Here is a 115,343-nt window from a genome sequence, read left to right as displayed (position 1 = left end):
GCAGCGAGCGGGCCAGCCGGTAGCCGTCGGCGCCGTCGCCGGTGAGGAAGCCGTCCACCTGGTTGGCGAACGCGTGGTACACCAGCGCGAACCGCTGCTCGTCGTCACCCGCGATCACCCGGGCGAGGTGTGCCACGACGGCCATGGGGTCCTGTGGTCGTTCGGTCGTGGTGGTGGTCATCGTGAGCCCTTCGCAATCATCTCGTCGATCAGGTCGTAGAGCCGCACGCCCGCAGCCCGGTCGTCCGCCGCCGGCACGTCGTCCCCGTGGTCGGCGCGCGAGCCGTCACCGACGGCCTTGGCGACCTTGTCGAGCACCAGGTCCTGGGCGTTGACCTCGCCGGGCGGCGGCGGGGCGAACAGGGCGGGTCGCCGGTCGAACGCGAGCCGCGCCGCCGCGATCAGGCACCGCACGTCGCTGGTCTCCGGTCGCTGGTGGTCCACCAGCCCGTCGGCGGCGGTGACGGCGTTGGCCTGCTGCGCGGCCGTGAACGCGATCACCTCGCGCAGCGGGCGGTCGCCGAGTCCGGGGTACGGACCGGCCAGCAGCGCCCCGGTCATCGGGGCGACGTCGTCCTCGAACGGCCCGCACGCCACCGGCGTCGCCGGGAAACCCGTCTCGGCCAACGCCGTCGCGGCCAGCGCGAGCCGCACCGCCGCCGGCGGGTGCACCTGCACCGGCCCGGTCAGCTCGGCCGCCATCCGTGCGTCGTCGACCACGAGCAGATCCGCCAGCGTCGACGCGAACGCCGGTCCGGCGGCGAGCACCCCGTACAGGTCGGCGAAGACCTCCGGCAACCACGTGTCCCACGCGTCGCGCCGGGCTTCGGGCATGGTGCGGAACACCGGCCGGGTCACCGCGCGCACCGTGCCGAGCAGCCCGAAGTCGCGTTCCACCGCGTGCCCGACCTCGTGCGCGATCACCGGTGCGTCCGGCAGGTGCACGAGCTGGTACCACGGCAGCCCGATGACCGGGATCGGCAGCTTCGTCACCACGCCGAGGAAGTCCGCGGTGTTCAACGCGTCCGGGACGTCCTCGACCGCGAACGGCGTCTCGCGCAGGTGCGTGAACGGGCTGAACTCACCGCTGAGGTGCACCAGCGGCGCCTCGCGGTCGCTGCCGGCCGCCGCGGGCGCGTAGCAGAGCCAGGCGAACTCGTCCACGGCGGTGAGGAACGGTCGGTACCACTCCACGTACCGCAGGTTCAGCTTGGCGCGGTAGAAGTCCCACAGCCGGTGCACCTCGAGCATCCGCAGCTGGAGCCGACGGCACTCCCGCAGCACGTCGTCGCCACCGCCGGCGACGACGGTGTCCAGTTCCCCGTCGATCCGCCCGACCATGCCGCCCAACCGGTCGGTGAGCCGGACGACCTGGGTGTGGTGCTTGCGCAGCGGTCTGCCCGGTTCCGTCTCCGCGCGCCACCGGGCGAAGTCCGCGCCGATGCCCGCGAGCTTGTGCCGCAGCTCGGCGACCTTGCGGTCAACGGTGGTCATGGCCGTCCTCCCGGTCCGGCACGAGCCGCAGCCACGGCAGGTGCGTGTGCAGGGCGACGCCGGCGGACGGCAGCACCCGGTCCAGCCCGGTGGCGTGCCGCGCGGGGGCGCGCAGCGCCGCGGCCACCTCACCCAGCGTCCGGCCGGCCGCCAGGGCGGCGATCATGGCGTCGCACAGCTCGTACCCGCCGTCGCCGGCCAGCCCGGTGCCCAGTACGCCCGCGCACCTGCCGAGGGCGAACAGGTCGCCCGCGAACGCGTTGCGCAGCACCAGGTACGAGATCGCGTCCTCCGAGCCCCACGGCCGGTTCACGTCGAGCACGACCAGCGGGCGGAACTCGTCGCGCGGCAGGGCGGCGAGCACCCGGTTCAGCGCCGTCACGGGGATCTCCTCGGCGGTGGGCGTGGCGCTGAACGCCTCCGTCGCCCACCCGCCGGCCAGGAACGTGAGCGCGACCCCGCCGCCCGACTCGCGCAACCCACCCGCCAGGTGCACCACCGCCGGCATGCGTCCACTGTGGACCGCGCGGGCCACCGCGCCCGCCAGCCGGTCCAACGTCGGGTTCGCCACCTGCTCGACGTCGAAGCCGTGCCTGCCGTACATGCGCGCCAGGTCGACCCCGGAGTTCAGGTGGCCGCGGGCCGAGGTGATCTGCAGCGACCCGCTCGGCTGGGCCAGCACCGCCAACGGCCGGACCGGTCGGGCGAGGTCGCGCTGCAACCGGTCCAGCAGCTCCGCGCCGAGGTCGGCGTCCGGGGTGAGGCCCCGCGCCCGCTGGTACCGCGCCAGCGCGTCCCCGGTGCGCGGGCCGAGGTCGCCGTCGGCCGCCAGCCCCGCGTCGGCCACCCGGTTCAGCCCGACCTGGACGAACCTGATCTCGTCGGCGTACGCGACCTCCCGAGAGACGGCCCGGTAGAACGTGGACACCGCCCGGTCCAGCGCGACGAGCCGCCGCGTGTCCGGTCGCAGCGCCAGTTCCCACGGCACCGGGTTGAGCCTGCGGTCCTCCACGTCGCACCGCAGGTCGAACGGACCGCCGGAGCCGAACCCGGGCAGCACCCGGTCGGGCAGGAGCAGCGACCCGAGCCCGGCGCACGTGGCCTGCCAGTCCGCGCGCAGCCGTTCGGCGAGCGGTTCGAAGTCGACCCGACCCCGGCGCGCGCCCAGGATCGCGTCGACCAGGGCGTTGTCGTGGCGGACGGTGGTCTCCCCCTCCGGCGGCACGGACGTCTGCGCCACCAGGTCGTGGTCCTCGACGGCCAGCCGCACGCGTCCGCGCGAGCTTTTCAACGTCGTGCTGATGCGGCCCTTGGTGAACCGGGACGCGACCGCCGCGCGGCGCGTGTCACCGAGCGCGGCGAACGCGGCCCCGGCCCGCACCAGCTCCGGCTCCGGTTCCCGGCTCGACCGCTCCGCGACCACGCCGCGGACGTGGTGCAGCCGCGCGTGCCACTGGGTCTCCCGCTCGCCGGCGGCGTCGAGCAGCGGTTCCGCCCGGCGCAGCAGCGCGTCGGCCCCGGCCGGGTCGTCCAGCGCGATCAGCGCCTCCGCCCGTTCGACCAGGAAGGCCGCGCACAGCATCGGGTGGCCGCCGAACGCCCGGAGGAACGGCTCGACGTCGGGTCGCGCCGGCAGCCCGAGACGGTCCGCGGCACGCGACCACTCCCGCAGCACGAACCGCGAACCGTCCGGCCGGGCCGCGATCAGCCTCCGCTCCCCCGCCGCCCGGTCGCCGGTCAGCCGGTCCAGCTCCGCCAGGGTCAGGTGCGGCAGGACGCGGTCCGCGGCACGCGACCGGTCCGCCGCCGACGACACCAGCGGCGTCACCTCGCGCCACGCCGCACGTCCGGCGTCGTCGTGCGGGTCGGGCACGCGGCGCAGCTCGTCGAGCACGACCAGCCGCGCGGACGCGGGCGTGATCTCGCGCAGCCGCGCCACCAGTTCGGCCGGCAGCCACCGGAACCCGTCGGGCAGGTCGATCGCCAGCCCTTCCACCGCGGCCCGCGCCACCAGGCACGGCGGGCGCTTCCGGCGGTGCAGCTCGTCGATCACGGCGGTGACCACGTCCAGCGCCTCGTGCGGCCGGGCGGTGCGGCCCAGCAGCTCCACCCGGGCCAGCTCGGCGCGGCACCAGGCGTCGCTGCCCCGGGTGGTCAGCTCGGCGGCCTCGGCCAGGTGGTGCTCGGCCAGGGTGAGGTTGCCGACCTCCCGCATCAGCAGCACCGCGGAGTGCACGTGGCAGCGCGCGACGGCCGCCCGATCACCCTCGCGGCGCCACCGCGACCGCGCGGTCTCCAGGGCGTGCAGGGCTTTCCCGTAGTGCGCCACCATGCCTTCGGCGAGACCGGCCAGCTCTCGTCCCAGCGCGTTCGCGGCGCTGTCGTTGGTGACGCGTTCGGCGCGGTGGGCCAGGTCGAGGGCGTGCAGCGGCGCCCGCGCGGCCAGCGCGACCTTCGCGCCTCCGGTCAGGCCTTCCCAGTCGCGGTCGTGCGCGGCGACGCGGCGCGCGTGGTAGGCCGCCCACCCCAACCGGTTCACGGCCAGCCCCAACTCGACCGCGAGCAGGCCGAAGCGCCGGTGCTGCCCGGCGTCGAGCGGTGCGCCGCGCCGGGCGGCGATCAGCTCGCGGATCGCCTCGTCCAGGCGGCCGAAGTGCCGGTGCGCCTTCACCACCCGCAGCCGGATCGGCGGCTCCCACCGGCGCGACCCGACCCGGACGGCGTCCCGCGCCGCGCGGCGGTACTCGTCGGGGGCGTGCCGGTCGCCCAGCAGCACCAGCACATCCCCGAGCAGGACGCGCAGCCGCACGGCGTCCTTGGTACCGGCCGACCGCGGCAGCGCCCGGTCCAGCTCGGCCCGCGCGGTCGCCACGTCACCGGACTTCAACGCCAGCGCGGCGCGCACGTACGCCAGCCGCCAGTCGGGCACGACGTCCGCGCCGAGCCCGTCGCGGTCGCGCACGACGGCGGCGAAGTTCTCCTCGGCCCGGCTCCACAGCTGGTCCGCCGCTTCGACGGCGCCCACCCTGGCCACCTGCGTGAGCGCCGCGGCCAGCTCGTACCGCGCCTCCAGCACGGTTTCCCGGGTCACGACCGGTGTGCTCCCGTCCCACGGCCGCGGGTCGCCGTCGGCGTCGACGTAGTCGGGGCCCAGCACCTCCTCGGCCAGCGCCGCCCGCCGGTGCGCCTCACCCAGCTCCACCTTGTCCAGGGCGGCGCGCCAGTAACCCACCGCGGCCGGTCCCTCCAGCCGGAACCGGTGGTAGACCGCCTCCCGCGTCCACCGGTCCCACCGGTCGGGGTCGGCCTCCGCCTCGCGCTCGAAGAACGCGACCGCGTCGGCGTGCAGACGGTCGTGGACGGGGTGCGGCCGGATCAGCCGGCGCATCGGCTCGGCCACGGCGTCGGCGAACCGCAGCGACCCCGGCTCGCCGGGCACCGGCACCACCCACGACGTGGTGCCCGCGAAGCGGGTCAGCCGCGCCCACAGCCCGTCGACGTCCAGCCGTTCGACGGGCGGGAACAGCGTTCCCGGCTCACCACCCGGCACCACGTCCGCGCCCGGGTCGTCGAGGTCCGACCCGCCGGACACGGCTTCGCGCAGGCACGGCTCCACCACCGCGCGCACGAAGTCGAGGCTCAGCGCCCGCGCCACCATCCCGTACCGCAGCAGCCACCGCAGCCCGGCGTCGTCGATCGGCCGCAGCACCTGGAGCACGAGCGCGGTCAGGTCCGCCCGGTACTCCCGGATCTCGGCCGGCGAGATGTCGGGCCGCTGCTGCACCAGGTCGGCCAGGCGCGCCAGCACCACCGGCTCTCCCCCGGCCTTCGCCACGATCGCGTGCCGCAGGTCGGCACGCGTGATGCGGCGCAGGTCGGCCAGGTAGCGCGCCGCGTCGTCCGGGGTGAACGGGACCAGGTGCCGCGCCACCACGCGCGGCAGCACCGGTCCCGCCACCGGGTAGCAGCCGGCCAGCACGAACCGCACCGAGGGGCAGTCGTGGTGCAGGCGGAACAGCTGCCGCAGCAGGCCGTCCAGCTCCTCGGGCGACCGGTTCGCGTACACCCGGTCCAGCGCGTCGAGCACCATCACGGCGGGGCGGCCCGCCGTCGCCTCGTTCAGCGTCCGCACGAAGTCCTTGGTCACGCCCGGGCCGAGCCGGTGCCGCTCGTCGCACAACCGCCTGCTCGCGGCCGCCGCCCGGCTCGGGTCGGCCACCTCGCGGCGCGACAGCAGCCCGGTCCACGCGTACCGCTCCAGGAACTCGGTGAACGGCGCGGCGGCCAACTGCTGGTCGAGCTGCGCCGCGGCCTCCACCAGCAGCAGCCACGGGTAGCGCGCCACGTTGACCGGGTCCAGCACCTCGAAGTCGCCCAACGCGCACGGGACGCGCCTCGGCACCAGCACCCGCGACACCAGCCAGCGCAGCTCCATCGTCTTGCCGCGCCCCGACGGGCCGTGCAGCACCACCACCCGCGGACCGTCGCCCCGGACGAGCCGCTGGTAGGTCGCCTTCGTGCCGGCCGTCTCGAGGAACGTGGCCGACTGGAGGTACTCCGTCGACCACAACCCGCGGGTGCGCAGGTACGCGGCCCGGTCGTTGCGCAGGGCGGCCAGCTCCGGTCCGACCAGCCGCGCCCGGTCCTCGGCGCTGAGCACGTCGATCAGCTCCTGGCACAGCGCCAGGTCGTGCCGGTGGTCGGCCTTGGCGTACAGCCGGACGAACAGCTCGGCGGCGGCCCGCTGGTCGACCAGCACCAGCTGTTCGAGCACGTCGGCGGGCCTGTGCGCGGCGCGGTAGTGCCGGGTCAGGCGGGTCGCCAGCGCGCGGAGGTCGTCCGGCACGGCACGCGGGTCGGCGCCGTCGTGCCACCACCCGTTCCAGTAGCGGGACCTCGCGCTCGACCGCAGCCGGTGGACCCCGTCCGCGCCCGGGACGGGCTCGACCTCCGGCGCGGTGACGACCGCGTCGAACGGCGGCGCGCCCGCCACCCCCGCGACCAGCACCTTCTCGTACAGGTCGCGATCGAACGCGCGGACCGCGGCGCACCGCCGCAGCACGTCCCACTGCTCGGCCGGGCGCAGCGACGCCAGCACCGCGTCCAGGGAGTCGCCCCGGGCGAGCCGGCGCAGCAGCTCGGCGTCGATCGGCTTCATCCCATCCGCCTCACGATGTTCTCCAGGTCGCCGAGCACGGCCGGGCTCCACTTGCCGGTGGCCACGCCCGCGCCGATGGCCTCGATCAGTTGCAGGTGCGGGCCGCGGATCGAGCGGCCGACCGCCAGCACCACGTCCTCGGCCAGCGCGCTGAACTCCTCGGCCTCGATGCGGTCCAGGTCGACCCGCGTGCCGCCGCCCCGCTCCGGCCAGTGCGTGGCGTACTGCTCGTTCGTCATCACGACCACCAGGCTCAGGTTGGGCACCTCGCCGTCGGCGACGTGCCGGATCAGGTGGTCGTACAGCTGCTGGCGGAACGCCGAGTCGAGCACGTTCCCGACGTGGTCGAAGACCAGCAGCAGCGGCTCCGGTTGCGCGGCACGGCCCAGGCACGCCCGGAACGACTCGAACGTGGCCGCGACGTGGTGCGAGGTGCCACCCGTCATCCGCGGCCACCGCGCCGGCTCCGGCGTCGGCACCGGCGGGTCCGGCGGCAGCCTGCCCTCGGCCAGGTGCAGCACGTCGTGGTTGAACCGGTCGAACGCCGACGCCGCGCCCGCCGGCGGGTTCGGCAGGTCCTCGGCGACGTCCCGGATCGCGTACAGCACCTCCAGGAAGTCGAACCGCGACGGCCGGTCGCCGAGCAGGTCCACCGGGTTGGGCCGGTCGAAGCTGACGTACTTCACCCGCCGCCCGCGCACCGCGCACCGCCGCCGCAACCAGTTCAGCAGCCGCGTCTTGCCCACCTGCGACTCGCCCACCACCAGCAGCAGCGGCTCCAGCGGCTCGCCCGCGCCCGGGTCCACGCCCTTGAGCAGCTTGTGTCGCTCGTGGACGCGGTTGACGAACGCGCCGACCTCGTTCTCGAACTGCTGCTCGATGCGGACCGCACGCGCGCCGGTCGCGGACAGGTCCGGCAGCACGTCGTCGGGCCGCGCCCGCGTCGTCAGGCTGGGCAGGATCCAGTCCCGCGCGCCCTCCGACACGCCGCTGTGGTGGTACACGGCGTCACGCGCCTTCGCCACGGCGCGGTCGACCGGGTCGTTGTCCAGCAGCGCCCGGTACAGCTCGCCGCCGAACAGCGCCGCCGCCGTGCCGCGGATGTCGCCCTGCATGCCGACCACCGCCGCCGCGCCGCTGTCGAGGAACACGTCGGTCAACGCGACCGCGTCCGCCGTCTCGCCCGAGCGGCAGGCGTTCAGGATCGCCAGCCGCGGCGCGGGACGGCTCAGCAGGTCCGCGACGTAGGTCGGGGTGAGCAGCCACGCCTCGCGGCCGGGCGGCGAGATCCGCAGCGCCGGTTGCCCGGTGCTCGCCTTGCGCGTGCCGTGCCCGATGAAGTGCAGCACGTGCGGCTTGACGCGCTCGTAGGCCGACTGGAGGTCCGACTCGGTCGGCCGGGCCAGGAACTCCGCCTCGATCCGCCCCGGCGCGCCGCCGACGACCCTCTTGATCTCGCGGATCTCGTCGCGCGCGCCGATGTCGTCGTCATCGTCGCCGCGCACGACCAGCACCCGGATCGGCAGCGAGTCGGCGATCGGGTCGTCCTCCGGCACCCGCCGGTGCACCCGGACGAACGGGTGGTCGGGTTGGATGAACAAGGCTCTGGCGGACCGGACCGACTCCCACGGCAGCCGCCGCAGTCCCTTGTCCAGGCAGAGGAACGTGCGCTCGACCCCCGGCCGCGACCAGTGCTCGCGCACCTCGGGCGGCAGGAGCAGTCCACCGAGGTGCAGCCCGACGTCGGTGAACGCCTGCGACTCCGGGTTCGCGTGCAGGAAGCCGACCACGGCGTCCGGCACGGCGGCGGCCCCGGCCAGCGGCGCGGGCAGCGCGCCCACGCCGAGGTCGGCCGCGACGGTGGCCGACGCCGTCGGCTCCGGCGGCCACGCGCCGTCGTCACCGAGGTACAGGTCGACCCGGTAATCGGCGTCCTGGCCGCCTTGCGTGATCTCGATCAACGCGTCCACATGGGTTCACCCACTCGTTTCGGACACACGGCTCCCTCCCCGCGGGCCGCTTGTCGATGAGGTCGCGCGTGCGCCAGGTGGAGTTACGGCCAATCACCCGATCGCGTTAACGCCGCCGTCCACCGTGAGCGGTGCGTAGCCACTTGCCCACGGTGCGCTACCTCCCGTTCCACAGGCCGCCCCGACCACCCTCGACGTCCTATGTGGACCTTCGCAGTCCGAAGTAGAGTGTTGTGTTCCATTGCGGGGACAGAGGATTCCACGCGCACTGTCACATCACGCATTCAGTCCGCAGTTATCGGAAGAGGGCGCGTGATCTTCCTGTGCCGCCCGCGCGTTGGTACTCTGAGGTGCCCGAACCCAGCCGGAGGCGTGCCATGACGCTCTACTCCGAGTTGTCCGCGGCGATCGGGCGGGGCGACGGCGAGTCGATCACCGACTGGGCCCGCGCCCTGCTGGACGGGATCACCGCCGGAGCCGTCCCGACCACCGTGGTGAGCCACCCCCTCGGCTTCCTGTGCGTCCCGGCGCACCGGTCCGGCGACGAAGGCGTGTGCCTGCACCTGTGGGGCCCGCAGTGGCGGCGCGCCACGCTCACCACCTCGCCCACGCACTGCCACAGCTGGGACCTCGACAGCTGGGTGCTCACCGGCCTGCTGCGCAACCAGACCGTCCGCCTCGTGGACGACCCGGACGCGCCGACGCACCAGGTGTTCGAGGTGCGCAGCTCCGCCGAGGGCGACGTGCTGCACCCGACCGGGAGACTCGTCCGGACCGAGGTCGACGCCGTCACCACGCACCGCGCGGGCGAGGGCTACACCCAGCGGGCCGGCGTGTTCCACCAGACCCTCGTGCCCGACCCGCGGGGACTGGTCGCGACCGTCGCCCTCGGCTTGACCAGGCCCGGCGGCGCGGACCTGTCCCTGGGCGGCCTGGACACCGCGAGCCACCGCACCCGCCGGCAGCCGTGCCCGCCGGAGGTCGCCACGAGGGTGGTGCGCGCGGCACGGGCGGCGCTCGGCGGCACCCGCGTCACGGAGTCCGCCGGCGCTGGCGAGTGACGCGGCTCAGCCGACCAGCAGCAGAGCCCCGATCGAGGCCGCCAGGGCGGTGACGGCCAGCCCGGCGCTGGTCCACACGAACCGGACCATCGGCACCCGGACCCCGCTCGCCACGCACCGCTCGTACCACAGCAACGTGGCCAGCGACGCCCACGGCGTGATGATCGGCCCCACGTTCGTCCCGATGAGCAGCGCCAGCAACTGCCCGTGGTTCCCGGCCGGCACGACCGACTCACCCGCCACGTACGCGGGCAGGTTGTTGACCAGGTTCGACAGCGCCGCACCGGTGCCGGCCGCCCGGATCGCGCCGAGCGCGCTGTCCTCCACACCGATCAGGGCTCCCACGATCCCGGCCAGACCGTGCCGGTTGACGGTCTCCACGACCAGGAACAGCCCGATCACGAACACCAGCAGCCGCCACGGGATCAAGCCCGGCCGCAACGCCGCACGCCGCCGCACCGCGAAGGCGACCACCAGCAACCCCGCCGACACCGCCGACGCCAGGCCGATCGGCACCCCGACCACGATCCCCGCGACGAACAGCAGGCACGCGACCGCCGCCACCCGGAAGAGCACGGGGTCCGCGGGCCGGTGGCGCGCGGGCGGGAGGTAGGAGGCGTCACCACCGCGCCGGCCCCGCCGCCAGTAGAACACCCACAGGAACACTCCGGTCGCCACGATCGCGGCCACCTGGGGGGCCCACATCCGAGCGGCGAACTCGGCCGGCGCCAACGCCACCCGGTCCGCGGCCAGCAGGTTGGTGAGGTTGGAGACCGGCAGCAGCAGGCTCGCCGTGTTCGCCAGCCAGACCGTGGTCATCGCCAGCGGCAGGGGCGCGATGCGCAGGGTGGCGGCCAGCGCCAGCAGCACCGGGGTGAGCAGCACGGCCGTGGTGTCGAGGTTGAGGCCCATGGTGGTGACCGCCGCCAGCGCCACGCACAGCACGAACAGCACCGGGTAGTGGCCGCGCGCCAGGATCGACAACCTGGTGGCCACGACGTTGAACACCTCGGCCTCGGCGGTCAGCTCCGCCAGCACGATCACCGAACCGAGGAACAGCAGCAGCGGCACCAGCCGGCCGACCGTCGCGCTCGCCTGCCCGACCGGCAGGGCACCCGCGAGGACGCAGACCAGGCCGACGAACAGCAGGCCGAGCGCCACCAGGTCGAGCGGGTGCAGCCGGGCGAACCACCGTCGCGGCCCGCGGTCCTCCGGCGGGGCGGCGTCGGTCGGGGGCGGGTCGGCGCGTCCGGCTTCGAGCCGCTCGTCGGACATGGGGCAATGCTGCCACAGTCACGATCGGCCTTATCCCGCGTACCCCATTCGGGTGGATCCATCATCCTTCGATGGAAAGAATGCGCACCTCGGGTTGTCACATTTGATTCCCGAAGGGGGGACGCACCACTACGCTGTCGGACGGTCGAGCACAATGCGCGAACGACTTCTCGTCCGACCCGTTGTGCGCAACGAGAGGGAATCGTCGATGACGCGGGAAACCCTGGACGTCGTGGCCCTGCTGCCACCGCGGTTGAACGACATCGCGCTCGAGCTCAGCGACCGGCTCGCCCGCGACATGCGGGCGGGCGGCCACCGGTCCCGCTTCCGCCTCGGCGAGCCGTTCGACGGAGGTCCGCCCGGTCCGTGCGCGCCGCACGTGTCGCTGTTCATGCTCGCCGTGGACGACGCCGAGATCGGGGCCGTGGTCGACGCGACCCGGGACGTGGCGGCCGGGCTGCCCGCCCTGGCCGCCGTCGGGGAGGAGTACCGGCACAACCCGGTCGGCGCGCCCGAGCTGTACTTCCGCAGGACTGCGGACTGGATCGGGCTGCAAAGGGCGGTGCTGGAGGCGGTGGAGCCGCTGCGCCGCGGCCGGTTGCGCGAGGTCGACCCGGCGGGCGAGCGCATCGCCGACGTGCTCGCCGACCCGGCCGCGGACCCGGCGCGCCGCCGCCAACTGGCCCGGTTCGGCTACGACGAGGTCACCGAGACCTGGCCGCCGGGCGCCGACGACCGGTTCAACCCGCACGTCACCCTCGCCTGGCCGGAGGACCCGCGCTTCCGGGTCGACCTCGGCGGCCTGCCCGCGGCGACAGCTTTCCGCGGCACGCTGCCGGGTCTGGCCGTTTACGGGATGAGCCCGTACGGCACGTGCACCACTCTCTACGGCCTCGCCCCGTTCGGGGGATCGAACGGCGGAAATGCGGCCGGTACGCTCTACAGCCACTCTGCCGCGGCCGCCGAGGAATAGCGGGTATTCCCCGTCGACGGGCAAGTCGGCCGGTGTCCCGACGTGCCCGGCGGTCTTTTCTTCTGCCGAACGCCGAACCGCCGAGGAGGCCCGGTGCGACAGCTCCCAGGTCCGGTGCAGGGTGAGAGCGCGTCACCGGCCAGGGGGCCGCGCCCGCCGCGGTCGGGTCCGGTCGACTTCTTCGTCAGCTACTCGCTGCTGGACGTGGAGTGGGCCGTCTGGATCGCGCACCAGCTGGAGGACGCCGGCTACGACGTGATGATCCAGAGCTGGGACTTCGTGCCCGGCACGCACTTCCTCGACTTCATCGACCGCGGCATCCGCGAGTCCAGCGCCGTCATCGCCGTGCTGTCGCGGAACTACCTCGCCTCGCGCTACGGCAGGCTGGAGTGGATGGCCGCCCTCCAGGCCGCGCACGACCAGCCAAGCACGAAGCTGCTGCTGCCGGTGCGCGTGGAGAACGTGTTCCCGGAAGGGCTGCTCGCGCCGATCACGTTCGTGGACCTGGTCGGCATCGACGACCCCGCGCGGGCCAGGCAGCGGCTGCTCGACCGGCTCGGGCACGCGCTCACCGGCCGCGCCAAGCCGGACGAAGCCGCACCGCGCTACCCCGGCGCGCCCGCGGACGAGGCCGCCACGCCGACGCTCACCGCACCCGCGCGCACGCCGCGGACGTTCGCCACGCCCCGGCGCGATCCCGTCGCCTACCCGCCGTCGGTGTCGCAGACCGCCCGCCCGCGCGACGAACTCGGGCTGCTCCACGTCGCCGCGCCGCGCTTCGGACCCGGCCGACCGGGGCCCGTCGAACGGCTCGCCGCGCTGGAGGCCGCGCTGGACGACGTGACGCGGGACGGTCCGCCCGCGCCGGAGCTGGTGGTGCTCAGCGGCAGCCTCACCGAGTCCGGCGCGCCCGACCAGTTCGACCAGGTGCTCGGGTTCGTCACCGGCCTGCGGTCGATGCTGGGCCTGGAAGGCGACCGGGTGGTCGTCGTGCCCGGCGTCGGCGACATCACCGTCCCGGCGTGCGAGGCGTACTTCGCCGACTGCCGGGCCGACGGCATCGAGCCGGAACCTCCCTACTTCCGCAAGTGGCGGCACTTCTCCCGGCTGTTCGGGCAGCTGCACCCCGACCTCGACGGGCCGGGTTTCGACCAGGGGCAGCCGTGGTCGCTGTTCGCGGTGCCGGACCTGCGGGTCGTGGTCGCGGGTCTGAACTCCACCGTCGCGCACTCGCACCTGACGCTGGCCGAACCGGGCGTGCTCGGCGAGTCGCAGGTGGACTGGTTCGCCCGCCACCTCGACCCGTTCACCCGGGCCGGGCACCTGCGGATCGGCGTCGTCGCCCACGTGCCCGCGCCGGGAGCGGACGCGGGCTGGGCGCTGGCGGACGCGGCCTCGTTCGACCGCGTGCTCGGCGACCACCTCGACGTCGTGCTGTCGGGCGGCGGCGAGGCGGCCGAGGAGGACGTCGGTGAGCTGCCGTCCGGCGCCGCCCTGGTGACGCCGCCGTCGGGCGGCACGCGCCTGGTGCACGTCACCCACGGGGGTTTGGACAGCTGGACCCTCCCGGACGACGCGTCCGCCGCCACGCGGTCGCGGCGGACGTGGACCCGGGACGCCCGGCCGTTCACCGCGCCCACCGGGTCGGGCCCGCTGATGGTGGACCGGCTCCGACCGGCCGAGGACGACCCGGAGTCGCGCGACCCGGTCGACCGGCTGCTGCGGCGCATCGCCGAGGTCTGCGAGGTGCGGCACCCCGGCGCGCGGATCCGGCGGCTGCCCGGCCGTCCGGCCGCCCTGCTCGTCAGCTACCCCGACGGTGACGCGGTGCCGCAGTTCCTGATCGCCGCGCACGTCGGCGCGCCCACCGCCGCGGACGTGGCGGACCTCGTGCTGCTGCGCCGGCGCAACGGCGACGAGTTGGCCACCGAGCTGGTCTACCTCGGTCCGCACCCCGGCGTGACGCTGCCGGCGGAGGCGGCGCGCGACGGTGTGCGGGTGCGCAGCTTCACCGAGTTCCAGGGTCTGCTGGACCTGCGCGGCTACGTGGCGGCGCAGACCGAGCGGCTGCGCCAGGACCGCGTGTACCCGCCCGACCTGTACGTGACGCAGCGGTTCCGGGAGACCGGGACGGCGGCCGCGGCGGTCCGCGACGACGTGGTGTCGGAGCTGGTCGAGCTGCTGTCGGCGGACGAGGGCCGGTTCATCCTGCTGATGGGCGACTTCGGGCGCGGCAAGACGTTCGCCATGCGCACGCTGGCCATGGCGCTGCCCGCGCGACTGCCCGGCGTCACCCCGATCCTGATCGAGCTGCACGCGCTGGACAAGTCGCACACCGTGGAAGGGCTGGTCGCCGCGCACCTGGCCAACCACGGCGAGTCCCGCATCGACCTGCGCGCGTTCCGGTACCTGCTGCGGCAGGGCCGGCTGGTGCTGCTGTTCGACGGCTTCGACGAGCTGGCCAGCCGGGTGAGCTACGACCGCGCCGCCGACCACCTCAACACGCTGCTGGAGGCGGCCGAGGGCAAGGCGAAGATCGTGGTCACCAGCCGCACCCAGCACTTCCAGAACGACGCGCAGGTGCGCACGGCGCTGGGCGAGCGGGTGGGCGTGCTGCCGCAGCGCCGCGTGCTGATGCTCGAGGACTTCACCCCGGACCAGATCCAGGCCTACCTGCGCAACCGGTTCGGGCCGGACCGGGCCGTGGCCGACGAGCGGGCCCGGCTGATCAACGGCATCGACGACCTCGGCGGCCTGTCCCGCAACCCCCGCATGCTCAGCTTCGTGGCCGACCTCGACGCGGACCGGCTCGCGGCCGTCGCGGCGCGGGACGCGATGAGCGCGGCCGAGCTGTACGAGGAGATCCTGTCGTCGTGGCTGGCGCACGAGCACCGGCGGGCGAACCCGCCGGGCGCGCCGGTCGGCCTGGCCGTGGACGACCTGTGGCACGCGGTGACCACGTTGGCGCTGCGCATGTCCGAGTCGAACGAGGTGCTGCTGCAACTGGCCGACGTGGCCGAGGTCGCCGAGGCGTTGAGCGGCATGGCGGAGGCGCAGCTGTCCCCGCCGCAGGCCACGCACGCCGTGGGGGCCGGGAGCCTGCTGGTCCGGACCGAGAACGACATGTTCGGCTTCATCCACCGCTCGGTGATGGAGTGGTTGGTGGCCAAGGAGATCGCACGGGTGCTCGCCACCGGGCAGCGGTCGGTGCCCATGCTCAGCCGCACCGTGCTGTCCCAGCTGACCGTCGACTTCCTGTGCGACCTCGGCGACCCGGCGGCGTTGCAGGCGTGGACCGCGCGGGCGGCCGACGACGTCGCCAAGGCCAACGCGCTCAAGATCGGCAAGCGGCTGCGCACGCCGGTCCGCTCCGACCTGCGCGGCGCGGACCTGCGTGGCGAGGACCTGTCACACCGGGACTTCAGCGGCGTCGACCTGACCGGGGCCGACCTGAGCGACGCCCTGCTGGTCGGGGCCAAGCTGTCCCGGGCGGTGCTGCGCGACGCGCGGCTGCGGCGGGCCCGGCTGGACCAGGCCGTGCTGCGCGACGCCGACCTGACCCGCGCCGACCTCAGCGGCGCCCGGCTGGCCGAGACCGACCTGCGCGGCGCCGTCGTCGACGGCGGCAGGTGGGCGCGGGCCGCGCTGATCAACGTGGCCGCGGACCGGGTGCTGTGGTCGGCGCCGGAGCTCGCCGGCGCGGCGATCACACCGGGACAGCCCGTGCTCACCGGTCTGCCGCCCGCGGGCGTGGGCGTGCCGTTCGGCTTCGAGGACGGCAGGCTGCCCCGACCGCTGGCCTACAGCGAGGACGGCTCGCTGCTCGTGATCGGCAGCTCCGACGGCGGCGTGCTGGTGTGCGACACGGGCAAGGGCGTGGCCGTGCGGGCCCTCAACGGCCACCTCGACCGGGTCTACGCGGTGGACCTCGGACCCGAGGACAGCTCCCTGGTCACCGCGTCCGCCGACGGGACCGTGCGGTTCTGGGACCCGTTCACCGGCGATCCCGGCACGGTGCTGACCGACCACACCGCGCCGGTGTGGCCGCTGCGCCTGGACCCGCGCGGGCGTTCGGTGGCCTACGGCGACGCGGCGGGCGTGGTGTGGGTGCGCGACGTGCCCGGCGGTGGGGTGCGGTGGCGGTTGTCCGGGCACGTCGAACGGGTGTGGGCGCTGGCCTTCCACCCCGACCCGGACGTGCCGGTGCTGGCGACGGCCGACGAGTCCGGCGCGGTGCGGATCTGGGACCTCACCACGGGCCGGGAGACCCACCGGCTGCGCAACCCCGGCGGCACGGCCGTCTACACGCTCTCGTTCAGCCCGGACGGCTCGTGGTTGGCGGCCGGCGGCCAGGCCGCGGACCTGCGGATCTGGGACCCGGTGACCGGCGAGTGCCTGCACCACCTCGACGCGCACGGCGGGCACGTGTACGCCACCGCGTTCCACCCGGCGGAGAGGGTGCTGGCCAGTGGCGACACCACCGGTGGCGTGCGGCTGTGGCGGCTGCCCGACTCCGCCGACGAGCGGCCGACGTGGACCGCGCTGCAGCACCGCCAGGCCACCGCCGTGTACCACCTGGCGTTCAGCCCGGACGGCTCGGTGCTCGCCAGCGGCGACAGCGACGGCACGGTGCGGTTGTGGGACGGCCGGACCGGGCAGGACCGGCACGAGCTGGCCGCGCACCGGGGCCCGGTGTGGCCGCTGGCGTTCCGCCCGGACTCGGCGCAGCTCGCGACCACCGGCCGGGACGGCGCGCTGCGGCTGTGGGACCCGGTCGCCGGTCGGCAGCGGCACGAGCTGCGCGGGCACGGCCGCCGCGTGACGCGGGTGGCCTTCGACCCGACGGGCGACCTGCTCGCCGTGAGCGGCAACGACGGCGTGGTGCGCATCTGGGACCCGGGCACCGGTCGGCAGTTGCGGGCGCTCACCGGCATCGACGACCAGCTGATCTCGGCGTCGTTCAACCCGGCCGCGCCACTGCTGGCCACCGCCAGCAACGACGGCGGCGTGCACCTGTGGCACCTGTCGACGTGGCGGGCCGACCTCGAGCTGGACATCGAGACCGACTACGTGTGGGCCAGCGCGTTCTCGCCCGACGGCCACGTGCTGGCCACCGCGAACGACGACGACACCGTGCGGCTGTGGTGGCAGGCGACCGGCCGCGAGGTCGTCACCCTGCACGAGCACCGCGGCCGCGTGCGCTCCATCGCGTTCAGCCCCGACGGCCGCCGGGTGGCGACCGGGTGCGACGACTCGAAGGTGCGCCTGTTCGACCGGGACAGCGGCGAGTGCCTGGTCACCCTCCTCGGCCACACCGACCGCGTGTACGAGGTGTGCTTCGACGCCGACGGCACGCGGCTGGCGAGCGTGAGCAACGACGGCACGGCGGTCCTGTGGGACGTGGCGAGCGGCGAGCCGGTGCACGTGCTGCGGTCGCCGCGGGGTCGGTGGTGGACGGGCGCGTTCAGCCCGGACGGCCGGACGTTGGCGACGGCGGGCGACGACGCCGTGGTGTCGCTGTGGGACGTGGCCACCGGCGAGCGCACGCACGTGCTGCCGGGTCACACCCGGCGCATCTGGTCGGTCGCGTTCAGCCCCGACGGGCGGCGGCTGGCCAGCGGCGGCGATGACGGCACCGCGCGGCTGTGGGACCTGTCCGACCCGGCCGGGCCTGGGCTCGGGCTGACCCTGATCGGGCTGCCGGAGGTGTGGGCCGCGCTGACCCCGAACGGGCGCTACAAGTTCGAGGGCACGCTGGGCAGCGAGTTCTGGCACGTGATCGGCCTGTGCCGGTTCGAGGTGGGCGAGCTCGACGCGTTCCTCAGCGGTGTGCACTCGGTGCCGCTCGACGAACCGTTCTGACCGCTGTCACCCGGGCTTCTACCCGGCCGGTCGGACCGCCGCGACGACGAGCGTGCCGCCGAGCGCGGGCCAGCGGCGGGCCGCCCAGGCCGAGCGCACCTCACCGAACCTCGTGCGCCACAGGACGTAGTTGGAGCGCAACGCGGTCGGTGTCAGACCGGCCGCGCGCAGCCCGGTGGCCAGCAGCCCGTGCGTGAACGGGCGGATGTGCACGTGCAGGTACTCGTGGAACGGGTCGACCTGGCGGGGCGCGCGGCCCGCGAGGAAGCGCAGGCGGTCCTGGGCGGTGGCCAGGTTCGGCGTGGTGAGCACCAGGACGCCGCCGGGCCGCAGCACCCGCCTGCACTCCCGCAGCAGCAGCGCCGGGTCGTAGACGTGCTCGATGATCTCACCCGCGAACACGCCGTCCAGCGAGCCCGCGCGGAACGGCAGCTCGTCGCCCACGTCCAGGGCCACGGCGGGCAGCCCGGCGGCGAGGGCGGACCGGCCGGCGTCGAGGACCGCGTCGCACGCGACCGGCCGCAGCCCGCGCGCGGCGAGCAGCGTGCCGACGTCCCCGCCACCCGCGCCGAGGTCGGCCACCGCGGAACCGGCGGGCAGCCGTGCGCACAGCAGCCCCACGGCCAGCTCCAGCCGCCGTCGGTGGTACGGGTCGCGCAGGTAGCCCGCCACCTCGTCGCCGGAGTACAGCCGCCGGTTCGCCGCCAGCACCCGCGCTCCCGCTCGCCGCACCGGGTCATGATGGCAGTCCTGCGGACACGGCGCTGCCAGTCGGGTGAAGTTGGCCCGCTACCGCGCCGAACGGCGGGCACGGGACCGGCCGACGTGATTGGGTGGCTCAAAGCCCACGCTCACAGGGTTGGGAGAGGCCCGAGCGCATGCGGATCGACCACGTCGTGTGGGACTGGAACGGGACCCTGTTCGACGACGGCGACGCCTTGGTGCGCGCCACCGTCGACGCGTTCGCGCGCAGTGGGCTGGCCGAGATCACGTTGGCCGCGTACCAGGAGCACTTCACCCGTCCGATCAGCGAGTTCTACGACCGGTTGGCGGGCAGGACGCTGACCGCCGCCGAACAGCTCGCCCTCGACCGGCACTTCCACGCCTCCTACACGGAGTTGCTGGCAGGGGCCACCCTGCACCCGCACGCCGCCTCGGCGCTGGCCGAATGGCAGGACGCGGGCCGCACCCAGTCGCTGCTGTCGATGTTCCCGCACGCGCGGCTGATCTCGCTCGTCCAGTTCACCGACATCGCGCACTTCTTCTCGCACGTGGACGGCATGCGCGCCGACGAGAGCCCGCGCAAGGAGCCGCACCTGCGCCTGCACCTGGACCGGCTCGACGTCGACCCGGCGCACGTGCTCGTCGTCGGCGACAGCGTGGACGACGTGCACGCCGCCCACGCCTGCGGTGTCCGCGCCCTGCTGTACCACCCGCCCGAGCAGCCGCTGGTCAGCCACGCCAGGGTGAGCGCGCTGGGCGTGCCGGTGGCCGGAGGGCTGCCCGAGGTCGTCCGATGGGCGCTGGCCGAGTCGGACCGGCAGCACCATGGCGTCTGACCACCAAGGGGACGCGTCCACCTCGGCGAGGCGCCTGCGCCGGATGCTCGTGCGCTACTCGTTCTTCACCGCGTGTGCCGTGGGTCTGCTGATCAGCGTGATCCTGGTGATGCAGGACAACACGTTGACCGCGGCGGACATCTACTCGTCCATCGGGCTCAACCTGTTCGCCAGCGTGGTGTTCGCGCTCATGTTCGCCGCGCTGGCCAACTGGATCCAGGACCGCCACACGCAGGAGACGATCTCCGAGAGCCTGGAGGGCGTGGCCGAGCGGATCACCCAGAACATGGCCCGCACCAACAGGTTGTTCCTGCCGTCGAAGCACTACGACGCGGTCAACCCGACGGACAGGTTCGGCGACGGGTACAACGAAGACCTCACGGTGGAACTGGAGGAGAGCGGCTTCTTCGCCTTCTACGGCCCGAGCGCCCGCTACGTGGCCGCACGTCTGCTCGCCGCCCACCATTACCCGCAGCAGATTCGGATCGCGATGATCAACCCGGGCAACCGACGCGCCATCAGCCGCCGGGCGTCGGACCGGATGTCGTGGCCCAAGTCGGCGGGCATGACGATCGGACAGGTCGAGCGCGAGCTGGAGGACGAGTTGCTGATGAATGTCGTCTCGCTGTTCGACTGCCGCAGGCTCTGCTCGGTCGAGTTGCTCTACAACTACGACACCGCGGTCTACCGGTACGTGATGCTCGACGAGTCGGTGTACGTGTCGTGGTACCACAGCGCGCAGTCGGCGCACATGGAGATGCCCGAGACGTACCGCTTCGGCAAGGACTCCTTCATCTACTCGACGCTGCGCATGGACCTGATGCGGAAGTTCGAGATCTCCTCGCCCAAGGTGGTGTTCGACGCGGCCGACGACGACCAGGTGCTCATCGACCACCTGAGGGAGCTGACCGTCCGCGAGGTGACCGCCGACGACCTGGCTCGGTGGCGCGCGGAACAGCTGGAGGACAGCGCGAACTTCCGCGCCTACCTGACCGCGTTGCGCCGCAAGCTGGTGCGCAACGACCGCGTCCGCCAAGGCCGCACCTGACCGGCCCCGGCGGAGGCCGCCGCGTCCACCGGTCACCGGCGCATCCGCGGGTCGTGCGTGGGGTCGGGGTACAGGGGTGGGCAGCCGTGGTGGACGGCTTCGGGGCGCAGTTCGTAGTGCCACGGTTCGTTGCGGTAGACCTGGCACAGCCCGTACCCCGCGCCGTGCTCGGACAGCCACGCCCTGGCCGCTGCCGGCCCGATGTCGACCGCGTCGCCGGACACGTGGGCCGAGGTGTCCGGTGTGGCCACCCAGCGGGCGGCCACCATTTCCGAGCCGTATTCCGCGACCGCTTCCCGGAATAGCCGCTCCTGGTAGTCCGGTGCCCGCCAGCCGCCGTTGACGAAGAACTCGACCCCGTCGGCCGCGGCGTCGGTCGCCGCCCGGCGCAGGGCGTCGAGCAGGTCGGGGCGCAGGTTGACCACGGCCGCGGCCTCGTCGTCGAATACCGTCAGGGGTTCGGGGACGGCGCCCTGTGCGCGTCGATCCGCTGCGTCGGGCATTCGAGTAAGGCGGACCGCTGTTCGGGTTCGTTCACTGTGGCGCATGCGCCCAATGAACGCGGCGCGGTGTTGTCCGCGCGTTCGCGCTTTTCGATATGCCGACGATATGGGGCCGCCCGTAGCATCGGGGCATGCGTGTGCTGATCGTCGAGGACGAACCTTATCTGGCCGAGGCGATCCGCGACGGGCTGCGATTGGAGGCGATCGCCGCCGACATCGCCGGTGACGGTGACACCGCGCTGGAACTGCTGGGCGTCAACTCCTACGACATCGCCGTCCTCGACCGCGACATCCCCGGGCCCTCCGGTGACGAGATCGCCGAGAACATCGTCGCGTCCGGCAGCGGCATGCCGATCCTGATGCTGACCGCCGCCGACCGGTTGGACGACAAGGTCTCGGGGTTCGAGCTCGGCGCCGACGACTACCTCACCAAGCCGTTCGAGCTGCGGGAGCTCGTGCTCCGACTGCGGGCGCTCGACCGCCGACGCGCCCACAACAGGCCGCCCGTGCGGGAGATCGCGGGCCTGCGGGTCGACCCGTTCCGCCGCGAGGTCTACCGGGACGGCCGGTACGTCGCCCTGACCAGGAAGCAGTTCGCCGTGCTCGAAGTCCTCGTCGCGGCGGAGGGCGGTGTGGTCAGCGCCGAGGAGCTGCTGGAGCGGGCGTGGGACTTCAACGCCGATCCGTTCACCAACGCCGTGCGCATCACCGTCTCGGCACTGCGCAAGCGCCTCGGCGAGCCCTGGATCATCGCCACCGTCGCCGGTGTCGGCTACCGCATCGACCCGACGCCCACCACCGGGCGCGAGGGGCGCGACCGTGGATAGGCAGCCCGGCACGAGCGTTCGCCTCAAGCTCACCCTCAGCTATGCCGGGTTCCTCATGCTCGCCGGTGGCCTGCTGCTCACGGTCGTGTGGTTGTTCCTGCTGCGCTACGTGCCCGAGGTCATCACCTTCGAGCCGCCGGGGAACTGGCGCCAGGGCCCAGCGGTGCCCGATCGCAACGCCCTGGAGGAGGCCTTCGTGCCGAAGGCGGCCCTGGCGATGGTGCTGCTGCTCATGTTCGGCCTGCTGGGCGGGTGGCTCCTCGCCGGCAGCATGCTCGCGCCGCTGACCCGCATCACCCACGCCACCCGCCTGGCCGCGAACGGGTCGCTCTCCCACCGCATCGGGTTGGAGGGCCGCCAGGACGAGTTCCGCGAACTCGCCGACGCCTTCGACACCATGCTCGCGCGGCTCGAAGCGCACGACGCCGAGCAGCAGCGGTTCGCCGCGAACGCCTCCCACGAACTGCGCACACCGCTGGCGATCACGCAGACGCTCCTCGACGTCGCCCGCAACGACCCGGACCGCGACACCGGCGACCTCGTCGACCGGCTGCACTTCGTCAACACCCGGGCGATCGACCTCACCGAGGCGTTGCTCCTGCTCAGCCGCGCGAACCAGCGGTCCTTCGCCCGCGAGCGCGTCGACCTGTCCCTCGTCGCGGAGGAAGCCGCCGAAACCCTCCTCCCCCTCGCGGAGAAGCGCGGGCTCACCATCGAGACCTCCGGCGACATGACCCCCACGTCCGGCTCGCACGCGCTCCTGCTGCAGATGACGACGAACCTCCTGCACAACGCGATCGTCCACAACCTGCCCGAACAGGGCGCGGTGTGGGTCAGGACCGCCGTGCACCGCAAGCACGCCGTGCTCACGGTCGAGAACACCGGAGAGGAGCTGACACCGCGGCTGGTCCCGACCTTCACCGAGCCGTTCCAGCGCGGCAGCCGGCGCACCCGCGCCGACCACGCGGGTGCCGGGCTCGGCCTGGCGATCGTCCGCAGCATCGTCGGGGCCCACGACGGAACCCTCACCCTGACCCCGCGTGACGGCGGTGGGCTCCGCATCACGGTGGAGCTGGCCGCCGCGCCGCGCACCGGCCGGTGAAACGCGGTGCGCGGCGCCGCTCAAGGGCTGTCGCCCGGTGCGGTCGGCGTGACGGGGAAGTCGAAGTAGGTGTCCGGGTACGGTTCGTCCTTCAGCGTGTAGTGCCACCACTCGTACTCGTACGGCCGGAAACCGCAGGCCTCCATGACCGAGCGGAGGTGCTCGCGGTTCCTCGCCTCGGCTCGCGTGATCCCCGGTGCGCCGTGGTGGGAGATCGGGTCCATCAGGTCGTGGTCACTGCCCATGGCGGCGAGGTCACCGGTGTCCAAGTGGTAGAGGGTGAGGTCGACCGTGCTGCCTCGGCTGTGGCCGGACCGGGCCGCGACATACCCCCTCTCCACCATCGCGGCGCGGTCGATGTTCGGGTAGTGCCGCGGTTTCGTCCGACCGTCCTCCGGCTGTCGTGACCAGCGCAGGAAGCGGTCCACGGCGCGCTGCGGGCGGTAGCCGTCCCAGACCAGCAAGCCGAAACCCCTGGCAGCGGCCTTCTCCTGGACGTCCGCCAAGGCCTCGCCCAGCGCCCGCGTGCCGACCACCCGGTTGGCCGCGTAGCCGTCCACGGGTTCGCCGGTGAAGTTGTCCCGGGTCGCGTACTTGGCGTCCCAGCGGAGGCCGGGCACGAGCTCGTCCAGGAAGGCGAAGTCGCCGTTCACCGGACCGTCCCGGTCACGGCCGACGACACGACCCGGTCGATCACGTCTCCGAGTGACAACCCCGCGGCGGCCATCATCCTCGGGTACCGGCTGTAGGACGTCAGGCCGGGCAACGTGTTGACCTCGTTGAGCACCACCGTCCCGTCGGCCAGCAGGAACATGTCGACGCGCGCGAGCCCCCGGCAGCCGAGGGCGCGGTAGACGGCCTTCGCCGTCTCCTGGACGAGCGAGCGCGACTCGGCCGGGATGTCGGCCGGGACGATCGGCGTCGAGTTCTCGGAGCCGGTTTCCGGCGCGCTCTCCTGGTGGATGCGGAAGAAGCCGTGCGACAGCGCGATCCGGTCCACCTCGCCGGTGATCAGCTCCGGGTCGTCGCCCAGGACGGCGCAGCCGACCTCGCTGCCGACCACCGCCTGCTCGATCAGCACCTTCGAGTCGTACCGCCTGGCGACCTCGACCGCGCCCGACAGTTCCTCCCCCCGGGACACCTCGGTGACGCCGAAGGAGGAGCCCGAACGGGCCGGCTTGACGAAGACGGGGTAGGTCAGCTCCTCGGGGTCGACGTGCTCGTCCGCCGTGACGGTGCGGAAGTCCGGCGTGGCGATCCCCGCGCCGCGGGCGACGAGGTAGGTGAGGGACTTGTCCATGCCCAGCGCGGAGCTCTGGACGTCGCAGCCCGCGTAGGGGATGCCGGAGAGCTCCAGCAAGCCCTGCACCGCGCCGTCCTCGCCGAGCCTGCCGTGCAGGACGGGCAGCACGACGTCCAGGCCGATCGCGTCGTACCGCCCCCGGTCCAGCACGAGCAGCCCGCCCACGTCGGGGTCCGGCGACAGCACGACCGGCCGCAGGTCGCCGTCCTCCCACTCCGACCCGGGACCGTCGCACAGGCGCCAGGCGCCGCTCCTGGTGATCCCGATGTAGAACGGCTCGTACTTGGCGGGGTCGAGGTGGTCCGCCACCTCCCGCGCCGATTTGACGGACACGGCGTGCTCTTCGGAGCGGCCGCCGAACAGAATACCGATCCTCATATCCAGTGCTGCTTTCTGCGGTCGAATTCGCGGCAGTTGACGATGGAGTTCTCGACGATGTCGCGCAGGGCGTGGTCGGTGTGGTAGGCGATGTGCGGGCTGATGACCACGTTCGACATCTCCCCCAACCGCGAGAGTCGCCCGGTACCGATGTCCCGGTCCCGGCAGTCGGCGTAGAACGTCCCCTCTTCCCCTTCGAGCACGTCCAGCGCCGCACCACCCAGCCGGCCGCTCTCCAGGGCCCGGATCAGCGCTTCGGTGTCGAGCAGGGCACCTCGCCCGGTGTTGATGACGAACGCGCCGGGTTTCACCCGCTCGATGCGTCGGCGATCCAACAGGTGGTGTGTGTCCGCGTTGAGCGGCGTGTGCAGGGTGACGATGTCGCTCTGCCGGAGCAGCTCGTCCAGGGGCGTGTGGTCGGCCGATGTCCGGGGCCGGATGTCGTAGGCCAGCCGCCGGCAGCCGAAACCCCACAGCCGGTCGATGACCGCGGCGCCGATGCGGCCCGTGCCGATCACCCCGACGGTCAGGTCGCGCAGCTCCCGGCCGCGCACGTCGGGCGACCGGTAGTCGTGCACGTCCGCACGCCGGAGGACGGATTTCGCGTTCCGCACCGCCATCAGCATCAACATCACGGTGTAGTCGGCCACGCTGTCGGGCGAGTAGTCGACGTTCTCGACGGAGATGCCGACGGTCTTCGCGAACGCCACGTCGACGTGGTCGCGGCCGGCGCTCCTGGTGGAGAGGTACGTCACGCCGACCCGGCTGAGCGCGAGGAGGGTGGACTCGGTGATCCGGGTCTTGTGGCCGACGCTGACACACCGGTTCCCCCGGGCCAGTTCGGCCGTGGCTTCGGACACCGCCTCGCCGGTGGTGGTCGGCACGACGCCGAATCGCGGGGCCAGCTCGTGGAACAGGAGCGCCTCGTCCGGCTCGCAGCCGTACACCGTGATGCCCGTGGTCGGGCCGACCGGGGAGGACCAAGGTGCCGGCGATCGGGTGCGGCGGGCCGACGATCGTGCCGGTTCGCGGTCGGTCATGCGTGCAGCCAAGTCCAAGCGGTGTTGCCGGCACGTATGCGGTTTTCGATATGCCGGCGATATGCGGGCGTGCGCTGGTCCGGCAGCCCGAACGGGTCGGCGCGATGATGGTGGCGTTGCTTCCGGCCGTGAACAGCGTCGCGGGGGGTGATCCGGTGAGGAGGCGGACGTCCGCCGTGATCGCCGTGTGCGGCGCGGCCGTGCTGCTCGCGGGTCTGCTGGTGGTCCGGCGGTCGGGGCCGGGCACCGCACCCGACGTCCCGGCCGAGCCGGTCGTCCGGGTCCGCGTCGGGATCGGCGACCGCGACGCCGAACGCGGGTGGTTGCTGATGGCGTCGGAGCAGGTCGCCCGGCGGACGCCGCCGGGGGACGTCGTGGACTGCCGCGCCCTGCACGCCTGGGCTCTGCGGGAAGGAGCGCTCCCGGTCGGCGTGGCCGCGCACACGATCACGTTCTCGGCCGACCGCGACACCGCGATCGAGAGCACGTACGTGCGGATCGTCCCCGATCCGACGCCCTACCCCGCCGACGGCGGCGCACCCGTCGTGCGGCTCCGCTGCCTGCCCCGGGCCGGCGCCGCACCCGCGTTCCCCGACCCCGCCGACGTCGACTTCCGGGTCGTCGACGGTTCCCGGCCGGTGACCTTCGGCGAACGGCGGCAGGTGGCGCCGGGCGCCGACGCCGCGTTCGACGTCCTGGTCGACCTGACCGGCACGACCGGCCCGTTCGCCTACCGCGTCGAGGTCGGCGTCGGCGAGGGCGGCGGATTCCACATCCTCCCGGTCAACGACGGCGACGACGTGTTCTTCGCGACCGAGGACGGCGGCGGCATGGGGTACTGGCCCGCGACCACCACGTGGACGATGGGCCCGACCCGCGCCCGGACCCACTGCCCGGCGGTGTCCGACCCGGACCCGGGCCGGTCAGTCGACTGCGTGAACTGAGCACCGCGCCGGTAACGCGGCGCCGTGGTGCGGCGACCTCGTGCATTGGGTGCGCGCGACCGCGTGCGGCCCGAACGCACCGGGAGGCACCTGTGGCGCTGTCGCCGAAGTACTCCGTCTACCACTCCGCCGTCCTCGACGCCGACGCCGACGAGGTGTGGGCGCAGGTCCGGGACATGATGGTGCTGCTCGACGTCGTGTTCGGCGCGGGCATCGAGAACGCGCGCTGGACGCACGGCGGTTCGGCGAAGAAGGTCCCGTCGCGGTTCGAGTTCACCCTCCTGCCGAACCACGACCTGGCCCGCGAGGAGGTCGTGGGCCGCTCGGAGACCGACCGCTCGCTCACCTACCGCTCGGTCGAGCAGGTGCTGTTCATCGTCGACTACGTGGCGACCTACCAGGTCCGGCCGGTGACGGACGAGCCCGGCCGCAGCTTCGTCGACTGGCGCCGGGAGTTCCGCGTGGTCCCCGGCGCGCCGGACGGTTTCCTGGACGACCTCGAAGCCCTCTTCGCCCAGGAGATCGCGAGCGTCAAAGCGCACTTCGCGGCCTGACGGGAGGGTTGCCGGTGATGGGGTTGGACGCCGAGGTGCGGGCCCGCCTGCTCGCCCCGACCTTCTGGCACCTGGCCACGGTCAACGCGGACGGTTCGCCGCAGGTCACGCCCATGTGGGTCGACCTCGACGGTGAGCACGTCGTGGTCAACACCGCCCTCGGTCGGGTGAAGGAGGAGAACCTGCGCCGCGAACCCCGGCTGTCGCTGTCGAGCGTGGATCCCGACAACCCGTACGACCGGGTGGAGATCCGGGGTCGGGCGGTCCGGTTCGTCGTGGGCGAGGAGGCCGAGCGCGGGATGGACCGGTTGGCGCGCAAGTACGTCGGCACCGAGCGCTACGAGTGGCGGATCCCCGGCGAACGGCGGGTGATGGTGCTGGTCGAACCGACCCGCGTGCGGCACGTCGTCGGCGTAGAGCCGTTCCGCCGGGGCATCCTGCCGGAATAATCGGACGGTCGGTGAGACCGATCGTCAGCACGCTAGCCTTTCGGGTGATCCACACGCCGTTCCGCGGGAGAGGCGGACACCCTTCGTGACCTACGCAGCCGAGATCAGCCGCGCCAACCCGTCGTGCTTCGTGTTCCTGGTCGACCAGTCGGCGTCGATGAACGACCCGATCGGCGGCGGGCGGCAGCGCAAGGCGGACGTGGTCGCCGACGCGCTGAACCGGCTGCTCGCCGAGCTCAGCGTGAAGTGCGCGAAGGAGGAAGGCGTCCGCGACTACTTCCACGTGGCCGTCATCGGCTACGGGCACGCGGTCGGCTCGGCGTTCACCGGGCCGCTCGCGGGGCGCGACCTCGTACCGCTCAGCCAGGTCGCGGACCAGCCCGCCCGGGTGGAGAAGCGGACGAAGAAGGTCCCGGACGGCGCGGGCGGGCTGGTGGAGACCACGACCCGGTTCCCGGTCTGGGTCGACCCGGTCGCGCACGGGGCCACGCCGATGTGCCGGGCGCTGGCCTCGGCCGAGTCGCTGGTGTCGGACTGGGTGTCGCGGCACCCCGACAGCTTCCCGCCGATCGTGCTCAACCTGACCGACGGCGAGTCCACCGACGGCGACCCGGCCGGCGCGGCCTGGGCCGTGCAGACGCACGTGACGGCCGACGGCGCGGCGCTGCTGTTCAACCTGCACGTGTCCGCCGCCGACACGGTGCCGGTGACGTTCCCCGACACCGACGTGGCGCTCCCGGACACCTACGCCCGCACCCTGTTCGGCATGTCCAGCCCGTTGCCGCCGCACATGCGCTTCTACGCGCTCCAGCAGGGCGTGCCGGCCGGCGACCTGGCGCGTGGGTTCGTCTACAACGCCGACATCACCTCGGTCGTGCAGTTCCTGGACATCGGGACCCGTGCCACGGACCTGCGCTGAGCGCCGGCATGGCCACCTTCTCCCTCCGGGTGTCCAAGCGGGGCAACACCGCGCGCGAGTGCGAGGACGCCGCCCACGTCGTGCCCGACGGGCCCGTGCTCGCGGCCGTCGCCGACGGCGCGTCGGAGAGCCTGCTCGCGGGCGAGTGGGCCGAACTGCTGGTGAAGACCGTCGCCGACGCCGCGCGGGACGGCTCCGTGCTGCGTGACGCGGAGGCGTTCGCGTCGGCGCTGGTGCGCGCCGGGGAGTCCTGGCGCGGGTGGCTGGACGACTACGTGGCCGAGCGGGAAGCGGACGGGCGGCCGATCGCCTGGTACGAGCAGCCCAAGCTGGACCGGGGCCCGCACGCCACGGTGCTGGCCGCGCGGTTCGACACCGACGCGTCGGGGCAGACCCGGTGGGATGTCGCCGCCCTGGGTGACAGCTGCCTGTTCCACACCCGGGACGACCGGCTGGTGCGGGCGTTCCCGCTCGAGTCGGCCGAGGCGTTCGACAACGCGCCGGGGCTGGTCAACGCGTTCAACCGCGACCGGGAGCTGCTGGCGCGGCACGTGCGGACGGCGTCGGGCGCGGCGGTGACCGGCGACCGGTTCTTCCTCTGCACGGACGCGCTCGCCGCGTGGTTCCTGCGCGCGGCGGAACGGGGTGACCGACCGTGGCACGTGGTGGGGGACTTCGCCCGATCCGGTGATGTCGACGGGTTCACCGCGTGGTTGGCGACCGCACGGGCGGAGGGGTTGATGCGCAATGACGACGTCACCGTCGTCCTCGTCGACCTCGGGTGACGAGCCCGCCCGCCCGTTGCCCTCCGGCGCGACGTACGTCGAGGCGTTGCAGGACACCGCGCTGTGCTTCCGCGGCACCGACCTCGCCGGTGCGGAGGTGCGGGCCGACGCGCTGGGCCGCCCGCGCGCCATCTCGGGCAACTTCGCCAGTGTCTTCTCGGTGACGGTCGCCGACGGCACTCGTTACGCGATCAAGTGCTTCACCCGCGAGGCGCCCGAGCAGGCCACCCGCTACCGGGCCGTCGGCGCGCACCTGGCCGGGCTGGACGACGACTGGACCGTCGGCTTCGACTACCTCGACCAGGGCATCCTCGTGGCGGGCGTCCGGCACCCCGTGCTGCGGATGGAGTGGGTGGAGGCGGTCAACCTCCTGCGGTGGCTCGACGGGCACGTGGACGACCCGCGCGCCGTGGCGGCCATGGCCGAGCGGTTCGGGCGACTGGTCGACCGGCTCGCCGCCGCGGGCGTCGGGCACGGCGACCTCCAGCACGGCAACCTCCTGGTCACCGCCGACGGCTCGCTGAAGCTGGTCGACTACGACGGCATGTACGTGCCCGCGCTGGCCGGGCTGCCGGCGGCCGAGACCGGGCACCGCAACTACCAGTCGCCCGACCGCACGGCGGCCGACTTCGGCCCGGAGGTCGACCGGTTCTCGTCCTGGGTGATCTACCTGTCGCTGGTGGCCTTCGCGACCGACCCGGCGCTGTGGCGCCAGTTGCGCGACGAGGACGCCGAGCACCTGGTGCTCGCCGAACCCGATTTCGCCGACCCGGCGGGCTCGTTCCGGTTGGCCACGCTGACCGGCCACCCCGACGCGCGGCTGCGCGGGCTCGCCGAGCGCTTCCAGGACGTCCTGCTGCACCACCGCGCCGCTCCCCCACCACTCGAACCGCTCTCCGGCGTGGAGCTATCGGCCGGCGTGGAGCATCGTGGTGACGCCGTGGCGGCACCCGGTCTGCCGTCGTGGTTGAGCGAACGCCTCCGACCGCACGTACCCGCCCCACCGCCGCGGGTGCGGTTCAGCCGCCGGGGTCCGGTCCTGGCCGCGGTGACGTGGGCGCTGGCCGTGCTGCTGCCGTTCGGCGTGCCGGCGGCGGTCATCGTGGACGAGGCGATCGCCATCGCGGACGTGTCGGCGGTGCTGGCGTGGGCGGCGGCCACGGCCGCGGGCTACCGCCGCCAACCCCAACGCGCCGAGGCCCGTGCCGCGCGGGACGAGCGCAAACGGCTCGGCGACGCCCGGCTGGCCGCCGCCGACGAGGCCGCGCGGCTCGACCGCGAGGCCCGGTCGATCGCCGCCGCGACCGAGGTGGCCAAGGCGCAGCAGGAGCGCCGGCGGCGCGACCTCCGGCACCGGCACGACGAGCGCCTGCGGGCGCACCAGCGGGCCGTGAAGCAGGAGCTGGACCGGATCGACCGGGAGCGGCAGGCGGCGACGACCCGGATGCGGCTGGAGGAGCAGCGGTTGCTGGTCCGGCGGCAGAAGGCGCGCCTGCGCGCGGAGCTGGGGAAGTTCCGCCTCGCGGTCGCGGGCGTCGAAGGCGTGGGACCTCGGCAGCTCGCCAACCTCCAGGCCGTCGGCATCCGCACCGCGGCCGACTTCGTCGGCGTCCGCTACGAGCCGGACGGCCTCGACCGCGTGGCGATCTTCGTGCTGGTCGACGGGCGCGGGGTGACCGCGGCGGGCGTCGGCGAGGTCTCGGCGGTGCTCATCGACCAGTGGCGGGAACGCCTGACGGCCGAGATCGAGGCCGATCGGCCGACCGCGCTGTCGTCGGTGGAGCAGCAGGCCCTGATGGCCCGGCACGCGGCGGACCGGGCCCGGCTCGACGCCGAGCACCAGCGGGTGCTGGCCGACGCCGAGACGGCGATCCGGGACCTGCGGGCGACCCTGCGGGCCGAACAGGTCGCGCTGGCCGACGAGATGAAGAGCGCGAACACCGTGACGGCCCGCACCCGCGTCGACCACGAACGCGCGGCCGCCGAAGCCGACGTGCGACTGGAACGCGCCGAGCGGGCCGAGGCGGAAGGTGTCACGCGGGCCGACGCGTTCCGCCGGATCACCTACCGCCGCTACCTCCGCTTCCTGCTCACCGGCCGGAGCTGAGCGCGGGCGGGCGGACCCGTCCCCGCCGGCGTTGGCCCGATCGCCAAGTGAGACCACGACCTGAACCGGACGCCCCGGATTCGTTGACATGTTTCGCGACGCTGTTCGAAACTTTAGGCGACCCGGTACCGGCCGTTGCGGTGTCGCCGTCTCCACCCACCCTGTCTCAAAGGAGAGCCCTGGTGATCATCAGTTCAAGCCGCCTGAGAGTCCGTTCGGCGGTGATCATGTTCGCGGTCGCGGTGCTGGCGCTGGCCGGAACGTTGACCGCGGTGGCGCGATCGAGCACGCCCGCCGCGGCGGGTGATGTCGTGGCGTTGGCCGGTGTGGAGGACGACGGCGCGGACTGCCCGGTCACCCTGCCCGGCTCCTACCCCTCCACCTCGCGCCTGCCCGACCCGTTCACGAAGCTGAACGGGCAGCGGATCACCTCGCAGTCGGAGTGGCGCTGCCGTCGCGCGGAGATCCGCGAGCTGGCGGAACGGCACGTGTTCGGGGACAAGCCCGGCAAACCCGCCTCGGTGACCGGAACGGTGTCGGGCAGCAGCGTCACCGTGAACGTGTCCCACAACGGCCGCAGCGCGAGCTTCTCGGCCAGCGTGCAGTTGCCCGCCGGCACGGGTCCGTTCCCAGCGGTGATCGTCTACGGCGGGTTCGGCGGCGACACCGCCACCATCCGCGCCGCCGGCGCCGCGACCATCAGCTTCGACCCCTACTCCGTGGGACGCGAAGGCACACCGCGCAACAACAAACAGGGCGCGTTCTACACCCTCTACGGCAACACCAGCCCCACCGGCCTGTTGATGGCCTGGGCGTGGGGTGTCTCCCGGATCATCGACGTCATCGAATCCTCCGGCGGGAACATCCTGCGCGCGGACGTCGGCGTGACCGGCTGCTCCCGCTTCGGCAAGGGCGCCTTCGCCGCCGGCGTGTTCGACCAGCGCGTCGCCCTCACCATGCCGATCGAGTCCGGCACCGCCGGCGTCCCCATCTACCGCGGCGTCAACGCCGAAGGCGGCCAGACCCTGTCCAGTGCCTACGGCGAACAACCCTGGTTCGGCGACGCCTTCAGCCCCTACACCGGCAACCCCAACGCCGCCCCCCTCGACACCCACTCCCTGGTCGCCATGATCGCCCCCCGAGGCCTGCTCATCATGGACAACCCCCACATCGCCAACCTCGGCCCCCGCTCCGCCGGCGTCGCCGCGCTGGGCGGCGCCGAGGTCTACAAAGCCCTCGGCGCGACCGCCAACATCACCTACCACTCCAACGTCACCGACGGCAACCACTGCGCCAACCGCACCGAATGGCGCACCCACATCACCCAAACCGTCCAAAAATATTTGACCAAGACCGGCAACCACACCGGCCTGATCACCATGCACAGCAAAGCCACCGGCAACCTCTCCCAATGGCGCGACTGGACCACCCCCACCCTCACCACCGGCCCCACCAGCACCACCACAACCACCACCACAACCGGTGACACCACCACAACAACCACCACCACCACCACGACGACCACGACGACGACGTCGCAGCAGCCCGGCGGCTGCACGGCGACGGTGTCGCTCAACCAGTGGACGGGCGGCTTCGTGGCCACGGTCAAGGTCACCGCGGGCTCCTCGCCGGTCAACGGCTGGACCGTGGCCATGACCCTGCCGTCGGGCGCCACCATCACCAACGCGTGGAACGTCAACCGCAGCGGCAACACCGGTGCGGTGAACTTCACCAACGTCAGCTTCAACGGCGCCCTCGCCGCCGGCCAGTCGACCGAGTTCGGCTACCAGGCCACCGGCAGCGGTTCCGGCATGACGCCGACCTGCGCGGCCAGGTAGTCACGCGGACCACGCCACGGGCCCGGTGCGCAGGGTCGACGAGCCCGCGCACCGGGCCCGAGCCGTGGCTCACAGCGGTACCGGGATGACATCGGGACGTGAGAGCGTTCACCCAGGTGCACACCCATCTGACCGAGGAGCGGAGCGACCACATGGCTACCGTGACCGAGAAGGCCGTCCTCGCGGGCGGCTGCTTCTGGGGCATGCAGGATCTGTTCCGCCGCCACCCCGGCGTCGTCTCGACCCGCGTCGGCTACAGCGGCGGCGACGTCCCCCACGCGACCTACTACAACCACGGCGGCCACGCCGAGGCGATCGAGATCGTCTTCGACCCGGCTCAGCTGAGCTACCGGCAGGTCCTGGAGTTCTTCTTCCAGATCCACGACCCGACGACCCGCAACCGCCAGGGCAACGACCTCGGCACCAGCTACCGCTCGGCGATCTTCTACACCGACGACGAGCAGAAGCGGGTGGCGGAGGCGACGATCGCCGACGTCGACGCGTCCGGCAAGTGGCCGGCCAAGGTGGTCACCGAGGTCGCCCAGCTGGGTGATTTCTGGGAGGCCGAGCCGGAGCACCAGGACTACCTGGAGCGCTACCCGAACGGCTACACGTGCCACTACGTCCGGCCGGAATGGCAGCTCGGCGAGCGGTGAGCACCGCCGTCGAGGTCGTGGCGCTGCACGTGTCACCGGTGCACGCCTACGAGGGACGGCCCGCCGACGGACCACGACCCGATCCCGGGCCGGTCTCGCGCGACCACGTCGTGGTCCGGGCGGGCCTGGGGCTGGTCGGCGACCGCTACTTCAACCACCCCGCGCACCGCACGGCCGCCGTCACGGTCTTCGCCGTCGAGGCGCTGGAGCACGTCGCCGACGGGCTCGGCCTGTCCACCGTGCCGGGCCCGCTGGTCGTGCGGCGAAATGTCGTACTGCGCGGCTTCGACGTGGACGGGCTCGACCGCGACGCCGTGTTCACCCTCGACACGGGCGACGGGCCGGTGCGCTTCCGCACGCACCGGCCCGCCAACCCGTGCGGGTGGATGAACGCCGTGATCGCACCCGGCGCGATGAGGGCGCTGCGCGGCCGGGGCGGCAAGCGGTGCGTCCCGCTCGACGACGGGCTGCTCCGCCTCGGACCGGCGACCCTGACCGCGTGAGCGCCAGGGTCGCCGGTCCGGTCACGCGCCCGCGACCAGCGCGAACTCGCGGCTCGGCGGGTAGTAGCCGGTCTCGGCGAAGAACCTGATGTAGGTGTCGACCAGGTCACCGGTGACCGGCGGGCAGGTGATGGAGGTCCCCGCCAGCGCCTGCTCGGTCTTCGACACGTCCACCGCCGGGTAGAAGCCCGCGTTGTCGGCGACCATCAGCTCGAACGCGTCCAGCAGCGGGATCAGGGCGTTGTCCCGGTCGGCCAGCACGTCCCGCCGCCACCGCGCCCACTCGCGCTCCTCCAGCCGGTAGCCGTGGGCGCGCAGCCGGGCCACGATCTCCCGCCAGCTCACCCGGCCCGGGTTGTAGAGGTGGAACACCCCGCCGGACTCGCGCGACAGCCGCACGACCGCGGCCGCCGCGTAGTCGACCGGCACCATCGGCACCGTGCCGTCCAGGCCCGTGGGCACCGCGCCCGCCTGGACCAGGCCCTTGGTGGCCAGCCACACGAAGTCCCGGGTCTGGCAGGCGCCGTTGACCTGGTCGCCGGAGACCAGGTCGACCCGGTACACGCGCACCGGCAGTCCCCGTTCGGCCGCCTGGGCGACCAGGTGCTCGGCCACCCACTTGCTGCGCAGGTAGCCGCTGGGCAGCGCGTCCGGCGGGCCCGTCGGGTCGTCCACCGTCAGCGGCACGCCCGGTTCGCGGGCACCGGCGAACACACCGGTCGTGGACAGGTGGTGCACCGGCACGGTCCGGTGCCGGGCGGCCAGCCGCAGCACCTCCTGCGTGCCGTGCACGTTCGGCGCGCGCAGCTCGGTGTACGGCCGCAGCCAGTTCACCGTCGCGCCCGCGTGGTAGACCGCGTCCACCTCGCGCGCCAGCCGGTCGTAGGTCTGCTCGGACAGGCCGAGGCGCGGCTGGGACAGGTCGCCGGGCACCACGCGCAGCCGGGTCGCGTCCACCTCGTCCCACAACCGGTACCAGCGCAGGTTCGCCTCGACCTTGCGCAGGCCCTCGGCCTCGTCGGCGGCGCGCACCAGGCAGTGCACGGTCGCCGCGGACGCCTTCAGCAGCTCCCGCAGCAGGAACGCCCCGACGAACCCGGTCGCCCCCGTGAGCAGCACGTTCTCCGGCTCGTCGACCGTGCGCACCACCTGCTCGGCGGGCCGGACGTCCTCGGCGAGCACCTCGTCGTAGTCCACGTCCGCCGCACCGGCCGCGCCCGCCAGGAAGGCGGTCAACGCGCCGGGCGTCGGGTGGTCGAAGACGACGGTCGCGGGCAGGGCCAGCCCGGTGGCGGCGGCGACCCGGTTGCGCAGCTCGACCGACAGCAGCGAGTCGAAGCCCAGGTCGGGGAACGGCTTGTCCTCCACCTCGCCGGGCAGGCCCAGCACGGACGCGACCTCCCGCCGCACCAGCTCGCCGACCACCGCCCACCGCTCGGCCGCGGGCAGCTCGGCCAGGTTCGGCACGGGCGCGCCGGTGCGCGCGACCGGCCGGACCGGGGGCAGCAGGGTCCGCAGCAGCGCCGGCGCCTGGTCCGGCCGCGCCCTCAGGGCGGCCAGGTCCAGCGGCGCGCCCACGAGGGCCGGCACGCCCGACGCCACGGCGGCGTCCAGCATCGCCAGGCCCTGCTCGGTCTCCACGGGCCGGAAGCCGGCGCGGGCGATGCGGGCCCGGTCCAGCTCGCTCAGCCCGCTGGTGATGCCGCTGGACTCGGCCCACAGGCCCCAGGCGACGGAGGTGGCGGGCAGGCCGAGCGCGGCGCGGTGGGCGGCCAGGCCGTCGAGGTAGGCGTTCGCGGCGGCGTAGTTGCCCTGGCCCGCGCCGCCGATGACCCCGGCGATGGACGAGAACAGCACGAACGCCGTCAGGTCGTGGCCGCGGGTCAGCTCGTGCAAGTGCCGGGCGGCGTCGGCCTTGGGCCGCAGCACGGCGGCGAGCCGCTCCGGGGTCAGGTCGCCGATCAGGGCGTCGTCGATGACGCCCGCCGTGTGCACGACGCCGGTCAGGCGGGTGTCGGCGATAGCGGCTTCGAGCTGGGCCCGGTCGGCCGCGTCGCACGCGACGATCCGGACGGACGCGCCCAGGGACGTCAGCTCGTCGCGCAGGTCCGCCGCACCGGGCGAGTCCGGGCCACGACGGCTGGTGAGCAGCAGCTCCCGCACGCCCCGCCGGACCAGGTGCCGGGCGACCATCGCGCCGAGCGTGCCGGTGCCGCCGGTGATCAGGACCGCGCCGTCGACCGGCCACGCCGTGCGGCCGACCTGCGCGCGCCGCAGCTTCGGCACGTGCACGACACCGCGCCGCACCACCGCTTGCGACACGCCGGCCGCGACGACGGCCGGGATCGCGGCCTCCGACGCGGGGTCGTCGTCGACGTCCACCAGCACGATCCGGCCCGGCTGCTCGGACTGCGCCGACCGCGCGAGCCCCCACAGCGCCGCGCCGTCCACGTCCGTGACGTCACGCATCGCGCCGCGGGTCACCGCCACGAACGGCGCGTCACCCCGCAGGTCGGCCAACGCGGACGCGGCCCGGCTGTGCAGGTCGGCGTCGGGCAGGTCGCGGTCGGGCAGCCACCGGACCACCCGCGGCGTGACGTCGGACGGCGGTAGCTCCACCGGCTCCCACGCCACGTCCAGCAGCGCGTCCTGCGGGCGCAGCAGGGCGTCGACCACGGCCTCGGCGGCCGTGGGCCGCAGCCGCACGGACCCGATCGTGGCCACCGGTCCGCCGCTCGGGTCGGCGAGCAGGACGCGGTCGCCGTCCACGTGGACCCGCACGTCCGACGCACCGGTGGCGTGCAGCTCCACGTCCCGCCAGTGCACCGCGTCGCCGTCGCCGACCAGCCGCAGGGCGGCGTCCAGCAGCGACGGGTGCAGGCGGAAGCCGTCGGGGGCCACGGTGTCCAGCCCGGTCCACTCCCCGGCGTCGGGCCAGGTGGGGTGGGTGGCCGGGGCCAGCGTCCCGGCGGCGTTCAACGCCCAGTCGCCGTCCAGTCGCGTGTGGACGGTCAGCTGGCCGTTCGCGACGCGCACCTGGACCTGCACCCCGCCGCGGTCCGGCACGACGACCGGCGCGAGGACGTCCATCGACGCCAGCCGAGGCAGGTCGACCTCGTCGCCGGCGCGGATCGCCAGCTCCACCAGCGCCGCCGACGGCAGCACCGCGCAACCGTGCACGCGGTGCCGGTCCAGCCACGGGTGGCTGCGCACGGACACCTTGCCGGTGAACACGACCTCGTCCGCGCCCGCCACCGGCACCGCCGCGCCGAGCAGCGGGTGGTCCGCCCGCGTCACGCCCAGCTCGGCGACGTCGGCCGCCTCCTGGTGCTCGACCCAGTACCGCTGCCGCTGGAACGGGTAGGTCGGCAGCTCCACGTGCCGCGCACCCGTGCCGGAGAAGAACGCGGCCCAGTCCACCGGCACCCCGGCCGCGTGGAGTTCGCCCAGCGCCGTCACCAGTCCGTCGCGCTGCAACGCCACCGCGGTGGCGTCCACCGTCTCGCGCACCATCGGGGTGAGCGCGGCGGCGGGGCCGACCTCCACGAACGTGGTCACGCCCCGCTCGGCCAACGTCCGCACGCAGTCGGCGAACCGCACCGCCTCGCGCACGTGCCGGACCCAGTAGTCGGGCGAGGTCACGTCGGCGTCGGCCGCGCCGGTCACGTTGGACACGACCGGGATCACCGGCGCGTGGTAGGTGATCTTCGCGGCGACCCGGCGGAACTCCTCCAGCGCGGGCTCCATCCGGTGCGAGTGGAACGCATGGCTCACCGTGAGCCGCTTGGTCCGGCGGCCGCGAGCGCGCAGCTCGGCCTCGACCGCCAGCACGGCGTCCTCGTCGCCGGACACCACGACGGAGGCCGGACCGTTCACCGCGGCCAGCCCCACCCGCGGCGTCAGCAGCGGCTCGACGTCGGCGGCGGGCGCGGCCACGGCGACCATCGCACCGCCCTCCGGCAGCTCGCCGATCAGCCGGGCGCGCGCGGCGACCAGCGTGCACGCGTCCTCCAGCGAGAAGACACCGGCGACGTGCGCGGCGGTCAGCTCGCCGAGCGAGTGGCCTGCCACGTGGTCCGGCCGGACGCCCCACTCCTCCAGCAGCCGGAACAACGCCACCTCGAACGCGAACAGCGCCGGCTGCGTGTACCGGGTCTGGTGCAGCAGGTCCGAGTCGCCGAACACCACGTCCTTCAGCGGCGTCGGCAGGTGCGGATCGAGCAGCGCGCACGCCCCGTCGAACGCCTGCCGGAACGCCGGGAAGCGTTCGTGCAGGTCACGGCCCATGCCGGGGCGCTGAGCACCCTGACCGGTGAACAGGAACGCGGTCCGGCCCGGCTGCGGCACCGGCACACCGCCGTCGAACGCCGCCAGCGCGGCCAGCAGCTCGTCCCGGTCACGGGCCACGACCGCCCCGCGGTGCTCCAGGGCCGTGCGGCCGGTGGCGAGGGTGTGGGCGACGTCGACCGGGGAGACCTCGGGGCGTTCGGCGAGGAAGGCGCGCAGCCGTTCCGCCTGCGCCCGCAGCGCCTCGGCCGACCGCGCGGACAGCAGGAACGGCAGCTCACCGTCGGCTTCGGCGGCCGGCGCCGGTTCCTCGGGCACGTGCTCCAGCACCACGTGCGCGTTGGTGCCGCTGACGCCGAACGACGACACCGCCGCCCGCCGCGGCCGGTCGCCCTCCGGCCACGGCCGCGACTCCCGCAGCAGCTCCACCGACCCCGACGACCAGTCGACCACGGGCGTGGGCTCGTCCACGTGCAGGGTGCGCGGCGCGATGCCGTGCCGCATCGCCTGCACCACCTTGATCACGCCGCCGACACCGGCCGCGGCAACGCTGTGCCCGATGTTGGACTTCAGCGAGCCCAGCAGCAACGGCGTCGACCGGCCCTGGCCGTAGGTGGCCAGCAACGCCTGCGCCTCGATCGGGTCGCCGAGCCGGGTGCCGGTGCCGTGCGCCTCCACCAGGTCGACGTCCGAGGTGGACAGCCGGGCGTCGTCCAGGGCGGCGCGGATGACGCGTTCCTGCGCGGGGCCGTTCGGGGCGGTGAGGCCGTTGGACGCGCCGTCCTGGTTGATCGCGCTGCCCCGGACCACGGCCAGCACCGGGTGGCCGTTGCGGCGGGCGTCGGACAGCTTCTCCAGCAGCAGCAGGCCGACGCCCTCCGACCAGCCGGTGCCGTCCGCCGCCGCGGCGAACGACTTGCACCGGCCGTCCGCCGCGAGACCGCGCTGGCGGGAGAAGTCGACGTACCCGGTGGGCGAGCCGTACACCGTGCAGCCGCCCGCCACCGCCAACGTCGACTCGCCCGTCCGCAGCGAGCGGACCGCCATGTGCAGCGCCACCAGCGAGGACGAGCACGCCGTGTCCACCGTGACCGCCGGGCCCTCGAAGCCGAACGTGTAGGCGATCCGCCCGGACGCCACGCTGCCCAGCTTGCCGGTCATCAGGAAGCCTTCCAGCTCCTCCGGCCCGGCCAGGCCCAGGTAGCTCTGCTCCCCCACGCCCGCGAACACGCCCGTGCGGCTGCCGCGCAACGCGGCCGTGTCGATGCCCGCCCGTTCGAACAACTCCCACGCGGTCTCCAGCAGCACGCGCTGCTGCGGGTCCATGCCCAGCGCCTCGCGCGGCGAGATGCCGAAGAACGCCGCGTCGAACTCGGTGGCGTGGTCGACGAAGCCGCCTTCGCGGGTGTAGGTCCGGCCGGGCACGCCCGGCTCCGGGTCGTAGAGCCGGTCGACGTCCCAGCCGCGGTCGGCCGGCCACGGCGTGATGCCGTCCCGGCCCTCGGCGACCAGCCGCCACAGGTCGTCGGGCGAGGTGACGCCGCCGGGGTAGCGGCAGGCCATCGCCACGATCGCGACCGGCTCGGGCGTCTCCAGCTCGGCGATGCGCTGCCGGGCCTGCTGGAGGTCCGCCGTCACCCACTTCAGGTACTCGACCAGCCGCTCCTCGTTGGACACTGCTCTCTCCTCGATGTCGTGGGTGGTCAGCGGGCGGCGCGGCCGAGCTGGTTGTCGATGAAGTCGAACAGCTCGGCGGTGGAGTCGAAGTCGGTGCGCACGTCGGCCGGTTCCGGCTCGGCCCAGCGGGACAGGATGGTCCGCAGCCGCACGGTCACCTGCTGCCGCTGCTCCTCGTCGACCTCGGCCAGCGTCGCCTCCAGCCGGTCCAGCTCGGCCAGCACCGGCGCGGTGTCGTCGGGCGCGAGGCGGTCGAGCAGGACGCCGGTGAGCGCCGCGGGCGTCGGGTGGTCGAACACCAGGGTCGCCTCCAGCGCCACCCCGGTCTCGCCGGTGAGCCGGTTGCGCAGGTCCACGGCGGTGAGCGAGTCGAAGCCCAGGTCGCTGAACGGCTTCGCCAAGTCCACGCGGCGCGGGTCGCCGTGCCCGAGGACGGCCGCCACCTGGGTGCGGACGACCTCCTCCACGATCCGGCCGCGCTCGCCCTCGGCCGCGCTCGCCAGCCGTTCGGCCAACGGCACGCGGGGCGCGCGGACCAGGTCGCGCAGCAACGCCGTGCGCGGCAGCTCGGACACCGGCGCGGCGACGACGACCGGCCGATCGGTGACGACCGGGTCCGGCCCGCCGATCACCGCCGTGCCGGGCAGCCCGTGCGCGGCACGCTGGTGCGCCAGTGCCTCCATGAACGCCACCCCGGCCGCGTAGTGGGCGTGACCGGCCGCGCCGAATCCCTCCACGGCCGCCGCGAGCACCAGGTGACCGGACGTCTCCCGGTGCAGCCGCCAGGCCTCCCCGGCGGTCTCGCGCAGGGCGTCGGCGAGCACGTCGTCGGTGAGGCCGGCGAGGGTGGTCCGCGCGGGCGGTTCGGGCCGGTGCACGACCGCGTCCGGCGGCAGGGGCACGACCTGCGCCGTCACCCGGACCAGCCGGGGCGCGAACGCCCGCCCGTCGCGGAACACCACCTGCGGCTCGCCGGACGCGACCGCCGCGGCCACGTCGCCGTCACCCCCGACCAGCACGATCCGGTCCGGCGCCTCGACCTGCGCGGCCCGCACCAGGCCCCACACGGCCGCCACGCCGGGATCGGCCGGGTCGGGGGTGAGCACGACCGCCCGCCCGGTGCCGGTGGCCCGGTCGCGCAGCTCGGCCAGCACGTGCCGGGTCGCGGTGAGCGCGGTGGCGACCGGGTCCGGGCCGGCTTCGACCCGGATCACGTCCGGCGTCGAGTCCGCTTCCGGCAGGTCGACCGGCACCCAGTCCACCTCGTACAGCGGCACGCCGTTGAGCGCGCGGAACTCGACCGAGTCGACCCGGGCGACCTCGTCGCCCCGCTCGTCGCGGAACACCGAGCCGTCCACGCGCACGGCGACGCCCGGCGCGGTGGCCCGCAGGCCGCGCCACGCGGCGGGTTCCACGTCCTCGCGCGCCAGCAGCGACAGGTCGACCTCGACGTCGACCGCCGGGCCGGCCGTGAGCGTGCCCCTGGCCTGCTCGACCCACCCATCCTGCCACGCGTGCACGCTCACCGGCCGGGTGTCGCCGTCCCGCTCGCCCACCTTCACCTGGACCCGCCCGGCACCGGGCAGCGCGGCCACGTCGAGGTCCACCACCGGGAAGCCGACCTCGCGGCCCGCGTGCCACACCAGTTCCGCGACGCCCGCGCCGGTCAGCGGCTCGGTCAGGGTGCCGGTGAACAGCACCTCGTCGCGGTCCGCCACGTGGACCGGCACGTCGAGCACGGGGTGTCCGCTCGTGGTGCGCGGCTTGGCGGACAGCCAGTACCGCTCGCGCTGGAACGGGTAGGTCGGCAGCACGGTCCGCCGTCCCGGGAACGCCGACCAGTCCACCGCCACACCCCGGGCGTGCAGGTGGGCGAACAGCTCGACGGCGGTGCGCCGCTCGGACCGGTCGCGGCGCAGCGCGGGCAGCGCGGCGTACCCCTCGGGCAGCACGGCCGCGAGCAGGCCGGTCAGGATCGCGTCCGGGCCCAGCTCCACGAACGTCGTGACGCCGCGGTCGAGCAGGGTGCGCGCGGCGTCGTGGAACCGCACCGGCTCGCGGACGTGCCGCACCCAGTACGACGGGTCGGTCCAGTCGGCGTCGTCACCGACGGTCGACGCCGCGGGGATCTCCGGCCGGTGGTACGTCAACTTCTCCGCCACCGCGCGGAAGTCGTCGAGCATCGGGTCCATCAGCGGTGAGTGGAACGCGTGGCTCACCGTGAGCCGGGTGTGCTTGAACGGCTTCGCGCAGGCCAGGACCGCGGCCTCGACACCGGACAGCACGACCGAGCGCGGCCCGTTCACGGCGGCCACCGCCACGCCCTCGGGCAGCTCCAGCTCGTCCTCGGCGGCCTGCACGGCGACCATCGCGCCGCCGCGCGGCAAGGCCTGCATCAGCCGGCCCCGTGCCGCGACGAGCTCGGCCGCGTCGGCCAGGGACAGCACCCCGGCCACGTGCGCGGCGGCGATCTCGCCGATCGAGTGCCCGGCGACGAAGTCCGGCCGCACGCCCCACGACTCCAGCAGCCGGAACAGGGCCACCTCCACCGCGAACAACGCGGGCTGCGCGGTCCCGGTCTCGTGCAGCCCTTCGCCGGACGAGATCGCGTCGCGCACCGGCAGGTGCTCGCACACCTCGTCGAACGCGCGGGCGAACACCGGGAACGCCCGGGCCAGCTCCAGCCCCATGCCGACCCGCTGGGCACCCTGCCCGGTGAACACGAACGCCGTCCGGCCGTCGCGCACGCGGGGCACCGTCACGGCGTCACGCAGGTCGGCCGGGCTTTCCGCCGCGACCACCGCCCGGTGCTCCAGGAGCGCGCGGCCCGTGCCGAGCGTGTGGGCGAGGTCGGCGACCGGCACGTCGGCCTCGGCCAGCCGTGCGAGCTGGTCGGCCAACGCCTGCGGGGTGCGGGCGGACACCACGACGGGCACCGGCCCGTCGGCCCGCTCGACCTCGGCCTCCGCCGGCGCCTGTTCGAGCACGACGTGCGCGTTGGTGCCGCTGATGCCGAACGACGACACCGCCGCCCGGCGCGGCCGGTCCACCACCCACTCCCGCGCCGACGTCAGCAGCTCCACCGAGCCGGCCGACCAGTCCACGTGCGGCGACGGCTCGTCCACGTGGAGGGTGCGCGGCAGCACGCCGTGCCGCATGGCCTCGACCACCTTGATGATCCCGCCGACGCCCGCCGCGGCCTGGGTGTGGCCGATGTTGGACTTCAGCGACCCCAGCGCCAGCGGCCGGTCGCGTTCCCCGTACACCGCCAGCAAGGCCTCGGCCTCGATCGGGTCGCCCAGCGTCGTGCCGGTGCCGTGCGCCTCCACCAGGTCCACGTCGGACGGCTTCAGGCCGGCGGCGGCGAGCGCGGCCCGGATGACGCGTTGCTGGGCCGGGCCGTTCGGGGCGGTCAGGCCGTTGGACGCGCCGTCGGAGTTGACCGCCGTGCCGCGCACCACGGCCAGCACCGGGTGCCCGTTGCGGCGGGCGTCGGACAGTCGTTCCACCAGCAGCACGCCGACGCCCTCGGCCCAGCCGGTGCCGTCGGCGGACGCCGCGAACGGCTTGCAGCGGCCGTCCGGGGCCAGGCCGCGTTGCCGCGAGAACTCCACGAACGCGGTCGGCGTGGCCATCACGGTCGCACCGCCCGCCAACGCCAGGTCGCACTCACCGCGGCGCAGCGCGCTGACCGCGAGGTGCAGCGCGACCAGTGACGACGAGCACGCCGTGTCGACCGTGATCGCCGGCCCCTCCAGGCCCAGCGCGTAGGCCACGCGACCGGACGCGACGCTGCCGGACGTGCCGCCGACCAGGTAGCCCTCCAGCTCGGGCGGCAACGCGCCGCCGGTGCCGTAGTCGTGGTACATCAGGCCGGTGAACACGCCGGTCCTCGTGCCGCGCGCGGACGTCGGGTCGATGCCGCCGCGTTCCAGGGCTTCCCAGGCGGTCTCGAGCAGCAGGCGTTGCTGCGGGTCGGTCGCCAGCGCCTCACGCGGCGACATCCCGAAGAACTCCGGGTCGAACAGGTCCGCGTCGTGCAGGAACCCGCCGTGCCGGGTGTAGGTCGTGCCGGGGTGCTGCGGGTCCGGGTGGTAGAGCCGGTCGAGGTCCCAGCCGCGGTTGACGGGGAACTCCCCGATCGCGTCCCGCCCCTCGGCGACCAGTCCCCACAGCTCCTCGGGCGTGCGCACGCCACCCGGGTAGCGGCACGCCATGCCGACGATCGCGATCGGCTCGTCGGCCGCCGTCACCTTCTCCTCGGCCGGCTTGACCGCGCCCGCCAGGTACTCGGCCAGCGCGGCGGGCGTGGGGTGGTCGAACACCAGCGTCGTGGGCAGCCGCCGCCCGACGGCCCCGGCGAGCCGGTTGCGCAGCTCGACCGCCGTCAGCGAGTCGAAGCCCATCTCGCTGAACGCCCGCTTGGCGTCGACGCCGGCCGGGTCCGCGTGGCCGAGCACGGCCGCCACGTGCGACCGGACCAGGTCCGTGAGCGCTCGGACGTCGGTGGTGACCGAGGTACCCGCCACCGCCGCCTTCGGCTTGCTCGCGGCACGGCGTTTCGGCGCGAGTTCCCTCAGCGCCGGGTGCGGGTCCTCGCGCAACGCGGCCCGGTCCAGCCCGGTCACCGCGAGCACCGGTTCGCCGGTGGCCAGCGCCGCGTCGAACGCCGCCAGCGCCGCGTCCACGGCGATCGGCTTGAGCCCGAGCCGGCGGATCCGCTTGCGGTCCACTTCGGACAGACCGCCGGACAGCGCGCTGTCGGACTCCCACAGGCCCCAGGCCAGGGACGTCGCGGGCAGGCCGAGCGCGTGCCGGTGCCGGGCCAGCGCGTCGAGGAACGTGTTGCCCGCCGCGTAGTTCGCCTGCCCGGCCGTGCCGAGGACGCCCGCGATGGACGAGTACAGCACGAACGCCTCGACGTCGCCGGCCAGCTCGTGCAGGTTCCAGGCCGCGTCGACCTTGGGCCGCAGCACCCGGTCGACCTGGTCGGGGGTCAGCGAGTCCAGCGTGCCGTCCGCCACCACGCCCGCCGCGTGCACGACCGCCGTGACCGGGTGCTCGGCCAGCACGGCGCCCAGGGCCTCGCGGTCGGCCGCGTCGCACGCCACGGCCACGACCTCCGCGCCTTCGATCTCCGGCGCCTCGCCGCTGCGGCTGAGGAGCACGAGCTTGCGCGCGCCGTGCCGGGTGACCAGGTGCCGGGCGATGGCGCCGCCCAGCGCGCCGCTCGCGCCCGTGACCAGGACGGTGTCCCAGCCCGGACCGTCGTGCCCGGTGCGCGGGGCCGGGGTGAGGACGGGTTCGAGTGCCTGCCCGTCGCGCAGCAGCACGAACCGGCCGGGGTGTTCGGCCGCCGCGCTGCGGACGAGGCCGGCGACGGCCGCGTGGGCGAGGTCGTCGGTGACGGCCACGCCCAGGACGCCGTCCGCTCCGGCGGCCCAGTCGCGGAGCTCGGTCAGCACCCGGTGCGTGACGTGGTGGACCTGCTCGGGCACCGGGCCGTCCGGGGTCTCGACGGCGAACACGCGGTCCACCTGGGCCGGTGCGGACCGGAGGGTCGGGGTGAACAGCAGGTCCGTGCCGGTGACCGGACCGGTGAGCGGGCGCAGGACGAGGTCGGCGACGGAGACCACCGGGGTGCCAGTGCTGTCGGTGACCAGCAGGGCCACGGAGTCCGGCCCGGTCGGGGTGATCCGGACGCGCAGCGACGTGCCGGCGGTGCCGTGGAACCGGACGCCGGACCACGAGAACGGCAACCGGGCCGGACCGTCCTCGACCAGGCCGGGCAGCAGCGGGTGCAGCGCCGCGTCGAACAGCGCCGGGTGCACGGTGAACCCGGCGGGTGGCACGTCCGCGGTGACCTCGGCGAAGAGCTCGCCGTCGGCCCGCCACACCCTGCGCAGGCCCTGGAACGCCGGCCCGTAGCCGTACCCGTGCCGGTCCAGGCCGTCGTAGGAGACCGCGACCTCGGGCGCGGCGGGCGGCCACCCGGTGAGGTGGTCCACGGGGTGGTCCGCCGGGTCGGGGGTGCCGGTGGCGTGCCGGGTCCACGGCTCGTCGTCGCGGCGGGAGTGGATCTCGACGCTGGTCGCGGTGCGCACGACCTGCACGGTCACCGCGCCGGTGTCCGGGACGACCAGCGGGGCGGTGACGGTCAGGTCGGCGACGTCACCGACCAGCTCGACCAGGGCCGTGCCGGGCACGACGGCGGTGCCGTGCACGCGGTGCTCGCCCAGCCACGGGTGGGTGGCCAGGGACAGCTTGCCGGTCTGCACGGTCGCGCCGTCGGGCAGCTCGACCGTCGCGCCGAGCAGCGGGTGCCCGGACGACGTGAGGCCCGCCGCCGACACGTCACCGCTCACCGACGGCGCGAGCCAGTACCGCTTGCGCTGGAACGCGTAGGTCGGCAGCGGCACCTTGCGCGCGCCGGGGAACACCGCCGCCCAGTCCGGGTCCACGCCGCGCATGTGCAGCTCGGCCAGCGCGTTCGCGACCGTGAGCGGTTCGGGTTGACCGGCCCGCAGCAGCGGCACCGCCTTGACGTCGTCGAACGCGGTGGCGGTGAGACCGCTCAGGACGGCGTCCGGGCCGATCTCGACCACCGTGCGCGTGTCCCGGTCGCGCAGGACGACGAGGGCGTCGTGGAAGCGGACCGTGGCGCGGACCTGCCGCACCCAGTACTCCGGGTCGGTCCAGTCGGAGCCTTCCGCCACCGTCGACACCGCGGGGATGCGCGGCTGGTGGTAGGTCAGGCCGCGGGCCACGGCGCGGAACTCGTCCAGCATGGGTTCCATCAACGGCGAGTGGAACGCGTGGCTGACCGCGAGCCGCTTGCCGCGCAGCCCTTCGGCGGCCTTGAGGACGGCGTCCTCCGCACCGGACAGGACGAGCGAGCGCGGCCCGTTGACCGCGGCGACCGCCACGTCCTCGGGCAGGTCCAGCTCGTCCTCGGCGGCGCGGACCGCGACCATCGCGCCGCCGGCCGGCAACGCCTGCATGAGCCGGCCGCGTGCGGCGACCAGTGCGGCGGCGTCGGCAAGGGACAGCACACCGGCCACGTGCGCGGCGGCCAGTTCACCGATCGAGTGGCCGACCAGGAAGTCCGGGCGCACACCCCACGACTCCACCAGCCGGAACAACGCCACCTCGACCGCGAACAGGGCGGGCTGCGCGTTGCCGGTGAGGTCGAGGTCCGCACCGGATTCGATGACGTCCCGCACGGGCAGGTGCTCGCACACCTCGGCGAAGGCGCGGGCGAAGACCGGGTACACCTCGGCCAGTTCGAGCCCCATGCGGACCCGCTGCGCACCCTGCCCGGTGAACGCGAACGCCACCTTGCCACGCGGCGGTACCACGGCGGCCGGGAAGTCGTGCAGGTCGGTGCCCGCCGCCCGGTACGGCATGGGCGTGCGGGTGGCCACCGTGAACGCCGCATCCCGCCCACCGGCCCCGGCCTCGGCCAACCTCCGCGCCTGCTCCGCCACCGCTTCGGCACTGCGACCGGACAGCACGAACGGAACGGGAACGTCCCGCCCCTCCGCCGAACCTCCCGCCGGGGATCCTGCTGCCGCCAAGCCCGCCGCCGAGCCGGCCGCCGCGAACCCTTCCGCCGCCGAACCCGCTGCCGAAGGCGCGACCGAGGTCGGGCCACCGATCTCATCCGCCCGCGGTCCACCGGCGGTCACGACGGCTCCCGGCACGTCCTCGACCGGTGTGGCGTCGGCTTCTTCGACCACCACGTGGGCGTTCGTGCCGCCGAACCCGAACGACGACACGCCCGCCCGCCGCGGCCGGTCCGTGCGGGGCCACTCGCGGGCCTCGGTCAGCAGGCCCACCTTGCCGGCCGTCCAGTCGACGTGGCTCGACGGCTCCTCCGCGTGCAGCGTGCGGGGCATCACGCCGTGCCGCATCGCCTGCGCCACCTTGATGATCCCGCCGACGCCGGCCGCCGCTTGGGCGTGCCCGATGTTCGACTTCAGCGACCCCAGCCACACCGGCCGCTCGCGGTCCCGACCATAGGTGGCGAGCACCGCGCGTGCCTCGATCGGGTCGCCCAACGTCGTCCCGGTGCCGTGCGCCTCCACCAGGTCCACGTCCGACGGCGACAGGCCGGCCGCCGCCAGCGCCGCCCGGATCACGCGTTCCTGCGCCGGACCGTTCGGCGCGGTCAGGCCGTTGGACGCGCCGTCGGAGTTCACCGCGCTGCCCCGGATCACCGCCAGCACCCGGTGGCCGTTGCGGCGCGCGTCGGACAGCCGCTCCAGCAGCAGCACGCCGACGCCCTCGGCCCAGCCGGTGCCGTCGGCGTGGTCGGAGAACGACTTGCAGCGGCCGTCCGCCGACAGCCCGCGCAGCCGGGAGAACTCGATGAACGCGGTCGGCGTCGACATCACCGTGGCACCGCCCGCCACCGCCAGCGTGCACTCGCCCCGGCGCAGGGCGTTCGCCGCCAGGTGCACCGCGACCAGGGACGACGAGCACGCCGTGTCCACGGTGACGGTCGGGCCCTCCAGCCCGAACGTGTAGGCCAGCCGACCGGAGGCGATGCTGCCCGCGCTGCCGCTGAACAGGTAGCCCTCGACGTCGTCGGGCGGCAGGTTCGGCCGCGAGCCGTAGTCGTTGTACATCACGCCGACGAACACGCCGGTCCTGCTGCCGCGCAACGACTCCGGGTCGATGCCCGCGCCCTCCACCGTCTCCCAGGTGGTCTCCAGCAGCAGCCGCTGCTGCGGGTCCACGGCCAGCGCCTCGCGCGGCGACAGGCCGAAGAACCCGGCGTCGAACCGGTCGGCGTCGTGCAGGAACCCGCCGTGCCCGGTGGTGGACCGGCCCACCCGGTCCGGGTCGGGGTCGTGCAGGTCGGCGGGCCAGCCGCGGTTGGTCGGGAACGGCGAGATCGCGTCACGCCCCTCCGCCACCAGCCGCCACAGCTCGTCGGGCGTGCTGACGCCGCCGGGGTAGCGGCAGGCCATGCCGACGATCGCCACCGGCTCGTGGTCGCGGTCCTCGACCTCCTTCAACCGCCTGCGGGCGTCCCGCGCGTCGGCGATGGCCCGCTTCAGGTAGTCGCGGAGCTTGTTCTCGTCAGCCACGTCGTCTCCTAGTCCAGCTCGTCGACCAGCGCGAACAACGCGTCGTCGTCAGCGGAGTCGAGGTCGGGGTCCAGTGCGGTGCCCGCGCCGAGCAGGGCGCGCAGCCGGTCCAGGGCGGTGTCGTCCAGCTCGCCCGCGCGCACCGCCGCTTCCAGGCGGTCCACCAGCGATTCCTCGTCGGCCGACGTCAACGACCGCAGGTGCTCGACCAGCGCGTCCGGGCTCGGGTGGTCGAACACCACCGTCGTCGGCAGCGTCAGCCCGGTGGCCGCGCCGAGCCGGTTGCGCAGCTCGACCGCGGTCAACGAGTCGAAGCCCAGCTCGGTGAACGCCCGCCGGGGGTCGATCGCGTCCGGGTCGTCGTGCCCGAGCACGGCCGCCACCTGCGTCCGCACCACCGACGGCAGGTCCAGGTCGGCGGCGGCGGGAGCGGCCGGGGCCGGCGCGGCCCTGCGGACGCGGACCACGTCCCGCAGCACCGCGGGCAGGTCGTCCCGACCCCGCAACGCCGCCTGGTCGAACCGGGTCACGGCGAGGACCGGCGCGCCGTGCGCCAGGGCGGCGTCGAACAGCTCCATCGCCTCGTCCGCGCCCAACGGCGACAGGCCGGACCGGGCCAGCCGCCGCAGGTCCACTTCGGACAGACCGCCGGACAGCTCGCTCTCGGTCTCCCACAGGCCCCACGCCAGGGACGTCGCGGGCAGGCCGAGCGCGTGCCGGTGCTCGGCCAACGCGTCCAGGTAGCTGTTGCCCGCCGCGTAGTTGGCCTGGCCCGCGGTGCCGAGCAGGCCCGCGACCGACGAGTACAGCACGAACGCCGACACGTCACCGACCAGCTCGTGCAGGTGCCACGCGGCGTCGACCTTGGGCCGCAGCACCCGGTCCACCTGCTCGGCGGTGAGCCCGGCGAGCGTGCCGTCGTCGACCACGCCCGCCGTGTGCACGACGGCCGTCGGCCGGTACCGCTCCACGACGGCGGCGAGCGCGTCCCGGTCGGCCGCGTCGCACGCCACCAGGTGCACCTTCGCGTCCAGTTCCGCGACCAGCCGGTCCGCGCCCGGCGCGTCCGGACCACGTCGGCTCAGCAGCACGAGTTCCGCCACACCGTGGGTCGTGACCAGGTGCCGGGCCAGGATCGCGCCCAGGGCACCGGTCGCACCGGTGACCAGCACCGGCCCGTCGCCCCAGTCCACCGGGCGGTCGGCGGACGGCGTGCGGGCCAGGCGGGGCACCGACACCTCCCCGCCGCGCACCGCGACCTCGGGTTCACCCAACCGCAACGCGGTGTCCACCAGGTCGTCGGAGTCCGCCGTGACCAGCGTGAACCGGCCGGGTTGCTCGGCCTGCGCGCTGCGCACCAGACCGCGCACGGCCGCGTGCCGCAGCCCGTCCCGCACCACGACCGCCAGCGGCCGGTCCGCCCGGCGCAGCACGTCGAGCGTGTGGTGGACCGCCTCACGCGCCTCCAGCTCCGGCACCCGGTGCACGGTCAGGCCGTGCGGCGGCAGGTCGCCGGGCACGGTCACGGGCCGCCAGGTCAGGGCGTGCAGCCCGTCCCGGGCCACCCGGCCGCCCATCGGCCGCAGCGCCAGCTCGTCCACCGTCAGCACCGGCCGGCCGGCCGCGTCCGCCAGCACCAGCGCCACCGACGACCCGGTCCGGCTCAGCCGCGCGCGGACGGCGGGTGCGGTGGAGTGCACCGTCACCCCGCTCCACGCGAACGGCAGCACGGCGGGCACGTCGTCGTCCGCCACCCCGGGCAGCAACGTGTGCAGGGCGGCGTCGAGTACCGCCGGGTGCACCAGGAACCCGTCGCCCTCCTGCGGGGCCAGCTCGGCGAACAGGTCGTCGCCCGCCCGCAACAACGCCTTCAGCCCCTGGAACGCCGGCCCGTAGTGGTAGCCGTGCAGCGCCAACCGCTCGTAGACGCCGTCGAGGTCCACCGCCTCGGCGTCGGCCGGCCAGGAGAAGGCACCGGCCGCCGGGACGTCCCCGGTCAGCGCGCCGGTCGCGTGCTGCTCCCACGGCGAGTCGGCGTCCGGGCGGGAGTGGATCGTCACGGGACGACGACCACCTTCCGGTGCGCCGACCGTGACCTGGACCTGTGCGCTACCGAGCACCAACGGCGCGGACAACGTCAGCTCCGCCAGGTGGGGGCACCCGGTGAACGCGCCGGCGGCGAGCGCCATCTCGGCGAACGCCGTGCCGGGCAGCAGCACGTCGTCCCGCACGCGGTGGTCGGCGAGCCAACCGCCGGCCGAGACCCGACCGGTCAGCACCACGGCGTCGCCACCGCTCAACTCGACGGCCGCGCCGAGCAGCGGGTGCCGGGGGTCGGACAGCCCCAGCTCGCCCGCCGAGCGCGTGGAGCGGGGCGCGTCCAACCAGAACCGACGTCCCTGGAACCGGTAGCCCGGCAGGGTCACCGGCCGCGCGTCGCCGAAGTCCCAGGTCACCGGGATGCCGCGGGTGTGCAGGACGCCCAGGGCGGACAGCGCGTGGTCGAGCTCCGGCCGGCCCGCGCGCAGCACCGCCACCGCCGAACCCGGTTCCCGCTCCAGGCACTGCCGGGTCAACGCGGTCAGCACCCCGTCCGGCCCGAGCTCCACGAACTCCGTGACGCCGAGCCGTTCCAGCGTGCGCACGCCGTCCAGGAAGCGCACGGCCTCCCGGATGTGGCGCACCCAGTACTCCGGCGACCGCAGCTGCTCGACGGTCGCGACCTCGCCCGTGACGTCCGAGACCACGGTGATCGACGGCTCGCGGAACACCACGTCGGCCAGGTCGGCGCGGAACGCGTCCAGCACCTCGTCCATGTGCGGCGAGTGGAACGCGTGGCTGACCGGCAGCCGGCGCGTGCGGCGGCCCCGGGCCGACCACTCCGCGACCGCCCGCGCCACCGCCGCCTCGTCACCGGACACGACGGTCGAGCGGGGCGCGTTCAGCGCGGCCACCGCCAGCACACCGTGCAGCGACGCCCGCACCTCGTCCTCGGTCGCCTCGATCGCCGCCATCGCGCCGTCGTCGCGCGCCGACTGCATGGCCCGGCCGCGCGCGGCGACCAGCGTGCAGGCGTCCGCCAGGTCGAGGACGCCCGCGACGTGCGCGGCGGCCACCTCGCCGACCGAGTGGCCGAACAGGTAGTCCGGGCGCACGCCGTGGTGCTCGACGAACCGGTACAGCGCGACCTCCACGGCGAACAGCGCGGCTTGCGTGAACGCGGTCTGCCCGAGCAGCGCGGAGTCGGCCGAGTCCGGCTCGGCGAACAGCACCGCCTTGAGCGGGCGGTCCAGCACCGGGTCCAGGTGCGCGCAGATGTCGTCCAACGCCTGCCGGAACACCGGCGACGCCTCGTACAGCTCCCGTCCCATGCCGACCCGCTGACTGCCCTGGCCGGTGAACAGGAACGCGGTCCTGCCACGCCCCTCGCCGTCGCCGACGGGCAGGTCGCCGAGCAGGGCGTCCCGGCCGAAGACCACCGCGCGGCGGTCGAGCAGCGCCCGGCGGGACAGGGTCAGGCCGACGTCGGCCGGGTCCAGGTCGGGGTGCTCGACGAGGTGTGCGTGCAGGGCCGCGGCCTGGGCGCGCAGCGCCTCGTCGTCCCGGGCGGACAGCACCCACGGCACCACCTCGGGCGTGACGCGGTCGGCCGCCGCGGGCTCCGGCCCCTGTTCGAGCACGACGTGCGCGTTCGTGCCGCTGATGCCGAACGACGACACCGCCGCGCGACGCGGACGGCCGGCACGCCACTCGCGGGGCTCGGTCAGCAGTTCCACCGCGCCGGACGACCAGTCCACGTGCGGTGACGGCTCGCCGACGTGCAGGGTGCGCGGCATCACGCCGTGCCGCATCGCCTGCACCACCTTGATGATCCCGCCGACACCGGCCGCCGCCTGCGCGTGGCCGATGTTGGACTTCAGCGAGCCCAGCCACAGCGGCTCCTCGCGGTCCTGGCCGTAGGTGGCCAGCAGCGCCTGCGCCTCGATCGGGTCGCCGAGCTTCGTCCCGGTGCCGTGCGCCTCGACCAGGTCGACGTCCGCCGGGGACAGCCGGGCGGCCGAGAGCGCCGCCTCGATCACCCGTTCCTGGGACGGCCCGTTGGGCGCGGTGAGGCCGTTGGACGCACCGTCGGAGTTCACCGCCGAGCCGCGCACCACGGCCAGCACGCGGTGGCCGCGCTTGCGCGCGTCGGAGAGCCGTTCGACCACCAGCAGGCCGACGCCCTCGGACCAGCCGGTGCCGTCCGCGTCGGCGGAGAACGACTTGCAGCGGCCGTCCGCCGACAGCCCGCGCTGGCGGGAGAACTCGATGAACGTGCTCGGCCCGGCCATCACCGTGACGCCGCCCGCCAGGGCCAGGTCGCACTCGCCGTTGCGCAGCGCCTGCGCCGCCAGGTGCAGCGCCACCAGCGACGACGAGCACGCCGTGTCGACCGTGATGGCCGGGCCCTCCAGGCCGTAGGTGTAGGCGAGCCGGCCGGAGATCACGCTGGAGGTGTTGCCCGCCAACAGGAAGCCCTCGACCTCGTCGGGCGTCTCGGGCAGGCGTGAGGCGTAGTCGTCGTACATCACGCCGGTGAACACGCCGGACCGGCTGCCGCGCAGGGCCGTCGGGTCGATGCCCGCGTCCTCGAACGCCTCCCAGGCCGTCTCCAGCAGCAGCCGCTGCTGCGGGTCGGTCGCCAGCGCCTCGCGCGGCGCCATGCCGAAGAAGCCCGCGTCGAACAGGTCGGCGTCGTGCAGGAACCCGCCGTGCCGGGTGTAGGTGGTGCCCAGCTTCTCCGGGTCCGGGTCGTAGAGCGCGTCGACGTCCCAGCCGCGGTTGGCCGGGAACTCCGAGATGGCGTCCCGGCCCTCGGCGACCAGCCGCCACAGGTCCTCCGGCGACTTCACCCCGCCCGGGTAGCGGCACGCCATGCCGACGATCGCGATCGGCTCGTCCGCGCGGGCCGCGACCTTCCGCTCCGCCTTCCGGTTGCCCGCCACCAGGAACGCGGCCAGCGCGGTCGGCGTGGGGTGGTCGAAGACGAGCGTCGTGGGCAGCTTGCGCCCGGTGGCCGCGATCAGCCGGTTGCGCAGGTCGACGCCCGCCAGCGAGTCGAAGCCCTGGTCCCGGAACGCCTTCTCCGGGTCGACCGCGGTGCCGTCGGCGTGGCCGAGCGCGGCGGCGGCCAGCGAGCGCACCAGGTCCAGCGCGTTCGCTTCGGTCAACGTGGTCGACACTGTCTTCACGGCACGCCGCTTCACCAGGCCGCGCAACGGCGGCGGCACGTCACCGTCCACTCGCGACGGGTCCAGCGCGGCGGGGACGAGCAGGCCCGCGTCACCCGCGAGCGCGCGGTCGAACAGCGCCAGGCCGCGCTTCGGGTCGAGCGGGGCGACACCGGCGCGTGCCCAGCGCGCCAGGTCGGCCTCGCCCAGCGTCTCGCCCATGCCCGCGTCCCACAGGCCCCACGCCAGCGACACCGCGGGCAGGCCCTGCGCGCGGCGGTGCGCGGCCAGGGCGTCGAGGTAGGTGTTGGCGGCGGCGTAGTTGCCCTGGCCCGCCGTGCCGAGCACGCCGGAGATCGAGGAGAACAGCACGAACGCCTCGACGTCGCCGGCCAGCTCGTGCAGGTGGCGGGCGGCGAGCGCCTTGGGTGCCAGGACCCGGTCCACCTGCTCGTCGGTCAACGCCGTGGTGGTCGCGTCGTCCAGCACGCCGGCGGCGTGCACGACGGCGGTGATCCGCTCGCCGGCCAACAGCTCGGCCAACGCCTCACGGTCGGCCACGTCGACCGCGGCCACGCGCGCGCCCAGCTCTTCGGCCAGTTCCCGCGCGCCGGGCGCGTCCAGGCCGCGCCTGCTGACCAGCAGCAGGTCGCGCACGCCGTGCCGGTCGTGCAGGTGCCGGGCGACCAGCGCGCCGAGCCCGCCCGTGCCGCCGGTCACGAGCACGGTGCCGTGCAGCCGCACGGGCTCACCCAGCTCGGTCCGGGTCAGGCGCGGCACGAGGTGCCGGCCGTCCCGCACGGCGACCTGCGGCTCACCGGTCGCGACGGCGGCGGGCACCGCGTCGGCGTCCTCGGCGTCCACCACGACCACGCGGTCCGGGTGCTCGGACTGCACGACCCGCACCAGGCCCCACACGGCGGCGTTGGCCAGGTCGCCCACCGGCTCGCCCGGTTGGGCCGCGACCGAACGCCGGGTGTGGAACACCAGCCGGTCGCCCGGGTCGTGCTCCTCGGCGAGCCAGTCCTTCACCAGCCCCAACGCCCGGCGCACGGCCACCCGCGGGTCGTCGGTCCCGGCCGGCGGCACGACCACCAGGTCGCCCACCGGCTCGTCCCCCGCGACCTCGGTCCAGGTGACGCCGAACGTGGAGCTGCCCGCGAGGGCGTCCTTGGCGACGGCGCGCAACGTGATGCCGTCGATGCGCCCCAGCGGCACGCCCGCCGGGTCGGCGACGTCCACGGCGAACGTGTCGCCGCCGTCGGGCGTGATGCGGACGCGCAGCCCGGTCGCGCCGGCCGCGTTCAGCTCCACCCCGCTCCACGCGAACGGCAGCCTGATCCGGCCTTCACCGGCCGGTTCGAGCACGAGCGGGTGCAGCACGGCGTCCAGCAACGCCGGGTGGACCGCGAAGCCCTTGGCCGGCGCGGTGATCGCGACCTCGGCGTAGACCGTGTCGCCGTCGCGCCACAGCGCCCGCAGGCCGCGGAACGGGTCGCCGTAGTCGTAGCCGAGCGCGGCCAGGCGGTCGTAGGCGTCGTCGATCGGCTCTTCGTCGACCTCCGGGGGCCAGGGGAACGGCTCGGCCGCGGTGGCGGCCTCGGTGAGCGTGCCGGAGGCGTGCCGCTGCCAGGTGTCCTGGCGCGAGTGCACGGTGAACCGGCCCTCCCGCACGGTGACCTGGACCGGCACCGACCCGGTCTCCGGCACGACCAGCGGCGCTTCCAGGGTCAGGTCCTCCACGCGCGGCAGGCCGACCCGCTCCCCCGCCGCCAGCGCCAGCTCCAGGAACGCCGTGCCCGGCACCAGCACCGAGCCGTTGACCACGTGACCGGCCAGCCACGGCTGCGCGGTCAGCGACACCTCGCCGGTGAGCACGACCTCGTCCCGTTCGGCCAGCTCCACCGCCGTGGTGACGAGGCCGGTGGCGCGGGGCTGGGCGGTGAGCCAGTAGTGGTCGCGGCGGAACGGGTAGGTCGGCAGGTCGTCCGCGCGGTCCGCGCCGGGCACGAACGAGGCGACGTCCAGCGGCGCGCCGTGGGCGTGCGCGTGCGCCATGCCCCACACCGCCGTCACCGGCTCGGGTCGGTTCGCGCGTCCCAGCGACACCGCCGTGACGCCGGCGGCCTGCGCGAGCGGCGCGAGCACCGCGTCCGGGCCGACCTCCACGAACACCGCCGCGCCGTGCCGCTCCAGGCCGCGCACGGCGTCCAGGAAGCGGACCGTGCCGCGGATCTGGCGCGTCCAGTGGTCGGCGTCGGGGACGAGCGGCGCGCCGGTCACCGTGGAGATCACCGGGATGCGCGCCTCGTGGTGGGTGACCGTCGCGGCGACCGCGCGGAACTCGTCCAGCACGTCGTCCATGTGCGGCGAGTGGAACGCATGGCTGACCTGGAGCTTCCGGGCGCGTGGGAACCGGCTCGCGAACGCCGTGACGGCATCCTCGTCACCGGCCAGCACGAGCGAGGTCGGGCTGTTCACGGCCGCGAGCGCCACGCCGGCGGGCAGCTCGCCGAGGTCGGCTTCGCCCGCCTGCACGGAGATCATCACGCCGCCGGGCCGGGCCGCCTGCATGAGCCGGCCGCGTGCGGCGACCAGCCTGGCCGCGTCGTCGAGCGTGAGCACGCCCGCGACGTGCGCGGCGACCAGCTCGCCGATGGAGTGCCCGGCCACCAGGTCCGGGACGAGTCCGTGGTGCTCGGCCAGCCGGAACAGGGCGGTCTCGAAGGCGAACAGGGCGGGCTGGGTGCAGCGGGTCTCGTGCAGTTCCGGGCGGTCGCCGAACATCAGGTCCTTCAGCGGCACGTCCAGGTGCGGCGCGAAGGCGTCCACGACCTCGTCCAGGGCGCGGGCGAACACGGGGAACGCCTCGTACAGCTCACGTCCCATGCCCGCGCGCTGCGCGCCCTGACCGGTGAACAGCACCGCCGTGCGGCCGTCGGGGACCGCGCGGCCGGTGAGCGGCGCGGCGGTGGCGAAGTCCTCGGGCGTGGTGCCGACCAGGACGGCCCGGTGGTCGAAGCGCGTGCGGCCGGCCAGCGCGCGGGCCACCTCGGCGACGTCGGTCCGACCGCGGACCCGGTCCAGGCCGGCGACGGCGGCCTCGGCGTCCCGGCCGCTGGACACCCAAGGCACGGGCGTGGTCACCTCGGCGCGCGTCGGCTCGTGCACGTCGCCCTGCTCCAGCACCAGGTGCGCGTTGGTTCCGCTGATGCCGAACGACGAGATGCCCGCCCGCCGGGGCTCGGGCCACTCGCGCGCGTCGGCCAGCAGCTCGACCTTGCCCGCCGTCCAGTCGACCTTCGGGGTCGGCTCACCGACGTGCAGGGTGCGCGGCATGACGCCGTGCCGCATCGCCTCCACCAGCTTGATCACGCCACCGACGCCGGCCGCCGCCTGCGCGTGGCCGATGTTGGACTTGAGCGAGCCCAGCCACAGCGGCTCGTCGCGGTCGCGGCCGTAGGTGGCGAGGATGGCCTCGGCCTCGATCGGGTCGCCCAACGACGTGCCGGTGCCGTGCGCCTCCACCAGGTCCACCTCGGCCGGCTCCAGCCCGGCGTCGGCCAGCGCCTGCCGGATCACGTGCTGCTGCGACCGGCCGTTGGGGGCGGTGAGGCCGTTGGACGCGCCGTCGGAGTTGATCGCGCTGCCGCGGATGACGGCCAGCACCCGGCGACTGTTGCGACGGGCGTCGGACAGCCGTTCCAACATGACCACGCCGACGCCCTCGGCCCACGCCGTGCCGTCCGCGTCGGCGGAGAACGACTTGCAGCGCGCGTCGGCGGCAAGCCCGTGCTGGCGGGAGAACTCCAGGAACATGCCGGGCGTGGCCATGACCGTGACGCCGCCCGCGATGGCCGCGCTGGACTCACCGCTGCGCAGCGACCGCACCGCGAGGTGCAGGGCCACCAGGGACGACGAGCACGCCGTGTCCACGGTGAGCGCGGGTCCGACCAGCCCGAGCTGGTAGGCGATGCGGCCCGACATCACGCTCGGCGTCGCGCCGGTCAGCACGTGCCCCTCGGCCTGGTCCGACGCCTCGTGCATCCGGGGTCCGTAGTCGCCCGCCGTGCCGCCGACGAACACGCCGGTCCGGCTGCCGCGCAACGACTCCGGGTCGACGCCCGCCCGTTCGACGGCCTCCCACGCGGTCTGGAGCAGCAACCGCTGCTGCGGGTCCATCGCCAACGCCTCGCGCGGCGAGATGCCGAAGAACGCCGGGTCGAACTCGGCCGCGCCGGCGAGGAAGCCGCCCTCCCGCACGTAGCTCGTGCCCGAGCGGTCCGGGTCGGGGTGGTAGAGGTCACCCGACCAGCCGCGGTCGGTCGGGAACTCCCCGATCGCGTCCCGGCCCTCGGCGACCAGCCGCCACAGGTCCTCCGGCGACTCCACGCCGCCGGGGAAGCGGCACGCCATGCCGACGATCGCGATCGGCTCGTCGTGCTGCCCGCGCTGCTCGAAGGTCTCCTCGGCGACGTCGTCGTCCTGCAGGTAGGCGATGACGGCCTGCGGCGTGGGGTGGTCGAACAGCAGGCCGGTGGGCAGGGCGCGGCCGGTCGCGGCGGCCAGGTTCTCCCGCAGCTCCACGCCCATCAGCGAGTCGAACCCCAGGTCGCGGAACGGGCGGCGCGGGTCCACCTTGCCGGGGTCCGCGCCGAGCACCGCGGCGACGTGCCGGAGCACCAGGTTCGCGGCGTCCGCCGACCGTTCGACCCGGACCGGCGCGGCCTCCTCGTCCAGCCAGTGCCGTTCGCGCTGGAACGGGTAGGTGGGCAGCTTCACGCGCCGCCCGACGTGCAGGGCGGACCAGTCGACGGGCACGCCGCGCGTGTGGGCGGCGGCGAACGCGGTCAGCGCCGTGGTCACCTCGTCGTGGCCCTTGCGCATCATCGGGAACGCGCGCACGCCCGCGTCGGCCGCCATCGCCGAGCACACGCCGTCCGGTCCGACCTCGACCAGCGTGGTGACGTCCAGCGCCCGCACGGCCTGGAGGAACCGGACCGGCTCGCGGACCTGGCGGACCCAGTGCTCCGGGTCGGTGAGGTCGGCGTCGGGGCGCACGGTCGACACCACCGGGATGACCGGCGGGTGGAACGTGAGGCCGCGCACCACGTCGCGGAACTCGTCCAGCATCGGGTCCATGAGCGGCGAGTGGAACGCGTGGCTCACGGTGAGCTGCTTCGTGCGGTGGCCCACCGTCCCGACGTAGGCCAGGACGGCGTCCTCGGCCCCCGACAGCACGACCGCGCGCGGACCGTTGACCGCCGCGAGCGCGACGCCGTCCGGGAGGTCCAGCTCGTCCTCGGCCGCCTCCACCGCGACCATCGCGCCACCGGCGGGCAGTGCCCCCATCAACCTGCCGCGCGCGCTCACCAGGGCGCAGGCGTCGGGCAGGGAGAGGATGCCGGCCACGTGGGCGGCGGCGATCTCGCCGATGGAGTGGCCCAGCACGACCTGCGGCGCGAGGCCCCACGACTCGGCCAGCCGGTAGGCGGCCACCTCCACGGCGAACAGGGCGGGTTGCGTCCAGGCGGTGTCGTCCAGGCCCTCGCCCGAGGTGATGACGTCGCGCAGGTCGGGGTCGAGGTGTGCGCAGACCTCGTCGAACGCCTCGGCGAACACCGGGAACGCGCGGTGCAGCTCGGCGCCCATGCCGGCGCGCTGCGCGCCCTGACCGGTGAAGACGACGCCGAGCGTGCCGTCCGCGACCGTGCCGCTGACCACGTTCGGCGCGGGCACGCCGTCGGCGACGGCGTCCAGGCCGGTGTCGAGGGAGGCGCGGTCGGACGCGAGCACGACGGCCCGGTGCTCGAAGGACGTGCGCGTGGTGGCGAGGGACCAGCCCAGGTCGCGCGGCTCGCCTCCGGTGTCCCGGATGAGGGCCGCGTGCGCCCGCAACGCCTCGGGCGTGCGCCCGGAAACCGGCACCACCGCGAAGCCGTCCTCGGCCGCGGTGGCCGGTGCGTTCGCGTTCGTCGTCGGCGCCGGCGGTTCGGAGACGACCACGTGGCAGTTCGTGCCGCCCATGCCGAACGAGCTCACCCCCGCCACCAGCGGCCGGTCCGGGTGCGGCCACGACGTCTGTCCTGTTTGGACGGTCAGGTTGTGCTCCGCCAGCCGCAGCTCCGGGTTGGGGGTGCGGAAGTTCAGGCTGGCGGGCAGTTCGCGGTGGCGGATGGCCAGCACCGACTTCAGCAGGCCGACGATGCCCGCCGCGCCCTCCAGGTGCCCGATGTTCGTCTTCACCGACCCCACCGGCAGCGGCTCGGCCCGGCCCGCGAACGCCTCACCCAGCCCGGCCGCCTCGATCGGGTCGCCGACCGGCGTGCCGGTGCCGTGCAGCTCCACGTACTGCACCGCCCCGGCGTCCACCCCGGCCCGCCGCTGCGCCGCCCGCACCACCGCCGCCTGCGCCGCCGGCTGCGGCACGGTCAGGCCCGGCGTCGCGCCGTCGTTGTTGACCGCGCTGCCCCGGATCACCGCGTACACGTCGTCGCCGTCGGCCAGGGCGGCGCGCAACGGCTTGAGCACCAGCACCGCCGCGCCCTCGCCGCGCACGTACCCGTTGGCCCGCGCGTCGAAGGTGAAGCACCGGCCGTCGGGCGACAGCCCACCGAACTTGTCCGCGCCCAGCGCGCCCTCGGCCAGGATGTTCAGGTTCACGCCCGCCGCCAACGCCAGCGGTGACTCGCCGTTGCGCACGCTCTCCGCCGCGAGGTGCACCGCGACCAGCGACGACGACTGCGCCGTGTCCACCACGACGCTGGGACCGCGCAGGTCCAGCGCGTAGGACACGCGGTTGGCGATGATGCCCCGGTGCGTGCCGGTGTTGGTGTGCTGCGTGATCGCGCCGCGCCCGAGCACCAGCCCGGCGTAGTCGTCGCGCAACGAGCCCACGAACACCGACGCCGCCGTGCCCGCCAGCGAACCGGGCACGATCCCGGCGTCCTCCAACGCCTCCCACGCCAGCTCCAGCACCAGCCGCTGCTGCGGGTCGGTGGCGGCGGCCTCGCGCGGCGAGATGCCGAAGAACCCGGCGTCGAAGTCACCGACCCGGTCCAGGAACGCGCCGTACCGCGTGCCGCGCACCGCCTTGGTCTCCGGCGACAGCGCCTCCCACCGGTCCGCGGGCACCTCGGTCACCGCGTCCCGGCCGTCGCGCAGCAGCCGCCAGAACGCGGCCGGGTCGGTCGCACCGGGCAGCCGGCAGGACACACCGACCACCGCGACCGTGTCGTCCAGGTTCGTCATCGACAAGCCCTTCGCGAGCGGGATGGTTTCCGATCTCCGGTTCTACCGACCGAATCCGCCCGGGCAGTCACGAAACGGTCGTCGGGCGTTCTCCGGTCGGCGAATTACCGACGCGTGACCGAGCCCTGGTTAACGTCGGTCCCGTCATTCCGGCCCGACCCCGGAACCGGCCAAACCCAGAAAGGGACTGGTCCCATGACCACGAACTTCGCGTTGCCCGAGGACGCCACCAAAATGACCGCGCTGTACGTCCGGGCGATGAACGCGGGCGACGTCGACGCCGTCCTGTCGCTCTACACCGAGGACGCGGTGTCGGTGTGGGACCCGGAGAAGCCCATCAGCGGCGCCGAGCACGAGCAGGCCGTGAAGGAGTTCATGGCCAAGCGGCCGGTGATGCGCGCCGAGCTCAAGGAGTCGTACGTGACCGGCGACACCGCGCTGCTGGTGGTCGACTGGTCGTTCGACATCGAGGGCGAGGAGCCGCTGTCCGGCACGGGCCTGGACGTGCTGCGCAAGGGCCCGGACGGCAAGTGGCGCTACGCCATCGACAACCCGTTCGGCGACAACTGACATGGAGCCGCGACTGGCCGAGGCGCACCTGGGCGGCCTGTTGTCCCAGCTCGGGCTGGACGCCGAGTACGTGCGCGGCGAAGCGGACACGCTGTGGTGGCGCCGGTCGCCCGGCGACGAGGTGCCGGTGGTGGACTTCGTCGGCGGTTACGGCTCGCTGGTGCTGGGCCACAACCACCCGGAGGTCGTGCGGTGCGCCCGGGAGCTGCTGGACCGGCAGGTCCCGGTGCACGCCCAGTTCTCCGACCACCCCTACGCCAACGACCTCGCCCTGGCGCTCAACCGCGTGCTGTGGCGGGAGTTCGGCACCGACGAGCCGTACTCGGCGATCTTCGCCAGCACCGGCGCGGAAGCCGTCGAGATCGCGTTGAAGCACGCCGAGATGGCCCGCGGCGCGCGGGTCGCGGCGCTGCGGGACGAGATCGAGGCGCACCTGGCGGACGCGCCCGCCGACCTGGCCGAACGGGTCCGCGAGCACAACGAGGGCCGGTACGGCACGCCGCCGGTGTTCCTGACGCTGGAAGGGTCGTTCCACGGCAAGCTCGCGGGCAGCGTGCAGCTCACCCACAACGCGGGCTACCGGCTGCCGTTCCGGACGCTGGCCGTGCAGGCGCGGTTCGTGGCGGGCGGCGAGGTCGCCAAGGAGGTCGAGGCGTGCCGCGTCACGCTGCTCGACGTCCGCGACGGGCAACTGGTCGAACGCGACCTGCCGGTGATCGCCGCGTTCTTCGTGGAGCCGATCCAGGGCGAGGGCGGCATCCACGTGCTGGACGCCGAGGTGGCGGCCGACATCCGGGCCGCGGCCGACGCGGGCGGCTTCCCGGTCGTGGTGGACGAGATCCAGACCGGGATCGGGCGTACCGGCGCGTTCTTCGCGTCCTCGCACGTCGGGCTGCGCGGCGACTACGTGCTGCTGGCCAAGGCGCTCGGCGGCGGCATCGCGAAGGCGGCCGTGACGTTGCTGCGGCAGTCGGCGTACGTGCCGGAGTTCGAGCTGGTGCACAGCTCGACGTTCGCCAAGGACGCGTTCTCCTGCCACATCGGCTCGCGGGTGGTCGACCTGGTCGAGCGGCTCGACGCCTGCGGACGTGCGGCGGAACGCGGCGCGGCGCTGGAGTCGGCGTTGCGCGCGGTCCAGGCCGACTTCCCGACCGTCGTCGCCGACGTCCGCGGTCGCGGCCTGATGCTGGGCCTGGAGTTCCACGACCAGTCCGGTGCCGCGGGCCCGGTGGGCGAGCTGGCCGGTCAGGGCCTGCTCGGTTACGTGCTGGCGGGTTACCTGCTCAACGCCCACCACGTCCGCGTCTTCCCCACCGCCAGCGCCAGCCACACCCTGCGCTTCGAACCGTCGGTCTTCATCACCGACGAGCAGATCGACCGATTGGCCACCGGCCTGCGTGCCGTGTGCGCCGCCCTGCGCGACAACCCGTCCGCCCTGCTACCCGGCTGACCCACACCCCCAGGGGTCGGCTGTCCCCGACGGCCCACCGACCGCGTCCCCCCGGTCGGTGGGCCGTTTTCACGGCGCGCGCCAGTCCGGGCTCACTGCTTGAGGGTGTTGAGGAACGCCTGGAACGCCGCCGGCCGGAACACCAACGTCCCCGCCTCGCGGCTCTTCGTGTCCCGCACCGCCGCCCGTTCGGCGGACCTGGCCACCTCGACGCAGTTCTGCGCCCCACCACTGCGCGACGGCTTCCGCCACATGGCCACTCCTAAGACAGCTCGCGAATACGCCGATTGATCTTCTCAACCGTGCGCTGCTCGCTCAAGGCGTCGGCCCGGAGGCTGTCGAAAGCCAGGGTGTAGGTGCGGACGTGCTCACGCCCCAGGTAGTCCGAAGCGGTCAGCCCTTCGACGTAGACGATCCCCGGCCGCCCTGCGAGCAGGGTCAGGATTGTGAAGGCGACACCGTGGGAGGCGTGCGCGCCGGCGTCGAACGGCACGACCTGGACGCACACGTGCGGCAGCCTCGCCAGCGCCCGGAGCTCGGCCAACTGGCCCCGCATCACCTCGGGACCGCCGATCTCGCGGTGCAACGCCTCTTCGCTGAGCACCAGCCACAGGCGGGGCGCGCCATCGGACTTCATCCACGCCAGGCGCTTGGCCCGGTCCTCGGCCATCCGGTCGACATCGGTGGCCGACGCGGTCACCGAGCGCTCCAGCAGCGCCCTGGCATAGTCGGCGGTCTGGACGACGCCGGGCACGCAGTCGATGTTGAAGACCTTCAGCTCGGTGGCCGCGCGCTCCAGGTTCACGTACTTCACCGAGTGCTCCGGCACGCGCGCCGGTGGCAGCTTGCGGCGCGACTCGGTCGCCAGCCGCCGCAGCTCCGGCGCGGCGGCCTCGGGGATTCCGTAGATCCGGACGATCTTCGTCAGGTCCTTCTCGCTGACCTGCAGGTCGCCCTGCTCGACCTTCGAGAGCTTGCCCGAGTACCAGCCGAGTGCCTTGCCCGCTTCGGCGCTGGACAGCCCGGCGGCCTCCCGCGCGTCGCGCAGCTCGGCACCCAGCAGGATCCGCTGCACGACCGGGCCGGGGTCGGGTGTGATCACACCGGGAGTCTGCCCGACCGCCCCGACCTCCTGGCTGCCATTCACCCCATTGAGCGGACTCTGTGCCGCTTGAGGCGCAAAGTGAATTTCAATCGCTAGCGTTGCGCCATGACTCAGACCGAACTCGTCCCCGACCTGGACACCTTCGTGGCCGAGATGGTGGCCGATGACGCGCCCCGCCTGTTCGCCGTCGTCCAAGTGCACGACAACATCGACGCCGACATCGCCGCCTGGGGCCTGGCCTTCCCCCACCACGCCGAAGTCGTCTCCACCAGCGGCGGTACGCGGATGCGGCTGAGGTCGCCCGAACGCGCCGCCCGCCTGCTCAGCCGCCCACCGTCGGTGGACGCCCGCCTGGTGTGGGTGACCGATCGACCGCGGTGACGAGGGTGGACGAGATGTGCGCCTGCTCGGGATCGGCGGTGACGAAGACCGTCTCGACCCCGGACAGCTCGTGGTTCATGAGCGCCATCGGCAGCTCGTGGTCCAGGTCGCGCAGGTTGCGGACCCCGCGGATGACGGCCCCGATCCCGGCCCGGCGGCAGTAGTCGACCAGCAGGCCGCCGGTGTGCACGTCGACCGAAACGTTGGCCAGGCCGGAAACCGCCGCACGGAGCCGGTCCAGCCGTTCGTCGACCGGTAACCGGCCGGTCTTCGCTGGATTTGACATCACGCACACCACGACCTCGTCGAACAGCAGCGCGGCGCGCCGGAGAACGTCCTGGTGCCCTTGCGTGACCGGGTCGAAGGACCCCGGGAACAGTGCTCGCATGATCGGGAGGCTACCCACGTACCCAGCCGGAGGGGGCCGATCACGTCGTGCGCGAACTGCGGGCTCGGCCCCGTCTACCGGTCCCCCCAGTCCGTCCTCATGGCGATTTCGAAGCGGTCACGGAGCATCGGTGACCGCAGCACCGGCAGGAGGTCTTCGCGGTCGCTGAACACCTCATCTGCCCCGGCACCGTTTGCCTGCCGCACCATGGCGTACAGCACGTCGGCGAATGGTTGCTCGCAGATGGTGCGCTCGATCATCATCAGCTCCGGTTCGATGATCAGAGCGTCCTCGGTGCCGTCGCGGAACGCGACTGCGAAGCGGTTCGCCGCCGGTGCCCACTGGCGCAGCAGGAGCGTCACGGTGTCGAAAGCGGTCCGTCGTCCCCGTGCCAGCACGTCCCGGTTGAGGCCGCAGACCCGGATGGTCGCGTCACCACGTGGCGTCAGCGCCAGGTACAAGCCCACGTTCAACGCCAGGAACAGGTGCTCGGCGGGGTCCACCGTGGGGTCGAGCAGGAGCGGCTCGCCGTCGCCGTCCACCGGGAACTCGTCGCGCTTGTGGTGGCTGTTGCAGCGGGAGCAGGCCAGCAGGTGGTTGAGCCACGCGAACGTCAGCAGCGGCTTGAGCGACACCGGCCGGTAGTGGTCGATGTCGGTGCCTTCGTTGTCCCCGCAGTACATGCAGCGGTCCCGGCCGGCGGCGAACGTGCCCAACGCGGCTCTCAGGTCGTGCTTGACCGCCGATCGCGACCGCCACAGCTCCCTGGCCCTGACGATCCTGGTCTTGCCGGACCGGACTTCGCGGATGTCACCGGTCAGCGACGTCAGCCGGTCCTGCAACCGCTCGGCGAGCGGCACGCGGTCCAGCCGGATCATTCGCCGTCCGCCGCGTGCAGCCTCATGCGGGCGTCGACTTCCCGCACGCGGGCGGTGGGCGAGCTGGTCAACAGGTCCTTGATCTCCCGATAGCGCTTGCCCTGCGCGTCGTCCGCCGTCCCGGTGAGCACCGCCAACTCGAGGTGCACCAACTCCTCGCGCAGGGCCACTGCGCGTCGCGAGTAGGCGGTGTCCAGACCGAACAGGTCCGACAGCACGGCGTCGTCACCGCTGCCGTAGACGATCCGCTCCCACAGGTCCCGGCTCACCGTCTGCGGGGGCACCGGTTCGTCCGGTCCCGGGAGCCGGATCAACCCGGATTCGTCGGCCGCTTGGCAGATGTAGGGGCTGTGGGTGGTGACGATGAACTGGATCGCCGGGAAGTGCCGCTTGAGCCACTCACCGATCCGCTTCTGCCAGGACACGTGCAGGTGGGCGTCCACCTCATCGATGATCACCACCCCGGGAGCGCGCACCCGGACAACCGACTCGGCGTCCTCGTCCTCGACGGGGGTGTCGGCATCCAGTGGACGCTCGCCCCGGTAGGCGTCCAGCCGACCGTAAGCTTCGTAGATCTGCTTGAGGAGGTCCACCACCAGGGCCACGACCGTCCGGTAGCCGTCGCTCATCTCCCGCAGCGGGAAGCTGTGGCCATCCTTGCGCACCCACAAACCTTGCGAGTCGACACCCTCGATCCGGTAGTCGTCGGGCAGCAGCTCGTCCGCCAGGATCGCCAGCGCGGTCCGCTTCAGCTCCTCCGCGCCGTCACGCCCCTCCAGGGACCTCAGGTGCTGCTCGATCAGCCAGCTGACGCCTTCGGACAGCGACGCTTCTTCGTGGAACAGGCTGGCGGTCCGCCCCACCGGACCCGAGGTCATCATCAGCCGTTGCGCCTCGCCGCTGCCGCCGACCAGGCGCCGGAACGGTCCGTAGGCGGCGCAGAACCACCCGGTCGGGTTGTCCTGCCACGGTCCCCGCGCCGCAGCGGTCTTGGCGTTGCGCACCGAGCTGTACGGGGCCAGCGCCGGTTGGGACGGCCTGGTCGAAGCCACCACGTCCTCCGGGGACGGTGCGGTCCACCGCAACCCCGACCAGAACGGGCTCGCCGGGGGCCGGCCGATGCGGAACGCCTCCCACCGGGCGTCGAACACGACCTGCACCTCGGCGGTCGCCTCACGGGCGCCGGCGGAGATCCAGGCGTCGAAGTCCGGCACGAGGCTGCGCGCCACGGCAGGGCCGCCCAACGCCAGCGCGATCCCGCGCAGCAGCGAAGTCTTGCCCGATCCGTTGCGGCCCGCCAGCACGGTCCAGCCCTCGTAGCTGCCATCAGGACGCCGCAGGTCGAGGTCGACACCACGCGAATCGTGAAATCCTCTCACGTTGCGTAGTCGGACCTTCGACACGTACACGGTGGATCCTCTCGGCATCGCTCGTCGACACCGCGCACTCTATTAGACCCCGGTATCCGAGCACGGCGTGGCGCACGCCGGAGTCGTCTCTCCGTGCCCCCGGCACGGAGAGACGACCAAGGTCACCGAGACCTGCGGCGAGCTGCCCGGTCACCCACTCGGCTGAACCGTCACAACGGCACGTTGCCGTGCTTGCGCGCCGGGCTGCGCCGCCGCTTGTCGCGCAGCATCTCCAGCCCCCGGCGCACCGCCGCCCGTGTCTGCGCCGGGTCGATCACGTCGTCCACCAGGCCTCGCTCCGCCGCGTAGTACGGGTGAGCCAGTTCATCCGCGTAACGGGCCACCAGGACCTGCCGCAGCTCGTCCGGATCGGCCGCGGCGGCCAGTTCCTTGCGGTGGATGACGTTCACGGCGGCCTCCGCGCCCATCACCGCGATCTCGTTGGTCGGCCAGGCCAGGGACAGGTCGCAGCCGATGGACCGCGAGTCCATCACGATGTACGCGCCGCCGTAGGCCTTGCGCAGGATGACCTGCACCCGCGGCACGGAGGCCTCGCAGTAGGCGTACAGCAGCTTCGCGCCGTGCCGGATGGCGCCGCCGTACTCCTGGTCCGTGCCCGGCAGGAAGCCCGGCACGTCCACCAGCGTCACCAGCGGGATGTTGAACGCGTCGCAGAACCGCACGAACCGGGCCGCCTTCTGCGACGCGGCCGTGTCCAGCACACCCGCCAGCACCAGCGGCTGGTTGCCGACCACACCGACGACCTCGCCGCCGACCCGGGCGAACGCGCACACCACGTTGGCCGCCCAGCCCTCGTGCACCTCCAGGAACTCGCCGTCGTCCACGACATCGCCGATCACCGCCCGGATGTCGTAGGGCTGGTTCGGCGACACCGGCACGAGCGAGGCCAGGTCGGGCCGCACGTCGTCATCGTCGGACGGCGGCTCGCACGACGGCGGCGGCTCCAGGTTGTTCGACGGCAGCAACGACAGCAGGTACCGCACGTCGGCCAGGCAGCTCTCCTCGTCGTCGTGCACGAACGACGCCACGCCCGACATCGAGCCGTGCACGTCCGCGCCGCCGAGCTGGTTGTGCGTGACCCGCTCGCCGCTGACCGCCTGCACCACGTCCGGCCCGGTCAGGTACATCTGCGCGGTCTCCCGCACCATGAACGTGAAGTCGGCCAGCGCGGGCGAGTAGGCCGCGCCGCCGGCGCACGGCCCCAGCACCACGCTGATCTGCGGCACGATGCCGGACGCCTCGACCTGGCGGCGGAAGATGCCGCCGTAGCCGTTGAGCGCCATCACGCCTTCCTGGATGCGCGCCCCACCGCTGTCGTTCAACGCGACGATCGGCGACCCGGTGGCGACCGCCATGTCCATCACCTTGTGGATCTTCTCGGCGTGCCCCGCGCCCAGCGACCCACCGGAGATGGTGAAGTCCTGCGCGTAGACGAACACCCGCCGCCCGTCCACGGTGCCGGAGCCCGCGACCACGCCGTCGGTGTGCGCGCCGGTCGTGCCGCGCCGGTACATGTCCACCTCGACGAACGAACCCTCGTCGAGCAGCAGCTCCAGCCGTTCCCGGGCGGTCCGCTTGCCCAGCCGGTGCTGGCGCTCCACCGCCACCCGGTCACCCAGCGCGATGCGGCCGGCCAGCTCGTCCCGCCGGTCGCGCAACGCCCGCATGGTGCGCTGCGGCTGCTGCTGCGGTTGCGTCGGGCGCACGGCGGGCCGCACGTCCATCTCGGAGATGCTCATCGTCGCCTTTCGCTCGTGTCGACCTGCCGGTAGCCACCGTCGAAGAACAACAGCCCTTCCCGCCCGTCGCCCCGGCCCGCGCCGAGCACCCGGCCGATGAACACCGAGTGGTCGCCCGCCTCGTGGACGTCGACCAGCTCGCACTCCAGCCACGCCAGCGAGCCGGCGAGCACCGGTGCACCGGTGGCCGGACCGGGTGCCCAGTCGACCCGGTCGAACTGGGCGCGGCCCGCGGGCCGGCCGCCGTCGGCGAACCAGCGGGCGCTGGCCTCCTGGTCGCCGCGCAGCACCGAGGTGGCGAAGTGCCCGGCGGCGGTGATCGAGCCGTGCATGGTCGCCGTGCGGGCCACGCAGCACAGCACCAGCGGCGGGTCGAGGGACACGGAGCTGAACGCGTTCGCGGTCATCCCGTGCATGTGCTCGCCACCGACGGTCAGCACGACGACGCCGGTGGCGAAGCGGGCCAGGGTGGAGCGCATCTCGGTCGGGGACACCCCGGTCAGCTCGGGTGCCAGTTCCATCGCACACGTCCTTCCCGCGAGCAGGGCGCGGACCGCGCCGGACGGCACGGCCCGCGCGTGCGGCTCAGCCCTGGATGTCCTCGACGCTGTCGGCGACCGGGCGGTCCACCGCCATCACCCACTTGCCGTCCTCGCCGCGCACCAGCACGTCGGTGCACTTGCCGAGGATGCGCTGCTTGCCGCCGTCGGGCTTGGTGATCTCCAGGTCGTAGTCCACGATGATCAGCGACGTGTCGCCCGCCGTGTAGCTGGCCTTGACCTTGGACTTCAGCTTCGGCTTGGTCGCCAGCAGCGCGATGATCGCGTCCGTGCGCGCTTGGCCGGTCAACGGTCCGCCGGACAGGTTCGAGATCGAGTCGTCCCGGTAGAGGCTGTCGAAGATGGCGCCCTGGCCCGAGTTGAACGCGGCCAGGAAAACGTCGTTCTGGACGTCCGGGTCGTCGGTCAGGTCAAGGTTCTGCAAGTCGATCTGGGCGGTCATGGGAGAGTCCTCGCTTTCCTCACGGATTCCGCTTGGCCCACCGGACACGCTAACGGCGCGGCCCTCGGGCCCACTCACCGCGGAATAACTGGCCGCTCATTTGGCAATCCACCGCGCATTTCACCGGGAATGCGCCGACGACCCGCGCGCCGGGTGGCGCGCGGGTCGTCGGAGGTGGTGCGGTGCGGGCGTCAGCCGCGGTCTTCCCGGAGTAACCCGGCGGCCCGTTCCGCGATCATCACGGCGTGGGCGTGGGTGTGGCCGCGCGGCGCCTCGGGGATCACCGACGCGTCGACCACGCGCAGCCCGGGGACACCGCGCACCCGCAACCGCTCGTCGACCACGTCGCCCATCCGGCACGAGCCGACCGGGTGGAACACGGTGGTCGCCCGCTCCCGGACGTAGTCGGCCACCGCGTCGTCCGCGGGCCACGGCACGACCGGCCCGGTGTGCAGGTCGCGCAGCGCCGCCGCGCCCAGCACCCGTTCGGCGAACCGCACCCCGGCGACGTAGGTGCGCACGTCGGCCTCCTCGGCCAGGTAGCCGGGGTCGATGACCGGCGGCGCGGCCGGGTCCGCCGACGCCAGCGTGAGCCGTCCCCGGCTGCGCGGGCGCAGCAGCACCACGCCCACGGTGTAGCCGGGGATCGGGTCGCCGTCGTCGGAGAACGCCATCGGCGACCAGATCAGCTCCACGTCCGGCGGACCGTCGCCGCCGTCGGCGCGCAGGAACGCGACCGCCTCGCCGATGTTCGAGCTCAACGGCCCGGTCCGGTCGCGCTCGTACTGCTCGCGGCCGTCCTGGAGGAAGCGGGTGGCGTCCGGCGCGTGCACGGCCAGGTCGAGGATCATGTGGTCGTGCAGCCCGCGGCCCACGCCGGGCAGGTCCACGCGCGGCGTCACGCCCACCGCGCGCAGCTCGTCGGCGGGCCCGATCCCGGACAGCAGCAGCAGGTGCGGCGAGCCGACCGAACCGGCGCACAGCACCACTTCCCGCCGTGCGGTGACCGCGCGGTCCGCGAGCCGCACACCGGTGGCCCGGCCGTCGGGGTCGAGCATGATCCGCTCCGCCCGCCGCCCGCTGAGCACGGTCAGGTTCGGCCGGCCCGACGCGGGCTTGAGGTAGCCGTCGGCTGAACTCCACCGGACGCCCTCCCGCTGCGTCACGGGCGTCAGCGCGCACCCGGTGTTGTCCGGACCGCCCAGCCCGCCCTCGACGGGCTTGAGCCCCACTTCCGCGCACGCGTCCAGGAACCGCGTGCTGCTCGGGTCGGGATCGCGCTGCGGCGAGATCCACAGCGGACCCGCCGTGCCGAACTCCGGGCCGGCCTCGCGCTCACCGGCCCAGCGCTCGGCCCGCCGGAAGTACGGGTGCACCCGCTCCCACGACCACGACGGGTGCCAGTCGTCGAAGTCGGCCGCGTGGCCGGGAACCCACATCTGGAAGTTCGTGGCCGACGAGCCGCCGTGCACCCGGCCGCGCGGCCACGGCACCTCCCGCCCGCCGAGGCCGGGCTGCGGCGCGGTGGTGAACGCCCAGTCGACCTCCGACCCGAACAGCTCCAGCGCGCCCAGCGGCACGCCGATGGCCGGGTGGTCGTCCGGACCGCCCGCCTCCACCAGGGCGACGGTGACGGTCGGGTCCTCGGTCAGGCGGGCCGCGACCACGCAGCCCGCCGAGCCCGCGCCCACCACCACGTAGTCGAACTCCTCCGCTTCCACCACGGCAACTCCTCCCACGAACGGGTCCGACGCGTCAGCGGGCCACCCGGACCGCCACCTGGTTCGCCGCCACCAGGCCGGACTCCATCGCCCCTTCGACGTAACCGCTCCACCCGGAGGCGATGTCGCTGGTGGCGAAAGAGATCCGGCCCTGCGGCTGCTGCACCGCGCGCAGCAGGCCGGTCAGCTGCCGCGGCTGCCGGAACGACCAACCGCCCAGCGCGAACCGGTCGCCGCCCCAGTCGTGGCCCTTCACCGACAGCACCCTGGCGTCCGGCACGATCAGCCGCACGGCCTCCTGCACCTGCGCGGCGTTGTTCACGTCCAGCCGCGGCTCGCCGCTGAACCCGATCATCAGCCAGCCCCGGGACGTCTGCTTGTACGGCACCAGGGTGTCCACCGGGTAGCCCTCGGGCGCGTGCACGTAGGTGTTCCCGATCGAGGAGGCCAGGTGCAGCCACAGCTTCTTGGCGGTCGGCACGCCGATCGTCTCGCGCGAGGCCTGGAGCTTGGCCCCCGACAGGCCGGGCGCGAACTCGATCGTGCGCCACACGTTCACCGGGACGGCCACGACCACGGCCGCGGCCGTGTGCACCGAGCCCACGGCGGTGCGCACGACGACCTGCCGGCCGTCGTCGGCGATGGACCTCACCGGCGTGTTCAGCCGCACATCGGCCTGCGCCTCGGCCAGGATCGACCGGGCCAGGCCGTTCATGCCGGTGACCGGCTTGTAGGTGTTGATGCCGTAGTACTGCTCGGCGTTGTAGTTGCACAACGCCCACCAGTGCAGGAACTGCGTGTACGCGCCCCGCGTCGAGCCGCCGCCCAGGCCGCCGGTCGCGCCGGTGAGCCACTTCTCGTCCAGCGCGGACAGGTTCATCGAGTCCAGGTGCTGCCGGATCGTCAGCGCGTCCGGCGCCCGGAGCAGATCGGCCCGCGCCAACGGGTTGTAGGCGTCGGGGAACAGCTCGCGGGCCCGCTCGCTGAACCGCGTCAGCAGCTCGCCCTGCCGGCCGAACGACTCCTCCGGCGGGAAGAACCCGAACCCGTTCTCCGTCGGGAAGAGCGTCCGCTCGGCGGCGGCGTCGGCGACGAACCCGATGCGCTGGGACTCGATCTCCCGCCACACCGTGGTCTGCAACGGGTCGACCCACGTGCCGCCCAGCTCGACCTGCTCGCCCTCGAACGTGGTGGTCCACGTCCGGCCGCCGATCCGGTCGCGCGCCTCCAGCACGAGCACGCGCAGCCCGCGGCGGCGCAGTTCCCGGGCGGCGGTGACGCCGGCGAACCCGGCGCCCACGACGATCACGTCGTGGGTCGACCGGGTGCCCGTGCCCGCCGACGCGACGGCGGGAGGCAGGGCGCTGCCCACGACGGCGGTCGTGGCCAGCGCCTTGAGGAAGCCGCGGCGGGTAGGGCCGGCGGCCTTGACCAACTGACTCATGTTTCTCGTGCCCCCAGTGGCATCCGGTGTTACAGGAACGGGGTCTCGGGGTCGAGGCCGACCAGGACCCGCCCGTGGACCTCCAGGCTCATGTCGGGCGACATGAGGCCGTGCGTGGTCAGGCCGAGCAGGTCGCGGTGGTAGCGCTGGAACGGCGCGAACCTGCTCAGCGCCGACGCGCCCGCGATGGTCTGCAGTGCCTCCACGGCTTCCTTGACGAGCAGGATCGCGGTGCCCGCCTGGCCGCGGACCGCCGCCTTCTCGTCCCACGTCGGCTGCTCGCCCGCGTCGGCGCGACGCTGGAGCATGTCCACGTAGGACGCCGACAGCGTCTCCGCCGCGGTGATCTTGTTGGCGGCCAGCGCGACGCGGTGCTGCGTCAACGGGTGCTGCCGCTGGTCGGTCCACGACGTGTAGGCCAGGCCGCGGCCGGGCAGGCGCTCCAGGAAGACCTCCAGCGCGCCCTTGGCCATGCCGATGTAGGCGGCGACGGACTCCGCGACGACGTAGCTGATCAGGCTGTACGCCCGGCCCTGCGCGGTGGGCGTGCGGCCGGCGACGCCCTCCATCAGCGCGTCCTCGCCGGTGACGACGCGGTGCGCGGGCACGAACACGTCCTTGGCCGTGGTGGTGGAGCTGCCGGTGCCCGACGCGGCGGACACGTGCCAGTCGTCCGCGATGGTCAGCTCCGACATGGGCACCATCGCGAACACCTCCTCCTCCGCGCCGTCGGGGTGTTCGACGATGGCGGCCAGCAGGTCCCAGTGCGCGCCCCGGCAGCCGGTGTTGAACCGCCACGAGCCGTTGAGCAGGTAGCCGCCCTCGGTGGGGGTGGCCTTGGCGGTGGGCGTGAAGCCGCCGGAGATGCGCACCGACCCGCCCGCGAAGATCTCGTCCTGCGCCTGGTCGGGGTACAGGGTGGCCATCCAGGCGCTCGACACCCACGCGACCGCCGTCCACGCGGTCGAGCCGCAGCCGCGGCCGATCTCGGTCAGCACGGCGATCTGCTCGGCCATCGGCAGGTCCAAGCCGCCGAACCGGCGCGGCACCGCCATCGAGAACACGCCCGCCTTGTCCAGCAGGTCGACGTTCTCCTCGGGGATCCAGCGGTTCTGCTCGGCCTCGGCACCGTTCTCGCGCAGCCTCGGCACGATGTCGCGGACCGCGTCCAGCACTTCGCTCATGGCGTTTCCTCCCCGGTTCGGGTCAGCACTACGGGCAACGTCTCGTGGCCGTTGGAGATGAACGACCCCAACGGGCGCAGGTCCTCGGCCGGCACCGCGAGCCGCAGCCGCGGGAACCGGGTGAACAGGGCGGGCAGGCCTACCGCGGCCTCCAGGCGGGCCAGCGGCGCGCCCAGGCAGTGGTGCACGCCGTGGCCGAACGCCAGGTGGTCGCGGCGCGTGGGCCGGGTCGGGTCGAACCCGGCGGCGTTCCCGCCGTGCACCTTGGGGTCGCGGCCGGCCGCGCCGAAGGCGATCACGATCGGGTCGCCCTTCGGGATGAGCGCGTCGCCGAGGTCGATGTCCTCCACGGCGTAGCGCAGCGGCAGGTTCGGGAACGGCGCCTCCAGCCGCAACGACTCCTCGACCACGTCCTCCCACGCCAGCGAGCCGTCCAGCACGGCGGCGCGCTGCTCGGGGTGGGTCAGCAGCAGCGTGATCGTCTGGTCGAGCAGGTTCACCGTCGTCTCGTGGCCCGCGGTGAACATCAGCAGCACGGTGTCGACGAGCTCGCGCTCGCTGAGGTGGCCGCCGTCCTCGTCGTGGGCCTGGATCAGGCCGGTGGTGACGTCGTCGCCGGGCCGGGTGCGCTTGATCGCGACCAGCTCGTGCAGCAGCCGGTACAGCTCCAGCTCGTTGGCCTTGACCTGCTCCGGCGAGGCGGAGGTGTCCATGATCTCGTGCACCGACCGCAGCAGCGGGCCGCGGATCTCGTCCGGGATGCCGAGCAACTCGGAGATCACCCGGACCGGCAGCGGGTAGGCGAACCGCTCGCGCAGGTCGACCACCTCGTCCGCGGGCACGTCCGCCAGTCCGGCCAGCAGCTCCTCGGTGATCGCCTCGATGCGCGGGCGCATCGCCTGCGTGCGGCGGGCGGTGAACGCCTTGGCGACCAGCTTGCGCAGCCGGGTGTGCTCCGCGCCGTACGCGGTGATCATGTTGCGGTCGGCGACCCACATGGCCAGCGACCACGTCTGGGCCAGCTCGCTCTCGCCGCCGCCCCACGCGGGCCAGTGCCGGTAGGTGTCACGGGACACCCGCGGGTCGGTGAGCAGTTGCTTGACGAGCGCGTGGTCGGTGACCCACCACGCGATCACGTCGCCGGGCAGCTCCACCCGCACGGCGCGCCCGAGCGCGCGCAAGCGCTCGGACTCGCCGTGGATGTCGCGCCCGGCCGTGTCGATGACCGGGTAGCTGACCTGGCTGGTCATGCGAACTTGCTCGCGTCCTGGTCGCGCAGGATCTGGCACACGTCGCGGAAGCCCGCGTCCACCTGGGCCAGCTCCTCGTCGCTGAGGAAGATGGACGGCTCGAAGCGCATCGTCTCCAGGTTGGAGGCGGTGGAGAAGATGCGGATGCGGTGCTTGCGCAGCAGGTGACCACCGATGACGAACGCCAGTGCCTCGTGCTCGACCGCCTCGCGGATCTCCGGGTCGGCCGACTTGCCCTGGTCGTGCAGCTCGAAGCCGAGCATCAGGCCCTTGCCGCGGACCTCCTTGACCACGTCCGGGTAGTCGGCCTTGATGGCCTCCATCATCGCCACGGCCTTGGCGCCGCGCTCGGCCGCCAACTGGTAGGCCTTGCCGCCGTCGGCCTCCAGCATCTCCAGGAACTTCAGCGCCAGGCGGCTGGAGAAGCCGTCGCGGCCGAAGGTCGAGGTGTGCATCAGCTCGAAGTCCTTGCGGTAGCGGTGCTCGTTGACCAGCACCACGCCGAGCTTCGCCAGGCCGCCGCCCAGGGCCTTGGCCAGGATGATGTAGTCGGGCTTGAGGTCGATCTGGGTGCCCGCGAGGAACGTGCCGGAGCGGCCCATGCCGGACTGGATCTCGTCGGAGACCAGCGGCACGCCGATCGTGTCGCACGCCTCCCGCAGCGACCGGGCCAGCTCGCGGCTGATCGGGAAGATGCCCGCCTCGCCCAGGATCGGCTCGACCAGGAACGCGGCGAACACCGGGAAGTCGCGCTCGACCAGGTCGACCACGCCGTCCTGCACGACGACGTCCAGCAGCGCGGCGCGCTCCTCCTCGACGACCTTCCCGATCATCTCCGGGCGGTCGCGCGGGATGAACCGGGCCTGCGCGGCGAGCGCCTTGAACGGGCCGCGGAACTCCTCGTTGAAGGTGAGCTGGACGCTGCTGACGAGCTTGCCGTGGAAACCGCCCTCCAGGGCGAGGAACAGCGGCGGGCGGGCCTCGGTCTCGGCGTTGCGGCGGCGCACCTCGGCGACGAGCCGGTCGAAGTCCGTGCCGTCGGCGAGCCCGGCCGCGGCCTCGGAGACGCGTGCGCCGCCGGCGATGGCGGAGCGGGCGGCCTCGATGTTGGCCTCGATGCCCTCCTTCAGCTCCTTGATCCGCATGCCGCGGTCGAGCTCGGCGTGCTTGATCGTGATCTCCACGGCCTCGGCGCCGGAATTGCCGAACAGGCCGTAGAACTTGTCCTCGGTCTTCAGCTCGCGGCGGATGATCTCGTTCAGCTTCGCCGCGAGGTTGATCGCGTAGGAGTAGCCGGAGAACTGCGCGTGCACGGGGGTCTGCTGGTCCAGCAGCCACTTGGCGTGCTCGACCAGTTCGGGGTTGTTGTGCCCGAACATCAGCGAGCCGAACCCGCTCGCGGCGTCGAAGACGCCGACCTCGCTGCCGTCGTCGGCCAGGTAGTAGAGGGTGTTGCCCTCGGCGCGCACGTACTTCAGCGCCAGCCCGAACTCCGTCAGCACTTCGACGAGGTAGGAGTCCGCGAATTCGGGCGCACCAGGAGAAGCGCTCATTTCTCACTCCGATCGAGGTGAATGGTGAGGTGGAGGTCCGCGCCCGCGGTTTCGGCGAGCGACGCTGTTCTATCGCAGGTCGGAGGGGGTGCCGGTCATCGCGGGTTCACCGGAACGGCCGATGACCGCGCGATGAGCGGACAATTACCCGCACGCCCCGGAGGCGGACCTCTCGCCGGTGGCGGAGCGGTTCGAGAGCGACCTGAGAGGGGGTCGGGCCAGACTGGTGTGGCGGTAGGCGAACGACGGTGGGGAGCACCACCCCGCCCTCCGTTGAACCAGGACAGCATGAGGAGAACTTGCAGATGACTTCGGACAACCGCGCACCGGTGACAGTGATCGGCTTGGGGTCGATGGGCTCGGCGCTCGCGAAGTCCTTCGTGGCCAAGGGGCACCCGACCACCGTCTGGAACCGCACGCCCGAGAAGGCCGACGACCTGGTGGCCGCGGGCGCCGTCCGGGCCGCCTCCGTGGCCGAGGCGGTGGCCGCGAGCGAGCTGGTCGTCGTGTGCGTGCTCGACTACCACGCGATGCGCGAGCTCTTCGACCCGCTCGGCGACGCGCTCTCGGGCCGCACCGTCGTCAACCTGACCTCCGGCACGCCGGAGGAAGCCCGGGAGACGGCCAAGTGGGCCGCCGAACGGGGCTTCGACTACGTGGACGGCGCGATCATGGCCATCCCCCCGATGATCGGCTCCGAGGAGGCGCTGATCTTCTACGGCGGGCCGCAGGCGGTCTACGACGCCCACTCCGCGAGCCTGGCCACGATCGCCGGCGCGGGCACCTACCTCGGCGAGGACGCCGGGCTGCCGTCGCTGTACGACGTGGCGCTGCTCGGCCTGATGTGGACCACCTGGGCGGGCTTCATGCACTCGCTGGCCCTGGTGAAGTCGGAGAACGTCGACGCCGCGGCGTTCCTGCCCTACGCGCAGGCGTGGTTCGAGCACGTGATCTCGCCCGAGGTGCCCGGCATCGCGGGACAGGTGGACGCGGGCGACTACCCGGACGAGGGCTCGGCGCTCGGCATGCAGGCCATCGCGATCGAGCACCTGGTGGACGCGAGCCGCGCGCAGGGCGTGGACGCCGCGCTGCCGGAGTTCCTCAAGCAGCGGGCCCAGGAAGCGATCAAGCGCGGGCACGCGGGCAGCGGGTTCGGCGCGCTGTTCGAGGTGCTGCGCAAGCCCGAGTAGCCGGCCGACGACGGCGCACGCCCACCCTCCCCGACCGGGGCGTGCGCCGGTGGTCCGGCCGGGTTCGCCGGGATGACCGGTCCGGACGCAACCTCCGCGCGCCGGCGCCGTCCTTCGATCCGGAGTGATCTGCGGCCCGGCGCACGCCGCCGGGCGGGAACCGGGCGGACGTGGGGGCGGCGGTCGGGGCCACGGCCGCTGTCGTGGGCGTCCTCGTGACGTTCCTGCCGAACCCGGCATCGCAGCCGGTGTTCGTCGGCGCGGCCGGCGGCCTGTGGGGCGTGTTCGCGGCGGTGGTGGCGGGGCGGTTCGCGCCCTCGACGCGGATCGCCGCATCGGCCGCGGTGGGCTTGCAGGCGGGGCTCCTGGTGGCGCTCGGGCTGCTGACGTCGGTGCTGCGGGCGTTGCCGGAGTTCCTGGTGGTCAGCGTGCCGCAGTCCCTGGTCGTGGTGGCCGCCGCCGCGGTCGCCGGGCTCTCCCGAACGGGGTCGCGGCTCGCCCCGGTCCGGGCCGGGCTCGCCGTCGGGCTGCTGGGTGGAGTCGTGCTCCTGCTCTGGCGGCTCGGGCACACGGGGCGCGCGGTGCTCGTGGTCGGCGCGGTGCTCGGCGCCGTGGCGGCCGTGATGACGGCGCGCCGGGCGTGGCACGCGTCGGTGATCGTGCCGTCGGCCGCCGTGGTCGCACTCGCGGCGGCCCCGGTCTACGGGCTGGTGCCGGCCGCTTTCCGCGCGTTGTTCCCCGTCCTGGCGGGCTGATCGGTGTCCGCTGCCCACTTCCCGCGGTCGACCAGGCTGTGCGCCGTGACGGGGTCGAGGGTGCGGCCGTGCGCGTGGTGGGTCTCGTACTCGTCGCCGAGCGCCGCGCGCAGCGCCGTCTCGATCCGGACCACGTCGCCGCGCTCGGCCTCGGGCAGCGGCGCGCCGGCGGCTGCCCGGGCGGCGGTGGCCGCGCCGAGCAGGGCCGCCGACTCGACGTGCCGACCCGCCACCACCAGCGCGCCGGCCAAGCCCTCCAGCGCCAGCGCCAGCGAACGGGGATCACCGGTGGCCTTCGCCACCGCGTACCCCTGCTGGTGCAGCGCCAGCGCGCCCGCCGCGTCACCGCGCTGCTCGGCCACGAACCCCAGCTCGGCCAGTATCAACGCCTCGCCGACGTCACCGTCCAACTGGCGGCACCAGTCCAGCCAGCGCCGCAGGTGCGCTTCGGCCGCGTCCAGCCGGCCCTCCCGGCGCGCGCCCAGCCCCAGCCCCACCTCGGCGAACTGCTCGCCGAAGGTGAAGCTCTGCTCGGCGGCCAGCCGCATCGCCCGCTCGTGCAGCTCGCGGGCCTGCGGGTAGTCGCCCTCCAGCAGGGCGATCCGGGCCAGCCCGGACAGCTTGGTCGACACCTCCGTCCACAGCCCCAGCGTCTCGGCGATGCGCAGCCCTTCCCGGTGCACGCGCACCGCGTGGTCGTAATCGCCGCGCACCTCGGCCAGCGACGCCAACGCGTCACCGGCCTGCAACTGACCCCACCCGTCGCCGACGTCGCGGAACAACGCCGCGCTCTCCTCGCCGTACTGCCGGGTCGCGGTCAGGTCGCCGCGCAGCACGGCCTGCGTCGCCAGGGCGGCCAACGCCGCCGCCGTGCCCCACCGGTCGCCCAACGCGCGGAACTCGCCCAACGCCCCGTCGATGCGCTTCTCGCTGCTGTCGTGGTCGCCGTACCCGATGCGGGCGAAGCCGAGGAACCAGCGGGCCGTGGCCCGGCCCGTCGGGTCGGCGATCTCGTCGGCCAGCTCGTCGTAGTGCTCCAGCGGGTAGGTCGACTCGCCGGCGCGCAGGCTGAACCCCGCCTGCCAGGCCAGCGCCTTGGCCCGCTCCGACGGGTCGGCGGGCCCGTCGATGGCCAACGCCGCCGCGAACGCCCGGGTGGCCTCGCCGAGCCGTCCGCGCAGGAACCAGTACCAGGCCAGCGCGTTGACCGTGCGCAACGCCAGGTCCGCCCGGCCCTGGTGGGCGGCGGTGTCCAGGGCGACCCGGAGGTTGGCCGCCTCGGCGTCGGCCAGTTCGAGCCACCGGCGCTGGTCGGGGCCGCGCAGGTGCGCCATCACCCGCACGGCGAAGTCGGCGTGGTAGGCGGCGTGCCTGGCCCGCACCCGGTCGCCCTCCCCCGCCTCGCGCAGCCGCTCGGCGCAGTAGGCGGCCACCGACTCGGGCAGCCGGTACCGGCGCGTGCCGGCCACGTCCGACGAGCTGACGAGGCTGCGGTCCACCAGCCGCGCCACCAGGTCGAGCACCTCGTCCTGCGCGACGCCGTCCCCGGCGCAGACCTCCTCGGCCGCGGTCAACGGGCACCCGCCGCTGAACGCCGCCATCCGGCGCAGCGCCACCCGCTCCCGGTCCGTCAGCAGCTCCCAGCTCCAGTCGATCGCCGCGCGCAGCGTCTGCTGGCGCGCCGGCGCGCCCCGCCTGCCCACCGTGAGCAGCGAGAACCGGTTCCGCAGGCGGGCCGCGACCTCGTGCACGCCCAGCGCACGCACCCGGGTCGCGGCCAGCTCCAACGCGAACGGGATGCCGTCCAGCCGGCGGCAGATCGCGTGCACCGCGTCCACGGAGGACTCGTCCAGCGCGAAGTCGGGCGCCGCCGCCGTCGCGCGCGCCACGAACAGCTCCACCGCCGTGGACACGCCCTGGCCGTCGGGCAGGGTCAGCGGCGGCACGGTCCACAGCCGCTCCCCCGCGATGCCCAGCGGCTCCTGGCTGGTGGCCAGGATGCGCACACCGGGGGCAGCCATCAGCAGCATCTCGGCCACGTCCGCGACCCGTTCGACCACGTGCTCGCAGTTGTCCAGCACCAGCAGCAACTGCTTGGTGCGCAACGCCTCGGCCAGCCGCGTGGCGAGCGAGATCGGCGGCCCCGCGCCGGTCACCTCGTCCCGCACGCCCAGCACCGTCGCCACGACCTCCACCACGCCGTCCGGCGACTCGAGCGTGGCCAGCTCGACCAGCCACACGCCGTCCGGGTACCCCTCGGCCACCTCGGCCGCCGCGGCCAGCGCCAACCGGGTCTTGCCGACGCCGCCGATGCCGTTGAGCGTCACCAGCCGGCTGGCGTCCAGCAGCGCCCGCACCTGCCCGATCGCGGCGGTGCGGCCGATCAGCGGCGTCATCTGCGCGGGCAGGTTGGTCAGCGGGCGGGCGGCCGTCGTGATCGGCGACGGCATGGGCGTGAGCTGGAGGTCCTGCTCCAGGATCTTCTGCCGCAACGCGACCAGCTCGGCGCTCGGCTCCAGCCCCAGCTCGCCGGCCAGCACCGAGCGCAGCGCGTCGAAGCTCGCCAGCGCCTCGCTCTGCCGGCCGGCGGCGTAGAGGGCGCGCATGTGCGCGGCACGCAGCCGCTCCCTCAGGGGGTTGCGGGCGAGCAGGTCGCCCAGCTCGCCGACCAGCAGGCCGTGCTCCCCGAGGCCCAGCATCACCTCCGCCCGGTCCTCCAGCGCGGTGAGCCGCAGCTCCTCCAACCGGGCCACGACCGGCTGGGCGAACTCGGCGTCCGCGAAGTCGCCGAGCGCCGGGCCGCGCCACTGCGCCAGGGCGTCGCCGAGCAGCGCCGCCCTGGCCCGCAGGTCACCGGTCTCGTGCGAGGCGGCCAGCAGCGCGGCGAACCGGCGCGCGTCCACCGCGTCGGCCGGCACGTCCAGCAGGTAGCCGGGCGGGCGGGACACCACCAGCTCCCCCGCGCCCGGCTCGGCGTCCTCCAGCGCCCGGCGCAACTGCCAGACCTTGGTGTGCAGCGCGCCCGCGAGGTTGTTCGGCGGGGAGTCGCCCCACAGCTCGTCGGCCAGGCGGTCGGCCGAGACCGCCTCGCCGCCGTGCGCCAGCAGGCACGCCAGGAGGGTGCGCGCCTTCACGCCCGGGACGGGGACGACGCGGTCGTCCTCCGTCCAGACGGTCAGGGGCCCCAGGATGCCGAAACGCACAAACCACACCATAACGGCACCCGATCAAGGTCACGCGTGACGGAGAGCGTGCTCACGAACACTCCCCGAGAGGGCCGAGAGGTCTCCGAGAGGTGATCGGGAGGGGTGTCGGCGAGGGTCATCACGTCAGGAGGAGGAGGGCGGAGATGACGGCGGGCGACCGTTCGCCTGTGACGGTGATCGGCCTCGGGCCGATGGGTTCGGCGCTCACCCGGGCGTTCGTGGACGCGGGTCACCGGACGACGGTCTGGCACCGCTTCCACCAACGTCCCGACGAGCCGGCGGCCAACGGCGCGATCCGCGCCGCGACGCTGGTGGAAGCCGTGTCGGCGAGTCCGCTGGTGGTCGTCCGCGTGGTCGACCACCGCGCGATGCGGGAGATCGTCAACTCGCTGGGCGACGCCACCGGCCGGGTGGTCGTGAACCTCACCGCGGGCACTGCGGAAGAGGCCCGTGACACCGCCTCATGGGCGGCGTCACGGGGCGTCGGCTACATCGACGGCGCGATCCTCACGACCGCTGAAGAGCTGGGTGCGGACACCACTGTGACGTTCTACGGAGGTCCGAAGGCGCTGTACCAGGAGCACGAGCCGACGTTGGCCGCCTTGGGCGGCACCTGCACCTACCTGGGCGACGACGTGGGGTTGCCCGCGCTGTACGAGATGGCGTTGCTCGGCGTGATGTGGAGCGCGTGGGCCGGTCTGCTGCACGGCCTGTCGCTGGTGTCGACCGAGCACCGGGCCGCCACCGACTTCCTGCCGCACGCCGTGCGGTGGCTGGACCGGGTCGTGGGATCCGTGCCGGGGCTGACCGCCGGCGTGGACCGCGGCGAGTACCCCGGTACGACGCTCGGCCACCAGGCCGTCGTGGTCGAGCGCCTGCTCGCCGCGAGCCGGGCGGGCGGGGTCGACGACGGCCTGCCGGGCTTCCTGCTGGCCCGCGTGGAGCAGGCGATCCGCCGGGGCCACGCCGGTGACGGGTTCGCGAGCCTCATCGAGGTGCTGCGCGACCCGCACCCCGACTGAGCACGCTGACCTGCCTGAGCTGGAAGGGGAAGGACATGGACCGCACCGAACGGGCCGGGGCCAAGGAGTGGCTCGGGCTCGCCGTGCTCGCGTTGCCGACCCTGCTGTTGTCGGTCGACGCGACGGTGCTCTACCTCGCGTTGCCGCACCTGGGCGCGGACCTGCGCCCGAGCGGCACGGAAACCCTGTGGATCATCGACGTGTACGGGTTCATGATCGCGGGATTCCTGATCACGATGGGCACGCTGGGCGACCGGATCGGTCGCCGCAAGCTGCTCCTCATCGGCGCGCTGGCGTTCGGCGCGGCGTCGGTGGCCGCCGCGTACGCGACCGACCCGGCGATGCTGATCGGCGCGCGGGCCCTGCTCGGCATCGCGGGCGCGACGCTGATGCCCTCGACGTTGGCGCTGATCACCAACATGTTCCACGACCCCGGTCAGCGCGGGGTCGCGATCGGCGTGTGGGCGGCGTGCTTCTCGGCCGGCGTGGCGGCGGGACCGTTGATCGGCGGCGCGCTGCTGGAGCTGTTCTGGTGGGGCTCGGTGTTCCTGCTGGCGGTGCCGGTGATGGTGGTGCTGCTGGTGACCGCGCCGATCCTGCTGCCCGAGTCGCGCGACCCCGAGCCGGGTCGGCTGGACCTGCTGAGCGTGCTGCTGTCGCTGGCCGCGATCCTGCCGGTGATCTACGGGCTCAAGGTCGTCGCGGCGGACGGCTTCGGGCTGGGCGCGGTGGCGGCGGTCGTGGTCGGCCTGGTGTTCGCGGTGCTGTTCGTGCGGCGGCAGAAGTCGCTGCCGGACCCGCTGCTGGACGTGCGGCTGTTCGCGCGGCCCGCGTTCCTGGGCGCGCTGCTGGCGCTGCTCGTGGGGCTGGCGGTCGTCGGCGTGGTCTACATGTTCGTGACGCAGTACCTGCAGATGGTCGACGGCCGCGCGCCGCTGGCCGCGGGGCTGTGGCTGCTGCCGTCGGCGGTGGCGATGATCGCGTCGTCCATGGTGGCTCCCGCGCTGGCCAAGCGGTTCGCGCCGGGCAAGCTGGTCGCGGCGGCGCTGCTGGTGTCGGCGGTGGGCTACCTGCTGCTGGCGTTCGTGGACGGTCCGGGCGGCCTCGCGCTGGTGGTCTCCGGGCTGGTCGTGGTCTACCTGGGCATCGGGCCGATGATGGCGCTGGGCACCGACCTGGTGGTGGGCGCCGCGCCCGCCGAGCGGGCCGGGTCCGCGGCGGCGATGTCGGAGACGGCCATGGAGTTCGGCCTGGCGCTGGGCGTCGCGGTGCTGGGCAGCGTGGGCACCGCGGTGTACCGGTCGGAGCTGCCCGACGGCATGCCGGCCGACGCGGTGGAGTCGCTGGCCGGCGCGCTCGCCGTGGGCGGCGCGGACGTGGTCGAAGCGGCGCGGTCGGCGTTCACCTCCGGGTTGAACGTCGTCGGGTTGGTCAGCGCGGTGGCGACCGTGGCCATCGCCGCGGTGACGGCCGTGCTGGTGCGCGGGTCCTCCGCGCCCGACCACGAGCCCGTGGCGGAGACGAGCAACGCCTGACGGCCCGCTCGGCGTCAGGCGTGGTGGCCGGGGCGGACACCCCGCCCCGGCCGGTCCGACAACAGCTGGGGGAACGAAAACATGGAGTTCCGATTACTGGGTCCGCTGGAAGTGCTGCACGACGGGCGACCGATCTCGCTCGGCGGCATCAAGCAGCGCGCCACGCTCGGTTTCCTGCTGCTCAAGGCGAACCAGGTGGTGCCGACCAGCCAGTTGCTGTGCGCGCTGTGGCCGGGTGAGGACCCGCCCGCGTCCGCGCGGAAGATGTTGCAGAACGCGGTGTGGAGCCTGCGGGCCGCGCTGTCGGCGACCGACGGTCCGGGCGCGCCCCGGCTGTCCACCCAGGCGCCCGGGTACGTGCTGCAGGTCGACCAGGCGCGGGTGGACCTGTTCCGGTTCCACGAGCTGGCCGAACGGGGCCGGGCCGAGCAGGGCCGGCCGGAGGTCGCCGCGAAGGTGCTGCGTGAGGCGCTGGCCACGTGGCGCGGCGCGGCGCTGGCCGACCTCGTGGAGAGCGGGATCTGCTGGCCCGAGTTGACCGTGGTGGAGAACGCCCGGCTCGACGCGATGGAGGACTACTTCGACGCGGAGCTGGCGTGCGGCCGGCACCAGTCCGTGCTGGGCGAGCTGGAGGCGGTGGTCGAGGCGGAACGGCTCCGGGAGCGGTCCTGCGGGCAGCTGATGCTGGCGCTGTACCGCTGCGGTCGGCACGCGGACGCCCTCGCCGTCTACAGCAGGCTGCGCACGTCCCTGGTGGACGACCTGGGGCTGGAACCGGGGCCTGCGTTGCAGAAGCTCCAGCACGCCATCCTCACGCACGACCCGGCACTGGCACTGCCCGCCGAACGGGAGCGGGCCGTGGTCCGGCACCTGCGGCCGGTGGAACCGATCCCGGCGCCCCGGACGTCGCCGGGCGCGCAACGGCGACGCCTGACCGTGGCGCTGGTGCGGGTCCGGCCGCGCCGGGGCGCCACCGACGCCGACCCGGCCGTGGTGGACCACGCGCTGGCCGCGGCGACCACGATGGTGCGGTCGGGCATCGAGGAGCTGGGCGGCACGGTGGCCACGTCCATCGGCTCGGCGTCGCTGGCGGTGTTCGGCGGGCCGTACGCGCAGGGCGACGACGAGGCCCGGGCCGTGCGGGCGGCGTTGGCGTTGCGGGACTGCTTCGCCGACGGGATGAGCCGCGACCTGGCCGTGCACATCGCGGTGGCGACCGGTGAGGCGTTGGTGCTCACCGAGCCGGGCGCGCCGCCGACGGTCAACGGAGCGCTGGTGGACCACTGCCACCAGGTGCTGTCGTCGGTGCCGGAAGGCGCGGTGTGGATCTGCCCGCGGACGCGGGAGCTGACCGGGACGGCGTTCCACGGCACGGAGACCCCCGACGGCGCGTGGGAGGTCACCGGGTGTCGCGGGCACACCGACGAGCACGACAGCGAGCTGGCCGTGGTGCGCGGGCTGCTGGACCGGACCCTGCGCCGCGAGACACCGCACCTGGTGACGGTGCTGGGTGAGCCGGACGGGTTCCTGGACCGGTTCGCCGGCGCCGTGGACGGCGCGCGGGTGCTCGACGGGCGGGTCGTGGACGCCGCGCCGCTGGCCGCGGTGGCCGACGTGCTGCGCGGTTGCTGCGGCGTGCGGCCGGAGGACCGGCTGGACACCGTGCGGGCGAGGTTGTCCGCGGCGGTGTGCTCGGCGGGCCGGTCCGAGGCGGACGCGCTGGCGACCCGGCTGCTGCCGCTGTTCGACCCGTCGTTGCCGGACGCCGGGGTGCTGACGGCGTGGCGGCGGTTCCTCGAACTGGTCGCCCGCGACCAGCCCCTGGTGGTGGTGCTGCGCGACGCGCACCTGGCGGGCGAGGAGGTGCTGGACGCGGTGGAGTGCCTGGCGGACTCGGACCACCCCGTGCCGTTGCTGGTGGTGGTGTCGGCGCGGCCCGTGCTGCTGGACCGGCGGCCGAGCTGGGGCGGCGGCAAGCCGCACGCGGCGTCCATCTCCCTGGACCCGCCGCGTGACGGCACGGTCGACCGGGTGCGCCGGGTCATGTTGTCCACCGCGGACCACGGCCCTTTCGGCGCGGCTGACACCGGCCCGTGGCCGAAGCGCGAACCGGAGAGCGCGCCACTGAGCCTGTGGCGACCGGACCGGCGGGCCGCGCACGTCATGGCGTTGGCGGGGCTGCCGGCGGGCGCGAACGGCGCGTGAGCGACCGGACCGGCCGCGCCTCCGCCGCGCGCGCCCGGTCCGGCCCCGACCCGGGTCGTCGATCCCCCTCGCACCGACGACCCGAGCCCTCCTCGCCAGGTGGTCGGAGTCCGCACGACCACCGCGAGCCCACTGCGATTCCCGGGACCGGACTCCGGTCAGCCGGCGGTCCCCCCGACCGCGACGCGCGCGGCCCGTCGGTCGACCGCCCTCCGCCGCCTGCTCAGCGACCCGCCCAGGAACCCACCCGCCGCGAGCACGACCCCTCCGAACCGGGCCAGCCCGACCCCGAGCCGGTGGTGGTCGTTGACCCGGGCCACCCACGAGCCGGCGAACGCCACCGTGGCCACACCGTTGGCGGCGGCGTGCACGACGCCCACCCTGCGCGCGCCCCGGCCCGTCGCGACCCAGTCCGCCCAGCCCGTGACCGCCGCCGGCACCGCACCCACCAGCCCCAGCCCGACCAGGCGGGTCGCCGCGCGCCGCGTCCCCTCGTCCGGGAAGCAGTCCAGGAACTGCGCCATGAACCACGCGCCGAACGGCATGTCCTTGGCGACGATGTGCACCGGGATCCCGGTCGCCTCGCCGTGCAGGAACCGGCGCACCGGTTCCCTGGCCACCAGCCGACGCGCCCACGGGCCCACCGCCCCGACCACGCCGTCCAGCGCGTCCGACCGCTCCACCCGCTCCAGCAACCGCAGGTAGGCGTTGGTCTTCTCGTCCACGGTCCTCACGCCCCTTTCGAGACCACCTACGGTACTACGTTCATAGTGTCAAGTCACTAGGGATATAGTGATCGAGTGACGCCCACGAAGCAGCGAGCCCTGGACGCCGCCATCGACCTCGTCGGCACGCAAGGCCTGCGCGCCCTCACCCACGCCCGCGTCGACGACCGCGCCGGCCTGGCCAAGGGCTCGACGTCGAACTACTTCCGCACCCGCCAGGCCCTGCTGACCGGCGTCGTCGGCAGGCTCGCCGAACTCGACCTGGCCCGGGTCGACCTGGCCTTCACCCCCACCACGGCCGACGAACTGGTGACCACGCTCTGCCAGGCGTTCGAGCACCTGACGGGCCCCGCCCGCACGGCCACCGCCGCCCGGCTGATCCTCTTCATGGAAGCCGGGCACAGCCCCGAACTGCGGGAGGCACTGTCCCGGGGGCGCGCGGCGATGGAAGCGATCGGCGTCGTCGCGCTGGCCCGGCTCGGCGCACCCGACCCGCACGGCGCGGCCACCGCCCTGGCCGCCTGCTTCGAAGGTCACCTCCTGCACCGCATCGCCCGCCACGACCCGACCGACCCCCGCCCCACCTTCGAACTCCTGGTGGCCGCCGCCCTGCCCGCCCGTTGACCCCGGCGACGCCGGGGTGGGCAGGTCGCCCCGCCTGACGAGCGACCGGCCACGGCGGTACTCCGACCGTGGCGGCGGCCGGCGTCGGCGGCCACTGTCGGTCAGCACGACCGACCCGGCCGGATGAGGGGGTTCACCGGGCCGACTGGCGTTCGCGGTCACCGGGGCGCGGCCGTCGCGGGACGCCGGCACGCTCGCCCGTGCGCCCCTCGGTCGGGCGGGAACGGGGGTAGGCCATGCGGTCGAGGGTGCACAGGCACCTCGCGTCGGTGGTGCCGGAGCTCTTCACGGATCAGCCACCGGCCATGGCGGCCCTCGCGGTGGCCGGCCCCCTGGACGCCGCGGAGAAGGTCCCGGTCCTGCCGCCGGAGTTCAACTGGCGCGACTACACCGTGATGCTGCTGCACGTCGCGGCTGAGATCGAGCACTCGCTGATGGTCCAGTACCTGTTCGCCGCCTACTCGATGGGCGGGCCGCAGGTGCCCGAGGCGCGGCGGGACGACGTGCGCCGGTGGCAGGAGATCATCCTCGGCATCGCCAAGGAGGAGATGGGCCACCTCGTCACGGTGCAGAACCTGCTCACCGCGCTCGGCGCGCCGATCAACCTCGACCGCGAGGACTACCCCTGGGGCTCGGACTTCTACCCGTTCCCGTTCACGCTGCGCCCGTTCAGCGCGAAGTCGCTGGCCGCCTACGTCGTCGCGGAGAGCCCCGAGACCTGGTCCGGCCCGAAGGCCGACGAGGTCAAGCGCGTGGCCTTCGAGTCGACCGGGCAGTACGTCAACCGGGTCGGCGCGCTCTACAGCCGGGTCGACGCGATCCTGAAGGACAAGGACTTCCTGCCCGACGCGCTGTTCCACGCCGACACGCTGCCCTACCAGGCGTCCTGGGACGAGTGGGGTCGCGGCTACACCCGCGGGCAGCGGGGGCAGGACTCCGGCAACGTGCCGACGGTCAAGTCACCGGAGCTGCTGGTGTTCGGCGTGTTCTCCCGCGACTCGGCGCGCAAGGCGCTGCACGAGATCGGCGAGCAGGGCGAGGCGCCCGACGCGGACCTCGAGGACGAGACGTCCCACTTCAACCGGTTCCTGGGCATCTACGAGGAGCTGACCGCCTGGCCGCTGGGCGACCAGGGGCTGGTGTCCCGGAACGTGGCGGAGAACCCGGTGACCGAGCACCGGCTCAACGAGTCGGAGGTGGCCGCGCTCGGCGCGGCGGAGGTGACGACCAACCCGATCACCGACCCGGTCACGGCGCTGTGGGGCCACCTGTTCAACCTGCGCTACCGGATGCTGCTCACCGACATCTCCCACGCGTTCCGGTTGGCGAGCCCGGTCGACAACGGCGGCGTGCTCACCGGGCGCGGCGCGCTGGTGCACCGGGCGTTCGCCGAGATGTACAACCTGCGCGCGCTCGCCGGGCGGCTGGTGGACCTGCCGCTGCAACAGGACGTGCCGGGCGGCCTGCGGGCCGGACCGCCGTTCGAGATGCCCTACAGCCTCGAACTGCCCCACCGCGACCACGACCGCTGGCTGCTGCAACGCGACCTCGTGCAGGCGTCGCGACTGCTGGTCGGGCAACTGCTGAGCACCGACCCGTCCTGCGCCGGTGACCCCTACCTCATCGCGCTGCGGGAGTCCGACCAGCGGGCGCTGGACCAGATCGAGCACGTCCTGAGCCGTGAGGGGTGCACGCGATGACCGCGATCCGGGAACTGCGCGTCCTGCCCCCGCTGGCCGTGGGGCGGCTCGGCGCGGCCGCCGAACCGATGGACAACTACACCGTCGAGGTCGACCCGGACCACCCGCTGGCGCCGCGGCAGCTCCGGCCCGCGCCGACGTTCCGCGTCGACCCCGGCTCCGGCGCGATCACCCGCGCCGACACCCCCGAGGAGCTGCGGTTCACCGACGGGCAGGGCAAGGTCCGCCCCGTCGCGCCGTTCCTGGAGGTCTGGGCGCTGACCGACGACGACGTGCTGCAACCGCTCACCCTCGAACTGCTGCGGCTCAACAGCCTGACCCCGGACGACGTGCGGTGGCGGGTGCGGGTCGGCAACCACAAGGTCCAACGCCGCACCTACGACGACAACGACAGGATCGACGCCGACACCGGGTGGTTCAGCGACCACGACGCGCACGAGCTGGCCGGTCGGTGCGCCAACTTCCTGGAGGACCGGTTCCTGCCGCTGGGCCACGCGCGCTACGTCAAGCCCACACCGGAGTTCCCCGGCATCCGCCTGCGGTTCACCCCCGCCGGCGGCCACGTCTACGGGTCGGCGTACACCGACCACCCGACCGACCCGGACCCGAACGTGGTCGACTTCCTCTACGACGCCACCAAGGGCACGTGGCGCGGTCACGCGGACCAGGCGGGAGACCCGCGGCTGACCATCCCGGCCCAGATCTACGCCGGCGACGACGGGCCCGACGACACCTGGGTCAGCCGCGGCTACCTCGACGACGAGTGCGACGGCCTGGTGCACGTCAAGGTCGAGGTCTCGGGCCGGGAGCTGACCGCGTTCGGCCGCATCGGCGCGGGCCCGCCCGCCTACGCGCCGGACTCCATCCCGATCCGGACCGTCGCCGACGAGCTGGACCAGGCGCTGCTCGGGCCCGGGGTCGCCGCCGACGACACCCTGGAGCAGGCCCGGGACGTGGCCGAGGAGGTGCTGCGCCGGGCCACGGAGACGGTGCGGCTGATGAACACCGAGGTGATGAACGGCAACACGGTGGACGGGCGGGTCGACGCGGCCAGCACGATGGTGCGGCAGGACACGGCCGACACCGGGCGGCTGTTCGAGCCGATCATGGCGCCGTCCCTGGTCGACGCCGCCGCCGTCCTCGCCCTGCACCAGAACGTGCTCGCCGCCCTCCGCAGCGGCACCGCGCCGTGGTTCGCCGACGTGCTGCGCGACCACGACGAGGTGGGCGACCTCACCGCCAAGGGCAGGCGCAAGATGCCGGCGCTGATGCGCGGCGCGGACGGCCGGTCGCTGGCCCTGACCCGCCGCCAGGTGGACCTCGTGCGCCTGGCGGCCCGGCAGGCGATCTTCCGGCAGGACACCGACGAGCCCGAGGTGCCGCGATGAGCGACGAGCGGATCGACCCGATGAACCTCACCGCGCAGCTGCACTACAGCGCCGCGGGCAACCCGCCGAGCACGCTGCCGGAGTCGGCCATCTCCAACGCCTACCCCGGCCTGGAGTTCGACATCCGCAACATCTGGCGTCGGCTGCTCGTCGGCATCGAGCTGCACGAGGCCGACAACTACGTCGTCAGCGCCGACGCCGGGCACGAACGGCTCGTCGGCCGTCGCCTGCTGACCGTCGCCGACCACGACGTCATCGGCGGCCTGGTCGGCCCGACCCGACCCGGCGCCGGGTCCGGGCCGCTGACCACGCCGACCAACCCGGACGGCGTGACCATGCTCGAGTGGTCCAACTCGCTGGCCGACGTGCTGGCCCGGCACGTGGGCCAGGCCGTGCCGTGCCTGTTCACCAGCGGCCCCGCGCCCAACCCGGTCGGCAAGCCCGCGAAGCTGCCCGACCCGGGGTTCGAGGTGGTGGAGCTGGAGGTCCGGCCGCTGTTCGCGACGAGCGCGGAAACCGGCGACCCGCTCGCCGTGATCGCCGAGGAGATGGCCGGGCCGGGCGACCTGACCCGCGGCCTGTGCTCGCCCTGGCAGAACGACTACCGCGAGTGCGCCTGCTACTACTGGGCCGCGAGCCGGCCGGATTACGTCAACGTCGAGGACACCGCCGCGGGCACCACCACCGGCAACCACTGGTTCGCCAAGGACCGCGAGCCGCGGGTGTACGTGCTGGACAACCGCTTCGACTCCCGGCTGGTCAGCTACGACGACCTCTTCCAGGACTGGCAGGGCAGGCTGCGGTTCATCGTCGGCGGCGACGACGCGCCCGAGCACCTCGACCCCGAGGCGGACGGCCGATGACCGCGAGCGGGCTGTTCGAGGCGTCCACCCCCGTCCACCCGGACGTGCACCTGCTCGACACCGATGCCGGGCCGCGCGTGCTGCTCGCCGACGGCAGCCGACTGTTCGGCGTCGGGCAGGCCCTCTACGACCGGATCGACGCCGCCCGCCGCGACCCCGACCCGCGGGCGGTGGACGTGCTGCTCGCCGACCTCGGCCTGGACGCGCCGCGGCAGGTCGACGACCTCGCGCCCGCCCCGCCGCCGGTGCGGGCGCTGTCGCTGGCCGTGGCGCAGAAGTGCAACCTGGGCTGCACGTACTGCTACGCCCGGCAGGGCGACTTCGGCGGGCCCGCCAAGAACATGCCGGAGGCGACCGCGTTCGCCGCCGTGGACACCCTGTTCCGGGACGCGGCCCCCGGCGAACGGGTCAACCTCGCGTTCCTCGGCGGCGAGCCGCTGATCAACCGGCCGGTGGTGCGCGCCGCGACCGACTACGCCGTCACGGTGTCGCGGCGGACCGGCATCCCGGTCACGTTCTCCATCACCACCAACGGCACCCTGCTCACCCCGGAGGACGGCGAGTTCTTCGAGGCGCACGGCTTCGCGGTCACGGTCAGCCTGGACGGCGTCGGCGCGCGGCACGACCTGCTGCGCCCGCACCGCGACGGCCGCGGCAGCTACCGGCGCGTCATGGACCGGGTCGCGCCCCTGCTGGCGGTGCAGCGCCGGATGCAGGTCTCCGCCCGCGTCACGGTCACCCCGCTCAACCTGGACCTGCCGCGCACGCTGGACGAGTTCACCGCCGCCGGGTTCCACGGCGTCGGCTTCTCCCCCATGCTCAGCTCGCCCACCGGGCAGGGCGAGATGGAGCTGCCGGAACTGGCGGAGATGCTGGAGCAGATGACCGCGTGCGGCGAGGAGTTCCTCCGCCGCGCCCTGGCCGGTCGGCGCTACCCGTTCACCAACCTGGTCACCGCGCTGCGCGAGATCCACCGCGGCACGCACCGGCCGTACCCGTGCGGGGCGGGCGCGGGCTACCTGGGCGTCTCGGCCGACGGTGACCTGTCGGCGTGCCACCGGTTCGTCGGCGACGACGACGGCGCGATGGGCGACCTGGCCACCGGCCCGGACGACGCCAAGCGCGCCCGCTGGCTGACCGACCGCCACGTGCACCGGCAGGAGCCGTGCTCCGGCTGCTGGGCCCGGTACCTGTGCGGCGGCGGCTGCCACCACGAGGTGATCCGCCGCGGTCGGCCCGCGTGCGACTACATCCGCGGTTGGCTGCACCACTGCCTGTCGGTCTACAGCCGCCTGCTCGCGGCGCGCCCCGACTACTTCGCCGGATGACGACCTGGGACGTCTGCGTGCTCGGGGGCGGCCCGGCCGGTTCGGTGTGCGCGCTGCGCCTGGCCCGGCTCGGCCACCGGGTCGTGCTGCTGGAACGCCGCCCGTTCCCCCGGCCGCACGTGGGCGAGGCGTTGTCGCCGGGTGTCCGGCCGCTGCTCGACGTCCTCGGGCTCGCGCACGCCCTGGACGGTTCCCTGCCGTCCCGAGGCGTCCTCGTCCGCTGGGAGGACAGGACCACCCACGAGGAGCCACCCGACCCGCGTGCGGTCACCGTCGACCGGGGGCACTTCGACCACGCCCTGCTCGCCGCCGCACGGGCCGCCGGCGTGCCGGTCCGCCAACCCGCCCGCGCCGGACGACCCCGCCGCGGCCCGGGCGGCTGGGAGGTGCCCCTGCGCCACGACGTGCTGCGGGCGAGGTTCCTGGTGGACGCCAGCGGTCGCCACCGCGTCTGCGGCGGCACGACCACGGCCACCGGCCCCCGGACGCTCGCCCTGCACACCGCCTGGCCGGGCGCGGGTCCGACCCGGATCGGCACGGGACCTCAGGCCTGGTGCTGGGGCGCGCCCCTGCCCGACGGCACGTTCCGCGCGATGGCGTTCGTCGACCCGGACCTGCTGCGCCGGCACGCGTTCGACGTGGCCAGGCTCTACCACCACCTGCTCGACACCGCGGGCCTGTTCGCCGACCGCCCGCGCGTGCTCGACGTGGCGGTGTGCGACGCCACCGCCTACCGCGACGACGCCCCCGTCACCGACGACTGCGTCAAGGTCGGCGAAGCCGCGTTCACGCTCGACCCGTTGACGTCGTCCGGCGTGGACAGCGCGCTGCACAGCGCCATGGCCGCCGCGGTCACCGTCCACACCCTCCTGTCGGACGGCGACCGCGACGCCGCCCTCGCCTTCTACCGCGACAGCCGGGACCGGACCGTCGCCCGCCACACGACCTGGACCGCCGCCCACTACGACCGCCACCAGCCCTACCGGGACCAGCCGTTCTGGCGCCGCCGAGCCGCCCCGCCGCCCGGCACCCGGCCGCCCGACACCCGCGCGCCCCGACCGCTGACCCCGGCCGACCTGCACCGCCCCGTGCGCCTGTCCGCCGACGCCGCCGTGGTGCCGACCCCGTGCCCGGTCGGGGACGTCGTCACCCTGCGCCGGGCGCTCACCCACCCCTCGCTGCCGGCGCCGGTCGCCCACGTCGCGGACACCGAACTGGCCCCGCTGCTGGACTACCTCGAGCCCGCCCGTTCCCTCGCCGACCTGCTCCGCGCGTGGTCCGCCCACCTGCCCGCCCGACAAGCCGAGGAGACCGCGAGGTGGCTGTTCGAGCAGGGGCTCCTGGTCACGGCGTGACCCGCGGGTCGGCCGGTCACCCACCCGGCAGCACCCCGGCCGACGGCGCAGTCTTGCGGACCCGTGCGGGCGCACGCTCGGTACCGTGGCCACGGAGTGTCGCACCGCACCGGGAGTCGGGTATGGCGGCGGACAACATCGACGACGTGGTGGACGGGCTGGCCGCGATCGTGCGGGACGCCCGGCGGGACGGCGATCGGGTCGGCTACTTCGCGGCGCTGTACCGGCAGGTGACCGTGGAGGTCCGTGCGGCGATCCACGCCGGGCTGTTCGACGACGGCCCGCGGATGGACCGGTTCGACACGCTGTTCGGCAACCGGTACTTCGACGCGCACGACGCCTGGCGGCGCGACCGCGGCGGTCCACGGTGCTGGCGCGAGGCGTTCGGCCGGCTGGACGACCCGGAGACCGTCATCGTCCAGCACCTGGTCCTGGGCGTGAGCGCGCACATCAACCTGGACCTCGCCGTGGCCGCCGCGCGGACCGCCCCCGGCGCCGCCGTCCACGGGCTGCGGCGCGACTTCCTGCTGATCAACGACATCCTGGCGCGGGTCGTGCTGGCGGTGCAGCGCTCGGTGGGTGCGGTGTCGCCGTACCTCGGCCTGCTGGACGAGCTGGGTGGGCGCGGCGACGAGCACGTGCTCGACTTCGGCATCCGCCGGTCCCGCGAGGAGGCCTGGCACAACGCCCTGGTGCTCGCCGGCCAGGACACCGCCGCCCAGGAGGCGACCATCGACCTGCTCGACGTCCGCGCCGCCGTGCTCGCCCGCCTGATCGCCCGACCCGGCGGCCTCCTGCGGCCGGCGTTGGAGCTGATCCGGCGCACCGAGAGCCAGGACGTCCCCGAGGTCATCGCCCACCTCGACCGCGCGGTGGCACCGACCGGGTGAGCGCGTCCCGGATGGCGTCGACACGCCGACGCCCGCAGACCGGAGGTGGCCGGGTGGCCGGCCGGCCAAGTAGCTTCTGGCTGTGTCGGAACGGGACGAGGTCATCGCCGGGCGGTATCGGCTGGTGGAGTTGGTCGGGCGCGGTGCGGCCGGGGTCGTCTGGCGGGCGCGGGACGAGCGCCTGGGACGATCCGTGGCGGTCAAGCTGCTCACCGCGACCGATTCGCCGAGCGCGGTGGAGCGGATCGTGCGGGAAGGGCGGGTCGCCGCCCGCCTGCGGCACCCCCACGCCGTCACCGTGCACGACGTCATCGAGCACGGCGGCAAGCCGTGCCTGGTGATGGAGTACCTGCCGTCGAAGACGCTGGCCGAGCTGGTCGACGAACGCGGGCCGCTGCCGGAGGCGCTGGTGGCGGGCGTCGGCTGGCAGGTCGCGTCCGCGCTCGCCGCCGCCCACGCCGACGGGATCGTGCACCGGGACGTGACGACGTTCAATATCCTGCTGGCGGAGGACGGCACCGCGAAGATCGCCGACTTCGGCATCGCGCGCGCCATCGGCGAGAACACCGTGACCGACGCCCGGATCGTGGTCGGCACGCCCGCGTTCCTCGCGCCCGAGGTGGCCGCCGGCCAGGACGCCGTGTTCGCCTCCGACGTCTACTCGCTGGGTGCGACGCTGTACGCGGCGCTGGAGGGCCACCCGCCGTTCGGCACGACCGACAACCCGTACGCGCTGCTGCGCCGCGTGGCCGACGGCGACGTGGAGCCGATGCGGTTCTCCGGGCCGCTGGGCGACGTGCTGGAGCTCGTGCTGCGGCGCGACCCGGCCGAACGGCCGACGATGGCGGAGCTGCACGCCCTGCTCGGCGCGGTGGTGGAGGGCCGGCCGCTGCCGGGCACGCCCCCACCGCCGCAGAACGGCGACACCCGACCGCTGCCCGCGCACCGCCGCGTGCCGTGGCGCCGGATGGCCCTGATCGCCGGGGCCGTGGTCCTGGTCGCGACCGGGATCGTGATCGGCAACTCGCTCGCCCGCCAGGACCCGGCCGGCACCGCCGAGCCCGCGCCCACGCCGACCACCACCAGCGCCGCCGACCCGAGCCCGAGCAGCGCGGAGACGCCTTCCTCGACGACGGACACCACCGCGGGCACCACCGCAGGTACTACCGCGACCACGACGACGACACGCGCCACGACCACCACCAACCCCGCCGCCGCACCGCCACCGGGCTGCACCGCCCGCTTCGCCATCACGAACTCCTGGCCGGGCGGCTACCAGGCCCACGTGACCGTGCGCAACACCAGCGCGGGCCCGCTCGGCGGCTGGACCGTCACGTGGCCCCGCCCCGAGGGCCACTCGATCAGCAACCTGTGGAACGGCACGGTGGACATGGGGGACGACTCGGTGACGGTCAGGAACCTGTCGCACAACGGCAAGCTGCCGGTGGACGACTCCACCACGTTCGGCTTCACCGCCAACGGCCCCGGCGTCCCGGCACCGGACCTGACCTGCGCTTCCAGCTGAGCCGGGGCGCGGGTCACGGGGCGAGGGGGAGGTCAGACCGGCGCGGAGGCTGGTTTGCTCAACCTTCCGCGCCAGTCTGACCCAGCCAGCCGAGGCCGGCCTACCGTGCAGACACGCGTGCCCACGGCGAGCCCTGACTACCCCGGTCGGACCAGTCGTACACGCGCGACGCGCGACAGATCACCAGGAGACGAACGCACCGCCATGCCACCGCCCATCGAGACCCACCCCGTCGCCGAATCCGACAGCGGCCCGTACGCCGTCACCACCGGCCCGGACGGCGCGCTCTGGTACACCCTGGTCCGCGGCAGCCGGATCGGCCGGCTCGTGCCCGGCGAGCGGCCGACCAGCCACGGCCTGGCGCCGGACCGCGGGCCGACGATGATCGTCCCGGGTCCGGACGGCGCGCTGTGGTTCACCGAGTACCAGGGCCACCGCATCGGCCGGATCACCACGGCCGGCGAGGTCAGCGAGTTCACCCCGCCCACCGCCGAGTGCGGCCCGTACGGCTTGGCGGTCGGCCCCGACGGCGCGCTCTGGTTCACCGCAATCAACGCCGACCGGATCGGCCGGATCACCACCGGCGGTGACATCACCGAGTTCCCGCTGCCGCTGACCGGCGCGTTCCCCTCGGCCATCACCGCGGGCCCGGACGGGGCCCTGTGGTTCACCCTGAACCAGGCCGGCGCGATCGGTCGGATCACCACGACCGGCGTCATCACCGTCCACCCGCTGCCCACCGACGCGGCCGGACCGGTCGGCATCTGCGCGGGTGGCGACGGCGCGCTCTGGTTCGTCGAGATCGCCGCCGGTCAGGTCGGCCGCATCACCACCGACGGCGAGGTCACCGAGTACCCGCTGCCCGACCGCGCGGCCCGACCGCACGCGATCGTCGCCGACGACCGCGGCGACCTGTGGTTCACCGAGTGGGGCGCCAACCGGGTCGGCGTGATCACCACGGACGGCGTCGTCGACACGCACCCGCTGCCCGAGCCCCACACCGAGCCGCACGGCATCACCGTCGGCCCGGACGGCGCGCTGTGGATCGCCCTGGAGACCGGTGCGCTGGCCCGCGTGCCGCGCCGCTGATCAGGCCGTGCCCTCCCGCACGGCGTGGTCGTCGCCCACCGCTTGGTCGTCGCGCACCGCGGCCAAGCCGTGCAGCAACGGCACGTAGACGTCGTCCACCAACGACGCCACCACCTCCTCGGTCACCGGCGAGCCGCACGTCATCGCCTCGTTGCGGACCAGGTCGAGCGGCAGCCGCTGCACCCGGTGGGGCACGTCGACCGGCGGCAGCTCGGCGCGCGCCACGGCCCGGTCCACGATCAGCCGCACGGAGTCGGTCAGCGGTGACGGGTTGGCCAGGCGCTCGCCCAGCAGGGCCGCCACCTCGGGGTGCCGGAACGCCTCCCCCATCACGCCCGCGACCATCTCGTTCATCATCGAGTCGGCCCGGCGGGCGATGCGGGAGAACAACGTGCTCAGGTCGCCGCGCAGGCTGCCGGTGTCGGGCACCTCGTGCTCGACCGGCAGCTTGCGGGCCCACGCGGCGAGCACCAGCTCCGCCCGGCCGCCCCAGCGGCGGTAGATGACCGGTTTGCTCGTTCCCGCCCGGGCGGCCACCGCCTCCATGGTGAGCCGGGCGTAGCCGACCTCGCGCAGCTCGTCCCAGGCCGCGTCCAGGATGGCCTGCTCCAGCAGCGCGCCCCGTCGGCGCGACTTCGGTCCCGTCACCCTGCCCCTTGCCCCTTACCCGACCCTCTGCACCTTTACCGACCCTTTAGATACTTTGCGTTTCTTATCGCACGGGTCTACCTTGCACATGGTAGACACGATCCGTTTCTTATGGGGGAACACCGTTGCTCAGCCGCTTGCTCCGTGCCCACTTGCGGCCGTACAGACGCGAACTGGCGATCGTGCTCGCGCTGCAGCTGGTCGGGACCGTCGCCTCGCTGTACCTGCCGAGCCTGAACGCCGACATCATCGACTTCGGCATCGCCGCCGGTGACACCGGCTACATCCTGTCCACCGGCGGCTGGATGGTCGCCGTGTCCGTCATCCAGATCCTGTCGTCGGTCGGCGCGGTCTACTACAGCGCCCGCATCGCGATGAGTTTCGGCCGCGACGTCCGCGCGGCCGTGTTCCACCGCGTCGGCGCCTTCTCCGCGCGCGAGGTCGCCACGCTCGGCCCGTCGTCGCTGATCACCCGCACGACCAACGACGTGCAGCAGGTCCAGCTGCTCGTGGTGATGGGCTGCACGATGCTGGTCAACGCGCCGATCACGTGCGTGGCGGGCATCGTGATGGCCCTGCGCGAGGACGTCGGCCTGTCCTGGCTGCTCGCGGTCTGCGTGCCGGCGCTGGCCGTCGCGGTCGGCCTCATCGTCATCCGCATGGTCCCGCAGTTCCGGCTCATGCAGGAGCGCATCGACGCGGTCAACCGCGTGCTGCGCGAGCAGTTGGCGGGCATCCGCGTGGTGCGGGCGTTCGTCCGCGAGCGCGCCGAGACCGAGCGCTTCGCCGGGGTCAACGGCGCCCTCACGGACACCGCGCTGCGCGTCGGCCGGCTCCAGGCGTTGATCTTCCCGGTGGTGATGCTGCTGCTCAACGCCTCCAGCGTGGCGGTGCTGTGGTTCGGCGCGCAGCGCGTGGACACCGGTGAGATGCAGATCGGCGCGCTGACGGCCTTCCTCAGCTACCTGATGCAGATCCTCATGGCGGTGATGTTCGCGACCTTCATCTCGATGATGATCCCGCGCGCCGCGGTGGGCGCCGAGCGGATCAACGAGGTGCTCGACACCGAGTCGTCGGTGGTCCCGCCCGCGTCCCCGCTGCGCGAGCTGCCCCGGCGGACGTCGGTGGAGTTGCGCGGCGTGGAGTTCCGCTACCCCGGCGCGGACGAACCGGTGCTGCGCGACATCGCGTTCCAGGCCGAGGCCGGTCAGCGGACGGCGATCATCGGCAGCACGGGCACCGGCAAGACCACCCTGCTCAACCTCGTGCCGCGGCTGATCGACGTGACCGGCGGCGAGGTGCTGGTCAACGGCGCGGACGTGCGGGAGATCGACCCGGACGCGCTGTGCGCGCGCATCGGCCTGGTGCCGCAGCGGCCGTACCTGTTCACCGGCACGGTCGCGTCCAACCTGCGCTACGGACGGCCGGAGGCCACCGACGACGAGCTGTGGGAGGCGCTGGAGATCGCGCAGGCCCGCGACTTCGTGGAGGCCATGCCCGGCGGGCTCGACGCGGTGATCGCCCAGGGCGGCACGAACGTCTCCGGCGGCCAGCGGCAACGGCTCTCGATCGCCCGCGCGCTGGTGCGCCGACCGGACATCTACCTGTTCGACGACGCGTTCTCGGCGCTCGACCTTGCCACCGACGCACGGCTGCGCGCCGCGCTGCGACCGCACACGCGCGACGCGGTCGTGATCGTCGTCGCCCAGCGCGTCTCCACGATCCTGGACGCCGACCGGATCGTGGTGCTCGACGACGGGGCCGTCGTCGGCATCGGCACCCACCACGAACTGCTGGACTCCTGCCCCACCTACGTGGAGATCGTGGAGTCGCAGCTGACCTCGGAGCAGGCGGCATGACCACCACCACCCCGTCCCGATCCGCTCCCCCGCCCCGGATGGGCGGTGGCATGCCCGGCATGGGCATGCCGATGGGGAAGGCGGAGAACTTCGGCCCGTCCGCCCGCCGGCTCGTGCACCGCATGCGCCGCGAGCGGGTGGCCCTGCTCGTCGTGGTCGCGCTGGGCGTCATCAGCGTGGCGTTCGCCGTGGCCGGCCCGAAGATCCTCGGCCACGCCACCGACATCATCTTCGAGGGCGTGCTGGGCCGGATGCGCGGCACGCCCGGCGCGGGCATCGACTTCGGCGCGCTCGCCACCGTGCTGATGTGGGTGCTGGGCCTGTACCTGGTCTCGTCGGTGTTCGGGTGGTGGCAGGGCCGCGTGCTCAACGGCGTGGTCCAGCGGTTCGTGTTCCGGCTGCGCTCCGACGTCGAGGACAAGATCCACCGGTTGCCGCTGCGCTACTTCGACGGCCGGCCGCGCGGCGAGCTGCTGTCCCGCGTCACCAACGACATCGACAACGTGTCGACCACGTTGCAGCAGACGCTGAGCCAACTGCTCACGTCGTTGCTGACCGTCGTCGGCGTGCTGGTGATGATGCTGACGATCTCGCCGCTGCTGACGCTGATCGCGTTGCTGCTGATCCCGATCTCGTTCGTGGCGACCGGGCGGATCCGCAAGCGGTCGCAGGCGTTGTTCGTGGCGCAGTGGAAGCACACCGGCGCGTTGAACGCGCACATCGAGGAGTCGTTCACCGGCCACCAGCTGGTGAAGGTCTTCGGTCGGCAGCGCGAGTCGGAGGCGGAGTTCCAGCGCCGCAACGACGAGCTGCTGGGCTCGGCGATGGGCGCGCAGTTCGTGTCCGGCCTGATCATGCCGATGATGATGTTCCTGTCGAACGTCAGCTACGTCGCGGTCGCGGTGGTCGGCGGTCTGCGGATCACGTCGGGCGCGATGACGTTGGGCGAGGTGCAGGCGTTCATCCACTACTCGCGCCAGTTCACCCAGCCGTTGACGCAGGTGGCGTCGATGGCGAACCTGATGCAGTCCGGCGTGGCCTCGGCCGAGCGGGTGTTCGAGCTGCTCGACGCCGAGGAGCAGGAGCCGGACCCGGCGGAGGCGACGCTGCCCGCCGAACGGCGCGGCCGGGTGGAGTTCGAGCACGTCAGCTTCTCCTACACGCCCGAGCAGCCGCTGATCGAGGACCTGTCGCTGGTGGCCGAGCCGGGGCAGACGGTGGCGATCGTCGGCCCGACCGGCGCGGGCAAGACCACGCTGGTGAACCTGATCATGCGGTTCTACGAGCTGGACGCGGGCCGCATCACGCTCGACGGGGTGGACATCACCGCGTTGAAGCGCGAGGACCTGCGGTCGCAGACCGGCATGGTGCTCCAGGACACCTGGCTGTTCGGCGGCACGATCCGCGACAACATCGCCTACGGCAACTCCTCGGCCACCGAGGAGGAGATCATCGCCGCGGCCCGCGCCACCTACGTGGACCGGTTCGTGCGCACCCTGCCGGACGGCTACGACACCGTCATCGACGAAGAGGCCACCAACGTCAGCGCGGGCGAGAAGCAGTTGCTGACGATCGCGCGGGCGTTCCTGGCCAACCCGTCGCTGCTGATCCTGGACGAGGCGACCAGCTCGGTCGACACCCGCACCGAGTCGTTGGTGCAGCACGCCATGGCGGCCCTGCGGTCGTCCCGGACGAGCTTCGTCATCGCCCACCGCCTGTCCACCATCCGCGACGCCGACGTGATCCTGGTGATGGAGCACGGCCGGATCGTCGAGCAGGGCAGCCATGACGAGCTGATGGCCACCGAAGGCGCTTACCACCGCCTCTACGCCGCCCAGTTCGCCGCCGCGGTCTGACCACGCGGTGATGCGGCCGGTCCCGGGAGGGGCCGGCCGCACCCGTCAACGGCGCACCCGGTAACGCAGGTGCAGCACCCGGTCGCCCTGGACCACCTCGTCCGGGCCCTCCAGCAGGTGCTGCGCGTGGACCGACCCGAAGTAGCGCTTGCCGGAGCCGAGCACGACGGGCACGACGTCCATGCGCACCTCGTCGACCAGGCCGGCGGCGAGCGCCTGGCCACCGACATCGCCGGCGGCGACCTCGACGACGCGGTTACCCGCGAGCTCCCGCGCCGTGGCGACGGCCGCCCCGACACCGTCGACGAAGTGGAACGGCGCCTCGGCGTCCCAACCCTCGGGCGGCGGCCGGTGCGTCACGACGACCACGTGGTCGACCCCGGCCGGCGGCGTCCCGTCCCAGCCGTCCGTCAGGTCGAAGACGTGGCGGCCGGCGATGGTCGCCCCGATCCCGTCCCAGTACGGCCGGGTGTAGGCGTAGGACTCCCGCGACACCTTCAACGCGCCGCTGTCGTCGAACGGCACGTCACCGCCGAGCAACCAGTCGAACAGCGGCCCTGGCCGGTCGTCCTCGTCCGCGATGAAGCCGTCCACCGACACCGACCCGTACATGACCACCTTGCCCACTGGGCTCTCCTCTGCTCCGGGGTGCCGACCGAAACCAGCGTCCCGTGGACCGGCGCTCTTGTAAGAAATCACTCGGCGGGCAACGGCCGGCCGTCCAACGCGTGGCCGGGGTGTTCGCGCAGGAACCGGCGCCGGACTTCGACGTACCGCGTCGGCGTGAGCCCGGTGGACTCCCGGAACTCGTGGTTGAAGTGCGCCTGGTCGAAGTAGCCCGCGCCACCGGCGAGGCCGCCCCAGTCGACCGGTCCGGCCGGGTCGATCGCGAACACGGTGGCGGTGAAGCGGTGGGCGCGGGCCAGCCGCTTCGGCGTGACGCCGACGAGCTCCTTGAACCGCCGTGCCAGGTGGGTGCCGCTGACACCGACCGCCGCGCCCAGGTCACCGATCGCCACCGCCCCGCGGGTCGCCGCGATGACGCCGCTCGCGTGGCGGACCAACCCCAGGCCGGCGGTCTCGCGCAGCCGCCGCACCAGCTCGTCCTCGAGCAGCGCCGGCATCCCGTGCGGCCCGTCCGCCGCGGCCAGCCGGTCCCGCAGCTCGGCAGTGGCGCGCCCCAGGGCTTGAAGTGCACTCCGACGGACCGCGTCCGCGGTGGGTAGCCGAACTCGTACGCGCGGGTGGGCGTGGTGATCACGCAGCTGTCGGCGTACTCGGCCGCCTCGACCTCGGCGCCGGCGCGGATGCGGAACGGCGCCCCGAGGTTGACGATGAGCAAGGCCGCCGGTGCCGGCGGCAGCGTCAGCCGGGCGTACGGCGGCGCACCCCCGAGGTAGTAGAGGTCGTCGATCAGCCCGTCCAGCGGCGGTCCCGGCACTCCGGACACGTACTCCACGCGCACAGCATCGCCGACACCCACCGGCATCGCGCGCCGGTACGGGTGTCCGAGGACGACGCGTTATCGTCCGGCGGTGAACGATGTCTTGAGGGTCGAGCCGCTGCTGTTCCCGGTGGAGTTCTCGGCGCACCGCACGCGGGTCTTCGTCAACGACCTCGACGTCGTCGCGACGGCGTATCCCGCCGACGGCTACCACGGGCAGCCGGTGGCCGGGGCCGTGCCTTCCTGGTTGCTGGGACCGGACGGCCTGGCGGCGTCACCGCGACCGCGGGAGGTCTGGTTGGGTGGCGCGGGTCCCGCGGACGGTCTCGTGGTCCGCGTCCGCCTGGTCGGTTCCGAGGTGGTGTGGGACGACTGGCGCATGACGGACCACCACGACAGTTCGGCGCGGCCCGTGCGGCGGCTCGGTGACTTCCGGTTCGACGCGGCGGCCTACGCGTCCGAGTTGGCCCGCGCGACGGCACGGGCCGACCGGTCGTGGCCGGCGCGGTCGGTCGCCGAGCACCTGCGAGCCGTCCTGTGGCGTGACGGGTACAGCCAGGACGACGGGACGTGGGTGCACGACTACGCGGCGATCCGCGCGCCCGAGGACGACCCCGACGTGGTGGTGGTCGGTTACCGCGCCCGTGACGTCGGCGGAACGCGGGCCCACTTGCCCGGCACGTACTCCATCACCTTCCCGGTCGACGGAACCGACCCGGAGGACCAGGCACGGGCCATCGTGCACCGACTCCGCCACGAGGACCTGAAGCCGCTGTCGACGCACCAACCCCGCCGACCTCGGCGCTGACCGGCCGGATCAGGTCCCGTCGAGCCCGAACCGCCGCGCGAACGCCGACAGCTGGTCCCGCTGCTCACCGGGGTCGGCGCTGGTCGCGCTCACGACGACCCGGGTCACGCCCTGGGCCGCGAACGCCTCCACCCCGTCCTCGGTCATGTCGATCGAGCCCCACCGCGTGTGCTCCAGCGCGTCGGGGTCACGGCCGGCCTCGGCGGCGGACGAGCGGGCCAGGTCCCACTGGAGGGCGCGTTCGTCCGGCGTCAGCGTGCCGCCGGGGAAGTAGCCGTCGCCGCGGCGTCCGGCGCGGCGGGCAGCCGCACGGCTGGAGCCGCCGACGTGGATCGGCAGGTGGGTCACCCCGTGCGGCTTCGGGAAGCTGCACAGGTCCTCGAACGCGAAGAACTCCCCGGCGAAGCTCACGCCCTCCTCGCCGCCCTCCCACAGCGACCGCAGCACGTCGATCGCCTCGTCCGCGCGACGACCGCGCGTGCCGAAGTCCACCCCGACCGCCCTCGCCTCGCCCGGCAGCGTGCCCAGGCCCACGGTCAGCGACCGCATCCGCCCCTTCGACAGCACGTCGACCGTCGCCAGCCGCTTCGCCAGGACCACCGGGTGGTGGTAGGGCAGCAGCAGGACCGCGGTGCCCAGGACGATCCGGCTCGTGGCCGCGGCGACGAACGCGAGGCAGTCCAGCGGGTCGGCGTAGGGCAGCGCGGGCGGGATCTCGTGCGTCCCGACCGTCGCGCCGGGGTGCACCGCGATGTGCTCGGGCACGTAGAACGCCCCGAACCCGCACTGCTCGGCGTGCCGGGCGTAGGCCACCACCCGGTCGGGGTCCACGCCGAAGCAGGGCGTGCTGTAGCTGACGGCGAACTCCATGGTCGGTGACCGTAGGTGTTGCCGTCGACGTCAAGGCAAGACCGAGCCCTGCCGCGCGGAGCGGCAGGGCCCGGGTCGTTCAGCCGACCAGCAGCAGCGGGGACGCCGTGGCCGCCTCCTCCGCTTCCGCCGGGAAGTCGTGCAGGTCGAACGCGTCCGCCACGCCCGCGCCGCGCAACACCTCCCGGACCACGGGCGTCACGACGACGTGCAGCCGGACACGGTGGCCCGCCGACGCCAGCGCCGCCGCGCCGGCCGCCGAGAAGAAGGCGACCTCGCTCAGGTCGACCACCACCCCGCCCGGGCCCGCCGACGCCAGGTCCACCTGCTCCCGCAGCACCCGGGCCGTGGCGGCATCGACACAGCCCCGCACCACCAGCACCGAGGTCGACCCCAGCCGCTTGAGCGACACCACCACGTCGTCACCGGCCATCTGCAGACTCATTCCGCCCCTCGCCCATCACCGCGGTGCCCGGCACCGAAGATCACCGGCGGTCGCCGGTCACGTACCGGTTCCCTGCTTCGTCGACCGGCAAACCTCCGAGGAGGCAGCTTTCTTCGTCCTCATGATCCTCGTGCGACCGATCCGGGCTTCCACCCCCGGTCGATCCTCGACGCCCCCTCGGTCACACCACGAGGTCCCACAACTGGGCGGCCCTGTAGTCACACGCCCACTGCTGCGCGCGGGCACCGTCGGCAAGGCTGGAGTCGGCGATCTCCAGGCAGCGCAGCGTCTCCTCGTTGTAGATCACCAACGCGTCGTCCCTGGGCTCCACGTACCAGCGCATCACCGGCAGGTCCTTGCACTCCCACTGCTGCGCCCGAGCGCCGTCCTCGTAGCTGCCGTCCGCGATCTCCAGGCACTTGCCGCTGTTCACGTTGACGATGCGAAACGTCTTGCCGCCTCCCTGCCGCTCGACCCGCCACCGCATCGTCGTCGCGCTCCCGTCGCACAACCACTGCTGGGCGCGGGCTCCGTTGGCGTGACTGCTGTCGGCGATCTCCAGGCACTTCCCGCTGGCGCGATTCAGGATCTCCACCCCGTCGATCAACGCCTCAGCCGGTACCGGCACAGGGGACGCCCCGGCGGGCACGGCCACCGGCGGGGCCATCGACAACCCCAGCGCCGCCACCGCCGCGAGCCAAGCCTTGCGCATGCCGAACTCCTTCCCACCTCCGGCCGCGGCCAGGAGCTGTCGAGCAACCTCCGATCCATAGTGCGCACGAATGCCCAGGTCACGCCCGAGCCCTGCAGGTTCAACCCGACGGGGACGAGACTTCACCGGATCCGGTTAAGCCGGGGTTCACCGACGGCGGTCGGCGCGATGGGCAGACGCCGCCGGTGAACGGCTTCCGGGCGGTGGGCGAGTCCGTGGGGCCGGTCAGGCCAGGGTGATCGCGTACACCTCCACCCGAGGGTCGTTCGGCAGCGTCACGGAGTGCACGGCCTTCGCCGGGTCGAGCGGCAGCGACAGGCCGAACAACCGCACCGGCGGGCCGTCCACGCCCTGCCCGGCCTTGATCCGGTGCGGCATCTCCAGCACCACCGTGCCGCCGGAACCCGCCCAGTCGCCGACCGTCATCGGCACCTCCGCGGTGCTCCCGTCGGCGTAGCGGACGGTCACGGCCGCGGTCACCGGGCCGTTGTGCGCCGCCGCGACCAGCCGCAGCGCACCACGCTCGCCGGGCGGCAGCAGCAACGCCTGGCCCCGTGCCTCCACGAAGTTCGCCGCCGTCCCGGACGCGTCGGGCGCCTGGTACGTCACGCCACCGAGCACCACCGGTCCCGCGGCGGGCAGCAGCGCGGCGTCGTAGCTCCACCCCTGGCCGTCGAAGTCGCCCTGGTCGGACGCGGCGACGGTGGCCGTGCCGTCGTGGTTGAGCTCGCCGGCCAGGTCGACCGCGCACTGCTCGCCCGCGACCGCGCAGGTCGCCGCCCGCCGGACCTCGACCACGGCCTCACGCACGACGGTGTCCGGGCCGGTCACGGTGACCCGCACCGGGTAGCGGCCGATCGCCGTGCCCGCGGGCACGCCCACCACCACCTGCACGGTCCGCTGGGTCGGCAGCCGACCGGACCTGATCACCAACTGGCGGGTGGTCGTCACCGACCAGCCGTCGGGCGCGCTCGCCGTCACGCCCACCGGCACCGCGCCGGGAGCCTGGGCGAGCACGTCCAGGGTGAGCGGCACGGTCTGCGGCACGTCGGCCGTGGGCACGACCGCCGACACCTGCCGCAGCGACGCGTCGACGTGCCGCCGGTCGTCACCCCGGCCCCGGTTGATCGACGGCGGCTCGGCGCCCGGCCCGGTGCCCCAGGTCGACGGCGTGGTGCCCAGCCGGTGCGCCAGGGTGCCGCCGCCCGCGACGGTGTCCCAGTCCAGCCACGTTCTGCGCACGTCCCGGCCGTTGAACGACACCTGCTGGACGTACCGGTTCGCGTCGCTCGCGCCCGGCGCCGTGATGGTCAGCGTCTTGTCCCCCGTCCGGACGACCGCGCCCGGGAACTGGGGGCTGGACAGCGCGAGGAAGTCGCCGCCGCTCATCGTCGGGTACAGGCCCAGCGACGAGAACACGTACCACGCCGACATCGTGCCCAGGTCGTCGTTGCCGGTCATGCCGTCGGGGCCGGTGGTGAACAACGTCATCGCCGCGCGCACCACGGTCGCCGTCTTCGCGGGCGTGCCGGTGGACAGGTAGAAGTACGGCGCGAGCAGGTCGGGTTCGTTGTTCGGGTTGTAGGTGGGCTTGCCGTAGTAGTCGTAGGGCTGGGTGATCCAGTCCTCGCGCACGGTGCGGGCCGGGTCGGCGAGCAGCTTGTCGTAGGCGAAGAACTCGTCCAGCCGCTGCTCGGTCGCCCGCCGCCCGCCCATGAGCTCGACCAGGCCGTTCGGGTCCTGCGGCACCAGCCACCGGTACTGGAACGCGCCGCCCTCGTGGAACTGGTGGCCCGCGTCGACCGGGTTGTACGGCGTCACCCACGTGCCCTCGACCGTGCGGGGGCGGAAGTGGCCGGTCGAGGCGTCCCACAGGTTGCGGTACCACTGCCCGCGCTCGGCGAACAGGCGCGCGTCCTCGTCCTCGCCCAGCCCGCGGGCCATCACGGCGAGCGCGGCGTCCGCCGCCGCGTACTCCAGCGTGGCCGACGCCGGGTGCACGCAGTCGTTGTCACCGCCCTTGTGCGCGCAGTCCACGCCGAGCTCCAGACCGGACGGGATGTAGCCGCGGTCGCGGTAGAACTCGACCCCGGACCGCCCGTTGTACGGCGAGTCGGCCGGCGGCACGGTGGTGGCGTTGCGCTTGAGCAGCTCGTACGCCTCGGCCTCGTGCCCGGCGAGCAGGCCCTTGGACCACGCCTCGACCAGGAACGGCGTCACCGGGTCGCCGGTCATGATGTTGGTCTCGCTGTTGGCCAGCGCCCAGCGTGGCAGCCACCCGCCGTCGCGGCCGCTCGCCACCACCGACAGGGCCACGTCCCGGGCGACCTGGGGTTCGAGCAGCTCCAGCAGTTGGTTCTGCGGCCGGTAGGTGTCCCACAACGACAGGTTCTGGTAAGGCGTGAAGCCGTCGGCCACGTGCGTCCTGCCGTCGAAGCCCGTGTACCGGCCGTCCACGTCGCCGGCCAGGTTCGGGTGCAGCAGCGAGTGGTAGAGCGCGGTGTAGAACGCGGTCCGCCGCTCGGGCGTGCCGCCGTCGATCCGGATCGAGTCCAACCGCTCGACCCACGCCCGGTGTGCCTCCGTCCTGGTCGCCTCGAAGTCGAACGAGTCGCCCGTCTCGGCGGCGAGGTTCTTCCGCGCGCCCTCCAAACCCGTGTAGGACAGGCCGACCTTGAGCACGACGTCCCGGTCCGCCGTCGCGTCGAACGTCACCCACGCGCCGTTGCCGCCTTCTCCCGCCGCGTCCGGCACGCCCGGTGAGCGGGTCGTGCCGCGCCACGTGCCGAAGCTCGCGAACGGTCGGTCGAACGTGGCGGTGAAGTACACGGTGTGCTCGTCGTGACCGGCGCAGAACCGCCCGGCCCTGACCCGGCCCTCCACGGTCCGGTCGCCGACCACGTGCACCTCGGAGTCCAGCACCTGCTGGTTCGCCTTGCCGGTGTTGAACAGCACGTTGGCCTGCGCGCCCGCCGGGAACGTGTGCCGTTGCCAGCCGGTGCGCCGCGTGGCGGTCAGCTCGGCGTTCACCCCGTAGCGGGACAGCCCGACGCGGTAGTAGCCCGGCCGCGCCTCCTCGTCCGCGTGCGAGTACTTCGACCGGTACCCGGAGGTGTCAACGTTGTCCACCGGTCCGGTGGTCGGCATGATCGGCAGCTCTCCCGCCACGCCGCAGCCGACGCCGGACAGGTGCGTCTGGCTGAAGCCGTGGATCTCCTGCTGCTGGTAGTCGTACCCGCCCTGGCCGCCGGTGTCCGGGCTGACCTGCACCATGCCGAACGGCAGGCTCGCGCCGGGGAACGTGTTGCCGAAGTTCTGCGTGCCGACGAACGGGTTGACCAGCGTGGTCGGGTCCACCGCGGCGGACGGCGCGGGCGCGGCCACCGCCGGTGCACCCCCCAGGGTGAGCGCGGCGGCCAGCAGGAGCGTGGTGCCTGTTCTGAGCGGCATCGGCAAGGGGCCTCTCTGGGTGACAACGTTGTCAGGTGATCCGCGTGCCCGATCACCGCTCCGACTCTCGCTCATGACTCCCCCGCTCGTCCAGCCCCGGCCGTGACCCTGACCGGTCAAAGCCGGCGGCGGTGGGTCGATACGTGGCCGAGGACCGGTGGGGCTTCTTCATCGCGTACGCGAGCCCCGACCGCGGGCGTGTCGCTGGTGGGCATGTCGAACCTGCCGGCGATGGCGCGGTCGGTGCCGGAGACGTGGCGCGCCGAGATGGCCGAGCGGATCGGCGACCCGGACACCGAGGCGGACTTCCCGCTGTCCCGCTCACCGATCACCTGCGCCGACAACATCACCGCGCCGCTGTTCGTGATCCAGGGTGCGGGAACGCGGGTGCGACCGTGCGCCACGACGTCCACGAGGAGGAGGGCCACGGCGTCACCAATCACGAGAACGAGTTCCAGGCCTTGGGCGACGTCGCCGACTTCCTGATCGCGCACCCGTCACACCCGGAATCGACCATCCACAGTGGACCGCGATTGGCGCCCGCGCCCGCGGGTAGCCTGGGGGATCGACACAGGGTTCACCGGAAGGGGTCGACGTGCCGGGACTTCGGCGAACCGCGCTGATCGGGGCGGTGCTGGTGGTGCTCACGGCGTGCACCACGACGCCCGGCCCGACCCCGCCGCCGGGGTCCACCACGAGCGAGCCGCCCGCCGACCGCGTGTACGTGTCGCTGGGCGACTCCTACGCGACGGGCTACCGACCGGCGACCGGCGGCGCACCCGCGGGCGGCAGCCAGAACGGGTTCGCCTACCTCGTCGCCGAGCGGTCGGACCTGCGGTTGATCAACTTGGCGTGCAGCGGCGCGACGTCCACCCAGCTGCGGACCGCACCCGGCTGCCCGCCCGCCGCCCGCGGCCCGGACGCGCCCGACCTCGCGGGCCGCACCCAGCTCGACGCGGCCGTGCAGACCCTGCGCGAGCACCGGGGGCGGGTCGGTCTGGTGACCGTCGTGATCGGCGGCAACGACCTGGCGCCGTGCGCCGGGGCGCGCGACCCGCTGACGTGCGCGTCCGAGGCCGTGGCCACCACCCGGGCCATCCTGGCCGCGGCCCTGCCCGTCCTGCGCGAAGCCGCGGGCGACGCGCCGGTCGTCGGCCTGACCTACCCGGACGTGTTCCTCGGCGCGTGGGTGTCCCCCGCGTTCCCGAACGGCCAGGACCTCGCCCGGCTGTCGGTGTCGCTGTTCCGCGACTTCTTCAACGCCGCCCTCAAGGCCGAGTACGGCAAGGTGGGCGCGGACTTCGTCGACATCACCGCCGCCACGGGCGGCTACGACCCGTTGACGGAGACCACCCAGGACCCCGCCTACGGTCCGATCCCGACACCGGTGGCGAAGGTGTGCGCCCTGACGTACTTCTGCGAGCAGACCGACGTCCACCCCACCCCCGCCGGCCACGAGGCGATCGCCGACGCCGTCCTGGGTCGCTAGTCGCGGCGGCCGAACGCGCCGCGCAACTGTGCCCGCACCCGCCGCCCGGCCACCCGCACCGGCTCGACCACGGACTCGCGCACCCACCGCGCCGGAGCCACCACGGCGGCCCGCCACACCCGACGGACCGCCCGCCCGACCGGCGCCAGCACCACCCGGTACAGCCACCGCGCCGGCGTCACGACCAGCGCGCGGACCACTCGCGAGAACAACCGCCACGCCCACACCACCGCGTCCAGCACCAGCCGACCGACGAACGCCATCCCCCGCCCCACCCACCGGACCGCCCGCGCGCACCGCACGACCACTTCCCGCCACAGCCAGCGCACGGGCAGCGCGACCAGCGTCCGCCAGCACCACGCCAGCGGCTCCAGCACCACCAGCCGCAGCGCCCGCCCTACCCGGCGCAGGACGTCCGCGAGGACCACGTCCAGCACCCGCAACCACCGCCCGACCGGCGTGAACACCCACCGCAGCCCACGCCCCGCCGGCCGCAGCACGAACCGCACCAGCCCCCGGAACACCCACCGGATCCCGGCACCCGAGGCACCGAACCCGCGCGCCACGAGCGTCCCGACCGGTCGGACCAGGTACCGCCACACCACCCGGCCGGACCACCTCGACCCGTCGCCGAGCACACCGGCCACCCACCGCGAACCGCGTCCGACCGGCGCGAACACCCACCGCCACGCGAACCGGCCGACGGCGCGAACGACGTCCCGCCCCCACCGCGCCACGGCCACCAGCGGTCGCCGCACCGCCCGTCCGACGACCTTGACCCACTCCCACACGAGCCGCACCGGCACCACGACCACCACGGCGACGACACGCGCCGCCCACACCGCCCAGCGCGGCGACTGCGGCTCCTCGGCGTTCACGCCACCTTGAACGCACGCCGTTCACGCCCGGTGCCGTGCTCACGAGGAGTCGCACGTCACGTCCCCCGTATCGTCGCGCCGTGCTCGACCGCATCAGGGGCAACGCCCGCGCCGCCGAGCTGCCGGCGACCGTGTTCGACTTCGACCTCGACCGCGCCGACCACGGCGAACCCGTGCGCCCGTCGTGGGGCGGCGAGCTCCGCCGGATCGCCGGCGACGCCTCGGGCGGCACGTTCTCCGCGTGCGGCGGGCCGGTGCTGTAGACGAGTTCGGAAGGCCAGGCCGGTGTCCTCGCGGCCGACCCGACCGCCGCGCTCCCCTGATCATCGGCGTGCCGACGTGGCACGACGTGGTCGCCGCGGCCCGGGACCCGGCCGCCATGCGCGCCGCCTAGGAGTCGACCCACACCGAGCTGCTCGAGGACGAGGCGGACCTCGACCGGCACCAGACCGAGGTCTGCACCGCACTGCGCCTCGACCGCGTCCCGATCGACGACCTGCTGACCCGCCTGCGCACCGCCACACCGACCTCTCCCCCGGTACCGCCTGCTCGACGACGAGGGCGACGAGACGAACCGCTCTGACCGTCACGGCACGGTCCGCGCGGGATAGCGTGACGCCATGGCCTTCACCGACGAAGAGATCGCCTACCTGCGGTCGCACCCGCTCGGGCGGCTGGCGACCCTCGGCGCGGCCGACCAGCCCGACGTCGTGCCGGTGACCGTCGAGTTCGACGGGACGTTCCTCTGGGTGGGCGGCGGCGCGACCGTGCGCGGCACCCGGAAGTTCCGCAACGTCGCCTCCGGGCACCCCAAGGTGGCGCTGGTCGTCGACGACCTCGTGTCGGTCGACCCGTTCATCGCGCGGGGCATCCGGGTCTACGGCCACGCCGAGGAGCCGTTCGACCGGGTCGGCATGGTCGGCCCGGGCACCTACCTGCGCATCACGCCGACCGTCTCGTGGAGTTGGAACCTCGCGGGCGAACCCGTCGGCGACGCGTGGTACCCGTCGACCAAGACGGTCCACTAGCACCGTCCACTACCCCAGTTGGTCGCGGCGGCGGGTCAGGTAGGCGGTTTCGGCGGTGTTGCCGGCCAGCTCGATGGCCCGGTCGTACGCCACGCGCGACTCCCGGCTGCGACCCAGCCGGCGCAGCAGGTCGGCCCGCGTGACGTGGTAGGCGTGGTAGCCGGACAACACGGGTTCGAGGCGGTCGACGGCCGCCAGGGCCACCTCCGGTCCGTCGAGTTCGGCGACCGCGATCGCCCGGTTGAGCGCGACCATCGGCGAGGGGTCGACCCGGACGAGCTGGTCGTAGAGGGCGAGGACCTGCGACCAGTCGGTGTCGCGGATGTCGCGGGCCGAGGTGTGCACGGCGTTGATCGCGGCCAGGATCTGGTACCGCCCGGGAGCGACGCCGGCGGCGGCCGCGGCGAGGCGGGAGCGCACCAACCGGTGGCCCTCGCCGATCAACTCCGCGTCCCACGCCCCGCGGTCCTGCTCCGCCAGCGGGACCAGTTCGCCGCCGGCCGAGACCCGGGCCGGGCGGCGCGCCTCGATCA

Annotated in this window: 75 protein-coding genes and 2 pseudogenes (2 of these 77 running past the window's edge); 39 read left to right on the top strand and 38 right to left on the bottom strand. The window is 73.7% G+C overall.

Annotated features, from left to right (window positions below):
- The 4 genes in view from FHX81_RS40045 to FHX81_RS40030 are tightly spaced (each overlapping or abutting the next) and all read right to left on the bottom strand, a layout consistent with a single transcriptional unit that may run on beyond the window.
- Positions 1-181, bottom strand: partial view of a S1 family peptidase gene (locus tag FHX81_RS40045; RefSeq protein ID WP_141983621.1) — the beginning only. 794 nt of this gene lie to the left of the window's left edge; the window shows 181 of its 975 coding nt (coding positions 1-181); the start codon lies at positions 179-181; its stop codon lies off the left edge, out of view.
- Complete coding sequence (locus FHX81_RS40040; protein ID WP_141983620.1) at positions 178-1,494, bottom strand: hypothetical protein; 1,317 nt, start codon at positions 1,492-1,494, stop codon at positions 178-180. The genes FHX81_RS40045 and FHX81_RS40040 overlap by 4 nt, the downstream gene beginning before the upstream one ends.
- A complete protein-coding gene (locus FHX81_RS40035) occupies positions 1,481-6,652 on the bottom strand; it encodes a peptidoglycan-binding protein (RefSeq protein WP_141983619.1) in 5,172 nt (1,723 codons plus the stop codon). The genes FHX81_RS40040 and FHX81_RS40035 overlap by 14 nt, the downstream gene beginning before the upstream one ends.
- The gene (locus FHX81_RS40030; RefSeq protein ID WP_141983618.1) at positions 6,649-8,622 is read right to left on the bottom strand and encodes a CHAT domain-containing protein; all 1,974 of its coding nucleotides are present in this window, start codon (positions 8,620-8,622) and stop codon (positions 6,649-6,651) included. The genes FHX81_RS40035 and FHX81_RS40030 overlap by 4 nt, the downstream gene beginning before the upstream one ends.
- 377 nt (positions 8,623-8,999) lie before the next feature.
- On the opposite strand from FHX81_RS40030, the gene FHX81_RS40025 reads away from it, so the two are divergent.
- Entirely contained in the window at positions 9,000-9,683 is a 684-nt protein-coding gene (locus FHX81_RS40025) for a hypothetical protein (RefSeq protein ID WP_141983617.1), read from the top strand.
- 6 nt (positions 9,684-9,689) lie between these two features.
- Here the strand turns inward: FHX81_RS40025 and FHX81_RS40020 are convergent, their stop codons facing one another.
- Positions 9,690-10,958 (bottom strand): ArsB/NhaD family transporter, encoded by a 1,269-nt coding sequence (locus FHX81_RS40020; protein ID WP_141983616.1) that lies wholly within the window; start codon positions 10,956-10,958, stop codon positions 9,690-9,692.
- A 208-nt stretch (positions 10,959-11,166) separates the two neighbouring features.
- Between FHX81_RS40020 and FHX81_RS40015 the strand changes: the two genes are divergently transcribed.
- Both FHX81_RS40015 and FHX81_RS40010 read left to right on the top strand, forming a co-directional pair.
- Positions 11,167-11,931 carry a hypothetical protein gene (locus FHX81_RS40015; protein ID WP_141983615.1) on the top strand — a complete coding sequence of 255 codons (765 nt, stop codon included), beginning with the start codon at positions 11,167-11,169 and terminating at the stop codon, positions 11,929-11,931.
- 93 nt (positions 11,932-12,024) lie between these two features.
- Entirely contained in the window at positions 12,025-17,793 is a 5,769-nt protein-coding gene (locus FHX81_RS40010; protein WP_211363719.1) for a WD40 domain-containing protein, read from the top strand.
- A gap of 18 nt (positions 17,794-17,811) precedes the next feature.
- Here FHX81_RS40010 and FHX81_RS40005 read toward each other — a convergent pair whose 3' ends face one another.
- On the bottom strand, positions 17,812-18,525 hold the full coding sequence (locus tag FHX81_RS40005) for a class I SAM-dependent methyltransferase (RefSeq protein ID WP_141983614.1): 714 nt from the start codon (positions 18,523-18,525) through the stop codon (positions 17,812-17,814).
- Positions 18,526-18,671: 146 nt separating this feature from the next.
- Between FHX81_RS40005 and FHX81_RS40000 the strand changes: the two genes are divergently transcribed.
- Both FHX81_RS40000 and FHX81_RS39995 read left to right on the top strand, forming a co-directional pair.
- A complete protein-coding gene (locus FHX81_RS40000; RefSeq protein WP_141983613.1) occupies positions 18,672-19,352 on the top strand; it encodes an HAD family hydrolase in 681 nt (226 codons plus the stop codon).
- Positions 19,342-20,400 carry a hypothetical protein gene (locus tag FHX81_RS39995; protein ID WP_141983612.1) on the top strand — a complete coding sequence of 353 codons (1,059 nt, stop codon included), beginning with the start codon at positions 19,342-19,344 and terminating at the stop codon, positions 20,398-20,400. The genes FHX81_RS40000 and FHX81_RS39995 overlap by 11 nt, the downstream gene beginning before the upstream one ends.
- A gap of 32 nt (positions 20,401-20,432) precedes the next feature.
- On the opposite strand, the gene FHX81_RS39990 is transcribed toward FHX81_RS39995, so the two are convergent.
- On the bottom strand, positions 20,433-20,903 hold the full coding sequence (locus FHX81_RS39990; protein WP_246108203.1) for a M15 family metallopeptidase: 471 nt from the start codon (positions 20,901-20,903) through the stop codon (positions 20,433-20,435).
- A 131-nt stretch (positions 20,904-21,034) separates the two neighbouring features.
- Here FHX81_RS39990 and FHX81_RS39985 point away from each other — a divergent pair, with 131 nt between their 5' ends.
- Positions 21,035-21,730, top strand: coding sequence for a response regulator transcription factor (locus FHX81_RS39985; protein WP_141983610.1), 696 nt, complete (start codon positions 21,035-21,037; stop codon positions 21,728-21,730).
- The gene (locus FHX81_RS39980; RefSeq protein ID WP_141983609.1) at positions 21,723-22,832 is read left to right on the top strand and encodes a sensor histidine kinase; all 1,110 of its coding nucleotides are present in this window, start codon (positions 21,723-21,725) and stop codon (positions 22,830-22,832) included. The genes FHX81_RS39985 and FHX81_RS39980 overlap by 8 nt, the downstream gene beginning before the upstream one ends.
- Positions 22,833-22,852: 20 nt before the next feature.
- On the opposite strand, the gene vanX is transcribed toward FHX81_RS39980, so the two are convergent.
- Genes vanX through FHX81_RS39965 form a run of 3 tightly spaced genes read right to left on the bottom strand, consistent with a single transcriptional unit; the run spans position 22,853 to position 25,553 of the window.
- Positions 22,853-23,485, bottom strand: coding sequence for a D-Ala-D-Ala dipeptidase VanX (gene vanX / locus FHX81_RS39975; protein WP_141983608.1), 633 nt, complete (start codon positions 23,483-23,485; stop codon positions 22,853-22,855).
- Positions 23,482-24,513, bottom strand: coding sequence for a D-alanine--(R)-lactate ligase (gene vanA / locus FHX81_RS39970; RefSeq protein ID WP_141983607.1), 1,032 nt, complete (start codon positions 24,511-24,513; stop codon positions 23,482-23,484). The genes vanX and vanA overlap by 4 nt, the downstream gene beginning before the upstream one ends.
- Positions 24,510-25,553 (bottom strand): D-isomer specific 2-hydroxyacid dehydrogenase family protein, encoded by a 1,044-nt coding sequence (locus FHX81_RS39965; RefSeq protein WP_141983606.1) that lies wholly within the window; start codon positions 25,551-25,553, stop codon positions 24,510-24,512. The genes vanA and FHX81_RS39965 overlap by 4 nt, the downstream gene beginning before the upstream one ends.
- A gap of 155 nt (positions 25,554-25,708) precedes the next feature.
- Here FHX81_RS39965 and FHX81_RS39960 point away from each other — a divergent pair, with 155 nt between their 5' ends.
- The 9 genes from FHX81_RS39960 to FHX81_RS39920 all read left to right on the top strand — a co-directional run bounded on the left by FHX81_RS39960 (position 25,709) and on the right by FHX81_RS39920 (position 34,308).
- Positions 25,709-26,497, top strand: coding sequence for a hypothetical protein (locus FHX81_RS39960; RefSeq protein ID WP_141983605.1), 789 nt, complete (start codon positions 25,709-25,711; stop codon positions 26,495-26,497).
- Between the two features lie 92 nt (positions 26,498-26,589).
- Positions 26,590-27,051, top strand: a complete 462-nt coding sequence (locus FHX81_RS39955) for an SRPBCC family protein (RefSeq protein ID WP_170232371.1) — start codon at positions 26,590-26,592, stop codon at positions 27,049-27,051.
- A gap of 17 nt (positions 27,052-27,068) precedes the next feature.
- Positions 27,069-27,500, top strand: a complete 432-nt coding sequence (locus tag FHX81_RS39950; protein ID WP_211363718.1) for a PPOX class F420-dependent oxidoreductase — start codon at positions 27,069-27,071, stop codon at positions 27,498-27,500.
- Between the two features lie 85 nt (positions 27,501-27,585).
- Complete coding sequence (locus FHX81_RS39945) at positions 27,586-28,419, top strand: vWA domain-containing protein (RefSeq protein WP_141983603.1); 834 nt, start codon at positions 27,586-27,588, stop codon at positions 28,417-28,419.
- 8 nt (positions 28,420-28,427) lie between these two features.
- A complete protein-coding gene (locus tag FHX81_RS39940; protein ID WP_141983602.1) occupies positions 28,428-29,204 on the top strand; it encodes a protein phosphatase 2C domain-containing protein in 777 nt (258 codons plus the stop codon).
- Complete coding sequence (locus FHX81_RS39935) at positions 29,167-31,311, top strand: hypothetical protein (protein ID WP_141983601.1); 2,145 nt, start codon at positions 29,167-29,169, stop codon at positions 31,309-31,311. The genes FHX81_RS39940 and FHX81_RS39935 overlap by 38 nt, the downstream gene beginning before the upstream one ends.
- 182 nt (positions 31,312-31,493) lie before the next feature.
- Positions 31,494-33,149 carry a glucuronyl esterase domain-containing protein gene (locus tag FHX81_RS39930; protein WP_342787253.1) on the top strand — a complete coding sequence of 552 codons (1,656 nt, stop codon included), beginning with the start codon at positions 31,494-31,496 and terminating at the stop codon, positions 33,147-33,149.
- Between the two features lie 152 nt (positions 33,150-33,301).
- On the top strand, positions 33,302-33,805 hold the full coding sequence (msrA, locus tag FHX81_RS39925; protein WP_141983600.1) for a peptide-methionine (S)-S-oxide reductase MsrA: 504 nt from the start codon (positions 33,302-33,304) through the stop codon (positions 33,803-33,805).
- Complete coding sequence (locus FHX81_RS39920; RefSeq protein WP_246108202.1) at positions 33,802-34,308, top strand: molybdenum cofactor biosysynthesis protein; 507 nt, start codon at positions 33,802-33,804, stop codon at positions 34,306-34,308. Before msrA ends, FHX81_RS39920 begins: the two co-directional genes overlap by 4 nt.
- Before the next feature lie 21 nt (positions 34,309-34,329).
- On the opposite strand, the gene FHX81_RS39915 is transcribed toward FHX81_RS39920, so the two are convergent.
- The 3 genes and pseudogenes from FHX81_RS39915 to FHX81_RS42760 all read right to left on the bottom strand — a co-directional run bounded on the left by FHX81_RS39915 (position 34,330) and on the right by FHX81_RS42760 (position 61,828).
- Positions 34,330-40,398: a thioester reductase domain-containing protein gene (locus FHX81_RS39915; protein ID WP_425473907.1), complete on the bottom strand. Its 6,069-nt coding sequence runs from the start codon at positions 40,396-40,398 to the stop codon at positions 34,330-34,332.
- Positions 40,299-49,337: pseudogene (locus FHX81_RS42530) on the bottom strand (SDR family NAD(P)-dependent oxidoreductase); the annotation flags it as partial. The pseudogene FHX81_RS42530 and the gene FHX81_RS39915, both read right to left, overlap by 100 nt.
- Before the next feature lie 38 nt (positions 49,338-49,375).
- The gene (locus FHX81_RS42760) at positions 49,376-61,828 is read right to left on the bottom strand and encodes a type I polyketide synthase (RefSeq protein WP_141983597.1); all 12,453 of its coding nucleotides are present in this window, start codon (positions 61,826-61,828) and stop codon (positions 49,376-49,378) included.
- A gap of 195 nt (positions 61,829-62,023) precedes the next feature.
- Here FHX81_RS42760 and FHX81_RS39890 point away from each other — a divergent pair, with 195 nt between their 5' ends.
- Together FHX81_RS39890 and FHX81_RS39885 are read left to right on the top strand one after the other, a co-directional pair.
- Complete coding sequence (locus FHX81_RS39890) at positions 62,024-62,398, top strand: YybH family protein (protein ID WP_141983596.1); 375 nt, start codon at positions 62,024-62,026, stop codon at positions 62,396-62,398.
- Position 62,399: 1 nt separating this feature from the next.
- Positions 62,400-63,848 carry an aspartate aminotransferase family protein gene (locus tag FHX81_RS39885; RefSeq protein ID WP_141983595.1) on the top strand — a complete coding sequence of 483 codons (1,449 nt, stop codon included), beginning with the start codon at positions 62,400-62,402 and terminating at the stop codon, positions 63,846-63,848.
- Positions 63,849-63,940: 92 nt separating this feature from the next.
- On the opposite strand, the gene FHX81_RS39880 is transcribed toward FHX81_RS39885, so the two are convergent.
- Both FHX81_RS39880 and FHX81_RS39875 read right to left on the bottom strand, forming a co-directional pair.
- On the bottom strand, positions 63,941-64,102 hold the full coding sequence (locus FHX81_RS39880; RefSeq protein WP_141983594.1) for a DUF397 domain-containing protein: 162 nt from the start codon (positions 64,100-64,102) through the stop codon (positions 63,941-63,943).
- A gap of 8 nt (positions 64,103-64,110) precedes the next feature.
- Positions 64,111-64,950: a helix-turn-helix domain-containing protein gene (locus FHX81_RS39875; RefSeq protein WP_170232368.1), complete on the bottom strand. Its 840-nt coding sequence runs from the start codon at positions 64,948-64,950 to the stop codon at positions 64,111-64,113.
- A gap of 108 nt (positions 64,951-65,058) precedes the next feature.
- Here FHX81_RS39875 and FHX81_RS39870 point away from each other — a divergent pair, with 108 nt between their 5' ends.
- Positions 65,059-65,334, top strand: a complete 276-nt coding sequence (locus FHX81_RS39870) for a hypothetical protein (RefSeq protein ID WP_246108201.1) — start codon at positions 65,059-65,061, stop codon at positions 65,332-65,334.
- On the opposite strand, the gene coaD is transcribed toward FHX81_RS39870, so the two are convergent.
- The 11 genes from coaD to FHX81_RS39815 form a co-directional block, all read right to left on the bottom strand.
- Positions 65,276-65,722 (bottom strand): pantetheine-phosphate adenylyltransferase, encoded by a 447-nt coding sequence (coaD, locus tag FHX81_RS39865; protein ID WP_141983591.1) that lies wholly within the window; start codon positions 65,720-65,722, stop codon positions 65,276-65,278. The genes FHX81_RS39870 and coaD overlap by 59 nt on opposite strands.
- Positions 65,723-65,796: 74 nt before the next feature.
- Entirely contained in the window at positions 65,797-66,600 is an 804-nt protein-coding gene (locus FHX81_RS39860) for an HNH endonuclease family protein (RefSeq protein ID WP_141983590.1), read from the bottom strand.
- Entirely contained in the window at positions 66,597-67,979 is a 1,383-nt protein-coding gene (locus FHX81_RS39855) for an AAA family ATPase (RefSeq protein ID WP_246108200.1), read from the bottom strand. Before FHX81_RS39855 ends, FHX81_RS39860 begins: the two co-directional genes overlap by 4 nt.
- A 200-nt stretch (positions 67,980-68,179) precedes the next feature.
- Positions 68,180-69,754, bottom strand: a complete 1,575-nt coding sequence (locus FHX81_RS39850; RefSeq protein WP_425473906.1) for an acyl-CoA carboxylase subunit beta — start codon at positions 69,752-69,754, stop codon at positions 68,180-68,182.
- Positions 69,755-69,765: 11 nt separating this feature from the next.
- Complete coding sequence (locus FHX81_RS39845) at positions 69,766-70,290, bottom strand: flavin reductase family protein (protein WP_141983588.1); 525 nt, start codon at positions 70,288-70,290, stop codon at positions 69,766-69,768.
- A gap of 64 nt (positions 70,291-70,354) precedes the next feature.
- Positions 70,355-70,771 (bottom strand): YybH family protein, encoded by a 417-nt coding sequence (locus FHX81_RS39840; protein WP_141983587.1) that lies wholly within the window; start codon positions 70,769-70,771, stop codon positions 70,355-70,357.
- Between the two features lie 191 nt (positions 70,772-70,962).
- Positions 70,963-72,495 carry a GMC family oxidoreductase gene (locus FHX81_RS39835; protein ID WP_211363717.1) on the bottom strand — a complete coding sequence of 511 codons (1,533 nt, stop codon included), beginning with the start codon at positions 72,493-72,495 and terminating at the stop codon, positions 70,963-70,965.
- 31 nt (positions 72,496-72,526) lie between these two features.
- On the bottom strand, positions 72,527-73,936 hold the full coding sequence (locus FHX81_RS39830) for a flavin monoamine oxidase family protein (RefSeq protein ID WP_141983586.1): 1,410 nt from the start codon (positions 73,934-73,936) through the stop codon (positions 72,527-72,529).
- A gap of 29 nt (positions 73,937-73,965) precedes the next feature.
- Positions 73,966-75,120, bottom strand: a complete 1,155-nt coding sequence (locus FHX81_RS39825) for an acyl-CoA dehydrogenase family protein (protein ID WP_141983585.1) — start codon at positions 75,118-75,120, stop codon at positions 73,966-73,968.
- Complete coding sequence (locus tag FHX81_RS39820; RefSeq protein WP_141983584.1) at positions 75,117-76,370, bottom strand: cytochrome P450 family protein; 1,254 nt, start codon at positions 76,368-76,370, stop codon at positions 75,117-75,119. Before FHX81_RS39820 ends, FHX81_RS39825 begins: the two co-directional genes overlap by 4 nt.
- Positions 76,367-77,923 (bottom strand): aspartate aminotransferase family protein, encoded by a 1,557-nt coding sequence (locus FHX81_RS39815; RefSeq protein ID WP_170232367.1) that lies wholly within the window; start codon positions 77,921-77,923, stop codon positions 76,367-76,369. Before FHX81_RS39815 ends, FHX81_RS39820 begins: the two co-directional genes overlap by 4 nt.
- A gap of 305 nt (positions 77,924-78,228) precedes the next feature.
- Between FHX81_RS39815 and FHX81_RS39810 the strand changes: the two genes are divergently transcribed.
- Positions 78,229-79,113 carry an NAD(P)-dependent oxidoreductase gene (locus FHX81_RS39810; protein WP_141983583.1) on the top strand — a complete coding sequence of 295 codons (885 nt, stop codon included), beginning with the start codon at positions 78,229-78,231 and terminating at the stop codon, positions 79,111-79,113.
- Between the two features lie 203 nt (positions 79,114-79,316).
- The gene (locus tag FHX81_RS39805) at positions 79,317-79,868 is read left to right on the top strand and encodes a hypothetical protein (RefSeq protein WP_141983582.1); all 552 of its coding nucleotides are present in this window, start codon (positions 79,317-79,319) and stop codon (positions 79,866-79,868) included.
- On the opposite strand, the gene FHX81_RS39800 is transcribed toward FHX81_RS39805, so the two are convergent.
- Positions 79,814-83,071, bottom strand: a complete 3,258-nt coding sequence (locus FHX81_RS39800) for an ATP-binding protein (RefSeq protein ID WP_141983581.1) — start codon at positions 83,069-83,071, stop codon at positions 79,814-79,816. The genes FHX81_RS39805 and FHX81_RS39800 overlap by 55 nt on opposite strands.
- Before the next feature lie 170 nt (positions 83,072-83,241).
- Here FHX81_RS39800 and FHX81_RS39795 point away from each other — a divergent pair, with 170 nt between their 5' ends.
- The 3 genes from FHX81_RS39795 to FHX81_RS39785 all read left to right on the top strand — a co-directional run bounded on the left by FHX81_RS39795 (position 83,242) and on the right by FHX81_RS39785 (position 87,836).
- A complete protein-coding gene (locus tag FHX81_RS39795) occupies positions 83,242-84,096 on the top strand; it encodes an NAD(P)-dependent oxidoreductase (protein WP_211363714.1) in 855 nt (284 codons plus the stop codon).
- Between the two features lie 35 nt (positions 84,097-84,131).
- On the top strand, positions 84,132-85,631 hold the full coding sequence (locus FHX81_RS39790; RefSeq protein WP_141983579.1) for an MFS transporter: 1,500 nt from the start codon (positions 84,132-84,134) through the stop codon (positions 85,629-85,631).
- Positions 85,632-85,712: 81 nt separating this feature from the next.
- Positions 85,713-87,836: an ATP-binding protein gene (locus FHX81_RS39785; protein WP_141983578.1), complete on the top strand. Its 2,124-nt coding sequence runs from the start codon at positions 85,713-85,715 to the stop codon at positions 87,834-87,836.
- Positions 87,837-87,994: 158 nt separating this feature from the next.
- On the opposite strand, the gene FHX81_RS39780 is transcribed toward FHX81_RS39785, so the two are convergent.
- Entirely contained in the window at positions 87,995-88,570 is a 576-nt protein-coding gene (locus tag FHX81_RS39780) for a DUF2231 domain-containing protein (protein WP_211363713.1), read from the bottom strand.
- Between the two features lie 66 nt (positions 88,571-88,636).
- On the opposite strand from FHX81_RS39780, the gene FHX81_RS39775 reads away from it, so the two are divergent.
- From FHX81_RS39775 to FHX81_RS39735, 9 genes are all read left to right on the top strand, one after another.
- Entirely contained in the window at positions 88,637-89,185 is a 549-nt protein-coding gene (locus tag FHX81_RS39775; RefSeq protein WP_141983577.1) for a TetR/AcrR family transcriptional regulator, read from the top strand.
- Positions 89,186-89,490: 305 nt separating this feature from the next.
- On the top strand, positions 89,491-90,885 hold the full coding sequence (locus FHX81_RS39770; protein ID WP_170232366.1) for a ferritin-like domain-containing protein: 1,395 nt from the start codon (positions 89,491-89,493) through the stop codon (positions 90,883-90,885).
- Positions 90,882-92,273: a hypothetical protein gene (locus FHX81_RS39765; protein ID WP_141983575.1), complete on the top strand. Its 1,392-nt coding sequence runs from the start codon at positions 90,882-90,884 to the stop codon at positions 92,271-92,273. The genes FHX81_RS39770 and FHX81_RS39765 overlap by 4 nt, the downstream gene beginning before the upstream one ends.
- Complete coding sequence (locus FHX81_RS39760; protein WP_141983574.1) at positions 92,270-93,136, top strand: hypothetical protein; 867 nt, start codon at positions 92,270-92,272, stop codon at positions 93,134-93,136. The genes FHX81_RS39765 and FHX81_RS39760 overlap by 4 nt, the downstream gene beginning before the upstream one ends.
- Positions 93,133-94,464: a radical SAM/SPASM domain-containing protein gene (locus tag FHX81_RS39755; protein WP_141983573.1), complete on the top strand. Its 1,332-nt coding sequence runs from the start codon at positions 93,133-93,135 to the stop codon at positions 94,462-94,464. The genes FHX81_RS39760 and FHX81_RS39755 overlap by 4 nt, the downstream gene beginning before the upstream one ends.
- Positions 94,461-95,819, top strand: coding sequence for a flavin-dependent monooxygenase QhpG (gene qhpG / locus FHX81_RS39750; protein WP_141983572.1), 1,359 nt, complete (start codon positions 94,461-94,463; stop codon positions 95,817-95,819). The genes FHX81_RS39755 and qhpG overlap by 4 nt, the downstream gene beginning before the upstream one ends.
- A 122-nt stretch (positions 95,820-95,941) precedes the next feature.
- On the top strand, positions 95,942-96,709 hold the full coding sequence (locus FHX81_RS39745; protein ID WP_141983571.1) for a DUF5995 family protein: 768 nt from the start codon (positions 95,942-95,944) through the stop codon (positions 96,707-96,709).
- 82 nt (positions 96,710-96,791) lie between these two features.
- Complete coding sequence (locus FHX81_RS39740; protein ID WP_141983570.1) at positions 96,792-98,234, top strand: serine/threonine-protein kinase; 1,443 nt, start codon at positions 96,792-96,794, stop codon at positions 98,232-98,234.
- Positions 98,235-98,438: 204 nt separating this feature from the next.
- A complete protein-coding gene (locus tag FHX81_RS39735) occupies positions 98,439-99,323 on the top strand; it encodes a Vgb family protein (protein ID WP_141983569.1) in 885 nt (294 codons plus the stop codon).
- Here the strand turns inward: FHX81_RS39735 and FHX81_RS39730 are convergent, their stop codons facing one another.
- Complete coding sequence (locus FHX81_RS39730) at positions 99,324-99,971, bottom strand: TetR/AcrR family transcriptional regulator (protein WP_141983568.1); 648 nt, start codon at positions 99,969-99,971, stop codon at positions 99,324-99,326. It abuts the gene before it with no gap.
- Between the two features lie 125 nt (positions 99,972-100,096).
- Here FHX81_RS39730 and FHX81_RS39725 point away from each other — a divergent pair, with 125 nt between their 5' ends.
- A complete protein-coding gene (locus tag FHX81_RS39725) occupies positions 100,097-101,830 on the top strand; it encodes an ABC transporter ATP-binding protein (RefSeq protein ID WP_141983567.1) in 1,734 nt (577 codons plus the stop codon).
- A gap of 38 nt (positions 101,831-101,868) precedes the next feature.
- Positions 101,869-103,686, top strand: a complete 1,818-nt coding sequence (locus FHX81_RS39720; RefSeq protein ID WP_141984400.1) for an ABC transporter ATP-binding protein — start codon at positions 101,869-101,871, stop codon at positions 103,684-103,686.
- Between the two features lie 45 nt (positions 103,687-103,731).
- Here FHX81_RS39720 and FHX81_RS39715 read toward each other — a convergent pair whose 3' ends face one another.
- Positions 103,732-104,313, bottom strand: coding sequence for a dihydrofolate reductase family protein (locus FHX81_RS39715; RefSeq protein WP_141983566.1), 582 nt, complete (start codon positions 104,311-104,313; stop codon positions 103,732-103,734).
- 68 nt (positions 104,314-104,381) lie between these two features.
- Positions 104,382-105,127, bottom strand: a pseudogene (locus FHX81_RS39710) (helix-turn-helix domain-containing protein).
- A gap of 94 nt (positions 105,128-105,221) precedes the next feature.
- Here FHX81_RS39710 and FHX81_RS39705 point away from each other — a divergent pair.
- On the top strand, positions 105,222-105,938 hold the full coding sequence (locus tag FHX81_RS39705; protein ID WP_141983565.1) for a hypothetical protein: 717 nt from the start codon (positions 105,222-105,224) through the stop codon (positions 105,936-105,938).
- Between the two features lie 9 nt (positions 105,939-105,947).
- Here the strand turns inward: FHX81_RS39705 and FHX81_RS39700 are convergent, their stop codons facing one another.
- The 5 genes from FHX81_RS39700 to FHX81_RS39680 all read right to left on the bottom strand — a co-directional run bounded on the left by FHX81_RS39700 (position 105,948) and on the right by FHX81_RS39680 (position 111,909).
- Positions 105,948-106,808, bottom strand: coding sequence for a TIGR03619 family F420-dependent LLM class oxidoreductase (locus tag FHX81_RS39700; protein WP_141983564.1), 861 nt, complete (start codon positions 106,806-106,808; stop codon positions 105,948-105,950).
- A gap of 79 nt (positions 106,809-106,887) precedes the next feature.
- The gene (locus FHX81_RS39695; protein WP_141983563.1) at positions 106,888-107,253 is read right to left on the bottom strand and encodes an STAS domain-containing protein; all 366 of its coding nucleotides are present in this window, start codon (positions 107,251-107,253) and stop codon (positions 106,888-106,890) included.
- Between the two features lie 181 nt (positions 107,254-107,434).
- Positions 107,435-107,965 (bottom strand): RICIN domain-containing protein, encoded by a 531-nt coding sequence (locus FHX81_RS39690; RefSeq protein WP_141983562.1) that lies wholly within the window; start codon positions 107,963-107,965, stop codon positions 107,435-107,437.
- A gap of 225 nt (positions 107,966-108,190) precedes the next feature.
- Complete coding sequence (locus FHX81_RS39685) at positions 108,191-111,415, bottom strand: GH92 family glycosyl hydrolase (RefSeq protein WP_141983561.1); 3,225 nt, start codon at positions 111,413-111,415, stop codon at positions 108,191-108,193.
- A gap of 116 nt (positions 111,416-111,531) precedes the next feature.
- Positions 111,532-111,909, bottom strand: coding sequence for a hypothetical protein (locus tag FHX81_RS39680; protein ID WP_141983560.1), 378 nt, complete (start codon positions 111,907-111,909; stop codon positions 111,532-111,534).
- Positions 111,910-112,010: 101 nt separating this feature from the next.
- Between FHX81_RS39680 and FHX81_RS39675 the strand changes: the two genes are divergently transcribed.
- Positions 112,011-112,904, top strand: a complete 894-nt coding sequence (locus tag FHX81_RS39675; RefSeq protein ID WP_141983559.1) for a GDSL-type esterase/lipase family protein — start codon at positions 112,011-112,013, stop codon at positions 112,902-112,904.
- Here the strand turns inward: FHX81_RS39675 and FHX81_RS39670 are convergent.
- Positions 112,901-113,782 (bottom strand): hypothetical protein, encoded by an 882-nt coding sequence (locus FHX81_RS39670; RefSeq protein WP_141983558.1) that lies wholly within the window; start codon positions 113,780-113,782, stop codon positions 112,901-112,903. The two genes, FHX81_RS39675 and FHX81_RS39670, sit on opposite strands and share 4 nt — an antisense overlap.
- An 80-nt stretch (positions 113,783-113,862) precedes the next feature.
- Between FHX81_RS39670 and FHX81_RS39665 the strand changes: the two genes are divergently transcribed.
- Together FHX81_RS39665 and FHX81_RS39660 are read left to right on the top strand one after the other, a co-directional pair.
- Entirely contained in the window at positions 113,863-114,045 is a 183-nt protein-coding gene (locus tag FHX81_RS39665) for a hypothetical protein (protein WP_141983557.1), read from the top strand.
- A gap of 357 nt (positions 114,046-114,402) precedes the next feature.
- Complete coding sequence (locus tag FHX81_RS39660; RefSeq protein WP_141983556.1) at positions 114,403-114,810, top strand: PPOX class F420-dependent oxidoreductase; 408 nt, start codon at positions 114,403-114,405, stop codon at positions 114,808-114,810.
- 9 nt (positions 114,811-114,819) lie between these two features.
- Here the strand turns inward: FHX81_RS39660 and FHX81_RS39655 are convergent, their stop codons facing one another.
- A protein-coding gene (locus FHX81_RS39655) for an RNA polymerase sigma factor (protein WP_141983555.1) crosses the window boundary here: on the bottom strand, positions 114,820-115,343 show its final stretch. It continues 712 nt past the right edge of the window; the window shows 524 of its 1,236 coding nt (coding positions 713-1,236); the start codon falls outside the window, past its right edge — the gene reads right to left on this strand; the stop codon is at positions 114,820-114,822.

Source organism: Saccharothrix saharensis (assembly GCF_006716745.1).
Classification (GTDB): domain Bacteria; phylum Actinomycetota; class Actinomycetes; order Mycobacteriales; family Pseudonocardiaceae; genus Actinosynnema; species Actinosynnema saharense.
This window is presented reverse-complemented; position numbering and strand designations above follow the sequence as displayed.

Bases quoted from the DNA above. Each gene is read 5' to 3' on its own strand.
- FHX81_RS40040 (WP_141983620.1), bottom strand. From the start codon at position 1,494: ATGACCACCGTTGACCGCAAGGTCGCCGAGCTGCGGCACAAGCTCGCG.
- FHX81_RS40035 (WP_141983619.1), bottom strand. From the start codon at position 6,652: ATGAAGCCGATCGACGCCGAGCTGCTGCGCCGGCTCGCCCGGGGCGAC.
- FHX81_RS40025 (WP_141983617.1), top strand. From the start codon at position 9,000: ATGACGCTCTACTCCGAGTTGTCCGCGGCGATCGGGCGGGGCGACGGC.
- FHX81_RS40020 (WP_141983616.1), bottom strand. From the start codon at position 10,958: ATGTCCGACGAGCGGCTCGAAGCCGGACGCGCCGACCCGCCCCCGACC.
- FHX81_RS40015 (WP_141983615.1), top strand. From the start codon at position 11,167: ATGACGCGGGAAACCCTGGACGTCGTGGCCCTGCTGCCACCGCGGTTG.
- FHX81_RS40000 (WP_141983613.1), top strand. From the start codon at position 18,672: ATGCGGATCGACCACGTCGTGTGGGACTGGAACGGGACCCTGTTCGAC.
- FHX81_RS39995 (WP_141983612.1), top strand. From the start codon at position 19,342: ATGGCGTCTGACCACCAAGGGGACGCGTCCACCTCGGCGAGGCGCCTG.
- FHX81_RS39990 (WP_246108203.1), bottom strand. From the start codon at position 20,903: ATGCCCGACGCAGCGGATCGACGCGCACAGGGCGCCGTCCCCGAACCC.
- FHX81_RS39985 (WP_141983610.1), top strand. From the start codon at position 21,035: ATGCGTGTGCTGATCGTCGAGGACGAACCTTATCTGGCCGAGGCGATC.
- vanA (WP_141983607.1), bottom strand. From the start codon at position 24,513: ATGAGGATCGGTATTCTGTTCGGCGGCCGCTCCGAAGAGCACGCCGTG.
- FHX81_RS39965 (WP_141983606.1), bottom strand. From the start codon at position 25,553: ATGACCGACCGCGAACCGGCACGATCGTCGGCCCGCCGCACCCGATCG.
- FHX81_RS39950 (WP_211363718.1), top strand. From the start codon at position 27,069: ATGGGGTTGGACGCCGAGGTGCGGGCCCGCCTGCTCGCCCCGACCTTC.
- FHX81_RS39940 (WP_141983602.1), top strand. From the start codon at position 28,428: ATGGCCACCTTCTCCCTCCGGGTGTCCAAGCGGGGCAACACCGCGCGC.
- FHX81_RS39935 (WP_141983601.1), top strand. From the start codon at position 29,167: ATGACGACGTCACCGTCGTCCTCGTCGACCTCGGGTGACGAGCCCGCC.
- msrA (WP_141983600.1), top strand. From the start codon at position 33,302: ATGGCTACCGTGACCGAGAAGGCCGTCCTCGCGGGCGGCTGCTTCTGG.
- FHX81_RS42760 (WP_141983597.1), bottom strand. From the start codon at position 61,828: ATGACGAACCTGGACGACACGGTCGCGGTGGTCGGTGTGTCCTGCCGG.
- FHX81_RS39890 (WP_141983596.1), top strand. From the start codon at position 62,024: ATGACCACGAACTTCGCGTTGCCCGAGGACGCCACCAAAATGACCGCG.
- FHX81_RS39885 (WP_141983595.1), top strand. From the start codon at position 62,400: ATGGAGCCGCGACTGGCCGAGGCGCACCTGGGCGGCCTGTTGTCCCAG.
- FHX81_RS39880 (WP_141983594.1), bottom strand. From the start codon at position 64,102: ATGTGGCGGAAGCCGTCGCGCAGTGGTGGGGCGCAGAACTGCGTCGAG.
- FHX81_RS39870 (WP_246108201.1), top strand. From the start codon at position 65,059: ATGACTCAGACCGAACTCGTCCCCGACCTGGACACCTTCGTGGCCGAG.
- coaD (WP_141983591.1), bottom strand. From the start codon at position 65,722: ATGCGAGCACTGTTCCCGGGGTCCTTCGACCCGGTCACGCAAGGGCAC.
- FHX81_RS39860 (WP_141983590.1), bottom strand. From the start codon at position 66,600: ATGATCCGGCTGGACCGCGTGCCGCTCGCCGAGCGGTTGCAGGACCGG.
- FHX81_RS39850 (WP_425473906.1), bottom strand. From the start codon at position 69,754: ATGGACGTGCGGCCCGCCGTGCGCCCGACGCAACCGCAGCAGCAGCCG.
- FHX81_RS39845 (WP_141983588.1), bottom strand. From the start codon at position 70,290: ATGGAACTGGCACCCGAGCTGACCGGGGTGTCCCCGACCGAGATGCGC.
- FHX81_RS39840 (WP_141983587.1), bottom strand. From the start codon at position 70,771: ATGACCGCCCAGATCGACTTGCAGAACCTTGACCTGACCGACGACCCG.
- FHX81_RS39830 (WP_141983586.1), bottom strand. From the start codon at position 73,936: ATGAGTCAGTTGGTCAAGGCCGCCGGCCCTACCCGCCGCGGCTTCCTC.
- FHX81_RS39825 (WP_141983585.1), bottom strand. From the start codon at position 75,120: ATGAGCGAAGTGCTGGACGCGGTCCGCGACATCGTGCCGAGGCTGCGC.
- FHX81_RS39820 (WP_141983584.1), bottom strand. From the start codon at position 76,370: ATGACCAGCCAGGTCAGCTACCCGGTCATCGACACGGCCGGGCGCGAC.
- FHX81_RS39815 (WP_170232367.1), bottom strand. From the start codon at position 77,923: ATGAGCGCTTCTCCTGGTGCGCCCGAATTCGCGGACTCCTACCTCGTC.
- FHX81_RS39810 (WP_141983583.1), top strand. From the start codon at position 78,229: ATGACTTCGGACAACCGCGCACCGGTGACAGTGATCGGCTTGGGGTCG.
- FHX81_RS39790 (WP_141983579.1), top strand. From the start codon at position 84,132: ATGGACCGCACCGAACGGGCCGGGGCCAAGGAGTGGCTCGGGCTCGCC.
- FHX81_RS39785 (WP_141983578.1), top strand. From the start codon at position 85,713: ATGGAGTTCCGATTACTGGGTCCGCTGGAAGTGCTGCACGACGGGCGA.
- FHX81_RS39770 (WP_170232366.1), top strand. From the start codon at position 89,491: ATGGCGGCCCTCGCGGTGGCCGGCCCCCTGGACGCCGCGGAGAAGGTC.
- FHX81_RS39765 (WP_141983575.1), top strand. From the start codon at position 90,882: ATGACCGCGATCCGGGAACTGCGCGTCCTGCCCCCGCTGGCCGTGGGG.
- FHX81_RS39760 (WP_141983574.1), top strand. From the start codon at position 92,270: ATGAGCGACGAGCGGATCGACCCGATGAACCTCACCGCGCAGCTGCAC.
- FHX81_RS39755 (WP_141983573.1), top strand. From the start codon at position 93,133: ATGACCGCGAGCGGGCTGTTCGAGGCGTCCACCCCCGTCCACCCGGAC.
- qhpG (WP_141983572.1), top strand. From the start codon at position 94,461: ATGACGACCTGGGACGTCTGCGTGCTCGGGGGCGGCCCGGCCGGTTCG.
- FHX81_RS39745 (WP_141983571.1), top strand. From the start codon at position 95,942: ATGGCGGCGGACAACATCGACGACGTGGTGGACGGGCTGGCCGCGATC.
- FHX81_RS39735 (WP_141983569.1), top strand. From the start codon at position 98,439: ATGCCACCGCCCATCGAGACCCACCCCGTCGCCGAATCCGACAGCGGC.
- FHX81_RS39720 (WP_141984400.1), top strand. From the start codon at position 101,869: ATGGGCGGTGGCATGCCCGGCATGGGCATGCCGATGGGGAAGGCGGAG.
- FHX81_RS39700 (WP_141983564.1), bottom strand. From the start codon at position 106,808: ATGGAGTTCGCCGTCAGCTACAGCACGCCCTGCTTCGGCGTGGACCCC.
- FHX81_RS39695 (WP_141983563.1), bottom strand. From the start codon at position 107,253: ATGAGTCTGCAGATGGCCGGTGACGACGTGGTGGTGTCGCTCAAGCGG.
- FHX81_RS39690 (WP_141983562.1), bottom strand. From the start codon at position 107,965: ATGCGCAAGGCTTGGCTCGCGGCGGTGGCGGCGCTGGGGTTGTCGATG.
- FHX81_RS39685 (WP_141983561.1), bottom strand. From the start codon at position 111,415: ATGCCGCTCAGAACAGGCACCACGCTCCTGCTGGCCGCCGCGCTCACC.
- FHX81_RS39660 (WP_141983556.1), top strand. From the start codon at position 114,403: ATGGCCTTCACCGACGAAGAGATCGCCTACCTGCGGTCGCACCCGCTC.